Origin of the sequence: Streptomyces sp. NPDC102467 (assembly GCF_044765445.1) — a bacterium.
Classification (GTDB): domain Bacteria; phylum Actinomycetota; class Actinomycetes; order Streptomycetales; family Streptomycetaceae; genus Streptomyces.
The window spans coordinates 54,963-164,691 of sequence record NZ_JBIWKA010000005.1 but is presented as its reverse complement, the minus strand read 5'-3'; the positions used below and the strand labels follow the sequence as shown (position 1 = coordinate 164,691).

Genomic DNA, 109,729 nt, shown 5'->3' with positions numbered 1-109,729 from the left:
TGTGTGGGGCAGGTCCGCGCCGTCCGCGACGGTGTTGGTCCTGCCGAGACGGAGGGCCGCGACGGCGCGATCGGTGGTGTTCGCGAGCCTCTTGAGGTCGTCGCCGCGCTCCGGTGCGGGATCGGTCGCATAGCCGACGGCGGCGGTGCGCTCCGCCTGGAGGGCAGCCACCGCGGCGGCCACGGGTTCGCGCACCGAGGCGTCGACGCGCTGGAGTCGGGTGAGCCGCGCGATGTCCTGCGCGGTGCTCACGGTGGCGTAGGCCCACAGGGCGAGCAGGGAGACCACGGGCACCATGAGGAGACAGACGATCTTCGCCCGGATGGTGCGGGGGCGCAGATACCTGCTGCCCCCGCGCGTGGGTGGCCCGGTTCGAGGCGATGTCACCGTCGTATCGGAGTCCTCTTCGGCGGGCGGCCCAGCGTGCGCGCGACGCCCACGCGCGGAAGACACGAAGGGCGCGGCTACCTGCGGCGGGCCGGAGCTGGTCGTTGAGCGGGGCGGGCGCATGGCCTCCTCGATCCGGGGTCTGGGGCGGGGGCGCGGGCCGGTCAACGGACCGCGTTCCCCACAGGCGGTGCGGCCGCTGCGGAGGCTTCCCGCTCGTCCACGGTCGGGGACAGCGCGACGAACGCCGAGGTCAGGAACAGGTAGGAGCCGAGGCCCACGGCGAGCGGGAAGATGAACTGCATCGCCGAGGCACCGGGCAGCGCGGCCGAGGAGGGCGCCACGCGCACGCTCACCGCGATCATTCCGGTGTAGTGCATGCTGCTCACGGCACCGCCCATCACCAGGGAAGCGACCGCGACGGCGGCGGGCGACTTGATGTTCAGACCGGCCCACAGGGCGGCGGTCGCCGCGACGACGGCGATCACCACCGAGAGCGTGACCAGCAGCGGGTCGTAACTGACGCGGCCGTGCAGGCGCAGGGCCGCCATGCCGAGGTAGTGCATGCTGGCGACGCCCAGTCCGGTGGTGAGGCCGCCGAGTGCGAGGGCGCGCCCTCGGTCACGGCCGTAGCCGACAGCGAAGATCCCGACACCGACAACGGCCACGGCGACGACGAGGCTCAGGACAGTCAACGGGACGTTGTAGCGGATGTCGGTGCCGCTCACGCCGAATCCGAGCATGGCGACGAAGTGCATCGTCCAGATGCCGGTGCCGATGGCGGAGGCCGCGGTGAAGAGCCAGTTGCGGCGGGCCCGCCCCGTGGCGCTCAGGGCCCGCACGGTGCAGCGCAGTCCCAGCGCGGAGCCGATGCACGCCATCGCGTACGACAGCACGGGGGTAAGCCAGCCGAATGCGGCGTGGTCCAGATGTCCCATGGCCCGGGAAGCTAGTCGTGGTGGGGGCGCACAACAGGGGCGCATTTCGAAAGCTGTTGCAAGATGACAGAGAAGCTCTCTGAACGACCGCATCAGGGTCGAACGCGTGCACCGCACGTGCATGCGATGGTTTCGGTTCGGATAGGGATCTTTCGACCCGGGGTCCCTCGTTCGTGGAGCGCCGGCCCTCGGTCGGCTGCGCAATCATGGAGCGCATGAGCGATGACCCCACACGTGTGCAGGAGTTCTTTGCGGCCCGGGCCGCCGGCTGGGACGCCCGCTTCCCCGACGACGGTCCGGCCTATGCCGCCGCGGTGGCCGCACTGGGCCTCCGCTCCGGCGGCCGGGTGCTCGACGCGGGCTGCGGCACCGGGCGTGCGCTGCCTGCGCTGCGTGCGGCCGTGGGGCCCTCCGGCGGGGTGCTCGGCGCCGATCTGACCCCGGCCATGCTGGCGGCCGCCGTACGCGCAGGCCGGGACCGCGCGGGGCAGTTGCTGCAGGCGGACGTGGCGCGCCTGCCGCTGCGCACGGGAACACTGGACGCGGTGTTCGGAGCGGGACTCATCTCCCATCTGCCGCAGCCGGCCGAAGGTTTCCGCGAGTTGGCGCGCGTGGTGCGCCCGGGCGGACTGCTCGCGCTCTTTCATCCGATCGGGCGGCGAGCCCTTGCCGCGCGCCATGGGCGGCAGCTCACCCCTGACGACCTACGGGCCGAGCCCAACTTGCGTCCGCTGCTTGCCGGTTCAGGCTGGCGCTTGGACTCGTACGTCGACGAGGACACGCGCTTCCTGGCGTTGGCGGTACGCGAGGGCTGAGCAGCCCCGGCTACCCCTTGACGGCCGCCGCGAAGGCATCCGGGTTGTCGAACATGACGTTGTGTCCCGCGTCCGGCACCTCCACCACCTGAACACCGGAGGCCGACAAGCCTTCTCTGCCCGGGAGCGCGCCGGTGCGTACGCCCTGGAGGTAGACCCGGTCGACCTTCGAGTCCTGCAGCATCTGGCGCATCGTCGGCTCCGTCCCGCGGACGAGGCCGACCGCGGAGCGGTGCAGGGCGAGCGGGTCGGCGAGGCGCATGGTGGCAGCCCACAGCGGGCCGACCTTCTCGAGCACGCGCGTGTGGCCGCCACCCGTCACGTACGCGCCTTCTTCATAGCTCGCGATGCCGCTGCTGCCTACTGTGGGGCGCGGGTGGGGATCGAGGTTCCCTTCGGTGACGACGAGTCTTGCGACGAGGTCGGCTCGCCGATGCGCCAGAACGATCGCCACGGCTCCGCCCATGCTGTGCCCGACGAGCTCCGCGCCGCTCACCTCCGCCGCGTCGAGCGCGGCAGCCAGCGCGTCGGCGTGCTCCTCCAGGGTGTAGCCGAAGTCGGCGGGGCGGTCACTGATGCCGTGCCCGGGCAGATCCACGAACAGCGAGCGCCGGCCCGCCAGTTCGGGTCGGGCGGCGATGTGCGCGTAGTACACCGTCGAGGCCGAGCCGAGCCCGTGGACGTAGACCCGCGCGGGTTCCTCGCCCGCCGCCTCGGTCCAGCGGATCCGGCTCCCCTGCGTGTCGAACTGCGCTTGCCGCATGACGTCCTCCTTGTTCGTGTAGTCGCCCTGCCTTCGTCCCGACAATACATCGGTAACGTAGTACTACGTCAACGATGTACCGCGTAGACGTCCTAGTGCGACACAATGGCGGCATGCTCGAACTCGCCGTCCTCGGATTCCTCTACGACGCATCACTGCACGGCTACGAACTGCGCAAGCGCATCACCGCACTTACCGGGCACGTCCGCCCCGTCGCGGAGAGCACCCTCTACCCGGCGATCAAGCGCTTGGAGAAGGCGGGGCTGCTCGCGCGCGAGACGCAACCGGGGGCTGCCGCGGCGCCCCGGCACGTCCTGAGCCTCACCGAGGAGGGCCGTCGGGAGCTGCGGCGCAGGCTGCGTGAGCCGGCCCGGTCCGACATCACCGACGAGAACCGCTGGTTCACCGTGCTCGCCTTCCTGCGCCACCTGGACGACCCTCAGGAGCAGGCGGACGTACTGCACCGCCGACTCGACTTTCTGGAAGAGCCCGCGAGCTTCTTCTACGAGGGCGAACGCCCGCTGCGTGCCGAGGAGTTCAAGGATCCATTCCGACGGGGGATCCTCACCATCGCGCGGGCGACGAGCCGCGCCGAACTCGCCTGGCTGCGTGACACCCTCAAGGCCCTGGAATCGGCGGGCTGCTGACTCACGTCGGGACGGCGCCACCCCGCCCCTCCTCTGCCACCATGGGGGCAACTCCACATGGGTACAGGCCGCTGGCGGGCCGGTGACCGCCCGGCCATCGGCAGGGGGACGGGGAAGCGCATGTTCGACAGAGTCCGGAAATCCTGGAGCACCTGGCGCAAGCAGGTCGCTCGACGCGAGGAGCTTCGGCGCAACGACGCGCGCTCCGCTCGCGAGGCCGGTCGGCGGGCCGAAGGACGGCGGCGCCCGCACAATCTCTTCGAAGCGGCGGCCGCCTATGTGGCGGCCTGCGTCGAGGACGATCAGGAGCGGATCGACGAGGCCGCGGGCTGGGTGGAGCCGAACGCGCTGGTTTTCGGCGTCAACGAACTGGCGTGCCGGGCCCTCATCGTCCTCGCTCGGGAGCGGGAAGAGCCGCCGCGGGTCGTGGCACGCAACCTCCTCGGCCTGCCGGTCGCCTGACACCCCCGTGCGCCGGATCGGCGCGGCGGCCGCGTGAGCGCTCGCCCCCCGTACGGAGGTCTGCCATGAATGGCACACAAAGCGCACACGGTATGTCGACAGGGCCTCCACCAACGGCGCAGGCACCAGGAGTGACCATGGATTTTCCTGGTCATCGCCCCTGTACGACATCGTCCGCGACTGACTAAGGTCACGCCGATGGAACGAAGCTCAGGGGAGGCTGGCATGGCCGGGACGGACGACGCTGTCGCCGCCGAGGACGACGCGCTGTACGTACTCACGGCGGTGTTGCTCACCCCGGCGAAGTTCCCCAGCGTACTGGGAGACGACTACCCCGAGGCATGCGCCGCGTTGGGTCTCGAGCCGTCGTCCGAGGGATACGGCCTGGTCCTCGGCCAGGATGCGCAGGGCGCGCGCTGGACCGTGGTCGTCGACGACGTGTCTTTGGTGGCGGTGGCCATCGCCACCTGGGACTGCGGCATGGAGTACGAGCTGTCCCCTGACGAGAACAGCATGGTCGCCGCGCTGCCGGGCTGGCCGCTCGCGCTCGCGGTGGCGGCGCCCGGTGTTCCGGCACCGCACGACCCCGAGCCCGATCCGGAGGCCGTCGGCCTGCCGCCGCTCTGCCCACCCGACACGGAGACGTGGGGGCCGGCCCAACGACGCATGGGAGCGGACGAGATAGCGCTCCAGTGGGCCTCGTGGCGCGAGCAGATCGACGATGCCCAGTTCGTCGTCGCGGCCGGCGACGAGACAGCCGCGCAGGACGCCGACAGGGACGGCGAGCAGGCTCCCTCCAGCGGGTCGCGCCACGGCATCCAGCGTGTCCTGGCCGAGGCGCGTGCCTACATGGACGCCCCTCCGCCCCTGGGGCGGGTGCGGTCCGCGTTCGCGTCGGGCGACGCCCGTACGCTGCGCGCCGACGGACCCGGCTGGTCGATGGTGGCGCGCACGGACGACATCGCCTTCGTCCTGCTCGACGACGAGCCGGGCGAGGTACTGCCGGTCGGCAGGGGCGCGGAGTTGCCCGGCCTTCTTGAAGCGCTCGACAAGATGGCCGTGCGGCCGGTCTGAATCTCCCTTGCTACATAGAGAGTGCGCGCCGCATGTGGCCCCGACCCATGGATGAGCGTGAACTCCCCGTCGACGATGAGGCCTCTTCCCGCCACTTCGAGGAGGCCTCCTCATGCACACACCCAGATCCGTTCCTCTGTTGGCCACGGCCTTGACCTCAGGGCTCGTGGCCCTGGCCGCTTCTGGGCCGCAGGCCGCGAGCGCGCTCTCCCCGTATCCGGTCCACTGCGCGCGTCAGACGCACGCGCGCGTGCCGGGCGCACAGGTTCAACAGCGGGTCTGCCTGGACGACCTGACGACCACCGCTCTCGCGGGCACTCCGTACACCGACACCGCCGACCAGGCCGGCCTGACCGCCACGGGGACGCGCAACCCGTCCGGCGTCCCCGGGGTGCAGATCGACGGCTACTTCCCGGACAGCTCACGGACGAACAGGACCCACGGCTGGAACCACGACGCCCAGTTCGTGATCCGGCTGCCGGACCACTGGAACGGCGGCTTGGTAGTGACCGCCTCTCCGGGCAATCGCAAGCAGTACGCGACCGATGCCGCGATATCGGACCGCGCCCTCGCTCAGGGGTATGCGTACGCGGCGACCGACAAGGGCAACACCGGCCCGGACTTCTACCGGGACGGCGCGCGCCCGGGGGACGCCGTCGCCGAGTGGAACGCCCGCACGACGCAGCTCACCCGGGCCGCCAAGAAAGCGGTCGCCCTGCGCTACGGCCACGCGCCGCACCACACGTACATGACCGGCATCTCCAATGCGGGGTATCTCACGCGCTGGCAGCTGGAGAACCATCCTGAGCTCTACGACGGAGGCGTCGACTGGGAAGGGGTCCTGTGGACCGCGGACGGGCCCAACCTGCTGACCACCCTGCCTACGGCCGTGGCGCACGGGCAGGGCAAGGCCGACGCGGACGACCTGTACGGGGCGGGCTTCGCGCGCGGCTCCGAGTTCCTGTGGCCGTACCACCAGAAGGCGTACTGGGGGCTCACGCAGAAGGTGTACCGAGCGGAGTTCGACCCCGGGTACGACCCCGACTGCCCTGGTACGAGTGCCGGTTCGACGACGGATGAGATCCTCGCCCCCTGTGCGTCCGATGCTTCGTACGACTACGCGGCACGCCCGGCGTCGGTGCGCAGGGCCGTCGCACGCGTGGCCCTGAGCGGACGGATCGGGAAGCCTCTCATCACTTTGCAGGGCGACCTGGACACCTTGTTGCCGATCGCGACGGACGCCCGCGTGTATGCGCGCATGACCGACGCGCAGGGGCGTGGCCGGCTGCATCGCACGTACACGGTCCGGGGCGGTACGCACACCGACGGCCTGTACGACAGCTATCCGGCCCGGCTGCGGCCGATCCTGCCGTGCTACCGGGACGCCTTCGACGCTCTCACCCGGTGGGTGCGGAGCGGAACGAAGCCGCCCGCGGACCGGACCGTCGGACGGCCCACGGACGGTGACGTCGTCAACTCCTGCTCCGTGCGGGCTTCTTAATGGCCGATCTCCTTGCGCGTGACGCGGCGGAGCCTGCGCCGCTGCGAGGAGTCGAGCATCAGGTACGCCGCGGTGGGCGCGCCGAGCACGATGAGCAGGGCCGCCCACCAAGGCAGCCAGATCAGCAGGATGATCCCGACCGCCACGCCTCCCGCGGCGATCTTCGCGTTCCTCGACATGTGTGTGGCCTCCTTCGGAGCGGCTCGCCCTCGGCTGAGTGGGGCGGGCTCACCTGTTCTTTGAAAAACGGGCTCACGGCGTCCACAGTTCCGCCGCGCGACCCTGATACGACCCTGATCCCGCGCCCTGAGATACCTCCGGGACGGTGTACCGCCGTCGGGGGGTACGTTCAGATGTCGGCCCGCAGCGGCTCTCCCACTTCATACATGTGGCGCAGCGCCTGGCGATAGGAGTCGACCAGGCCGGTCTCCGTGAACTGGATGCCCAGGTCGCGGCAGTGGGCCTTCACCATGGGCTGCGCGAGGCGCAGATGGGGCCGGGGCATGCTCGGGAACAGGTGGTGCTCGATCTGGTAGTTGAGACCGCCGAGGAACCAGTCGGTCAGGATGCCGCCCTTGATGTTGCGCGACGTGAGGACCTGGCGCCGCAGGTGTCCCCACTTGTCGCCGTCGGGGTCGGGCATTTCCATGCCCTTGTGGTTGGGGGCGAAGGCCATGCCCAGGTGCAGTCCGAACAGGGCCTGGTGCAGTGCCGCGAAGGCGAGAGCGTGGCCGAGCGGCATGGTCGTCAGCAGCAACGTCACGTAGCCGACGACGTGGGCGACGAGGAGTGCGCCCTCCACCCTGCGTTCCCGCCCGCTCTGCCTTCGCAGGTCCTTGAAACCGGACAGCTTCAGTGCGAGGCCTTCGAGCAGGGTGAGCGGGAAGAAGAGCCAGGCCTGGTGGCGCGTGAGCCAACCGCGGAAGCCCACGCGGGTCGCGGCCTGCTTACTGGTGAACACCAGGACGTCGGCGGCGACGTCGGGGTCCTTCTCGATGTGGTTCGGGTTGGCGTGATGCTTGTTGTGCTTGTCGTTCCACCACGCGTAGCTCATGCCCAACAGCAGATTGCCGTGGATCAGGCCGATGGCGCGGCTCGCGGTTCGGTTGCCGGTGATCTGCGCGTGGCCCGCGTCATGGCCGATGAAGGCTGTGCGCGCGTACAGGACTGCCAGGACCGGCGCCAGGGTGAGTACCCACCAGGAGGTGCCGATGAGCGCCATGGCGGTGGCGACCGCGGCCAGGCCGAGGGCATTGACCGCAATGGTGCGTACGTACCAGCCGGTGCGCCGGTCGAGCAGACCCTGGCCCTTGATGTCGCGCAGCAGCGGCGTGAACTCGCTTCCCCCTTCGGGTGGGGAGCGCCGCTCGGCGACTCCTGCGACGTGTTCCGGGAGGGTTCCGACAGCCAAGGCCATGGCAGTTCTCCGGTCTGTGGAGGGCGAGGTCGATGCGGCGGGCTACGGCGTCGGCCCGGCATCGAAAACCTACGAATCAAGGACCTTGGTCAGCCATGGCGCCACCACCCGACTGCGGCAGGGGGCCACCCCGCCCCCAATGGGGGGCTAGCCACACCCTTAGGGGTCGGGTGACCCGGATCACGACCTGAAGGCGTCCGTCCGGCGAGGAGGGCCGTGTACCCTCGCCGACTCCAGGGTGAGTAGTCAAAATTGAGGAATACGAGGAAGCTGCCATCTCCGAGCACACGCATCCCGCACCCACCCCCACCGAGACCGCCGAACTCACCCGTTGCTGTGCGGTGTTCGCACCGGGCGACCCGGCGCGCACCTCGACCGTCGCCTTCTGGCGGCCCGACGGCGGCGAACTGCCCCTGCCGGACGCGGGCACCCGCATCGAGCTGCCGCTGGCGCTGCCCGGGGACGACGGCGTCGAGCTGGTGACGGTCGCCGCGGTCGCGCTGCCCGTACGGTCCGCCCTGCCGGTGCTCACCCGCGCGCGCGGCGCCGCTCAGGCGGACCCGACGACGGCGTTCTGGGGCGCCGCGGCGCTGCTCGCTCTCCAACTGGCCGCGCGGGGGCTCCTCCTGCCCGGCCTGAGCACCGACGACCACGACGCGTGGCGTGCCGGGCCGCTGCGCCCCGGGGACCTGGAGCGGGTGCGGGAGCTGGCCGCCGCGATGCCTCCCGAGGCGCAGGCGGTCCCGTTGGACGGCCATGCGCCACCCAGGCTGCACGCCCCCGAGCGGTTGCTGCGCGCCTTCCTCGACGCGGTGGCCGACACCCTGCCCCGCTCCCCCGCCGCCGCGCTCGCGGCGGGCGCCCCGGCGTACGCGGCCCGGGCCCCGCGCCGGGCGCCCGAGCTGCGTACGTGGGCGGCCGACGTGGCGTCCGGGCACGACGCCGGCGTGCGGATCTCGCTCCGCGTGGAGATGCCCGGGCTCGCTGGGATCACGGACGACGAGACGCGCCTGCCGTTCCGTGCCGTGCTGCAGATGCACAGCGTCAGCGATCCGACCCTGGTCGCCGACGCGGCCGAAGTGTGGTCGGGCGCCGGTACTTCCGGCAAGGCGTTCGGGGCGCGGGCCCAGATGGACGCTCTTTTGGCACTGCGGCGCGCCGCGCGCGCGTGGTCACCGCTGACCCCGCTTCTGTCCGCCACTGTCCCGGACGCGGTCGAGCTGGCCGACGACGAGGTCGCCGAACTGCTCGGGGAGGGTGCGCGAGCGCTGTCCGCGGCCGGGGTCGAAGTGCACTGGCCCAAGGAGATGGCCCGCAAACTGACGGCCCGCGCGGTGATCGGCCCGCCCGAGAGCGACGGCCCTGGCGTGCTCGGCCCGGACACCCCGTCGTTCCTGTCCGCCGACGCGCTGCTGACGTTCAACTGGTGGTTCGCCATCGGCGACCAGGAGCTGAGCCGCGCGGAACTGGACCGGCTCGCCGAGGCGAAGCGCCCCGTCGTGCGGCTGCGCGATCAGTGGGTGCTCGTCGACCCCGAGCAGGCCCGTCGTGCCCGCGCCCACCAGGACCGCAAGGTGACCCCGGTCGACGCGCTGAGCGCGGTGCTGACGGGCTCCACCGAGGTCGACGGCAGCCAGGTCGAGGTGCGCCCCACCGGCTGGCTGACAGGGCTCAGGGACCTCCTCGCGGACCCCGAGGGCATGGACCCGGTCGGACAGCCGGCCGCACTCGCCGCCGACCTGCGCGACTATCAACTGCGCGGTCTGAACTGGCTGGCCCGCATGACGTCGCTCGGCCTGGGCGCCTGTCTCGCCGACGACATGGGCCTCGGCAAGACGATCACGTTGATCGCGCTGCATCTGCACCGGCAGACGGCACGGGAGACCGCGGGGCCCACCCTCGTGGTCTGCCCGACGTCCCTCATGGGCAACTGGCAGCGCGAGATCGAGAGGTTCGCGCCCGGCACCCCCGTACGACGCTTCCACGGCGGGCGCCGGTCTCTGGAGAACCTGGCGGCCGGGGAGTTCGTGCTCACCACCTACGGCACCATGCGCCTGGACGCCGCTCAACTGGCCGACTCGCCCTGGGGAATGGTGGTCACCGACGAGGCGCAGCACGTGAAGAACCCCCACTCGGCCACGGCCAAGGAGCTGCGCACCATCGGCGCCCGCGCGCGCGTCGCGCTCACCGGCACCCCGGTGGAGAACAATCTCTCCGAGTTGTGGGCGATCCTCGACTGGACCACACCAGGTCTGCTGGGCCGGCTCGGCACCTTCCGTAGGCGCTACGCGCAGGCCGTCGAGAGCGGCAAGGACCCGGCCGCCGCGGAGCGCTTGGCCAAGCTGGTGCGGCCCTTCTTGCTGCGGCGCCGCAAGTCGGACCCCGGTATCGCCCCCGAGCTGCCGCCGAAGACCGAGACCGACCGGGCCGTGTCACTCACCACGGAGCAGGCGGGCCTCTACGAAGCCGTGGTGCGCGAGACGCTCGCGGAGATCTCCGGGGCGGACGGTTTCGAACGGCGCGGCCTGATCGTCAAACTGCTGACGTCCCTCAAGCAGATCTGCAACCACCCTGCGCAGTACTTGAAGGAGGACAGGCCCCACATCACCGGCCGCTCCGGGAAGCTGGAGCTCCTCGACGAACTCCTGGACACGATCCTGGCCGAGGGCGCGAGCGTGCTGGTCTTCACCCAGTACGTGCGGATGGCGCGCCTTGTGGAGCGTCATCTGGCACGTCGAGGTATTCCGTCGCAGTTCCTCCACGGAGGCACCCCGGTCGCGGGACGCGAAGCGATGGTGCAGCGCTTCCAGGAGGGTGAGGTGCCGGTCTTCCTGCTCTCCTTGAAGGCGGCGGGCACGGGACTCAACCTCACGCGCGCGGAACACGTGGTGCACTACGACCGCTGGTGGAATCCGGCCGTGGAGGCACAGGCCACCGACCGCGCGTACCGCATCGGGCAGACCCGGCCGGTGCAGGTGCACCGGCTGATCGCCGAAGGAACCATCGAGGACCGCATCGCCGACATGCTGCTGCGTAAGCGGGAGTTGGCGGATGCCGTACTCGGTGCGGGCGAGTCCGCACTGACCGAACTGAGCGATGCCGATCTGGCCGATCTGGTCGAACTGCGAGGGGGCGTCCGATGAGTGACACGTATGACGCGCACGACGAGTTCCTCGAGAACCTTGAGAACCTTGAGAACCTTGAGAACACGGACACGCAAGAGCGCACGTTCGCCGCGCTGCCGCCTGCGCACGGCCGGGGCTTCGCCCAGAGCTGGTGGGGGCAGGCCTGGGCGAAGGCCCTGGAGGACACCGCACTCGACTTCGCGCAGCTCAAAGCGGGCCGGCGGTTGGCGCGCGCCGGGGCGGTCGGCGCGGTGTCGGTCCGTCCGGGGCGCATCACCGCGCTCGTCGAGGACCGCGGCGGCGTCCTGCACCGTTCGGACGTGCTGCTGCAACGCCTCGGCGAGGAGGAGTGGGACCGTTTCCTGGGCATGGCCGTCGAGCGGTCCGGGCACATCGCGGCCCTGCTGGACCGGGACATGCCGCCGCATCTGGTGGAGGACGCGGCCGCGGCAGGTGTGGAACTCCTGCCGGGCATCGGCGACTTGGAGCCGCGCTGCGACTGCGATGCCTGGGACCACTGCGCGCACACGGCCGCGCTGAGCTATCAGCTGGCCCGCCTGCTCGACCAGGATCCGTTCGTGCTGTTCCTGCTGCGCGGGCGCGGCGAGCGGGCGTTGCTCGACGAGCTCCAGGTACGCAGCGTCGTGCACACCGAACCGGAGGCCGCGTCGCCGCGGGAGGCCGAGGGCGTGGACGCCGCTGAGGCGTACGCGTCCGCGGTCGTGCTGCCGCCGTTGCCGGAGCCGCCCGCGCTGCCGCCGGAGCCGGGTCTGCCGCCGTCCTTGGACACGGAGACCCCGCCGCCTTCGGGCATCGATGTCGCCGCGCTGGGGTTCCTCGGCGCGCAGGCCGCCGTGGAAGCGCACCGGCTGCTCGCGGACGCACTCGTCGCAGGGCATGAACAGCGCGCTCCGTGGCCGGAGTCGACGGTGTCGCAGGACGCCGTACGGCTGGCCACCGCGGCACCACAGGGGCACATCGCCGAGCGGCTGGCCCAGGGGGCGGGCCGCGACCGCGAAGGTCTGGCACTGGCCGTGCGCGCCTGGGAGCACGGAGGTGCGGATGCTCTCACCGTTCTGGAGGAGGAGTGGGCCCCGGACCCGGAATCCGCGGCACGCGCGCGTGCCGCGCTCGCAGCGGCCTGGGAGCCGGACGAGCAGCCTGTGCTCAAAGCCTCCCGCGGCCGCTGGACCGTCCCCGGCACGGATGCTCAGCTGCGCCTGGGGCGCGACGGTCGCTGGTGGCCCTACCGCAAGGAGCGGGGTCGCTGGGCCCCGGCGGGGCCGGCGGCGTCCGACCCGGCATCCGCCCTGGCCACAGCGGTGGAAACCGGCGAGGAGTAGCGGCTCCCGCGGCCACTGGCATGGAGTAGTCCGACGGGACGTACGGCCGGTGCCGGGTGATCGTGAAGGGGACCTCCCTTCATCAAGGGAGGCACCTTCAGCCGGGGGGCGATCAGAAGGCGCAGGCTCATGGCCACTTTGTGCAGACCCGCTGTCTCCGTACCGGAACATGTGATCACCATGGAGGAGACGCTTGCTCTGGCCCGCTCCCACCATGCCGACCACCCGCAACTCCCGCTGGCGCTCCGCCTGATCGAGAACACCGGGGTGCGCACACGGCATCTGGTGCAGCCCATCGAGGAGACGCTGAAGCACCCCGGTTTCGCGGAGCGCAACGCGCTCTACGAAGCAGAGGCCAAAGCCCGGGTGCCGGCCGTGGTCAGGCGCGCGCTCGACGACGCGGGGCTGCGTACCGCGGACATCGACGTGATCATCTACGTGTCGTGCACCGGCTTCATGATGCCGTCGCTGACGGCATGGCTGATCAACGAGATGGACTTCTCCAGCGACACCCGCCAGATACCCATAGCCCAGCTGGGCTGTGCGGCCGGGGGTGCCGCGGTGAACCGGGCGCACGACTTCTGTACGGCCTATCCGGAGGCGAACGCGCTCATCGTCGCCTGCGAGTTCTGCTCCCTGTGCTACCAGCCGACCGATCTGGGCATCGGTTCACTTCTGTCGAACGGCCTCTTCGGGGACGGCGTCGCGGCCGCTGTGGTGCGCGGCCGTGGCGGCACCGGCATCGCTCTGGAGCGCAACGGCTCGTACCTCATCCCGAAGACCGAGGACTGGATCGCCTACGACATCCGCGCCACCGGGTTCCACTTCATGCTCGACAAGCGGGTGCCGACCACCATGGAGCCTCTCGCTCCGGCGCTCAAGCAGTTGGCGGGCCTGCACGGCTGGAACGCCTCGGAGCTGGACTTCTACATCATTCACGCCGGTGGTCCGCGCATCCTGGACGACCTCAGCACGTTCCTCCAAGTCCCGCCGGAGGCCTTCCGGTTCAGCAGGGCCACCCTCACGGAGTACGGCAACATCGCGAGCGCCGTGGTGCTCGACGCACTGCGCCGCCTGTTCGACGAGGGCGGCGCGCACGACACCGCACGCGGTCTGCTCGCCGGGTTCGGCCCCGGCATCACCGCGGAGATGTCGCTGGGGCGCTGGACGCGCCAGGACCAGGGCGCAGAGCTCGCGGAGGCCGTCGTATGAGCGAGGACACCACCACCCGGCCGCCGGTCCGTCAGTGGCCCGCCACGGACCTCCACGGCGTCGACTTCGACCCGGTGCTGTCCCGCCTGATGGACGAGGGCCCCGTGACCCGCATCGCCCTGCCCAACGGCGAGGGCTGGGCCTGGCTGGTGACGCGCCACGCCGACGTGCGGACGGTGACCAACGATCCGCGTTTCAGCCGGGAGGCCGTCGTCGGCCGTCAGGTCACGCGCCTGGCGCCGCACTTCATCCCCCAGGCGGGCGCCGTCGGTTTCGCGGACCCCCCGGACCACACCCGGCTGCGACGCTCCGTCGCGGCAGCCTTCACCGCGCGCGGTGTCGAGCGGCTGCGGTCGCGTGCACGAGACATGCTGGACGAGCTGGTGGCGGACATCCTGCGCGACGGGCCGACGGTCGATCTCACGGAGCGGCTCCTCGCCCCGTTCCCCATCGCCGTGATCTGCGAGCTGATGGGCGTGCCCGCGGGAGACCGGAAGTTGATGCACACCTGGACACAGCTGATCCTGTCCTCCGCGCACGGCGCCGAGGTCAGCGAGCGTGCCAAGGACGAGATGTCCGCCTACTTCGCGCGCCTGATCCGCTCGCGCGACGACGGCAGTGGCGAGGACGTGACGTCCTTGCTGGGCACGGCCGTGGGCGCGGGCGAGCTGACCGAGGACGAGGCGGTCGGTCTCGCGGTGCTCGTCCAGATCGGCGGCGAGGCTGTCACCAACAACTGCGGCAACATGGCGTACATCCTGGTCACCCGCCCCGACCTCGCCGAGCGGCTGCGCGCCGAACCGGCGCTGCGTCCCCGGGCCATCGACGAACTGCTGCGCTACATCCCACATCGCAGCGCCGTCGGCCTCTCGCGCATCGCCTTGGAGGACGTCGACATCGCGGGCGTGCGGATCAGTGAGGGCGACGCCGTCTACGTGTCGTACCTGGCAGCCAATCGCGACCCCGAGGTGTTCCCGGATCCCGACCGCATCGATGTCGACCGTGCGCCGAACCCGCACGTGGCCTTCGGCTTCGGCCCGCACTACTGCGTCGGCGCCATGCTGGCGCGGCTGGAGTCGGAGCTGCTGGTGAGCACGCTGCTGGACCGCTTCCCCGGTCTGCGTCTCAGCGTTCCCGCCGAACAAGTCCCTTTCCGTAAAGGCGCGTTGATTCGTGGTCCCGAAGCGATGCCTGTGACCTGGTCGGCGTCCTGATGACCGCGCCTGCGCCGACCGAAGGGCTCCTGGTACCGCCCGGCCACGGCCGCACCGTACGGACAGCGGCGCAACAGGTCACCTTCAAGGTCACCGGCGACCATTCACGGATCGCCTCGAGCTTCGAGGTCGTGGTTCCCCCGGGCTTCGACGTCGGTGCCCATGTGCACACCAAGAGCGAGGAGTTGTTCTACGTCCTTGAAGGCGAGTTGGACGTCCTCGCTTTCGAGCCGCGTCTGCGTACCGCGGACAACTGGCAGCGCTGGCAGTCCCCTTCGGGGGGCGAGATCGTCCGGGCCACGCCCGGAACGGTGATCGTCGTGCCGCCGGGGTGCCCGCACGCCTTCGCCAATCCGACGGACACCCCGGCGAAGATGTTCTTCCAGGCCTCTCCCCCGCCCGACCACGAGCGCTACTTCGAGGAGCTGCTGGAGATCCTCTCCGCCGGCGGCCCGCCGGACCACGCGGCGATCGCCGAGCTCCGCACCCGGTACGACATCGAGCAACTGACACCGCTGCGCCACGGCCCGTAGGGCGTCGTCGTGCGGGCCGCACGACGACGCCCTACGGGCCGTGCACGTTCAGCGGATCGGCATCCCGGCGAGGGTGCGGGCGATGACCAGGCGCTGGATCTCGCTCGTGCCCTCGAAGATCGTGTAGATCGCCGCGTCGCGGTGCATGCGCTCCACGGGGTACTCGCGCGTGTAGCCGTTGCCACCCAGGATCTGGATCGCCTGCGCGGTGACCTTCTTGGCGGTCTCGCTCGCGAAGAGCTTCGACATGGAGCCTTCGGCGTTCTCGAACTTCTTGCCCGTGGCTCCCATCCAGGAGGCGCGCCACACCAGAAGTCGCGACGCGTCGATCTGCGTACGCATGTCGGCCAGCTGGAAGGCGACACCCTGGTTGTCGATGATCGGGCGGCCGAACTGCTCGCGCGTCTTGGCGTATTCCAGCGCCTCCTCGTAGGCGGCGCGGGCGGTACCCACCGCCATGGCCCCGACGGCCGGGCGCGACGCCTCGAAGGTCGCCATGGCAGCGTTCTTCACGCGCTCCCCGCCCTTCTTGGCCTTCTCACGCGCGCGGGCGAGACGCTCGTCGAGCTTCTCCTTGCCGCCGAGCAGGCAGGAGCCGGGCACCCTGACGTTCTCCAGGACGACCTCGGCGGTGTGCGAGGCGCGAATGCCGTGCTTCTTGAACTTCTGTCCCTGGGACAGGCCCGGCGTGTTCGGCGGGACGATGAAGGAGGCGTGCCCCTTGGAGCCGAGCTCGGGGTCAATGGAGGCGACCACCACGTGGACGTTGGCGATGCCGCCGTTCGTCGCCCACGTCTTGGTGCCGTTCAGGACCCACTCGTCCGCGGCCTCGTCGTAGACGGCCCGGGTACGCATGGCGGCGACGTCGGAGCCCGCGTCCGGCTCGGAGGAGCAGAAAGCAGCCACCTTCACGTCGTTCACATCGCCGTACATCTGCGGGATCCAGGTGCCGATCTGCTCCTCGGTACCGTTGGCGAGGACGCCGACCGCGGCGAGGCCCGTGCCCACGATGGACAGGGCAATGCCCGCGTCGCCCCAGAAGAGCTCCTCCATGGTCATCGCGATGCCGAGACCGGTCGGATCGAAGAACTGCTGCGCATAGAAGTCGAGGGAGTAGATTCCGAGCTTGGACGCTTCCTGGATGACCGGCCAGGGGGTTTCCTCGCGCTCGTCCCATTCGGCGGCCGCGGGGCGGATCACGTCGGCGGCGAAGCCGTGAAGCCAGTCACGAACTTCCTTCTGCTCGTCGTTGAGATCCATTGTGAACTCGGCCATGACCCCTCCAGGGCTGCGTACACTGCATGTGTTACTTGCGGTAACAAGAGTGTGTTACTCGCCAGTAGATCATGTCAACTCCCGAGTGCGCGTTCGATACCGGTTGGACATCGAGTGTTACCTTTCGCGTGCGTCAAGCAATCGCACGGGCGGGGAGATCTCATGGAGACCACACAGCGGACCGATCAGCGCGCGGAGCAGCAGTCCGCCGCCGAGCGTCGGCGACGCGAGCTGCTCGAGGCCGCGGACCGCGTGGTGCTCAGGGACGGCCCGGGCGCCTCGATGAACGCGATCGCGGCCGAGGCCGGGATCACCAAGCCGATCCTGTACCGGCACTTCGGCGACAAGGGCGGCCTCTACGCGGCCCTCGCCACACGCCACACGGACGCCCTGCTCGCCTCGCTGCGGGCGGCGCTGGACGCCCCCGCGGAGCGGCGTGAGCGCGTGGAGGCGACGCTGGACACCTACCTGGCGGCGATCGAGGCCAGGCCCCAGGTCTACCGGTTCCTGATGCATCCGGCGGAGGGCTCCCCCGGCGACTCCGGGTTCGATGTCGGACGGCACTCGGCGCCCTTGCTGCGTCGCATGGGCGAGGAGCTGGCCGAGGTCATCGAGGAGCGCGTGGACCTCGGCCCGGCCAGCCAGCAGCTCGCCCGGGTCTGGGGCCACGGGATCGTCGGGATGATGCACGCGGCCGGCGACTGGTGGCTGGGCGACCGGCCCTGTACCCGCGCCGAGTTGGTACGGGGCCTCGCCGACCTGCTGTGGGGGCGGCTCGCCGCCGCGGGCGACAAGGCGGGCGGGCCCGCGTTCTGAGCTCCGCCTTCAGAAGCCGGGCCGGGCTGCCGCGTCCTTCACCCAGGGGGCCCGCGCCGCCTGGCGGAGTACCCGGCGCCGTCGCCAGCCCGTGACCCGGTCCGTGTACGTACGGCCTTCCAAATGATCGCATTCGTGCTGGAGGCACCGCGCGAACCAGCCCGTGCCGTGGATCACCACAGGGGCGCCCGTCACATCGAAGCCCTCCACGCGCGCGTGGTCGAAGCGAGGCGTGCCCGCCTCCAGGCCCGGCAGCGACAGACAGCCCTCGGGGCCCCGGATCACCACACCGTCCGCCTCGACGAGACGCGGGTTGACGACATGGCCGACGTGACGCACATCGTCGTCGTCCTCGCAGTCGTAGACGAAGAGCCGCAACGGTTCGCCGACCTGGTTGGCGGCGAGGCCGACGCCCTGGGCCGCGTACATCGTGGCGAACATGTCCTGCACCAGACGCGCGAGCGGGGGACCGAAGTCCGTGACCTCCGCGCAGGGTTGGTGCAGCACGGGATCACCGAGCAGGGTCAGGGGTCGTACGCGCCCGGAGGCGCCCGGGATCGAGCCGTGTCGCATGGCCGTAAGGGTACGGTCCGACCTGCACCCCGATCCGACGGCGGTGCCGCGGTTCGGGCTTGTCGGTGGATCTCGATAGGCTGAGTCCGGAAAGCGATGCCCGGGCAGGCGCGGCGCCGTACGCAAGGAGGACCCAACAATGTCAGGCAACTCGGAGTCGATGACTCCGCGGGCCAAGCTGGCCGTGACGGCCGGGAAGGCCGCGGCCGCGGTGTCGCGGGCCGCGGGCCGCGGCAGCGGATCGGTGATCGGCGGCAAGGTCGCGCTCAAGTTCGACCCCGAGCTGCTCGGACGGCTCGCCCAGCACCTCGACGTGGTCCTCGTCTCGGCCACGAACGGCAAGACGACGACCACGCGCCTGATCGCCGAGGCCCTACGGGCCAGCGGCCCGGTCGTCTCGAACGCGCTGGGGGCGAACATGCCGGCCGGCATCACCTCCGCCCTGTCCGGCGGCTCCGACGCCAAGTTCGGGGTCATCGAGGTCGACGAGAAGTACCTGGCCGGTGTCGCCCGTGACACCGCCCCCAAGGCGATCGCGCTGCTCAACCTCTCGCGCGACCAGCTCGACCGAGCCGCCGAGACCCGCATGCTCGCCGAGAAGTGGCGCGAGGGGCTCGCCGGTTCGAAGGCCATCGTGATCGCCAACGCGGACGACCCGCTCGTGGTCTGGGCCGCCTCCTCCTCGCCGAACGTGGTGTGGGTCGCCGCGGGCCAGGAGTGGAAGGACGACGCCTGGTCCTGCCCCGCGTGCGGAGGCGTGATGCAGCGCCCCGGTGACGACTGGTACTGCGGCGAGTGCGGCTTCCGGCGCCCCACCGCGAGCTGGGCGCTGCAGGGCGACTACGTGCTGGACCCGCACGGCTCGGCCTGGCCGATCCACCTCCAGCTGCCGGGCCGCGCCAACAAGGCGAACGCGACCTCGTCGGCCGCCGTCGCTGCCTGCTTCGGCGTGCCACCGCAGGTCGCCCTGGAGCGCATGTACCAGGTGCAGGCCGTGGCCGGTCGCTACGACGTCGTGCAGTTCCAGAACCGGGACCTGCGGCTGCTGCTCGCGAAGAACCCTGCGGGCTGGCTCGAAACGTTTACTCTGATCGACCCGCCGCCCACCCCGGTGATCCTCTCCGTCAACGCGCGAGGCGCGGACGGCACCGATACCTCCTGGCTGTGGGACGTCGACTACACGCGGCTCGCCGGGCACCCGATCTGCGTGATCGGCGACCGCAAGCTCGACCTCGCGGTCCGCCTGGAGGTCGCCGGGCTGGACTTCCGGGTCTGCGAGACGCTCGACGAGGCGACACAGATGTCCCCGCCGGGACGTATCGAACTGATCGCCAACTACACCGCGTTCCAGGACGTCCGCCGCCGCGTGGGCAACTGACCGATCCGCACGAGGACCAGCTAAGGATCATGAGCATGAGTGACAACAGCCTGCGTCTGGTGTGGGTCTACCCCGACCTTCTGAGCACCTACGGCGACCAGGGCAACGCCCTTGTGGTGGAGCGCCGCGCCCGCCAGCGCCGCCTCCAGGTCGAGCGCTACGACGTGCGCAGCGACCAGCCGGTGCCCACCTCCGGCGACATCTACCTGATCGGCGGCGGCGAGGACCGGCCGCAGCGTCTGGCGGCCGAGCGGCTGCGCCGCGACGGCGGCCTGCAGCGCGCCGTGGCCAACGGCGCGATCGTCTTCTCCGTGTGCGCCGGGTACCAGATCCTCGGCCACGAGTTCATCAACGACCTCGGTGAGCGCGAGCCCGGCCTCGGCCTGCTCGACGTCTTCTCCACCCGCGGCGAGGGCGAGCGGTGCGTCGGCGACGTCCTGGGCGACATCGACCCGCAGTTGGGGCTGCCGCCGCTGACCGGGTTCGAGAACCACCAGGGCGTCACACACCTCGGCCCGTCGGCGCGCCCGCTCGCCCGCACCCGGATCGGCAAGGGCAACGGCACGGGGGACGGCACCGAAGGCGCCTTCAACGACACCGTGTTCGGTACGTACATGCACGGGCCCGTGCTGGCGCGCAACCCGCTGATCGCCGATCTGCTGCTGAAGCTGGCGCTCGACGTGAACGCGTTGCCTCCCGTGGACGACCGGTGGTACGAGGCGCTCCGCAACGAGCGGATTGCTGCTGCTACCGCGCAGCCCGCCTGAGCGTCCGCCCCTGCCCCCTTTCGGGCGCTCTCGCGCCCATGTGAGCGGGGCTGTCCACCTGGCGGACGGCCCTTACGGTCAGCCCCCCGGGCGCCGATAAGGTACGGGCAATTCAACCGGACGGTGTGGTCCGGTCATCGGCCTACGTTTGCAAAGGTATTCCGGGCGTATGCGTATTGGTGTCCTCACCTCAGGCGGCGACTGTCCCGGTCTGAACGCCGTGATCCGTTCGGTCGTGCACCGTGCCGTCGTCGACCACGGCGACGAGGTCATCGGCTTCCACGACGGGTGGAAGGGCCTGCTCGAGTGCGACTACCGCAAGCTGGACCTGGACGCGGTGGGCGGCATCCTCGCCCGCGGCGGCACCATCCTCGGCTCCTCCCGGGTCCAGCCCGCGCATCTGCGTGACGGCGTCGAGCGGGCCAAGGGGCACGTCGCCGACCTCGGTCTCGACGCGATCATTCCGATCGGCGGCGAGGGCACGCTCAAGGCGGCCCGGCTGCTCTCCGACGGCGGCCTGCCGATCGTCGGCGTACCGAAGACCATCGACAACGACATCGCCGTCACCGACGTGACGTTCGGCTTCGACACGGCCGTCGGGGTCGCCACCGAGGCCCTGGACCGGCTGAAGACGACCGCCGAGTCGCACCAGCGGGTGCTGATCGTCGAGGTCATGGGGCGGCACACCGGCTGGATCGCACTGCACTCCGGCATGGCCGCGGGCGCGCACGCGGTCGTCGTACCGGAGCGGCCCTTCGACATCGACGAACTGACCAAGAAGGTCGGCGAGCGGTTCGAGGCCGGCAAGAAGTTCGCCATCGTCGTCGTCGCCGAGGGCGCCAAGCCCCGGGTCGGCTCGATGGAGTACGACGAGGGCGGCAAGGACGTCTACGGTCACGAGCGCTTCGCGGGCATCGCACGGCAGCTCTCCATCGAGCTCGAGCAGCGGCTGGGCAAGGAGGCGCGCCCGGTGATCCTCGGCCATGTGCAGCGCGGCGGCACCCCCACCGCGTACGACCGGGTGCTGGCGACGCGGTTCGGCTGGCACGCCGTGGAGGCGGTGCACCGGGGCGAGTTCGGCAAGATGACCGCGCTGCGCGGCACCGACATCGTGATGGTGTCGCTCGCCGAAGCCGTCGAAACGCTGAAGACGGTGCCGGCGGAGCGGTACGCCGAAGCGGAGTGCGTGCTCTAACCTCCACCTCTTTAGTTGCTCTTTTAAGTGAGCTGCCCCCGGCCGCAACCGCGGCCGGGGGCAGCTCTAGTCTGGTGGCGCACAATCCGTACGAAACGAGCAACAGGAGCCGGCGGATGGATCACAGCGGGCACGGCATGAACATGGATCTGCCGCCGTTCACGCTGGGGCGCGGCCTCGTATGGTCGGCCGACCCCTTCTTCCTCGTCGGTTGTCTCCTGGCGCTCGCCCTCTACGGGTGGGGCGTCGTGCGGCTCGTACGGCGCGGCGACTCCTGGCCGGTGACGCGGACCATCGCGTACGTCGTGGGTGTACTCACCATCGGTCTTGTGATGTGCACCCGGCTGAACGACTACGGGATGGTCATGTTCAGCGTGCACATGGTGCAGCACATGGTCATCAGCATGCTGTCGCCGATCCTGCTGCTCCTGGGCGCCCCGATCACGCTCGCGCTGCGGGCGCTGCCGGTGGCGGCGCAGCGCGGCAAAAAGGGGCCGCGCGAGCTGCTGTTGATGCTGTTGCACAGCCGCTACATGCGGATCATCACGCACGCGGCGTTCACGATCCCGCTCTTCATCGCGAGCCTGTACGCGCTCTACTTCACGCCGCTGTTCGACTTCCTCATGGGGTCGAAGACCGGGCACCTCGCGATGATGGTGCACTTCCTCGCCGTGGGCCTGGTGTTCTTCTGGCCGATCATGGGTGTGGACCCGGGACCGAACCGTCCCGGCTATGTGATGCGGATGCTGGAACTGTTCGCGGGGATGCCCTTCCACGCCTTCTTCGGGATCGCGTTGATGATGGCGAGCACGGCGATGGTCGGCACGTTCGACAACCCGCCGGCCTCGCTCGGTATCGATCCGCTCTCCGACCAGGTGGCGGCGGGCGGCATCGCGTGGGCGTTCAGCGAGGTGCCGTCGGTCCTGGTGCTGCTTGCGCTGCTCCTTCAGTGGAAGAAGTCCGAAGACCGGCAGGCCCGTCGCAAGGACCGTGCCGCGGACCGGGACGGCGACGCGGAGCTGACGGCGTACAACGCCTATCTGGCCTCGCTGAACGCGCGCGGACAGTAGCGCCACCACCCCCTCACGGGTGACTATGGCCTTCTGGCCGCGGCCCGGGCTCCGTACATCGCCGTTCGCCGTCCGGGCTGCCGGGAGGAGCGTGCGTGATGCCCGGATCCACGAAGACGATGGGCGTGTTCACCGTGGGCGGCCTGGTGGCCGTCACCGCCTACACGGTGGCGCTCGGCAGCAACGGCTGGCTGTGGTTCGGCTGGGTCGTGCTCGGACTGATCACAGTGGCGATGGTGGCCTCGCACAGCGCCTGACGCGGTCCTGTCGGTCACGCGCCAGGGCCCCAAGGCTTGATCGGGCTCTCGCGCGCGGGCCGCTGATTGACTACTGTGCGCACGCACCCCGTCCGAGCTGTTGACGCGGTTCACGGGCTCCACGCGCTGCACAAGGCTGCTTCATGGGGGAAGGCGACCGCATGTTCTACCGACTTCTCAAGTACGTGATCCTCGGGCCGCTGCTGCGGCTGATGTTCCGGCCCCGGATCGAGGGTCTGGAGCACATCCCGGACTCGGGTGCCGCGATCGTCGCGGGCAATCACCTGTCGTTCTCCGATCACTTCCTGATGCCGGCGATCATCAAGCGGCGGATCACCTTCCTGGCGAAGGCCGAGTACTTCACCGGGCCAGGCATCAAGGGGCGGCTGACGGCCGCCTTCTTCCGCAGTGCGGGTCAGATCCCGGTCGACCGCTCGGGCAAAGAGGCCGGGCAGGCCGCGATCCGCGAGGGCCTCGGAGTACTGCGCCGTGGCGAGCTGCTCGGCATCTACCCGGAGGGCACGCGCTCGCACGACGGGCGGCTCTACAAGGGCAAGGTCGGCGTCGCCGCGATGGCTCTGAAGGCGCAGGTCCCCGTGGTCCCGTGCGCGATGATCGGCACGTTCGAGGCACAGCCTCCGGGCCAGAAGATCCCGAACATGCGGCGGGTGACCATCCGGTTCGGCGCGCCGCTGGAGTTCTCCCGGTACGCGGGGATGGACGACGAGAAGGCGATCCTGCGCGCCGCCACCGACGAGATCATGTACGCGATCCTCGAACTGTCCGGGCAGGAGTACGTCGACAAGTACGCGGCGCTCGTGAAGGCGGAGGCCGAGGAGGCCACGAAGCGGAGGTTCCCGAGGATGCCGCTGAGCTGACCGACCGCCAGGGCTGCGGCACCGGCCTCTGCGCTGAGCAGAATTCGATGGGCACGCCGCGTGCGTCGTCGTACGGTCCGCTCATGAAGACGGCTTTGGTGATCGGTGGAGCAGGACAGATCGGACGACCCTCGGTGCGGGCGCTCGCACGCGACGGCTGGGAGGTGACGGCAGCCTCGCGGGGCGGCAACCGGGACGCGAACTGGCCCGACGAGGTGCGGTCGGTACGGCTCGACCGGAACGACGACACGGCGCTCGCCGAGCTGGTCGGTGACGGGGTCGATCTGGTCGTGGACCTGGTGGCGTTCACCCGGCCGCACGGGCGACAGCTCGCACATCTCGCGGACCGGATCGGGTCGGCCGTCGTGATCTCCAGTGGCGCCGTGTACGAGGACGAGCGGGGGCGCAGCTTCGACACGCAGGAGGAGCCGGACGGGAAGCCGCGCTTCCCCGTGCCGGTGCCGGAGACCTGGCGGACGGTCGCGGCGGGCGAGGAGACGTACGGGACGCGGAAAATACAGCTGGAGCAGGATCTGCTGGCGCTCGGGGAGAAGCTGCCGACGACGCTGGTCCGGGCGAGCGCGGTGCACGGCCCGCACTGCCGCACGCCCCGCGAGCTGTACTTCGTGAAGCGGAACCTCGACGGTCGGCGCACGCGCGTGCTCGCGTACGGCGGGGAGAGCCGCTTCCACCCGGCAAGCGTGGACAACCTGGCGGAGCTGGTACGGCTCGCGGCGGCCAGGCCGGGCTCGCGGGTGCTCAACGGCGCGGACCCCGACAGCCCGACGGTCGCCGAGATCGGCACCATGATCGACAGGCTGATGGGGGTGGAGACGGAGACGGTGCTCGTCGACGGGCCGCCGCCGGCGCCGACGGTCGGGGACACACCGTGGTCGTTGCCGTACCCGTTCGTCTTCGACATGTCGGCCGCGGAACGGGAGGTGGGGTACCGGCCGGTCACGACGTACGCCGACGCGCTGCCGGCGACGGTGGAGTGGCTGACCGAGCGGCTGCGGCAGCAGGACTGGGTGGACGGCTTCCCGAAGATGGTGGCGAACTACACGACCGGACTCTTCGACTACGCGGCCGAGGACGCCTGGCTGGCCGCCCGGGGCTGACCGCGGGAGCCCATGAAGAAGGCCCGGCCCCCGCGTCGCGGGGGCCGGGCCGGCTGTTCTGTGCGCGCTCAGGCGGACGTCACGGCTTCGGGGTGGCGTGCGGGGCGCACGTCACGTCCTTGCTGTCGGTCTTGCCGGTGAGCAGGTAGGTGTCGACACGGTCGTTGATGCAGGGGTTGACCAGGCCGGTGACACCGTGGGAGCCCGCGTCCTTCTCGGTGATCAGGCGGGAGCCCTTGAAACGCTTGTGCAGCTCGACGGCGCCCTCGTACGGGGTGGCGGCGTCACGCGTGGACTGCACGATCAGGACCGACGGGAGACCCTTGCCGGTCTTGACGTCGATCGGCGTCTGCTGCTTGGTCTTCCAGGTGGCGCAGGGCAGGTTCATCCACGCGTTGGCCCACGTCATGAACGGGTAGTCCTTGTCGAGCCGCGTGTTGTCCCTGTCCCACTTCTGCCAGCTGGTGGGCCACTTGGCGTCGGCACACTCGACGGCGGTGTAGACCGCGTTGCTGTTCTCCGAAGCGGCGTTGCCCGCGGTGTCCGACATGTCGGGGGCAATGGCGTCGACCAGGGCCTGCGTGTCGCCGGCGACGTACTTGCTCCACGTCTGGGCGACGGGCACCCACGACGAGTCGTAGTACGGCGCGCTCTGGAAGAAGCCGATCAGCTCGGCCGGGCCGACGACCCCGCCGAGCGGGCTCTTCTTCGCGGCGGCGCGCAGGGTCAGCCACTGCTGCTGCACCTTGGCGCGCGTGGAGCCGAGGTGGAACGTGGCGTCGTTCTTCGCGACCCAGTCCTGCCAGTCCTTCCAGCGCCCCTCGAAGGCGATGTCCTGGTTCAGGTTGGCTTCGTACCAGATGTTGGACTTCGCCGGGTTGACGACGCTGTCCACGATCATGCGGCGGACGTGGCCCGGGAAGAGCGTGCCGTAGACGGCGCCCAGGTACGTGCCGTAGGAGACGCCCAGGTAGTTGAGCTTCTTGTCTCCGAGGGCGGCACGGATGACGTCGAGGTCGCGCGCGGTGTTCGGCGTCGTCATCTGCGGCAGCATCTCGCCGCTGCGCTCGTAGCAGCCGTCCGCGTACTCCTTGGCGAGCTTGCGCTGGGCGCGCTTGTCTGCCTCGCTGTCCGGGACCGGGTCGGCCTTGGGGGCCTTGACGAATTCCTGCGGGTCGATGCAGGAGATCGGCGCCGAGTGGCCGACACCGCGCGGGTCGAAGCCGACGAAGTCGTAGGCCTTCGCCATCTTCGCGTACAGCGGGTTCTTGGTGGTCACCCGGGTCGGGAAGCGCATCCCGGAGCCGCCGGGGCCGCCCGGGTTGTAGACGAGGGAGCCCTGGCGCTCGCTCTTGGTTCCCGTGGAGCCGACGCGGTCGACGGCGAGCTTGATCTGCTTGCCGTACGGCTTCGCGTAGTCGAGCGGCACGGTGACGTAGCCGCACTGGATGGGCTTGGCGAAGCCCCAGTCCGCGGGGCAGTCCTGCCAGTCGATGCCCTTCTTGTCGGCGCGGGCCGCGGCGATGGCGGCGCCCTTCGCCTGACGGTCCTGGCTGTGACTGCCGGTCGTGCGCTGCTCGGCGTTGGCCGCGGGGGCGGCGACCGCTCCCGCTATCAGCGCCGCAGCGGCGAACGCGCCGGCAGAGCCGATCACGACCTTCCGGCTGCCGCGACTCGTCTGTCGAGTCCGTCTCAAGTGAGGCCTCCCGCACATCGATTCGATCGTTACATCGATCGTGTAGCCGATCCGTACGCGGATCCTGTCCTGTGCGGGTCCCTGACAACAGAGTGGATGGACGTTCTTTACCAATCCGATAAACGGTATAACTCGTCCCGGTGAGCGGTCAGACCAGTCGGCCCAGCGCGGCGTCCAGGATTCGACGCAGTCGCAGCGCGTCCGGGGCGACCGCGGTGACCAGCACGGCGGGTCCCTCGAGAGGGGTGAGCGCCGCGGTGCCGTCCGCCTCGATCACGGTGGAGGAGGGCCGATCGGTGGAGAACTCCGGGCGTACGACAACGAGTTGCCCCAGGGCGCGATACCCGGCCAGCACCGCGGGGCCGTCCCAGCCGCCGGGTGCGCCCGGGCCGCAGGCGAGTTCCTGGTCGAGCAGTGGCCGGCCGGCGCGGTAGAGCGTGAGGCGACTGGTGAGCCGGCCCGGCTGCTCGCCCACTCGGCCGAGCACCTGTTCCTCGCGCAGCACGAGACGGGCGGCGGGGGCGAGGTCGGCCCGCGTGGTGACGCGCAGATCGCTGCCGTTCGCCGAGATCAGCTGCTCCGGCAGCCAATCGAGGCGGGCACCGTCGGCGACGTCGAGGCGGACGTCGTAGCGGGCCTCGTCCTTGACCTGTCCTGGCAGGGCGAGGGTGGCCGCGACGGAGCCGATATGCAGGTGGGCTCCTTGCTCCGCGCGGGCCTCGACGGTGAAGTGGTCGCCGCCGAGGGGCCCGCTCATGGCGCCGACGAGCAGGACGCGGGCCTCGGAGCCGGTGGCCCGGACACGGCGGATCGCGAACGAACCTTCGCTCTCCATGACAGGCAGAGCGGTGCTGCCGCGGCCGTCGTCACGCGCGACGACGCGGGCGGTAGAACGAACGCCCGCTCGCGATCCGCCGCGCTCACTCACGCGGTCCATGCCGCGTACTGCTTCCGCACCCAGGCCGCGACCGTGCCCACCCCTGCCTCCGAGCGCAAGGACTGCAGCACGACGGGGAGTTCGCCCCGTGCCTCCTTGGCGTCGGCGGACATCCGGGCCAGGTCGGAGCCGACATAGGGGGCCAGGTCGGTCTTGTTGATGACGAGCAGGTCCGCGGTGGTGACGCCGGGGCCGCCCTTGCGCGGGATGTCGTCGCCACCCGCGACGTCGATGACGAAGACCTGGGCGTCGACGAGGCCCTTGGAGAAGGTCGCGGTGAGGTTGTCGCCGCCGGACTCGACGAGGATCAGGTCGAGCGGCCCGACCCCGCCGGTGGACAACCCGGTCTCCAGGTCCTCGACGGCTTCCAGGTTGGCGGAGATGTCGTCGCGGATCGCGGTGTGCGGGCAGGCGCCGGTCTCCACGGCGACGATCCGCTCGGGCGGCAGTACGGCCTCGCGCAGCAGGAACTCGGCGTCCTCCCGTGTGTAGATGTCGTTCGTGACGACGGCGAGGGAGAGCTCGTCGCGCAGGGCGCGGCACAGCGCGGCGACGGTGGCCGTCTTGCCGGATCCGACGGGGCCGCCGAGTCCGATGCGCAGGGCCCGGCGGGTGCCGTCGGGACGGTGGGCGTCGGCGGAGACGGCGGCGGGGCCTTCGTGGAAGTGGCCGAGGTGCATGGTCTACGGCTCCAGTTCGGGTGGCTTTCGGATGGTTCAGGGTGAGCCGGGCGGGCTTCGGGGCGGACGGGTCCCAGGACGCGCTTCGGGCAGGTACTAGGACGCGAACAACCGCACAGGCCAGGCGGCGTGCACCTCCGCGCCGATCTCGAGCAGCGGCGCGGACCCGGCGGGCAGCGCGTCGACGCCTTCGCCGACGGCCCGTCTCGCCGCGTCCACGGCGTCACGTACGACGAGGTCGAGTTCGGGCGCGAGCCGCGCGAGGGCCCCCGTGGCGTCGAACGGGTCGAGGCTCAGCAGGCGTACGACGGCGGTCGCGGGCCCGCTGACACCTTCGTACACGGAGCAGTACGCGGCGTCTTCGGGGCCGAGCCCGGCGGCGCGGGCGGTCAGGCCGAGCACGACTGGCTGGTGCGCGCCCTTGGGGAACTGCCGTGCCAGGGCGTCGAGTTCGGGATGCGGCCAGGTGGTGCGGGCGGCGCGCATCAGCTGCCGGCCTAGTCTGCGCGCGGCCACGCGGAGGGCCTGGGACGGCGTGCGGGCGTCGGCCGCCGCGTCGAGGGCGGCGGGGTCGACGCCGAGCGCCGCCGCCGCGGCGAGCGCGGCCGCCACGCGGCCGCTGGTGTGCAGGCGACCCCGGCAGAACTCCTCCAGGCTCGCCGCGTCGGTGATGCGGCCCGCCTTGACCGCGGCCTCCGCCCCGCCGGAGTGGGCGTGCCCCCCGGCGGGGAAGCGGCCGTCGGCAAGGACGAGCAGCGCTGCGCGTGTCATGACGTACGCACTCAGAACAGGAAGTACCGCTGGGCGAGCGGCAGTTCGGCGGCGGGGGCGGGTTCGACGAGTTCGCCGTCGATGGTCACGGCGAACGAGTCGGGGGCGACCTCGACCCGTGGCAGGGCGTCGTTGTTGCGCATGTCGGCCTTGGTGCGGCCGCGGGTCGAGCGGATCGGAACGAACGTTCGTCCCAGTCCGAGACGCTCCGGGAGCCCGTCCTCGATGGCCCATTCGCTGGTGAAGTTGAACGAGTTGGCCGCGGGCGCCTTTCCGTACGCGCCGAACATCGGACGCGGCAGCACCGGCTGGGGCGTCGGGATGGAGGCGTTGGCGTCACCCATCTGTGCGTACGCGATCTGCCCGCCCTTGATGACGGCCTGCGGCTTCACGCCGAAGAACTTCGGGTCCCACAGCACCAGGTCGGCGAGTTTGCCGGTCTCGACGGAACCGACCTCGTGCTCGATGCCCTGCGCGATCGCCGCGTTGATCGTGTACTTGGCGACGTAGCGGCGGGCCCGCCGGTTGTCGGCGCGGGTGTCGCCGGGCAGCAGGCCTCGGCGGCGCTTCATGACGTGGGCGGTCTGCCAGGTGCGCATGATGACCTCGCCGATGCGGCCCATGGCCTGCGAGTCCGACGACATGATCGAGATGGCGCCCATGTCGTGCAGGATGTCCTCGGCCGCGATGGTGGTGGGCCGGATGCGGGACTCGGCGAAGGCGAGGTCTTCGGGGACCGCGGGGTTGAGGTGATGGCAGACCATCAGCATGTCGAGGTGTTCCTCGACGGTGTTGACGGTGTGCGGCCGGGTCGGGTTGGTGGAGCTCGGCAGCATGTTGGGCAGCTGCACGGCGGTGATCATGTCGGGCGCGTGACCGCCCCCGGCCCCCTCGACGTGGAAGGCGTGCAGGGTCCGGCCGCCGACGGCGTCGAAGGTGTCCTGGACGAAGCCGGCCTCGTTCAACGTGTCGGAGTGGACGGCGAGTTGGGCGCCGGATTCCTCACACACGTCGAGGCAGGCGGAGATCACGGCCGGGGTGGCGCCCCAGTCCTCGTGGATCTTGAAGCCGAGGACGCCCGCGCGCAGCTGGTCGCGCATGGACTCCTTCGACATGGTGTTGCCCTTGCCGAGGAAGCCGATGTTGACGGGGCTGTTCTCCATCGCCGCGAACATCCGGGCGAGGTGCCAGGAACCGGGGGTGATGGTGGTCGCCTTGGAGCCCTCGGCCGGTCCCGTACCGCCGCCGACGAGGGTCGTGACGCCCGAGGCGAGTGCCTCGTCGACGATGGTCGGCGAGATGAAGTGGATGTGGGTGTCGATGCCGCCGGCGGTGACGATCTTGCCGTTGCCCGCGAGGATCTCGGTCTCCGGGCCGATGACGAGGTCCGGGTGGACGCCGTCCATCGTGTCGGGGTTGCCGGCCTTGCCGATGCCGGTGATCCGGCCGTCACGGATGCCGATGTCGGCCTTGACGATGCCCCAGTGGTCGATGATCAGAGCGCCGGTGATGACGGTGTCTGGGGTGCCTTCCGCGCGGGTGGCCCGCGACTGGCCCATGGATTCGCGGATGACCTTGCCGCCGCCGAAGACGGCCTCGTCGCCGGAGCGGCCGGGGCCGCCCGAGCGGTCCTCCTCGATCTCGACGAAGAGGTCGGTGTCGGCGAGGCGGACGCGGTCGCCGGTGGTGGGGCCGAACAGGTCGGCGTAGGCGGCGCGGGACAGTTCAGGCATCGAGGGCACCTCCGGTCTCGCCGCGCAGGCCGGGGACGATCCGGTTGCCCGCGAGGGGGACGAGTTCGACGTCGACGGGGATGCCGGGTTCGAAACGAACGGCCGTTCCGGCGGGGATGTCGAGCCGGTGGCCACGGGCGGCGGCGCGGTCGAAGTCCAGACCGGGGTTGGCCTCGGCGAAGTGGTAGTGGGAGCCGACCTGGATGGGCCGGTCCGCGGCGTTGAGCACCGTCATACGTATGACGGTGCGGCCCTCGTTGTAGACGACCGGATCGTCGGCGAAGAGGATCTCTCCGGGAATCATGGCTGCCGCTCTCTTGTCAGACGATCGGCTCGTGGACGGTGACGAGCTTGGTGCCGTCCGGGAAGGTCGCTTCGACCTGGACGTCGTGGATCATCTCGGGGATGCCCTCCATGACGTCCTCGCGGGTGAGCAACGTCCGTCCGGATGACATGAGTTCGGCGACGGTGCGGCCGTCGCGGGCGCCCTCGAGGACGTGCGCGGTGATCAGGGCGACGGCCTCGGGGTGATTGAGCTTCAGACCCCGGGCCCGGCGCCTGTCGGCCACGTCGGCGGCCACATGGATGAGCAGTCTCTCCTGCTCGTGCGGGGTCAAGTGCACGCGTCCCACCTCACAGTCTCGCTTCGGACCGTGCGGGGCCCGGCTGCCGCGGCCACCGCGACGGGTATAGATGTAACACACAAGAAATGCGCGCGATCTTGCGCACCCCGGTTACCAAAACCCCTGGTGACGTGCGGCGCAGGCTAGTTGGGCGGAGTTTCAACGAGGTTAACCGTCGCTTGACCGCCGCATTGCCGTCAGCTGACCTCACCCATACTCATCAGGCCGCGCAGGCCGATCTGCAGCGTCGCGATCGGCACCTCGCCGAAGAGCGCCTGCTGGATGAGGAACCCCTGGGCCGCGGCGACCATCGTGCGCGCGACGGCGTCCGGGTCGGCGTCGGTGCGCATCGTCCCGGCCTCCTGATACCCCTTCACGATCTCGACCCAGACCGCGCGGACCTTGTCGAAGCCGGCTTGGATCACCGCGGCGAGGTCGTCATTGCGCAGAGTCTCGGACCACACCTGCACCACCAGGCGCGGGAAGCAGGACGCCCCGTCGACCCGCAGCGCCGGCCGCTCCCGGTGAATCTCCCCCATGACCGTGCCGACCAGTTCGTACGGCGGCGGGAGCGGCGTCTGTCGGCCGACCGTCTCGAACGCGGTCCGCACGTCGTCGAGAACCTCCATGACGGTGGCATGGATCAGCTCGTCCTTGCCACGGAAGTAGCGGTAGACCGCGCCGGCCGACAGGTCCACTTCCTTCAGGACCTCCTGCATCGACGTGGCATGAAAGCCGTTACGAGCGAAGCAGAGCGCGGCGCCGTCCAGGATCTGTCGGCGGCGGGCGGCGAGGTGCTCTTGGGATACGCGTGCCATGGCCGACAAAGTAGAACGAACCTTCCTTCCCGACAAGACCGCATGGGATCAGGACGGAGAAGGCATTTCGGGCCGATTGACGGCATGGTCGCGACGGTGGCGCGCACAACCAGCCGCTACTTCGGCGTGGCCGCGGCGTCGCATCTCCCGACCCAACCAGCCCTACCCGTCGGCCAGTTACTGCCACCCGGCACCAGGCGCCGGGCGTGGGCGCCGGAGCAATGACGTTGCACCCGGCCGCCTACTGCTTCAACGGGGGCGCGGCAGGCGGCACATGTGCAGGCGACGCGGTCGGCAGGGGCACGGCCTCGACGGATCTCGTACGCGAGGGCCGCCGCCCTAACGGACGTCCGGGCCGCGATGTTCGGCGGCGATGCCGAACCGCTGCCGTTCGCCCGGAGCGGACGTCAGGGTGCCGACACGGGAGACGGAGCTGATCGCGGGCTCGTCCGCGGGGTCGGCCTCCGACGCGCCAAGCGCTTCGAGTCGCTCCAGGTCAGCTGCCGATACGAGGCCGATGAGGGGCTTGCCGTGCCGCGTGACGACGACGCGCTCTCCGCCGTACACCACGCGGTTGATCAAGTCGGCGAGCTCAGCTCGGGCTTGCGTCACCGGAATCTCGTAGGCCATGCTCCCCATCGTACGTCATGTACGTCCTGTACATTTTTTACAGAGCAGCAGGAACTCATGAGAGCAGCGGAGGAGACCACCATGACCCGACCGTCCGGCCGTTATGTCCTGCCCGAGTTCACGGAGCGCACGACCTCGGGGTACCGCACGCTCGATCCGTACTCGAAGCTCTTGGAGGAGCGCATCGTTTTCCTCGGGACGCCGATCGACGACACGTCCGCCAACGATGTGATGGCGCAGTTCATGCACCTCGAATACACGGCGCCGGACCAGGACATCTCGCTGTACATCAACTCCCCCGGCGGCTCGTTCAGCGCGATGACGGCGCTCTACGACACGATGCAGTACGTCAGTTGTGACGTGGAGACGACGTGCCTGGGGCAGGCCGCGTCCGTCGCCGCGGTGCTGCTCGCCGCCGGGGCGCCGGGCAAGCGGATGATGCTGCCCGGCGCGCGCGTGGTGCTCGACCAGCCGGCGCTGCCCGAGCCGGCACAGGGCCAGCCCACCGATCTGGAGATCCAGGCACGCGAAATGGCGCGTATGCGGGAGCAGTTGGAGGAGTTGCTCGCGCGGCACTCGGGGCGGGCGAAGGACCAGGTCGGCCTGGACATCGAGCGGGACACCGTGCTCGACGCCCACCAGGCCCTGGAGTACGGCCTGGTGGACCAGGTGCTGCGGAGCCGCAAGGCCACGCTCGGCGCACAGGGCGCGAGGTGACATGCCGGTGTTTCCACCCGAACTGCCGCCGCTGCCCGCCCTGACCCGCGCCGAGTGCGAGCTGGTGGACAGCTACCTGGCGGTGGTCGATCTGATCGCGCGGATCAACCCGGCGCGCGGCGACCACACCTACCGAGGGCTGCGGGCGGCGCAAGCGCTCGTCGGGCGGGCGTCGGCGCTGCGGGACGCCTTGGAGCTGATGCACCGGCGGGGCGAGAGCGAGGTGCACGCGCCAACCCTGACGCGGGCTCTGCGCGTCCTGGATGGCGAGAGGCGTACACAGAGAGTCACTTTGCCGCCAGAAGCGGTCAGTTGAGATCGCAGGGAGTCGCGGCTCGCGCAAACTGTCTGCGCCCGAGCCGAAACGGCCCAGATGGTGTACCACCAAATGGCCTAGACACTCATACATCATCAAGACGGTCAGAGTTGCGCTCCGGCGGTACGCGGACGCCGGAATGACACGTTCCGCCCCTGGTACGAGCGTGGTCAGGTGTCGCGGGCGCGGCCCGGAAGCAGGACTGTCCACCTGAACGGGTCAAGCGTGAGCAGCCTCACTTACCGCCGGTTCAACTCGGTTTCGGCTCCACATGTGCGTGAAGATCCCTCCGACGACAAGCCCCCGCCGCCGCGGCGGGGCGGTCCGTGCGGACGCCGAGTCCTGCCGCCGTGCGGATGCCAGGTCGACAGAAGTGCATCGGCAGGAGTGGAGGACCCAGGTACGACGGGCCACCGGCCCACCTCGACGGAGGTGGTGCCCGAGGGGCCCTTGGGGTGAAGCCGCACCATGCGGCCGGGCATCTTCGCCTGCCCGAACCCGACAGGTCACCCTTCACAGGCGGCTGACGAAGGGTTGCGCATGTCTGCGCTCAATCGTGTTCCCTCGCTGCTGGCCCGGGCCGGCACCGCGTCGGTCCTCACCCTCGCCGTCGCAGGAGCCGGACTCATGGTCCCCGGCGCCGCGTCCGAGGCGTCGGCGGCTACGGCTTCGACCAAGGCATTGAGGGTCGCGGCCTCCAAGAAGGGATCGCCGTACAGGTGGGGCGCCACGGGCCCGCACCGGTTCGACTGCTCGGGCCTGACGCTCTATTCGTTCAAGCGGGCGGGCAAGAAGCTGCCCCGCACCGCCGCGCAGCAGTACAACAAGACCCGTCATGTCTCCTCGTCCCACCGCAGGACGGGTGACCTGGTCTTCTTCCACTCGGGCCGGAGCGTCTACCACGTCGGCATCTACGCCGGGAAGGGACGGATCTGGCATTCGCCCAAGACCGGCGCGGTGGTGCGGCTGGAGAGGATCTGGACGCGGAGCGTCTGGTACGGCCGGGTGCGCTGACCCCCGCCGCACGGAGCGGCCCGTGGGGACGGGCCCGGCGCCGGGCCCGTCCCCACGCGGCCTCCCACGCGGCCCCTCACGCGGCCTCTCACGCGATCAGCGGCTCCAGAAGGAGGGCCAGGGCCAGGAGCACCAGCGCGCTCCCGGTGACGGCCTCCACGGCGCGGGCCGTGCGCGGCCTGCGCAGCCACCGGCCGAGCCGGTCCACGAGCAGGGCCACGGCCGGGAACCAGAGCAGCGCGAGCGCCACCACGATCGCCGAAAGAACGGCCGTTCGCGGAAGGGCGGGGCTGCCCGCGGGCACGAACTGCGGCAGCACGCTCAAGAACGTGATCGGCGCTTTCGGATTGAGCGTGTTGGTCAGGAAGCCCTGCCGCAGCGCGCCGCCGGCCGGGCCCCGCTCCGGGCCGGCCCCGTCGTCGGCCCGCTCCCGCAGGGGGCGCAGCGCCGACTGCAGTGTCTTCGCGCCCAGGTAGAGGACGTACGCACCCCCCGCGAGTCGCAGGGCGCCGAACAGCGTGGGTACGGCGGTGAGGACCGCGGCGAGGCCGGCGACGGCCAGCGCGGTGTGGACGAGCAGGCCGCAGGCGACTCCGAGGGCGCAGGCGACTCCGGCGCGGCGCGAGACCATGGAGTTGCGCACGACGACCGTGAAGTCCGCGCCGGGCAGGGCCACCATGCCCGCGGCGACGCCGGTGAAGGCGACCAGTTGAGCGTCCATGCACTTCAGCCTGCCCGAGCCCGGCCTTCAGCAGGTATGTGCAATATCCTGAGTCTGCCTAAAGCAACGCTTAAGGCCGGGGCCTTCGCGCGCGGGGCTCCGGTGGGATTCCGTACGGCTTCGGAGGCGGCCCATGTACGACCCGACGCGGCTCGCCGCGCTGGTGGCGGTCTCCGAGGCCGGTTCGATCACCCGGGCGGCCCAACGCCTGGGATATACCGTGCCCGCGCTCTCGCAGCAGCTCGCGAAGTTGGAGCGGGAGGCAGGGACGGCACTGCTCGTGCGGCACCACAGGGGCGCCCGGCTGACGGGTGCCGGCGAGGTGCTGGTGGAGACGGCGCGGCGGGTGCTCGACGAGATGGCGCGGGCCCGGCACGAGCTGGCGCGGCTCGCCGGCCTGTCGGGCGGGCGGCTGCGGCTCGGTACGTTCACGACGGCGGGGATGCATCTGCTGCCGCCGGCGCTGACCGCGTTCCGCAGGGCCCATCCGGATGTGGAGTTGACGGTCGCCGGGTACGAGCCACCGCTCGGGGTCGCCGCGGTGGCGGCCGGCACCGTCGATGTGGCGCTCACTCACACTTATGCGCCCTCCGAGCCCGTGGCGGTGCCCTCTTCCGTGGTCCAGGAACCCGTCCTCGTAGAGGAGTTGGTGCTGGTGACGGCTCCCGGACAGGCGCTGACGGCGGGGACGGCGGGGACGACGCGACTGCCGCCGGCCGAGCTGGCGGGGCAGGCGCTGATCAGCATGGCACCGAACCATCCGCCGCGGCAGGGCGTCGAGGCGGCGCTTGCGCGGGCCGGAGCGACACCGTCGGTGCTGGTGGAGACGCCGAGTTACGCGCTGGTGTGCGCGCTGGTAAGTGCCGGGCTCGGTGTGGCGGTGGTGCCGGAGATGGTGGCGCGGATGTCGGCGACGCCGCTCGGCGTACGGCATCTCGAACCGGGGGACCTGCGGCGGACGGTGTCGGTGGTGCACCGGGCGGACGACACGAACCCGGCGGTCGACAGCTTCCGGGCGCTCCTGCGCGGGGCGTTCGGCCGCTCTTCACACTGACGGAGCGTCAACAGGCAGCAGCGGGCGGCACGTTGTTGTCCTTTGCGGCGGCGATCCATGGCAGTGCGATCCATACGGTCTTGCCGCCCTCCGGGGTCGGCGACACCGAAAGCCGTCCGCCGCACTCCGCGGTGAGGCAGCGGATGATCACCATGCCGCGGCCGTTGTCCTGCTGGACGGCGGCGGGCAGTCGCTTGGGGTAGCGCGGGTGGCTGTCGGTGACGCCGATGCGCAGCCGCTCGTCGTGTTCGAGTTCCAGGTCGACGGTGAAGGTGGGCGACATGCCCAGGGTGTGCTGCACGGCGTTGGTCGCGAGTTCCGACACGATCAGCCGGACGGTGTCGGCCGCGTCGGTGTCCCCCGGCATGCCCCACTCCGACAGTACGTGGCTCACGTACCGGCGGGCCGCGGAGACCGAGGCGGGTTCGCTCGGCAGCGTGACGGATGCTTCCAGGTGGTCTGCCATGGCGACGTCGTCCCTTTCCCACCGGGGCCGCGCCTGTCGACTCTGGCGGTTCGCTGGCGTGCGGCCTCCGACTTCTGCTTCGCGCCAGAGTGCCACTTGGATGCCCTTCCGTGCTGCTGATCCCCCAAGATATGCATATATCTGTCGCTCGAAGCGGTGAACTCTGCGACGAGAGACCGTATTTGGGCGAGCGCACGCCGGTTCCTCTACCGTCTGATCAGGAGTCGCTTCGCACGGGCCAGGAAGGAGCCCCGGCCGGGCGACCCGAGGACGTTGAGGAGTCAACATGAAGTACGGTCCCGCGGTCCGCCGTCGCAAACTCGGTGCCGAACTGCGCGCGTTGCGCGTACAGGCCGGACTGACCAGTGGCCAGGCGGCCCGGCTGGTCGGCTGGCACCAGTCGAAGGTGAGCCGGATCGAGACAGGACGCAGTGGCGTGAAGGCAGCGGATGTGCTGCGCCTGCTCGACGCATTCGAGACGAAGAATCCGCGGCAGCGGGAGCTCGTGGTCGCATTGGCAGGTGCGGAAGATACTGGCGGACACCATTGGTGGCACGCTTATCGGGGGCTATTGCCGCCTTCCTACCGCGATTTCATCAGCCTCGAATCGCAGGCCTGCCGGATCCGGACGCTGGAGACGAGCGTGGTGCCGGGGTTGTTGCAGACGCCCGAGTACGCGCGGGCGGTGACCCGTTCGGTGCTGGCGGGGATGCCGGACCAGCACATCGAGGCGCTGGTGGAGGTGCGGCTCGCGCGTCAGGATGTGCTGCGGGCGCAGCCGCCTCTCCAGCTGAGCGCGGTGCTCGACGAAGGGGTGTTACGGCGCGAGGTGGGTGGGTCCGGCATCCTGCGACGGCAGGTGGCGCACCTGGCCGAGGCGGCACAAATGCCGCATGTCCAAATTCAGGTGCTTCCCTTCTCTGCGGGTGGCCACATCGGCCTCAGTGGCCCTTTCGTTGTGTTCTCATTTCCGAACACATCCGATCTGGATGTGGTTGTTCTCGACCATTTGACGAGTAGCCTCTACCTCGAGCGGAAAGAAGACCTCAAGGCATACACAGAGGCCTTTGACACCCTTCTCCTCCGCGCACTTTCGCCCGAGGACTCGTTGGAATTCATCGCACGGATCGCCGGGTAACCGAGCGGACGAGGACGCCGACACCTCGCCACGGGCCGGCACTGCGTAAGGGGGCACCATGAATGCACTGCCTCGGCACGTTCCTTCCGTTCCCTCCAGCTCGTCGCTGAGCGGCGCACGGTGGCGGCGCAGCAGCCGCAGCACCGGCGCCAACAACTGCGTCGAGACAGCCCCCCAGACCTCGGGGCCCACGTCCGGACTGATGGCCGTCCGTGACTCCAAGAACACCACGGGGCCCGCCCTGCTGTTCGCACCCTCCGCCTGGGAGGGGTTCGTCAACTCCCTGTGCTGAAAGCGCTGTTGGGAGCAGTGCGGCTGATCACCCGTACCGCCTCGCCGAGTTGTTCGTCGGTGAGGTCGGCGCGGGCGGTCAGCCGCAGTCGCGAGATGCCGTCGGGCACCGACGGCGGGCGGAAGCAGCCCACCGAGAGTCCCGCCGCCCGGCAGTCCGCGGCCCAGCGCACCGCTTCATCGGGCGAGGGCGCGCGCACCGAGACGACCGCCGCGTCCGGCCGCACCGCCAACAGGCCCGTGCCGGTGAGCAGTTGATGCAGAGACGTCGCCACCTCGCGGGCCCGGTCCGCGCGCTCCGGTTCGCGGCGCAGCAGACGCAACGCGGCCAGGGCGGCGCCGGCCGCCGCCGGGGCGAGCCCGGTATCGAAGATGAACGTACGGGCCGCGTTCACGAGATGGTCGATGACCCGGGCCGGGCCGAGGACCGCGCCGCCCTGACTGCCGAAGGACTTGGAGAGGGTGACGGTGGCGACGGTGTCCGGCGCTCCGGCCAGGCCCGCCGCGTGCGGGGCGCCGCGGCCGCCGGCCCCGAGCACACCGAGACCGTGCGCGTCGTCGACCAGCAGCCCCGCCCCGAACTCGCGGCACACAGCGGCCAGTTCGGCGAGTGGCGCCCGGTCCCCGTCGACGGAGAAAACGGTGTCCGAGACGACCGCGGCGGGTCCGTCGTGCGTACCGAGGGCCTTGCGGACAGCGGCGGGGTCGGCGTGCGGCACGACCTGGGTGGCGCCGCGGGCCAGTCGGCAGCCGTCGATGAGGGAGGCATGGTTGGCCGCGTCGGACACGATCAGTGAACCGTGCGGGGCGAGCGCGGTGACCGCGGCGAGGTTCGCCGCGTAACCGGAGGAGAGGACGAGCGCGGCCTCGAATCCGCAGAAGTCGGCCAGTTCCCGCTCGAGGCGGACATGCAGCTCGGTGGTGCCGGTGACCAGCCGGGAGCCGGTCGCCCCGCCGCCCCAGCGGCGTGCGGCCTCGGCGGCGCCCTCGACGACCTCGGGGTGGCGGGCCAGACCCAGATAATCGTTGCTCGCGAGGTCGAGCAGCGGGGAGTCGGCCGGGCGGGGGCGCAGGGTGCGGACGAGTCCGGCGGCTTCGCGGGCGCGGCGCTCCTCGTCGAGCCAGCCGAACGCACGAACGGGGGCTGTGGCCATGACTCCCTCTGGTTGCAGGTTTTGTAGGTAACGCACAGACCCTATTCGGGCCGCCACAGGGTCAGGGTGTGGCAATACCCACACGTCGAACGCTCTCCTTTGTACGAAGTCTCCTTTCGCAGGGGCGTCCCCATAGGCCAAGATCTGACGCCATGGACCTGCTGAACACGCTGGTGGACAAGGGGCTGCGGCGCGAACTGCCGAGCCGTGAAGAGGCGCTCGCCGTGCTGGCGACGTCGGACGACGACCTGCTCGACGTGGTGGCCGCGGCCGGAAAGGTGCGCCGCACGTGGTTCGGGCGCCGGGTCAAGCTCAACTATCTGGTGAACCTGAAGTCGGGGCTCTGCCCGGAGGACTGCTCGTACTGTTCGCAGCGCCTCGGCTCGAAGGCGGAGATCCTCAAGTACACGTGGCTGAAGCCCGATGAGGCGTCCAAGGCGGCGGCCGCCGGGGTCGCGGGCGGCGCCAAGCGGGTCTGTCTGGTGGCGAGCGGGCGCGGGCCGACGGACAAGGACGTGGACCGGGTCGCGAAGACGATCGACGCGATCAAGTCCGACAACGAGGACGTCGAGGTGTGCGCCTGTCTCGGTCTGCTCTCCGACGGACAGGCGGAACGGCTGCGCGGGGCGGGGGCGGACGCGTACAACCACAACCTCAACACGTCCGAGGCGACGTACGGCGACATCACGACGACGCACACGTATGCGGACCGGATCGACACCGTACAGAAGGCGCACGCGGCCGGTCTCTCGGCCTGTTCCGGCCTGATCGCGGGCATGGGCGAGAGCGACGAGGACCTGGTCGACGTGGTGTTCGGGCTGCGTGCGCTGGACCCGGACTCGGTGCCGGTGAACTTCCTGATCCCCTTCGAGGGGACACCACTGGCCAAGGAGTGGAACCTCACCCCGCAGCGCTGCCTGCGGATTCTGGCCATGGTCCGCTTCGTCTGCCCGGACGTGGAGGTGCGGATCGCGGGCGGGCGCGAGGTGCATCTGCGCTCGATGCAGCCGCTGGCCCTGCACATCGCCAACTCCATCTTCCTGGGTGACTACTTGACGAGTGAGGGACAGGCCGGCCGGGCGGACCTGGAGATGATCGCGGACGCCGGGTTCGAGGTGGAGGGCACCGACGAGGTGACGCTGCCCGAGCACCGGGGCGGCGGGTGCGGTTCGGTGTGCGCCTCCGATTCCGCCTCCGATTCCGGCTGCGGCTCGGTGGGTGCACAGGTCGAGGTGCCCGAGGCGCGTACCGATCTGGTGGCCGTACGCCGCCGCGGCGCGGGGACGGATGTCGCGCCCAATGCCTGATCCGCGCGTGGACGAGCTGCTGGCGCTGGACCGGCAGCATGTCTGGCACCCGTACGGTCCCATGCCGGGCCGGCAGCAGCCCCTGGTCGTCGAGTCGGCGGCCGGGGTGCGGCTGCGGGTCGCCGGGCACGGTGAGCTGGTGGACGGCATGTCCTCGTGGTGGTCGGCGATCCACGGGTACAACCACCCGGTGCTCAATGACGCGGCGCGCGGCCAGTTGGAGCGGATGAGCCATGTGATGTTCGGCGGGCTCACGCACGAGCCCGCCATCGGGCTGGCAAAGCGGCTTGTCGACATGTCGCCGGACGGCCTTGAGCACGTGTTCCTCGCCGACTCCGGCTCGGTGTCGGTGGAGGTCGCCCTCAAGATGTGCCTGCAGTACTGGCGCTCGCTCGGCCGGCCCGAGAAGCGGCGGATGCTGACCTGGCGCGGCGGCTACCACGGCGACACCTGGCAGCCGATGTCCGTGTGCGACCCGGAGGGCGGGATGCACGGGCTCTGGGCGGGGGTGCTGCAGGAGCAGGTCTTCGCGGACGCGCCGCCGAGCGCGTACGAGGAGTCGTACGCGGAGCATCTGCGGGAGCTGATCGGACGGCATGCGCACGAGCTGGCCGCCGTCATCGTGGAGCCCGTGGTGCAGGGCGCGGGCGGGATGCGGTTCCACTCCCCCACGTATCTGCGGGTGCTGCGGGAGGCATGCGACGCGCACGACGTGCTGCTGGTGTTCGACGAGATCGCCACCGGTTTCGGGCGCACGGGCACGCTGTTCGCGGCCGGGCACGCGGCGGTGACGCCGGATGTGATGTGTGTCGGCAAGGCGCTGACCGGCGGCTATCTGACGCAGGCGGCGACGCTGTGCACGGCGCGGGTGGCCGACGGGATCTCCCGGGGCGAGGTGCCGGTGCTCGCGCACGGGCCGACGTTCATGGGCAATCCGCTGGCCGCGGCGGTGGCTTGCGCCTCGATCGACCTGCTGCTCGGCCAGGACTGGCAGGCGGAGGTAAAACGGATCGAGGCCGGGTTGCGTGACGCCTTGTCAGGCGCCATGGAAATGCCGGGAGTTCGCGAGGTACGTGTGCTCGGCGCCATCGGCGTCGTGCAGCTGGACCACGAGGTGGACATGGCGGCGGCGACGCGCGCGGCGATCGCAGAAGGTGTCTGGCTGCGGCCGTTCCGCGATCTCGTCTACACGATGCCGCCGTATGTCACCGGTGACGAGGATCTGGCCCGGATCGGGCGCGCGGTGTGCGCGGCCGCGCGGGAGGGATGAGCGGGGATGGCGAGTTCGACGGTACTGGTGGTCACGGGGACCGGGACCGAGATCGGCAAGACGGTGACGACGGCCGCGGTGGCCGCCGCCGCGGTGCGCGCGGGGCGCTCGGTGGCCGTGCTCAAGCCCGCGCAGACCGGCCTCGCGCCGGGTGAGCCCGGGGATGTCGACGAAGTGGTGCGGCTCGCGGGGCCCGCGGTGACGCCGGTCGAGCTGGGGCGGTATCCGGAGCCGCTTGCGCCGGGGACGGCCGCGGCGCGGGCCGGACTCGCTCCGGTGCGGCCCGCTCACGTCGCGGAGGCGGCCGAGAAGTTGGCGGCTTCGCATGATCTGGTGCTCGTCGAGGGCGCGGGCGGGCTGTTGGTGCACTTCGACGCGCAGGGGTCGACGCTCGCCGACGCGGCACGGCTGCTCGGGGCGCCCGTCCTGGTGGTCGCGCAGGCGGGGCTCGGCACGTTGAACTCCGTGCAGCTGACGGCCGAGGCGTTGCGGGCCCGGGGTCTCGTGCAGGCCGGCATCGTCATCGGAAGCTGGCCGCGGGAGCCGGGGCTCGCGGAGCGGTGCAATGTCGGGGACCTGCCAGGCGTCGCGGGGGCCGCTCTGGTGGGCGCGGTGCCGGCCGGGGCCGGGCGTCTCGACGAGGCCGTGTTCCGGGCACGGTCCGGCCACTGGCTCGGGCCCGAGCTGGGCGGGACGTGGGACGGGGAGGAGTTCGCCGGGTCCGTCCGGGAACCCGGGTGACGCACCAGGGCACGGGCCGCTGCCCGGGGAGTCGGTGACGCCCCGGGGCCGGTGGTGCTCGCGTGGCGTGGTGGTCGCACGGACACGATGCCGCGCCCCGTGAATCAGTTCGGCGTCGCCCGGTCGCGGGAAGAATCGGCCCAACCAGTCGCCCCGGCCTAGGAGGTCCCATGGTGGACCGGATCCCCTCCCCCGACAGGAAAGTGCGGCGGGCGTCGCACGACGCCGTGAGTCATCCCCTGTTCGCGCGGTATTACGCACGGTTCAGCAAGCGGGCCGAGCCCGCGATGGCGCCGGTGCGCGCCGAGTTGCTCGGCGGCCTTTCGGGCCGGGTCATCGAGGTGGGTGCGGGCAACGGGCTGAACTTCGCGTACTATCCGGGCACCGTCTCCGAGGTCGTCGCCATCGAACCGGAGCGCGCGCTGCGGCAGTTGGCGGTCGACGCGGCGGTGCGCGCCGAGGTCCCGGTGGATGTCGTGCCAGGGGCCGCGGAGGCCTTACCGGTGAAGAGCGAGGGGTACGACGCGGTCGTGTTGTCCATCGTGCTGTGCAGTGTGCGCGACGTGGCCAGGACGCTCGCCGAGGTGCGCAGGGTGGTGCGGCCGGGTGGCGAGGTGCGGTTCTTCGAGCACGTACGGGCGCCGAGACGCGGCATGCGGAACGTGCAGAGGGCGCTGGACCGGACGGTGTGGCCGCGGCTATTCGGGGGGTGCCATGTGGGGCGGGACACGCTGGGCGCACTGCGGGATGCCGGGTTCGAACTGGTCGCGCACCGCGCGCTGTTGATGCCGGAGCGGGGGCTACGGATGCCCACGTCGTACTGCGTGCTCGGCGTGGCACGCCGGCCCGAACTCAGCGACGCGTAGCGGCCGGCTCGGCTCGGCCACGCGTAGCGGTCACTGGCTCCACTTGCGCAGTTCCTTCTCGATGTCGTGGACGCTCGCGCCGCCGTCCTTGACGACACGGGCCAGCTCGCGGACCTGATCCGGCGAGGTGACCACGTCCAGGCCGCTCGCGACGAGGTAGGCGTAGGCGACGGCGGAGGCGAACATGGCATTGGAACGCTCCAACGCCGGTACGTGGATGAGGAGTTGGATGAGCGATGCGGCGCGGGCGTGCGGCGTCTCGTAGACGGGGACGTCGAATATCCGCGCGTCGTGCCGGGCGACCGCCGCGACGAGGGCGCCCCAGTCGGTGACCTGGGGGTCGCCCGGTGTCTTCTGCTCGGCGATCATGAGCAGCCAGGCGAGATCGATACCGAGGGGTGCGGGGTCCGAGGGGCCGTGCGTTTCACTCAACGGGACGGCGCCGGCCTTCGAGATCCGCGCCGAACTCCTCGGCGAACACGGATTCGTACCGCCTCATGAAGTCGGCCGCGGCGTCGACGAACGTGCGGCCGAGCTCGCCCGCGTCCCGCCTCACCAGCTCCTCGATGTACCGGTTCACGCTCATGCCGCGGGCGAGCGCGCGCTCCCGGGCGGCGCGGGCGGTGACTTCGTCCACCCGCACGTTCAACTGGGTCTTCGCCATGCTTTCACGCTAGCGCCGGTGCGCTAGCACCCGCAAGGCCGATCCCGAGCGGACTATCCTCGTGGCCGCCCAGGTACCCCTGAGAGGAACAAGTGGCCGCGCTCTGAGGAGAGTTCATGACCCGTCCGTTCCGCTTCGGCGTCACCATGACGACCCCCGCCCGTGGCGACGCCTGGCGCGCGAAGTGCCGCAGGGCCGAGGAGCTCGGCTACGACGTGATCCTGGTGCCGGACCATCTGGACACGCCTTCGCCGTTCCCCGCGCTCGTCGCGGCGGCGCAGGCGACTACGCGGCCTCGGGTAGGAACGTTCGTTCCCAACTGCGCGTTCTGGAACCCGGTGCTGCTGGCCCGCGAGGTCACGACCGCCGCGGCCCTCACTGATGGACGCCTCGACGTGGGCCTGGGCACCGGATACGTGCGCGAGGAGTTCGATCGGGCCGGTGTCGCGTGGGGGACTCCCGGCAGCCGGGTGGACCATCTCGTGCGCGTCGTCGAGGAGTTGGAGCGGCTGCCGGACACGCCGGGCGCGGACTCCCGGCCCCCGCTGCTGATCGGCGGCAACGGCGACCGGGTCCTGCGCCTCGCCGCCGGGCACGCGGACATCGTCGCCTTCACCGGGGCCCGGCCGGGCCCCGAGGGCACCGGCGGCCTCGTACCGTTGACGGCCGATGAACTCGACGGCCGGCTGGCCGCGTACCGGAAATTCGCGGGCGCCCGGGCGGAGACCGCCGAACTGAACCTCCTGCTGCAACTCGTGGCCGTCACGGACGACCCCTCCGCCGCCGCCCGCCCCTGGCTGGCACGCATGCCCGAGCTGACCGAGCGCGAGGTGCTGGACTCGCCCCTCGTCGTCATCGGCACCCAGGAGCAGATCACCGAACGGCTTCTCGCGAGCCGCGAGCGGTACGGGTTCTCGTACATCACCGTCCTGGAGCCGTACCTCGAAGCGCTCGCCCCGGTCGTCCGGGCGCTGCGGGGCCGGTGAGCGTCGGGCCCCTATGGAATCGTCCGCCCTGTGAAATCGTCCGCCATATGAAATGGGAGGTGGCCGGGGTGCGGCCGGTGATGGGATCGGGGCATGAGCGATCTTCGTATCCGGTCCGCGTCCCCCGCCGATCTCGACGCCGTGCTGGCGTTCTGGAAGACGGCCGCCGAGGGGACGAGCATCAGCGACGACCGCGCGGGCGTGGAGCGCCTCGTCGCACGGGACCCCCAGGCGCTGCTGCTCGCCGAGCGCGGCACGGAGCCGGGGGGTACCGAGGCGGTGGGGACCGAACGGGCGGGTACCGAGCTGGTGGGCACGGTCATCGCCGGGTTCGACGGCTGGCGGTGCCATCTGTACCGGCTGGCGGTCCGTCCGGACGCGCGGCGCCAGGGCATCGGTTCGGCGCTGCTGGCCGCCGCGGAGGAGCGGTTCGTGGCACTCGGCGGGCGGCGCGGCGACGCGATGGTCCTGGACCGCAACGAGCGGGCGCACCACGCGTGGCAGGCCGCCGGGTACGCGCCCGAGCAGCAGTGGACCCGCTGGGTGAAGCCGCTGGCCGAGGGCTGAGCACGGCCGGGCACGGACGGTGCTTTGCCGACCCTTTACCATGGGTGTGTCACTCGAACTTCTGCGAAAGGTGTGAGCGTCCGCCCATGGGCGAGCCCCCCAGTACCCGGTCCGTCCCCCCGCGTGCTCCACGAGAGCGCGCGTCACTGCCGTCCCTGGCCGATCATGGGACGGAGGTGACCCGATGACCGAAGTGCTCCTGCTCGCCGTCGCAGTGCTGCTCTCACTGGCCTGCGGCGCCTTCGTCGCGGCGGAGTTCTCGCTCACCACCGTCCAGCGCGGCGATCTGGAGCGCGCTGTCGAGCGGGGTGAGCGCGGCGCCGCCGGCGCCCTCAAAGCCGCACGGAACCTGACCTTCCAGCTCTCCGGCGCGCAGCTCGGCATCACCGTCACCAACCTGGTCGTCGGCATGCTCGCCGAGTCGTCCATCGCCAAGCTCATCGCGGGACCGCTCGAAGCGGTCGGCATCCCGAAGTCGGCGTCGACGTCGGTCGCGCTCGTGCTCGGTACCGCCCTGTCGACCGTGTTCCTGATGGTCGTCGGCGAGCTGGTGCCGAAGAACTGGGCCATCTCGGCCCCGCTGGCCGTCGCCAAACGGGTGGCGACGCCGCAGCGCTGGTTCAGCGCGGTGTTCCGCCCGTTCATCACGCACCTCAACAACACCGCGAACCGGCTGGTGCGCCGCTTCGGCATCGAGCCGACCGAGGAGCTGGCCTCCGCGCGCGGACCGCAGGAGCTGATGGCACTCGCCCGGCACTCCGCCAAGGAGGGCGCGCTGGAGGCGGACACCGCGGAGCTGTTCGTACGGACCCTGAACCTGGCCGATCTGACCGCGGAGAACGTGATGACGCCGCGCGTCCAGGTCATGGCCCTCGACGTGCAGGCCACCTGCGAGGACGTGGCGAACGCGACCCGGGCGACCGGCCTCTCCCGTTTCCCCGTCTACCGCGGCAACCTCGACTCCGTCGTCGGTGTCGCCCACATCAAGGACGTCCTGGCCGTGCCCGCCGAGCAGCGGCCCCGCAAGCGGGTCTCCGAGCTGCTGCGCGAACCGCTGTTCGTCCCGGAGACCCTGACCGTGGAGCGGCTGCTCGACCGGCTGTCCGGCAAGCGCACCATGGCCGTCGTCATCGACGAGTACGGCGGCACCGCGGGTGTCGCCACCCTGGAGGACATCGTCGAGGAGGTCGTCGGCGAGGTCCGCGACGAGCACGACCCGCACGAGACGTCCGACATCGCGGCCGCGGGCACCGACGAGGAGGGGCGCGTCCTGTACTCGGCCGACGGCGCCGCGCGCACCGACCAGCTCGCCCGCGTCGGACTGCGGGTGCCGGACGGGCCGTACGAGACGCTGGCCGGACTCGTGGCGTCCGAACTGGGCCGGATCCCGGACGTCGGCGACAGCGTCGAGGTCACCGGCTGGCGGCTCGACGTCGTCGACGCGCACGGCCACCGCGCCGCCCGCGTCCTGCTGCACGCACCGCTGACCGACACCACCACCCAGGAGGAGGACCGATGACCGCGATCCAGCTGCTGATCGGTCTGGCGACGCTCGTCGTCAACGCCTTCTTCGTCGGCGCCGAGTTCGCGCTGATCTCCGTACGCCGCAGCCAGATCGAGCCGCGGGCAGAGGAGGGCGACCGACGGGCGCGCAGTGTCATGTGGGGCCTGAAGCACGTATCGGCGCTGCTCGCCGCGGCGCAGCTCGGCATCACCCTGTGCACGCTGGTGCTCGGCATCGTCGCCGAGCCGGCCATCGCGCACCTCTTGGAGCCGGTGTTCGACGCGGTCGGGGTGCCGCACGGTCTGGTCCACCCGATCTCGTTCGTGATCGCGCTGACCGTGGCGACGTATCTGCACATGCTGCTGGGCGAGATGGTGCCGAAGAACATCGCGCTCGCCGAGCCGGTGCGTTCGGCGCTGCTGCTCGGCCCGCCGCTGGTGGCCCTGGCGCGCGCCCTGCGCCCGGTGATCTTCACCGTGAACGCGTTCGCGAACACCCTGCTCAAGCTGTTGCGGGTGGACATCAAGGATGAGGTCACGGCGACGTTCTCGGACGACGAGCTGGCCCGTATGGTCAAGGACTCCTCCGAGGCGGGCCTGATCGACAACCGGGCGCAGGAACGGCTGCACGACGCCCTTGAGCTGGGCCGGCGTCCGATCAAGGACGTCGTCCTGCCGTTGGAGAAGGTGGTCTACGCGCGCGTGGGCGTCACCCCCGAGCAGTTGGAGCAGCTCTCCGCCGAGTCCGGGTTCTCGCGGTTCCCCGTCGTGGACGAGGGCCGGCGCATCGTCGGCTATCTGCACGTGAAGGACGCCCTGGACGCGACGCCGCGCGATCTGCCGTTCCGGGTGCCGGACATGCGGTCCATCGCGCGCGTGCGGGAGAGCACGCCGCTGGACGACGTCCTCACGGCGATGCGCGGCAGTCGTACGCATGTGGCGGCGGTGCTCGGCGCGGACGGCCGGCTCGCCGGCATGGTGACCATGGAGGACGTACTGCGGGAGCTGTTCGGCCAGCCCGCCTGACAGGTTGGTGGGGCGGTTCAGCCGGAGTGGGTGTGCGGGCCGCCCTGGTGGGTGGGGGTCTCCAGGATCCCAGGGCCGTGCGCGCCGACACCCGCGGTGCCGACCGCCGTGAGGACCGCGAGCACGGTGGCGAAACCGGCGGTGCCGAGGGCCGCGACCCAGTCGACGTCCAGCAGGTTCGTCGCCCCGGCGACGAGGACGGCGGCCAGGGCCTGGGCGAAAGTCCTGATGGCGCGTTCGGCCGTGGCTTTCCAGAAGGAACGTGTCCACATGGTGCACTCCCCCGTGGCGTGGTGCTGCGGTGTGTGGTGTGTTCCCTGCATACCGCCGCCCGAGGCCGCTGCACAGACCCGCCGCGCGCGCCCCGGCCGCCTGCCGGGATACGATTTCCGGCGCCATGCAGATGAATGCCGAATACACCAGTCTCGTCGCGGTCGGCGACTCCTTCACCGAGGGCATGTCGGACCTGCTCCCCGACGGCTCCTACCGCGGTTGGGCGGACCTGCTGGCCGCCCGCATGGCGGCGCGCAGCCCCGGCTTCCGCTACGCGAACCTCGCCGTGCGCGGCAAGCTCATCCAGCAGATCGTCGACGAGCAGGTCGACGTGGCCGCCGCGATGAAGGCCGACGTGGTGACGCTCGTGGGCGGCCTCAACGACACGCTGCGGCCCAAGTGCGACATGGTCCGGGTGCGAGACCTCCTTACGGAGGCCGTCGAAAAGCTCGCCCCTTCCTGTGAGCGGCTCGTCCTGATGCGCAGCCCCGGGCGCGACGGCCCGGTGCTGCAGCGCTTCCGGCCCCGGATGGAAGAGCTGTACGCGTGCATCGACGAGCTCGCGGCGCGGCACGACGCCGTGGTCGTCGACCTGTACGAGGTACCCGTCCTGGGCGACCAGCGGATGTGGGACGTGGACCGGCTGCACCCGACGGCGGAGGGCCACCGGCGGATCGCGGAGGCGGTGTGGCAGGCCCTCGGCCACGACGCCGAGTCGGACTGGCGCACGCCGCTGTCGGCCGCGGTGCCGCCCGGCTGGCTGACCCGCCGGGTGGCCGACGCCCGCTTCGCCAAGCAGCATCTGGTGCCGTGGATCGGACGCAGGCTGACCGGCCGCTCGTCGGGGGACGGCCTGCCGCCCAAGCGCCCCGAGCTGGCCCCGTACATCCAGGACGATGACCCGCAGCAGCTCTCGTAGCTTCGAACGAACGGGCCCGTGGCGTCGGCCTGCACGAACCGCCAGTAGAATCCGTACACTGTTCTACCGCCTTGACGATCACAGCAGGTCAGGTGCGGTACGGGGTGGGTTGCGAGAGATCATCTCTCACAATTTCTCACCCCAGGGCTTTTCGATCTCCCGTGTGGAACACGTCGAGAGCGGCAGCAGCGCCCCTCATATCCTCGGCCGCGATGTGCACATACTTCTTCTTCGTGAAGGATGCGTTTGTATGTCCCGCCCACGCGGCCAGGATGACGTCCGGGACGCCGGAGACGGCCAGGGTCGTCAGGACCGAGTGGCGGGCGTCGTACAGGCGAACGCGCCGAAGGTCGAGATCCCGCATCAGCCGGTAGGCGTGCTCCCGCAGATGCCGCGTGTTCAGCGGCCGACCGATCTCGTCGACGACCACGAACCCCGACTCGGTGTACGCCTCGCCCGCGGCCAGCTTCTCCGCGGCCTGCCGTGCCCGCAGCTGCCGCAGCGCCTCCCACGGCCCGCGCGGCAGCGGCAAGGCCCGCTCACCCGCGGCCGTCTTCGTGTCCTTCTCCAGCACGGTCTTGTTGCCGACCATGGTCCGCGTCAGCGCGATCGACAGCAGACCGTCCTCCAGGTCGATGTCGGCCCAGCGCTGCCCGCAGACCTCCGCGGGGCGTAGCCCCATCAAGGACAGCAGCAGCGGGGCGAACAGCCGGTCCTCGGCGATGCCGCGGATGAACAACTGCACCTCGGTCACGGTCCAGGGCTTGGGGCGCTCCCGCTCCCGCTTGTCGGTCTTCTTGTCGGCGAGCGACGGCCGCACCTCGGCCGCCACGTTCACCGGCACCAGCTTGCGGAGGACCGCACGGCGCAGGGCACTGCGAAGCCGGATCAGGATGTGGTCGATGTACGAGATCGCGAGGCGCTTGCTGGGGTCGCCGCCCTTGCGTCGGCCGCCTGCAACGAGCGAGTCGACGAACTCCTGCACCATGTCCTCGGTGAGCTCCTGCAGACGGACGTGACCGAGCTGCTCATGGACGTGCACCAGGGCGAGCTTGTACGCGCGGATAGTCGTCTCCTCGACGTCCCGCCGCTTGTACTCCAGCCACTGGTCAAGCCACTCGCTCACGGTCACCTTGCTGGGGGCGATGAACGTCCCCGCGGACCGTTGGTGCAGGACCCGGTCGCGTTCCTCCCGGCACGCTTTCGCCGTATCCCGCGTGACCGTGAGCTGGACCCGCTTGCTGTTCTCGTCCCGGCCAGCGTCGACCATGAGGCGGTAGCGCACTTTCCCCCCGGCGAGGAGAATGCGCTTCGGCTCAGCCATCGACCTCGGCCGCCCTAGGAGCGATCCTCGCCTTGGCATTTTCGCCGTCGACGTAGTTCACCTCGGCGACTAGGCGCTCGGCCGCGTAGCGCGTTGCCTCGGCAACCTCCTGCACTTCCCCTGCGTCACCTTCTTCGATGTAGGAAGATCGTGCGATCAGCGCGTCTACCCGCTGCTGCAGGGCCACGAGGGCGCGGCCGGCTGGATGTTGCCGCAGGACTCGCCTGAAGCGCGGAACCCCGTTCACGAGGAACTCCAGCTCGGCGGCGTGCTCGTCTCGACCGACGGCCTTGAGTGGCCGCTGCCCCTCAGCCCAGTCCCACGCGTCCGCCGCGTCGACCTCTCCGGCGCCTGTTACTTCGATCAGCGTGCCGGGACGGTCATTCAGCGGGAGCAGCAGCGCGCCCGGGCTCACGCCGAACGCGACAGCCAGCGCAACCAGTTCGTCGGCCGTGACAACTCGTTCACCCTTCTCCATTCGCGTAATGCCAGACGGTGGAATCGGACGCCCGGCACGCTCCAGAACGCCGGAAAGCTGCCTGGTCGTCATGCTGTGCCGGTCGCGCAGGCGGACGATGTTCGCCGCCACCGTCTTACCGGTTGGTCCCACCTCGATGGCGCGGCGCCCGCGCTGCTGCTCAGCCATGGGCATCAGCGTAAGCAACATTCCTGACCTTGTTGTGCAAGCGAGCTCGGGTGCTATGGTCTCCATAGGTGCAGCATGACACCATGTGGTGCCACTAAGCAACACATGATCCTGGAAGGAGACTTTCGGTGCCAGACGAGTTCCTATCCCCACGTGAAGTGGTCGATCAGTACCCCGTGTTCGGAACCGCCCAGGCGTTGGCGGAGCGGCGATGGCGCGGCGACGGCCCCGCCTACATCAAGACCGGCAAGGGCAGGTCCGGCCGCGTCTTCTACTCCCGCGCAACCATCGAGCGGTTTCTCGACGACTGCACGGTCACCCCGAGGAGCGCCGCGTGAAGCAGCCGACGCGCCCCACGCTCTCCGAGATCCGCAATCAGTGGCCCCCCACGGTCCCTGTCACCGAGGCGGCCATGGCGCTCGGCTGCGGCCGGTCCTGGCTGTACGAGGCCATCAAGCGTGGCGACAGCCCCGTCAAGACGATCCCCGTCGGCAAGCGATGCGTCGTCGTCACGGCCGACCTGGTGCGCCTCCTCTCCGGGGAGGACCAAGCGGCATGACCCTGAACAGCAACGAGACCCGGCAGGTCCTAACTGCCAGGTCTCGTGAAAGCAACGCAGTGGTCGCAGACGCCAGCATGCCACACGGCTCGGACAAGCGGCAGGCCAAGGGCCCCCACAAGGTGGGTACCCCTGAGACCGACGAGACGGCCGCCCTCCGCGACCACTGGGCCGCTGCCAAAAAGCACTGGCTTCGCGGCGACCACCCCGAATACGCCTCCCCCGACTGGCGAGACCTCGACCCCGAGGACCCCCGCAAGCTCGCCGGCGCCCTCCAGTTCGCCGAAATGTGGCGCAAGTACGGCGACGAGATCGCCGGCGACCTCAACCAGGCCCTCCGCGCGCCCCAAGACCTATGGCGCTACCCCAGCCTCGCCGACCTCGACCAAGCCCACGAAGACATGCTCGCGCGCGCACGCCGCAGCACCGGAAAGGAGGCAGCGTGAGCGAGCCCATCGCCGAACCGGCGCCCAAGCTCCGCGTCGTGCGGCTGCCACGCAACATCCACGGCGGACACCTCGGCATGGCCGAACGGTTCATCGAGCAGCACGCCGACCACCTGCGCCACGTCCACGGCATCGGCTGGCACTACTGGGATGGCGCCCGCTGGAAACTCGACGAGGAACGCGTCGACGTCGAAGCGGCTATCGCCACCACCAAGAAGGCGCTGCAGGACGTCCTCAGGATGGACAAGGGCGAGGACCGCGACGCCCTGTACGCGGACGTCAAGAAGGCGGAAAGCGCCTCTGGCGTTGAGGGGATGCTGAAGTTGGCCGGAGCTCTTAAGCCGGTCTCCGCAGCCTCGCGTGCGCTGGACGCCGACCCGTACCTGTTCAACACCCCGGACGGCACGGTCGACCTCACGGAAGGCACGATCAAGGACAACGATCGCGCCGACATGATCACAAAGGTTGCCGGGGCACCGGTCGGCGAAGAACCCAACGAGGAGTTCGGACTCTTCCTCGAACGGATCCTTCCAGACCCTGACGTGCGGGCCTTCGTACAGAGACTGTTCGGCTACGCGATGCTCGGCAAGCAAACCGAGCACGTGATGCCGATCTTCACCGGCACCGGAGCCAACGGCAAAGGCACCCTGCGCGACGCCATCGCCGCAGCCCTCGGGGACTACTGCATCGAAGTCGACCCGTCGCTGCTCATGGAGTCCAAGCACGAGAAGCACGGCGCTTTCAAGATGCGGCTCCGCGGCGCCCGGCTGGCGTTCTGCTCCGAGACGGAGAAGGGCCGCAAGTTCGCCGAGGCCACCATGAAGCGACTCGTCGGCGGCGACCCCATCGAAGCCAACTACATGCACAAGAACCCGATCACCTTCGACCCCTCGCACACCCTGGTCATGCTGACCAACCACCTGCCCGCCGTGAGCGGCGACGACCCGGCCGTGTGGCGGCGCATCCTCGTCGTCCCCTTCGACGTCGTCATCCCCGAGGACGAGCGGGACGGCGAGCTGCCCGAGCGGCTCAAGCAGGCCGCGCCTGCCGTCCTCGCCTGGTGCTACGCCGGATGGCTCGACTACCAGAAGCAGGGGCTCAACCCGCCCGACGCCGTCAGGGTGCGCACCGAGCAGTACCGCGAGGAGAGCGACACCCTTGCCCGCTTCCTCAAGGAGCGCACCCTGGCTACTCCCCACGGGGTTGTGCGGTCCTCGGAGCTGTTCGCGGCCTGGTCCGGCTGGTGCCTCAAAAGCGGCATCAAGGAGGAGACCGGCAGCACGGTCACGTTCGCTGCCTCCATGCAGGCGCGCGGCTTCGAGAAGACCGACCGGAGCGTGGGGCGCGTCTGGCTCGGCCTGATGCTCAACGGCACCGACGACGAGGAGGAGGAAAGCCCCTGACCTGCGCGGGTGGAGGGTTGTGGAGGGTTTCCCCAAAACCTTCCATGCGTGTACGCGTAGCGACTTTCGGAAAACCCTCCACAACCCTCCACCCTCCATCAAACGGAACCCCCAACTCACCCCCGTTGCTGCCGCTTTTGAGGACCTCAACCGCGATCAAGGAGCACCGTGACATCTCACGTCGAACAGCAGATAGCGGCCCGTATCGCCGCGGCGAAGTCCAAGCGGCGCCAACGGCGGGAACAGCGCGCCGAGTTCGTCGAGAACCGCACGCACGGCCTTCAGGCCCGCATGGCTGCCAAGGTGCGCCGCTGGGCTGATGAGGACGACGCCACCGTGCCACGGCCGGCCGTCGACGAGGACGAGGACGAGACGTGACCGCGCGCCGCCGCTGCGCCGTCTGCGACCGGCCACTTACTGGGAAACGCGGATGCCCGTGTGTGCGCGGCTGCGGCGCCCACCTCTGCCGAGCCCCCCACACCCCCCCATGCAACGACGTACACGGCGGGCAGTGCCCCCGCCTACAACCCCCCGAGGAGGAACAGCCCGTGCCAACAGGACGAGATGACCAAGACGCCAGCATCAACGCCCCCGCAGAGCTCGCGGCCGGAGTCGCCCTGATCGCCGCCACACACCAGATGCTCGATGGCCAACTGACCGGACCGCAGTACGCCGCCCTCATCGACGACACCACCGCCGAGCAGTGGGCTGACCGCCCCGTCGACGCTGTCCGCGCCGTCGCCTACCTCGGCGTCCGCATCGCATCCCTGTTCGCCACAGCCACCGACACCGACGTCGAAACCGTCCTCGGCTTCCTCGGCGCCGAGGTCGCCTCACTCCCCGAGCAGTAGCAGCATCGGCCCGCAGCAACTCGTGTTGCTTCGCGGGCCTTTATGGCACAATGCGATCAACTCCCCCTGATGGGAATGGTGCTGGGTCGCACCAACAACAGAAGAGGCGGCACACGGCCGCCACCGGTACGCCGGAGCCCACGCCGGAGCCTGAAGTCGAGGCCACCACCTGGGCCACCACCTACCGGGATTGAGTCCCGACGCCCCGCCCGAGGCTGGCAGCGTCGCCCTTCCCGAGAGGCGTATCCCATGAACTCCAGCGTGTCCGTTCCACACCTCCGAGCCACCCGCTCCCAGCTCAAGGCCGACCTTGACGGCATCCTCGCCGACGTGCAGGCGGCCGGCCGGAAGAACCTCACCGCCGACGAAGAACAGCGGTTCAACGCCAAGATGGACGAGGTCCACAGCATCGACCGTCAACTCGAAGAGGCCGAGGAGGTCGAGCGTCGCGGCCATCGAGCCACCGAGATCCGCGCCCGCTACAGCCCCAACGCCGCGCAGAGCACCGGCTTCACCGTCACCAGCAACGAGAGCACCTACCGCAAGGGCGACGTCCACGGTCACTCGTGGGTCAAGGACATGTCCGCGGTCGCGCTCCGAGCCGACGCCGACGCGGCCGACCGGCTCCGCCGCAACACTCGCGAAGTCGCACTGGAGACCCGGGCCCTGTCCACCACCGACGGCGCCGGCGGTGAGTTCGTCCCCCCGATGTGGCTCATCAACGAAGCCGTCGCGCTCGCCCGAGCCGCCCGCGTCATCGCCGACCAGCTGCGGCCCCAGCCGCTCCCCCCGGGCACCGACTCCATCAGCCTGCCCCGCGTCGCCACCGGCACCGCCACAGCCCAGCAGGCCACCCAGAACAGCGCGGTGCAGAACACCGACGCGACCACGGACAGCGTGACCGCGAACGTCGCCACCATCGCCGGACAGCAGGTCATCTCTCAGCAGATGATCGACCAGTCCCCCGTCAACATGGACGACGTCCTGCTCGCCGACCTCACCGCCGACTATGCGGTCAAGCTCGACCAGTTCGTCATCAGCAACAACGCCACCGGCAAGCGCGGCCTGCTCAACGTGTCCGGGATCAACTCCGTGACGTACACCGACGCGACGCCCACCGTCGGCGAGCTGTACTCCAAGGGCGCGGACGCCATCCAGCAGATCCACACCGGGCGGTACCTCCCGCCCGACAAGGTGTTCATGCACCCCCGCCGCTGGGCCTGGTTCACCGCGGCCCTCGACACCGCCGGCCGCCCCCTCGTCGTGCCCACCGCGAACATGCCGCAGAACGTCCTCGCCGCCATGGGCGACGTCGTGTCCGAAGGCTTCGTGGGCACGTGGCAAGGTCTGCCGGTCTACGTCGACCCGAACATCCCCACCAACCTCGGGACCGGCACCAACGAGGACCGCATCATCACGCTACGCTCCTCGGACTTTCTGCTCTACGAGAGCGTGCTCCGAGCCGAAGCCTTCCGCGAGACCAAGGCCGACACGCTTTCCGTGCTGCTGCGCGTGTTCAACTACACGGCGCTGCACAGCGAGCGGTACCCCAAGGCCCTCAGCGTCATCGGAGGCACGGGCCTCATCACCCCGACATTCTGAACCAGGTGGGGCGTCACCCCGCGGGACGGCATCCCCGGCAAGGCAGCGAGGGGCACCTCCACACCCGATGACCTGCCTGCGCCCCACCTCCACCCACCAACGGCCCGCCACCACACGTGGCGGGCCGTTGGCTTGCTCGCCCTCGGCCGCAGCCAGACCGACGACCGGGCCGGGTCCATTTTTAAATGCGCAGGTGGGCGACCCAAACGCCCTTCTCGCCCGATTTTTTGCGCGGGCCGAATCACTCGCTGATCCGCTGGCTCCAACGCCAGCGATTTAGCTGGATGATCTTGCGTGGGGCTAATCGTGCGACCCAGACTCCAACGAATTAGCAGGGCGCCGTTGGTCCGCAGCAGGCTCCGCCGCGCCCCCTCTGAACGCTGATGCCGATGGCCGGGAGGAGTTCCAGCGGACCCGGCGGGACGAGCCGCATCTCATCTTCCGTCAGCCGAGCTTCCTGTCGCCGCCTGAGGGCTGATCGGAGCGCCCTCGGACCCTGCCCGCCACCCTGCCCAGAACGGGGCACTGTCGCGGCGACAGTGCCCTCACGCGGGGCAGTGTCCGGGGCAATGTTGACCTGCGGCGCGGACAGGGTCCGGGCACTGTCCGGGGCACCCAATACGTGCCACTTTGCCACCCTGACTTTGACCTGACTTGATCCACCAAACCGCACGTCGCTGAACTGACGGCAGCCTGACGCCGGGTGACGCCGGGTCGGAATCCGTCAGCCCTTGTCAGCCCAACGTCAGTACAGCGACCTGGGGTTATCCACTCGGCGTCAGGTCAAAGTCAGGGTGGCATACCGGGGCGTTTCGGTCGGACAGAGGTAGGACACGATCAAGGGACGCGCAGGACCGAGGTCGGACAGAGGTCGGACACCGGCGGACAGAACCATGGTCATCCGTCCGAGCCTGTCCTACCTCTGTCCGACCCCGCCGACGCTGCGACCTGCGCCGCCGCCCGGCCTGTCCGACTTCCGTCCGAGCCGCATAGCGGGGCAAAGCGATCGCCGCCCGTACCGCTGCCGTACCGGTGAGCCGCAGGTCAGGGCCGTGAGGGGTACCGCTATGAACCGCTGCTCGCTAGCGGTTGGGGAGATCGACTAGCGGTTGCTCTCACGGCTGTGACCTGCGGCCTAGCGGTTGGCCTTGCCGTGACGCTTGCTGTGGCCTGCCGTGACGCCGCAGGTCACAGCCGTGGCCCTACCCGTGACGACCCGTGATGCCGTAACGGGTCGGAGGGCGAAAATCACGGCCAATCACGGGTCCGTCACGGCATACATAACGGACAAAGCAACCGTTACGCGTACCGTGACGCCACCGTTGCGCCGCAGGTCAGGACCGTGACGCCAACCGTTATGGATCGTGATGGCGTAACGGTCACGGCCTGGGAATCACGGTCCATCACAGTCGAGTCGCGGTTGCCGTAACGGTCGAACCGGTCGTGATTCTGGTCGTGATTCTGGTCGTGATTCTGGTCGTGATGAGGTCGTGATAGGTCGTTACCGTCGTAACGACGAGAAGCCGGAAATCACGACCAATCACGACCGGCATCACGACCTCGACCTGCGGCGTCACGACCTCATCACGACCCCTTTTGCCCCGTCTTGTGGCCCGTCTTGAGGCCGTCTTACCCCCGTCTTTGGCCCGTCTTCTGCCCGTCTAGATCTTGGCCTCCCGTCTCGGCAAGACGGGCTCAAGACGGGCAGAAGACGGGCCAAAGACGGGGTCTAGACGGGTCCAAGACGGGCGTCCAACCCCCGTCCAGAGGGCGTCCAGCACTCATCCGGTGGACAGCTACTGGACGGGGTCGGGACGGGCCCTGGACGGGGGGTGGACGGGGGTTGGACGGGGGGATGGACAGCACCTCACCGGGTCACCGAACAGCCCTTTCCGCAGGTCGCTACCGGTGACCCTGCCCGGTGACCCGCCCGGTGGGAAGTCACCGGGTCACCGGCACCCCACCGGGGCGCCTCACCGGGCGAACGACGGGTGTACGTTCGCCGGCCGCGAGCCTCGTGCGCGCACGTGCGCGCGTAGCAAGAGACGAGTACACCCGGCAAGAGGCCGGGTGTACGAGTGAACGCCGCCACTTGCCGGGGCTAACCCCTCGATCGCGTGACGTGACGTCGACGGCGCATGGGAAGACCTGCGCCGTGACACGAAAGCGCGGTTCAGAGAGTCCCTGCGCGTGCGGCCCGAATGCGGAGTCGACGACCGGGCCCCCGGTGGGGTCCCCCCTGATGACCCTGGCCGAGATCGCCGCCTACACGAGACGGTCCCCTAGTGCGCTCAGGACTCTGCGCCACCGTGGCCGCGGGCCCCGCATATGGATCCTGGTCGGGAGGCTCGTCAGCACCAAGCGGTTCCTCGACGCCTGGTTCGCCGAAGCCGCGGCCGCAGACCCCCGCTTCAACCGGGACGACCCAGTGAACCGGCCTGTCGAGCGACGCATCGCCCGCTGACGGCCGGGCCGTTTAGCCATCCGTCACGCAGGCCGTGACACCCGTGACAGCAGCCGTGACCATGATCTTGCGCCGGGCCGTGACCTGCGTGCCCCCGAGGGGCACGGCCGTGACCAAACGGGACGCACACGACGCGGGTCCCGGCCATACGGGGAGCGGGCTCCAGTGGGCCCGGACCCCTTGGGGGTAAAGGGCTGTGGCGCTTCCCGGGACGCACCCGAGTTGTCGCCAAGTGCGCCCCGAAGTTGTCGACGGGACGCACCCGAAGCTGTCGCCAGAACGCGCTCAGAGTTGGCGCCACATGGCGCCCGTTCCTGTCGCCAACTCGGCGCCCTCGTGGCGCCCAAGCTGGCGACAGAACGAGCGCCATGGGCGCGCTCACCGTGGCGCCGCCAACGGCCGCTACGTCGCAGGTCATTTCCCTAATCCCCCCACCCCGGCGAGCGCCAACTTGAGCGCCCTGGCAGGCGCCCTCGGAGCGGGGGGTAGATGGGATCCGACGTGGTGTTTTTGAGCGCCAAAAGGGGGCGCTCCGAGAGCGCCCCCTCATTGGGATTTGACGTGCTACTTCACGGCGCTCCGGTGGGCGCGCTCGAAGTGCTCCAGGGCGTCCCCCACGACCTCCTCGGCGTCGACCGCTACGGCCGTCCATGAGCAGCCGATGCACGCCACCGAACGCCTCTCGGCGCCGCCGAATACACGCACGGCGGCCGGCTGCGGCGGGTACGCCCGATCGACCGCCCGGTACACCGCCTGCACGACCCGAAGCACCGACGTGTCCGGCCCCTCCTCGTCGAGGAGCTTCTGCAGCGCCTCGGCGTCCTGGGACAGGTCCAGCATCGTGCAGTGCGCCAGGCTCACCTCGACGAGGAACCGCGTGTAGTCCACAGACCACGTGTCGGGGTTGGGATAGCCGCTGTCCTGCGCGGACAGATCGGCCGCCGCGGCGAGATGATCGCGGCTCAGGGCCACCCGCGCCGTCACGACGGCGCGCACGTCGTCGCCGTCCTCCATAGCAACGCGCTGGCTCGGCGCGGGCGCGGGAAGCTCCGTTACCGCCTGGCCGTCGTCGAAGAGGGGGCGTTCCATGGAGATGGTCATGACGTCACCAGCCAGTTCTCTACGAGGTTCTTCGTGTGGTCCGTCACGGCCTTGTCGACGGCCTTGTGGAGGCTTCGGCCCGCGCGGGCGGTCTCGCCCTTCACGGCCCGCTCGACGGCCTTCATGCCGTCGTCGTGGGATACGGAGCCAGCGAAGGTGCCGGCGTGCTCGACGTGGGCGCGGATCGCGGACACGGCCAGGCGCTCGAAGTCGGGCACCGCCGGGTTCTTCCCGAGCCGCTTCGCCTTCAGGTAGCGGGCAGTCGACCGGGCTACGTCCTCGAACCCACCCGAGCGCGGGGTGCCGGGCGGCTCCTCGTTGACGTCGATGAGCGGGTGCATCCCAGGCGGGCCCCACTCCATCACCTCGAAGACGAGCGGCATGCGGTCCCGGTACAGCTCGAGCACCTTCGCGTGCTCCTCGGGGATCTCGACGAGCTTGCCGTCTTCCTGCGGGTAGAACATCGGCGGCGTGGTCATGACTGCTGCTCCTTCAGCTGCGTCTGCAGCTCGTCGATACGGGCCTGCATGAGCGTCATCTCGGCGGCCATCACGACCGGCGATGTCGTCTCGCGGGACTGTCCGCTGTCCAGCACGTGCAGGAAGCGGCGCACGCGATGCGGGTCGTCGGTCATCCGCCGGTATGCGGCGTCCAGGACGTCCTGGAGTTCGTTCGTGGGGACGATGGAGGGCTTGGCCTTCCATGCGGCCACGGTCCGCACGGCGACGCCCAGGTGGGCGGCGAAGCCGTCGTTCGTCATGCGGAGGGCGACCTGCAGCGCGATCGCCTCGCGGCCGGTCCACGAGAAGATGAATGGGGCCTCGATGGCGGTCACGAGATCACTCCTCGGGTGGTCTTGCGGACGATGGCGCAGGCGAACAGCTGCATCCCGTACCGGTCGTTGACGGCGCGGGCGCTGCAGAATCCGACGTGCAGGACGGGCAACGACGGCAATGGCCTGACGTGCTTGCTGCTTATCGCCGCGTTCTCCGTCGGCCGGCGCACGGTCATGGTGCTCATGCGGTCAGCTCCCATCGGTCTTGCCGGTACTCGGCGAGCAGCAGCCAGACGAGCGGCCACGGCAGGCGGTCAGCCTTGGAGAAGTTGCAGCGCTCGCAGGCCAGGACGAGGTTCGCGACCTCGTAGCCGGGCCATAGGCACCACGGGATGTAGTGGTCGACGGTCTTGCGACGCATCGGCCGCTTCTTGAAGTTGCGGGCGCAGTAGAAGCAGCGCTTGCCGTCCCGGGCCTTGATGCTGCAGTCCAGGAACGCCCGGATCTCCTCGGGCATCCGCTCCCGGCTCACGACTGCCCCCTGAGGCGGATCGCCTCGGCGGCCAGACGCTCCAGGCGGCCGATAGCCGTGCGCAACTCCCCGACAAGGGCCGGGATCTCCTCGGCCTCGTAGTCGGCGGCCACGTCGAGCTCGACGGCCACCCGCGGCGCCTCCTCGATGAACGGCGCCCAGCTGATCCGCGCCGTCAGCGGGCCCGCCTTGACCCGGGTCGCGTTGTGCGTGATGTCGACCCGGTGCGGGTTCGGCTGCCACGCGTGCCCGATGCACCACACTGGCTCGTCGACGAGCAGCGCGCCCGCGTCGTGGGTGACGAGCATGACCTGACCCTCCACGTACTGGGGGCCGGGCAAGGGCGGCAGGATCGGCGGCGGCGGGTAAGCGTTCTCGAGCGCCGTCGTGAACTGGCGGTACCGGGCGAGGTGTTCCTGCTCGAACCGGACGGCCCATCCGTCGGCCAGAGTCCGGTCGACGTCGGCGAGCATCTGCACCGCCAACTCCGACTCGACCTCCGTGCGGATCTGCTCCGGGGTCAGCGTGGCGGGGTCGGTCTCCGGCATGTTCGTGAAGGCCAGGGCGACCGCGGCAAGCAGCTGCTCGCGGGAGACAGCCGCCGCGACCCGGATGACCAGATCGGCGGCGACTCCCTCCACCTCGAACACCTGCGACGGCCCGAAGGCCGGAAGGCGCTCGCTCATGCTGACTGCCCCTCGCGGACGCGGCGCAGGGCCCCATCCATGTCCGGGTCGGAGTCGCCGTTGCGGGCCAGGCGGGCGCTGCGGGCCGCGGTGCGCAGCTTGGCCGCTAGCTTGATCAGGTCGTCGGCCGTCTGCTCCGCCATCGTCGGTGTCAGGTGGGCGTCCGCGCCCGCCAGACCCTCGACGAGGACGTGCGCCTCACGCAGCCGGACGTCCTGGGAGGTCGGGTCGGCGAACAGTCGGGCCGACAGTTCGAGCACCGGGCCCTCGGCGGTCAGCGACGGGATACCGGCGCCGTAGTAGTCCCCCCAGTGGGAGACGTCGTCGACGGAGTGCTGCCACTCGTTGACGTGGTCCTCGGTGCACCAGTTCGGGCACTCGATGTACACGATCTGCTGGCCGGTGGCCGGGGTGCCGATAACGGCCGGCACCAGCTTGAAGCCGGGGCGGATCGCGGGGAAGGCGCGGACGGTGGTGGTCACAGCGCCACCGCCACTTCCGCGGCGGGGATGCCACGCTCGTCGAGGTACCGCGTGAAGGCGGCACGGGAGACGCGGATGGTGCCGCGGCCGACGCCGACCCGGTAGGACGGCAGGCGGCCGGACGCGATCTCCTGATAGATCGTCGCCTTGGTGACGTGGTGCGGACGGAGGGCGATGGCGATGTCCCGGACGCGGAGCGACTCGGCGCGCTCGGGGTCTCGGGTCGGCGGTACCGTGGTGCTCATGGATCGGACTCCCACTCTCTGAGGGGACGCTCCTAGGCCTCGTCCAGGTGCTGATGACACCAGGGCGGGGCCGCTCTGCTCTGGTCGAGCAGTAGCGATACAGTGAGACTCCCGGACTTCGGGAGATCTGTCAACAGTATCGATACTGTTAATTCTGTTCAGAGGGAGAACGCATGGGGACCAAGTACGAAGAAGTCGCCGCTGACCTGCGGCGGCGCATCAACTCAGGCGAGTTCCCCGCCGGAAGCACGCTCCCCGGATACTCGGAACTCAAGGAGCAGTACGGCGCCGACGGCGGCCAGGCGAGCCAGGCCACCATCCGGGCCGCGCTCGACCTGCTCGAAGGCGAGGGCCTGGTACGGCCCGTCAAGCGCCTCGGCATCGTCGTGCGTGACCCCGGCGAGCGGCGGCGCATCCAGCGCGGCAGCCAAGTCACCCGCAACCCAGCAAGCGGCTACGTCTTCCCTGCCGCGAAAGGGCCAGACGAGAAGTGGGCGCCGCATGGCCGCCCGCACGCAGCCCACACCGCGATCCCGGACGCCGTCGCCGAACGGCTGGGTATCGAGCCGGGGACCATGGTCATGCGCCGGCGCCGGGTGATGAGTCCAGTCGGCGAGCCGCCCTTCCAGATCGCCGATGCCTGGATCCACCCCGACGTACTCGCCGAGGCACCCCAAGCCGGCGAGCCCAGCACCGGACCTGGCGGGTACCTCGACCGCATCGAGGAGGCCGGACACGGGCCGCTGGAGTGGGAGGAAGTGACGCGTGCCCGCATGCCCAGCCGCGAAGAAGCCAAGCTGCTGGAAATGCCCACGTCCATGCCCGTCCTGGAGACGACCACGACAGGCACCTCGGCCCGGACCGGGCAGGCCGTCGAGGTGTCCGTCCGCGTCATCCCCGCCGACCGGGCGGAGATCGTGTCCAAGCTCCAGCGCGGCGCAGGCGCCCGCTGGCCCGTACAACCCGCACAGCCTGCGCAGTAGCCGCACCCGCCTAGTGGAGTTAGGCGGAACGAGGAAGCCCCCCTGCCCGGTGGAGTCGGTCAGGGGGGCGTTTGCGCCCGCGTCACGTCATGCGAGGCTGCGTGACGCCTGGCGGTCGCTGCTACGGACGTCTCACATCCGTCTCACATGCTCGCGCACGAGTGGCGGATCGGACACCCTCTGACCTGTGCGTTCCTACATCACATGGACGGGGCGGAACCTGTACGGACTGCTGATAGGCTCCGTACACGTGACTGCGCCTGCCAAGCCCCGTATCCCGAACGTTCTCGCCGGACGCTATGCCTCCACCGAGCTCGCCACCCTCTGGTCGCCGGAGGAGAAGGTGAAGCTGGAGCGCCGCCTCTGGCTCGCCGTACTGAAGGCCCAGAAGGACCTCGGGATCGAGGTGCCGGACGGCGCGATCGCCGACTACGAGCGGGTGCTCGACCAGGTCGACCTGGCGTCGATCGCCGAGCGCGAGAAAGTCACGCGGCACGACGTGAAGGCCCGTATCGAGGAGTTCAACGCCCTCGCCGGGCACGAGCAGGTCCACAAGGGCATGACGTCCCGCGACCTGACGGAGAACGTGGAGCAGCTGCAGATCCGGCTCTCCCTCGAGCTGGTGCGCGACCGCAGCGTGGCCGTCCTCGCCCGCCTCGCCAAGCTGGCCGGCGAGTACGGCGAGCTGGTCATGGCGGGCCGCTCGCACAACGTCGCCGCGCAGGCCACCACCCTCGGCAAGCGCTTCGCGACGGCCACCGACGAGCTGCTCGTCGCGTACGGCCGGGTCGAGGAGCTGCTGAACCGCTACCCGCTGCGCGGCATCAAGGGCCCGGTCGGCACCGCGCAGGACATGCTCGACCTGCTCGGCGGCGGCGCGGAAGGTGCGGACAAGCTCGCCGATCTGGAGCAGCGGATCGCCGCTCACCTGGGCTTCTCGCAGGCGTTCACGTCCGTCGGCCAGGTCTACCCGCGCTCGCTCGACTACGAGGTCGTCACCGCGCTGGTGCAGCTGGCCGCGGCGCCCTCCTCGACCGCCAAGACGATCCGTCTGATGGCCGGGCACGAGCTGGTCACCGAGGGCTTCAAGCCGGGCCAGGTCGGCTCGTCGGCGATGCCGCACAAGATGAACACCCGTTCCTGCGAGCGCGTCAACGGCCTGATGGTGATCCTGCGCGGCTACGCGTCGATGACCGGCGAGCTGGCGGGCGACCAGTGGAACGAGGGTGACGTGTCCTGCTCGGTGGTGCGTCGCGTCGCGCTGCCCGACGCGTTCTTCGCGCTCGACGGCCTTCTGGAGACGTTCCTGACGGTGCTCGACGAATTCGGCGCGTTCCCCGCCGTCGTCGCCCGTGAGCTCGACCGCTACCTGCCGTTCCTCGCCACCACCAAGGTGCTGATGGCGTCGGTGCGCGCGGGCGTGGGTCGCGAAGAGGCGCACGAGGCCATCAAGGAGAACGCGGTCGCCTCCGCTCTCGCGATGCGCGAGCAGGGCGCCGAGCGCAATGAGCTGCTCGACAAGCTCGCCGCCGACGCCCGCATTCCGCTGGACCGCGCGCAGCTCGACGAGCTGATGGCGGACAAGCTGTCGTTCACGGGTGCGGCCGCCGGTCAGGTGGCGCAGATCGTGACCCGCGTCGAGGAGATCGTGAAGCAGCACCCGCAGGCCGCCGGCTACACGCCCGGGTCGATCCTCTGACCCGGCCGACCCCCGCGGAGCTGGAGGCCGCTCGCGACCGTCTGGTTCCGGACATCGTCGCGAGCGGCCTTTCGGTGCTCTTCTGCGGCATCAACCCGGGGCTGACGACGGCAGTGACGGGGCATCACTTCGCGCGGCCCGGCAACCGCTTCTGGCCGGTGCTGCAGCTGTCCGGGTTCACGCCCCGGCAGCTGAAGCCCGCCGAGCAGGAGGAGCTTCTGTCGTACGGACTCGGCATCACGAACGTGGTCGCGCGGGCCACGGCGCGGGCCGACGAGCTGAGCACCGAGGAGTACCGGGAGGGCGGGCGCCTCCTCGCGGAGAAGGTCGCGCGATTGCGGCCCCGCTGGCTCGCGGTGGTGGGCGTGACCGCGTACCGCGCGGCCTTCCAGGAGCCCAAGGCGCGCATCGGCCCGCAGGAGCGGACGATCGGCGGCGCCCGGGTGTGGGCGCTGCCCAACCCCAGTGGTCTGAACGCGCATTGGACGGCGGCGACGATGGCGGAGGAGTTCGCCAGGCTGCGCGCCGCCGCGTCCTCCCCCGACGGGCCGGAGCAGTAGCAGCAGTTACGGCTTGCGGGCCACGACCCCGAACTGGGCGACCTGCGGGCCCTCTTCAGGACCTGCGGTACGCCAGCGGGCGCACGAGACGAGGCCCGGCTCGATGATGTCGAGGCCATCGAGGAACGCCGCGACCTCGGCGCCGGTACGGGCGGTGATCGGGGGCGTCGCGTTCTCGTTCCAGAACTTCATCGCCGCCTCGTTGCCCTCCCCGCCCAGTTCCAGCGTCGGGTGGGTCAGGACGACATAGCTGCCCGGCGGGAGCGCCTCGACGAGGCGGCGCACGATGGAGGTGGCCTCCTCGGTATCAAGGACGAAGTTCAGAATGCCGAGGAGCATGACCGCGACCGGCTGCGCGAAGTCGAGGGTCCCGGACGCCGCCTCGATGATCGCGCGTGGGTCGCGCGCGTCGGCGTCCACGTAACTGGTGGCGCCCTCACTGGAGCTGGTGAGCAGCGCGCGGGCGTGGGTGAGCACGATCGGGTCGTTGTCGACGTACACGATGCGGGCGTCGGGCGCGATGCGCTGGGCGACCTCGTGCGTGTTGTTCACGGTCGGCAGGCCGGTGCCGATGTCGAGGAACTGGCGGATGCCGGCCTCGCCGGCGAGGAAGCCGACGACTCTGCCCAGGAAGTCACGGTCGGCGCGGGCGACTTCGCCGATGCTCGGGTACATGGACGTGACCATGTCGCCGACCCGCTCGTCCACCTCGTAATGGTCCTTGCCGCCCAGCCAGTAGTTCCACACACGGGCGTTGTGCGCGATGTGGCCGGGGGTCCGCTCCTCCGGCTGCTGCGCGCTGTCGTCGCTCATGTGCTCTCCTTCGTGCGGTGTGCGGTTGCGGTGTGCGGCGGTGGTGAGACCTGAACGAAACCTGATGAGACCTGATGAGAACTGATGAGACCTGATGAGGTCGGGTTCAGGGGCAATATCCCATGGCGGCGCGCGAGTTCCGCACAGGTGGGCCGCGGGCGCGCTACGGAGGGGGGACATCGGTGATCACGGCGAGGAGTTGGTAGGGCTGCTCGTCGCCCTGGCGGGCGACGGCGAGAGCCACCCATCGCTCGCCGACGCTCCACAGGTGGAGGTCCTGGGCGCAGGCGCTGAGCCAGCCCCAGGGCTCGGGTATGTCCTCACCGCGCTCCAGTGCGCGGGTGTGCACGCTCCACAGGCTGAGCCGGTACGGCTCTCCCCAGCGGGCGGTGAGCAGCGCGGACAGGCCGTCCCGGTCGGCGTCCGCCTGGGCCTCCGCGAGGTCACGGATCCCGCCCCGCTCGGTCAGCTCCGCCATGACGAACCCGGGGCCGCCCCAGCCCGCGGCCGATCTGCCGTGGTCGGCCGGGAAAGGGCCGGTCCACAGCAGGTCGATCGTCGCGAGTTGCTCCGCGATGTCCATGCCTCCAGTAAAGCGGCCGCCACTGACAACGGGCCGACCGACCGTCAGGCCCCCTTTGCCGTCAGGCGTCCCTGCGGCGCACCGTCCACCAGCCGGCGAGGACGGCGGCCGCGGCCCACAGCGCGGTCACCGCCAGTCCGGTCCACGGGCCGAGGGAGCCCACCGCGTCGTGGCGCAGGACCTGTTGACCGGCGCGGTCGGGCAGGAAGTCGGCGGCCGCCCCCGCTACGTCCCCGACGACGAACGACACGATCAACAGAAACGGGACGAGAATGCTCAACACGGCCACGGCGCTGCGCAGTACAGCGGTGAGCCCCGCCGCGAGCAGCGCCATCAGCGCGAGGTACACACCGCCGCCGGCACAGGCCCGCAGCGCACCCGGGTCGCCGAGGCCGAGCGCGTCGGGCCCCATGAACGCCTGTCCGGCGAGGAACGCGGTGAAGGTCGTGACCGTCCCGACGACGAGGGCGCAGGCACCGATGGCCGCCACCTTCGCCCCGTAGAAGAGCGTGCGGTCGGGCACAGCGGCGAGGGACGTCCGCAACGCACCGTTGAGGTACTCGCCGGAGACGGCGGTGGCGCCGAAGGCCAGGGCCGCGATCTGCCCGAAGTTGAGGGCATAGAAGGCGCCGAAGAGGGCGTCTTCGCCGTTGTCGGCCTCGGCGCGGCCGACGGTGGCGAACACGAGGGTCGTGATCGCGACGGTGGCCACGAAGACGGCGAGGAGTGAGCCGAGAGTCCCGCGCAGCGACCTGATCTTGATCCACTCGGAGTGCAGTACGGCGGTGGTGGACACGGTCAGGCCTCCTGGAGGGGGTTGGCGCCGAACTCGGTGTCGGCCGCGGTCAGAGCGAGATAGGCCTGTTCCAAGGAGGCCTGTTCGTCGGCGAGTTCGAGTACGGGGATACCGTCGGCCGCGGCCAGGGCGCCCACCTCGGCGGCGGTGGCGCCGGCCACGTTGCAGCGGCCGTCGCCGGTGGGCGTGATCGGGCGGCCCGCGCGCGCCAGTGCGGCACGCAGCCGTTCGGGTTCGGTGGTGCGCACCCGCACGCTGCGGGTGCTGTGCGCGGCGATGAAGTCCGGCATCGAGGTGTCGGCGAGCAGGCGTCCGCGGCCGAGGACGACAAGGTGGTCGGCGAAGGTCGCGGTCTCGTTCATCAGGTGGCTGGAGACCAGGACGGTACGTCCCTCGCGCGCGAGGTCGCGCATCAACTCCCTTATCCAGACGATGCCTTCGGGGTCGAGTCCGTTGGACGGCTCGTCGAGCAGGACCACGGCGGGGTCGCCGAGCAGGGCCGCCGCGATGCCGAGGCGCTGGCGCATCCCGAGCGAGAACGTCTTGACGCGGCGCCCGGCCACCGCCGCGATCCCGGCGTGCTCCAGCACCTCGTCGACGCGCCGTACAGGGATGCGGTTCGCGGCGGCGAGCACCAAGAGGTGGTTGCGCGCCGTGCGGGCCCCGTGCGCGGCTTGCGGGTCGAGCAACGCCCCTACCAGGCGCAGCGGTTCGCCGTACGTCGCATACGGGCGGCCCGCGATGAGGGCGCTCCCGGAGGTGGGGCGGTCGAGGCCGAGAGCGAGGCGCATGGTGGTGGACTTGCCGGCGCCGTTCGGCCCGAGGAAACCGGTGACGCGGCCGGGCTCGACGCGGAAGGTCAGCCGGTCCACTGCGCGCGTCGTGCCGTACTCCTTGGTGAGGTCCTTGACGTCGATACTGGTCATGCCCGAAGCCTGGCCCGCGGGCGGGGCCTCGGTCCTCCCCCGCCGGTGGGGATCGTCTCCCCCGCACGGGGGAACCGTCCGCCTCGGCGCGGCTGGCACGATGGCCGCATGCCCCGCCTGTTGAGACCGCTGACCCGTACGGTCACGTATACCCGCTGGCTGCATCTGCTGTGCGCCGCGGTACTCGCCTTCGTGTGCGGCGCGATCTACCCGGGCCTCTCATCCCCCTCCCTACAGGACTGGGCGCTCATCTACGTCGTTCCCCTACCGCTTCTCGTACTGGCGGGCATGCTGCCGGGTGCCCGGCGCGCGGAGGGGCTGCAGGCGCGCCTGATGCTGTTTTCCGGCGGGCACGCGCGCGTGGCGAGCGGCGGCGCGGAGAGCGGGGTCTCGGTCGCCCCTTCGGCGTCCTGGCAGGACCGGGGCAGAACGGCGGTGTGGCTGGTACTGCGGCTGCTCCTTGGGCTCTCCGTGGCGCTCCTTACGGGCCAACTGATGGCGGTCGTCCTGGAATTGGTGGGCGTCGCGGCAGGTCAGCCGGTGGGCACGGTGTCACCACTGCCGCTGCCCGGACAGGGCTGGTGGTGCGCACTGCTCATTCCCGTCGTACTGCTCACCCTGTTGTACGTGGTGGAGGGTTCGGGCCGACTGATGGCGCGGGCCGCTCTCCTACTGCTCGGTCCGTCCGCGGCCGAGCGTCTGGCCGCCTTGGAGGAGCGCACCGAGCAACTACTGGAGCGCAATCGCATCGCGCGGGAACTGCACGACTCCATAGGTCACGCGCTGACGGTCGCGGTGGTGCAGGCGGGTGCGGCGCGGGCGGCGGGCGACCCGGCGTTCACGGACCGGGCGTTGGGCGCCATCGAGGAGACCGGCAGGGCCGCCCTGGAGGACCTGGAGCGGGTGCTGGTGGTGTTGCGGGAGGCGGAGCAGCCGGTGAGCGCCCGTCCCACGCTGCGGGACGCGGACCGGCTGCTCGATTCGGCGCGGGCCTCGGGAACGAAGGTGGACGTGGCGGTGTCCGGGCCGCTGGAGACGGTACCGGGGCCCGTCTCCAGGGAGGGCTACCGCATCCTTCAGGAAGCGCTCACGAACGTTCTGCGGCACTGCGGCACCGTCCCGGTCCGGGTCGCCCTCACCGTCACCGACGGGCAGCTGAGCCTGGACGTGCGCAATGACCTGCCTACAAAGGCGGCGACCGGGACCGGGGGCACGGGGAGCGGGCTGCGCGGGATGCGGGAGCGGGCCGCTCTGCTGGGCGGTCGGGCGCGCACCGGGCCGGTCGCCGACGAGTGGCAGGTGCACGTGGACCTGCCGATGGCGTGACCAAGGGGCCTCAGAGCCTGTCTAAGCTGGTCGCGTGCCGCTCACTGTGCTCCTCGTCGATGACGAACCCCTGGTCCGCGCCGGTCTGCGCGCCGTGCTCGAGGCGCAGCCGGACATCGAGGTGGTCGGTGAGGCGGCCGACGGCGCGGCGGTGGTCCCCCTGGTGCGCGAGCTGTGTCCCGATGTCGTCGCCATGGACGTACGGATGCCGCTGCTCGACGGGATCGAGGCCACGCGCGCGGTGCTGCGCGCCGTGCCGCGGCCACCGAAGATCCTTGTCATCACCACTTTCGAGAACGACGAGTACGTGTACGGGGCGCTGCGCGCGGGCGCCGACGGGTTTCTGCTGAAGCGGGCACGGCCCGCCGAGATCGTGCACGCGGTGCGGCTCGTAGCGGCGGGTGAGTCGCTCCTCTTTCCGGCGGCGGTGCGCAAGCTGGCCGCCGAGTACGGCAACGCGTCGGCGCGGGCCGCGATGGTGCGGGCCGCGCTGACCGAGCGTGAGGGGGCGGTGCTGCGGCTGATGGCTCGGGGCCTGTCGAACGCGGAGATCGCCGCGGATCTCGTTGTCGGCACGGAGACGGTGAAGTCGCACGTGAGCGCCGTGCTGGCCAAGCTCGGGGCCCGCGACAGGACCCAAGCGGTGATCGCCGCCTACGAATCCGGTTTCGTCGCGCCGACCTGACGCCCGATCTGCCCTTTTCGCGGATCGCCCGGGTGAGCGGTCGCCCTCACAGGAGTGCACCCGACTCTCGCCGGTAGCGACGACGGCGAGTACCATCCGGCGAACACGCGCAACTGCTGGGAGGACGGACGTTGGGGCAGCTGACCGGCGGAGATCCCTCTCTGCTCAGGCGGATCAATTCCGCAGTGGTGCTGCACGCGCTGCGGTCCACGGATTTCGCGACGCTCACCGAGATCACGCGGGTGACGGGCCTGTCACGGCCGACCGTGGAAGGTGTCGTCGAGGGGCTCATCGAGGGCGGACTCGTCGTGGAGACGACCGTCGAGGAACCGGGCGCGCGGCGCCAGGGGCGGCCCGCACGGAAGTTCCGCTTCCGGGCCGAGGCGGGGCATCTGCTGGGCCTGGAGATCGGAGCACACCGGGTCACGGCGGTGCTGTCGGCGCTCGACGGCAGGATCCTCGGCTCGGCATCCAAGGACGTCGCCGAGACCGCGCCCGCGGAGGACCGCATCGAGCGGCTGCGCGGGACCGTCGCGGATCTGCTGCGGCGCGCCGGGGTGCCGCGCGGGTCGCTGCGCGCGGTCGGCGTGGGCAGCCCGGGGATCGTCGAGGCCGACGGCACGGTGCGGCTCGGTACGGCGCTGCCGGGGTGGACCGGGTTGCCACTCGGCGAGCGGCTGCAGCGCTCCTTCAAGTGTCCGGTGATCGTGGAGAACGACGCCAACACCGCGGCCGTGGCCGAGCACTGGAAGGGCGCCGGGGTCGACTCGGACGACATGGTGTTCGTGATGGTCGGGCTCAGTCCCGGGGCCGGCGCGCTGATCGGCGGTCGGCTGCACCGGGGGTACGGGGGCGCCGCCGGGGAGATCGGCGCGCTGCACCTGCTGGGCCGTGAGGTGCGGCCGGAGACGCTGCTGTCGACGACGGGCGAGCCGCTGCATCCGCTGGACGAGCAGGCAGTGGCCGAGGTGTTCGCGCTGGCCCGGGAGGGCGACGAGCGGGCCGGGGCGGCGATGGAGCGGTTCATTCAGCGGCTCGTGCACGATGTCGCCGCGCTCGTGCTGGCGTTGGACCCGGAGCTGGTCGTCGTCGGCGGGTGGGCCGCAGGGCTGGATGGTGTGCTCGATCCCCTGCGGCGCGAACTGGAGCGGTATTGCCTTCGGCCGCCTCGGGTTGCCCTGTCTGTGCTGGGGGAAGCGGCTGTGGCCACCGGGGCGTTGCGGCTCGCGTTGGATCATGTGGAGGAGCAGTTGTTCGTCACGGACGCGACGGTTTCCGCCCGGCGGTGAACGGGGGGCGCCTTGTGGGGTGCCTCGGTTCGCATCTCCGCGGCTGGGCGTTGTACGTGGCTGGGCGCGCCGCTCCCCGCGCCCCTTGAGGAGTTGGCCTTGGCCGGGGCGCCCTTGTGGGAGGCGCGCGCGGTCCGTTTGCTAGTGACCGTTGTGTGTGGCTGAGCGCGCCGCTCCCCGCGCCCCCTCAGCGGCGCTGACGCGTGTCGGCACGCCCATGCAAGAGGCGCCCGTGCAAGGGGCGCCCATGCAGCGTGCCGGTCCTCGCGCCCCCTAGCGGCGCGTCTGCGTCAGGACGCCTGGGTTTCGGGGGTGTGGTGTATTTCGACGCTCGGCGTGTCGCCGAAGGTGAGGCGGCAGGTGTCCGCTCGGTACGTGGCCAGGGAGACCGCTGCCGTGACGCCGTCGCTGAAGTAGCGGGTCGTGACGACGAGGACCGGGGCGCCGGGGAGGCGGTCCAGTTCCTTCGCGTCGTCGGCGCGGGCCGAGCCGAGCTCGACTGCTCGGTCCTGACCGTCCAGGCCGAGGCGCTGCAGCTCCCGCAGGACCGCACGCGCGCGTGCGGCGCCGGAGGGGGTGTCTATGGCGGTCAGATCGGGCACGGAGGCCGAGGGGACGTAGAGCAGCTCGGCCGCGACCGACTGGCCGTGCGAGACGCGCGTACGGCGCAGCACGTGCACCGTCTCACCCGGGGCGGTGCACAGCATGTCGGCGACCGCGGCCGGCGGCACGTCCGGAGTGCAGTCGACTGCCTGCCACGCGTCCCCGCCGGCGCCCGGCCAGTCGTGGTCGGTGGAGGCGACGGCGACGCCCATCCGAGGCGGCGCGACAGTGGTGCCGACGCCGCGGCGGCGCTGCAGCCGTCCTTCGAGCTCGAGCTGCTCGAGGGCCTGGCGGAGCGTGGCACGGGCGACGCCGAAGCGAGCCGCCAGATCACGCTCGTTCGGCAGGATCTCCCCGACGGCGAACTCGGAGTCGAGTGCCTCGCTGAGCACGGTCTTGAGGTGCCAGTACTTCGGCTCCGGTGCCGCTTCCAACTGCGTGGTCCCCACCCTGTCCTCCGCAACAGCCGTGCCCCGGCGGCTTTTAGCGCCCTTGTTTATTAAAGGTTCCTGCACTATCTCTGCGAGCGTAGGGCCGCCCCCGAGCTTGGTCAAGACCAATCCTCGATCGGTTACTGCCCGCACAGGGGCGTTACCGCAGAGCGTTCATGGAAGGCCGCACTCCGTTCACGCGGCGTTCGTAAGGCAGGCATGAGACAGGCAAGAGGCGGGTGTGAGACGGGCGTGAGCCACGCATGCGACACGTATGCGACACATATGCAGGGCCGCCAACCCGCGCTCGCGCGAAGGGCGGGTCCCACAAGTCCGCGTGATGCCTCGCCTACAGGAGCGACTGGAGCTTGTCCGGGTTGCGCACGATGTAGACGTACTGGACCTTGCCGTCGGAGATGCCGAGCTGGAAGGCGGCGTCGACCTTTCCCTCGGAGAGGGCGAGCAGACCCGGGCCGCCGTTGATCTCCACGGTGCGGAACTCGAACCCCTCGGCGTTCCCCTGTCCCGCGGCTCCCGTAAGGAAGCGGCCTACCTTGTCGGCGGTCTCGATGACGCGCAGCGGCGCCTTCGACTTGCCGCCGCTGTCACCGACGAGGCGCACGTCCGGGGCGAGCAGCGACATGAGCCCGTCGAGGTCGCCCTCGGTCGCGGCGGCGAGGAACCGCTGGGTGAGGTCGCGCTGTTGCGCCGGGTCGACGTCGAAGCGGGGGCGCCGCTCCTCGACGTGCTTGCGGGCCCGGGCGGCGAGCTGGCGCACCGCGGCCTCGCCGCGCTCCAGGGTGGCCGCGATCTCCGCGAACGGCAGCCCGAACGCCTCGCGCAGTACGAACACGGCGCGCTCCAGCGGCGAGAGCGACTCCAGGACGACGAGGACGGCGAAGGACACGGAGTCGGCGAGCACGGCCCGTTCGGCGGTGTCGGGCACGGTGGGGCCGAAGTCGGTGACGAGCGGTTCGGGAAGCCATGGTCCTACGTAGGATTCACGCCTGCTCTGCGCCTGGCGCAGCCGGTCGACGGCGAGGCGGGTGGTGATGCGCACCAAGTAGGCGCGTGGTTCGCGCACCTCGGTCCGGTCGGCCTGGGACCAGCGCAACCACGCGTCCTGGACCACGTCCTCGGCGTCGGCGACGCGGCCCAGCATGCGGTAGGCGACGCCCATCAGGACGGGCCGGTGCTCTTCGAAGACGTCGATCGCGGTATCGGTGGCCACGCCCCCATCCCAACCGACGAAGCACCCGCTGTCCAGGCGGCACCGGCACCTTTGCCGCTCTCCCTCTTGAACTGAACGCTACTGAGCGGTAATTGTTGCTGACAAGGAGTCTAAGGAACCGTCGAGGCGTGGCGGGGACAGGGAGCGAGCGACATGGCGGCACAGGCGTCCTTCAGCATCGACGGCCCCGGCGGATCGCGCACGGCGACCGTCACGTACGAGCGGGCGGGCGTCGGCGAACCCCTGCTTCTGCTGCACGGGATAGGACACCACTGGCAGGCCTGGCAGCCGGTGCTGCAGATTTTGGCGGCCGAGCGCGACGTGATCGCCGTCGACCTTCCGGGATTCGGGACGTCGCCCGCACTGCCGGCGGGGTTCGCCTACGACTTGTCGAGCGTGGTGCCCGTCCTGGCCGCGTTCTGCCGCGAGCTCGGGATCGACCGGCCCCACGTGGCGGGCAACTCGCTCGGCGGGCTGCTCGCCCTGGAGATGGGCCGCGAAAAGCTCGCCCGGTCCGTGACGGCGCTCTCCCCCGCCGGGTTCTGGACCGAGGCCGAGCGCCGCTACGCCTTCGGGACGCTGCTCGCGATGCGCCAGGGCGCGCGGGCGATGCCGCTGCCGCTGGTCGAGCGGTTGTCCCGGTCCGCCGTCGGCCGGGCCGCGCTCACCGGGACCATCTACGCGCGGCCCGGCCGCCGTTCACCCGAGGCGGTCGTCGCCGAGACGGTGGCGCTGCGCGACGCGACCGGGTTCCGCGAGACGCTCGAGGCGGGCCGTGCCGTGCTCTTCCGCGACGACGTCCCGGAGGTCCCGGTCACCATCGCCTGGGGCTCGCGCGACCGGCTCCTCGTACGCCGCCAGGGCGTCCGCGCCAAGCAGGTCCTCCCCGGGGCGCGGCTCGTGAAGCTGCCCGGCTGCGGCCATGTGCCGATGAACGACGACCCCGCCCTCGTGGCGCGCGTCATCCTCGACACGAGCCGGTGACCGGCGGCTGAACGCCCCTGACCCCAGGGCGACCCCGGCGCCCACCAACGCGCTGCCGACGCCCTGGGCGAGGCCGTACGACCCCGCGCCGACCAGGGGTGCGGTGCAGGCCGCCGCGACGGGGATGAGCCCGGAGAAGAGCGTGGCGCGCTCCGCGCCGATCCGCTGCATGCCCATGTACCAGCACACGAAGCCGATCACGGTGACGATCACGGCCTGCCACACCAGGGCCGCCGTCTCCGGACCATCGGGAACCCGCAGCCAGGAGGCGCCGTCGACGACGACGCCCACAACGGCCGCTTCCAGCGCGGCGATCGCGCAGACGACGCACGACAGGAGCCGGGGGCCGAGCGGCCGCAGCACCGGTACGGCGAGCACCGCGAACCCGACCTCCCCCGCGAGGGCGCATACGGAGAAAACGATGCCCGCGGCGTCCGTACGCCCCCACCCCTGCACGGTGATCGCTCCGGCAGCGACGAGCAACGCACCGTAGAGCACGATCCGTCGCGGCCGACGCCCGGACAGCAGGGGCACCAGGACTGCGACGACAACAGGGGCGCATCCTACGAAGACGCCGGGTACCGCCGGTTCGGCGGTCCGTTCCGCGGCGAGGATCGCGAGGTTGAAGCCGACCATGCCGACGGCCGAGAGCAGGGCGAGCCGGGCCCAGCGGCGCCACCCCAGGCGGCGGAGCGGACCCGCGCCACCGCGGCCGGCCAGCGGCAGGAGCAGCAGGCAGGCGAGTCCGTAGCGCAGGAACTGGCCGCCCGCGTACGGATAGTGGCCCAGGACGCTGTTGGCGGTGAAGGAGCCGCCCACCAAGACGCAGGCGAGGGCGGCGAGCAGAGAGCCCCGGAGGGACGTGGCGTTCATGGCGCCGACGCTATGAGGGGTGGTGGTCCTGTTCGAGGTCCACTCAGGGTGCTGCATCGGAGACCAATATCGCTGTCCAAGGGCTCTGGCCAATGTCGCTGACCGATAGCGGAGACCAATTAAGGTCCCTTCGTATGACGTCGCCGCCGTATCCGCCGTCCGCCGCCTGGGAGTTGCTGCTGCCGGCCGCCTGCGCGCCCGCTCGCGCGCGTGGTCGTTCCTTGCAGTCGGCGCTGCGCGCGGCGGTGCGTTCGGGGCGGCTCGCGCCCGGGACCCGATTGCCGTCGAGCCGGGATCTGGCGGGCGATCTCGGGGTGTCGCGCGGTCTGATCACCGAGGCGTACGAGCAGTTGACCGCCGAGGGCTATCTGCGCAGCGGGCGGGGCGCCGGGACGTGGGTGGGCGAGGCGGTACGGGCCGCCGCGCCGGGGGCCCGGGACCTGGCGCCGGGCTCCTCCCCCGGCGTGCGGGCCGACTTCGTGGCGGGCAGCCCGGATCTGTCGCTGTTCCCGCGGGCCGCGTGGGCGGCGGCGCAGCGCGGCGTGCTGTCCGAACTGCCGCACCAGACCTTGGGGTATCCGGATCCGCGGGGCCTGCCCCGGCTGCGTACGGCCCTCGCCGAACTGCTCGCCCGGCGCCGCGGCGTGGTGACGGACCCGGAGCGGATCATCGTCTGTTCCGGGGTGACGCAGGCGGTGACGCTCCTTGCGGCGGTGCTTCACGCGCGCGGGGAGAGCGCTGTCGGCGTGGAGAGCCCCGGCAGCCCACAGTACGAGGAGCTCTTCGCGACAGCGGGGCCGCGTGCGGCGCGGCTGCCCATGGACGACGAAGGCCTCGCCATGGCGTCCCTGCGCGGCTCCGGGGTGCGTACCGTGATCACGACGCCGTCGCATCACTTCCCTTCCGGCATCGCGTACTCGGCACCGCGCAGGGCTCAACTCCTGGAGTGGGCGCGGGAAGTGAACGGTCTGATCGTGGAGGACGACTACGACGGGGACTTCCGTTACGACCGCGCTCCTGTAGGCGCTCTGCAAGGCCTCGATCCGGAACACGTCGCCTATACGGGCTCGGTGAGCAAGGCGTTGGCGCCGGGCCTCCGGCTGGGCTGGCTGGTCGTGCCCGAAGCGCTGGCCGACGGGATCGTGACGCGCAAGCGGTACATGGATCTCGGTAACCCGGCGCTCGACCAGGCGGTGTTGGCCCACTTCATCGAGCGCGGCGACCACGACAGGCATCTGCGGCGCTGCCAACGTGCCTACAAGGAGCGCAGGGACGCGCTGGTGGCCGCCTTGGAGGAGTACCTTCCCGGCACCGAGGTGGCGGGCATCGCTGCGGGTCTGCACGCCATCGCCACCCTGCCCGCGCGGTGCGGCCCGCAGGCCGCTCTCCTGGCCCGTCTGGCCGCGTCCGGAGTGGCCGTCCGTCCGCTGAGCCACTATGGAGGCGACGCGGCGGACGACGGCGTCCCCCTGGTGATCGGGTACGCGCATCAGACGCCGGCCCGCATCACCGAAGGCGTACGCCTGCTGGCGCGCGCCGCTCAGGAACCGGACCGGTGACGCTCTCCTCCCGTCGGCCGCGGGGACCCCACGAGAGCGGCGCGCCCGGTTCCCCTGACGCAGGAGGTAGTTGTTCACTTGAGGTTCGCGCGTGCGCCGTGGTGAAGCAGTAGGTCTGGCTCCGCGGCGTCGCGCACAGTCCCAGGCACCGCACCGTTGTCGGAACCGTCTCTGGAGGCGCCCATGTCACACCGTCCGCCGAGTCCCCTGCCCGGTCGCCGTGGAGTGCTGCGGGGTTCGCTCGCCGCGTCGGCGGCGCTCGCGCTGCCCTCGATCGCCGGCGCGGCCGCCCCCGCGTTCGCCCTGTCGGGGCGCCCGGAGGCGGGCTGGGGTGTGCAGGTCGGTGACGTCGGCGCACACTCGGGCCTGGTGTGGGTGCGCTCGGACCGTCCCGCGCGGATGATCGTCGAGACGTCGGCCACCGAGTCGTTCAAGCGGACGACCCGCTGGCGCGGCCCGCTGGTCGGCCCGGACACCGACTTCACGGGCACGACCCGGCTGCGCGGCCTGCCGCCCGGCGAACAGATCCACTACCGGGTGCTGCTCGCCGACCCGGACGATCCGCGCCGCACCGGCGCGCCGGTCCCGGGAACGTTCCGCACCGCGCCCGTGGGGCGCCGTGGCGGGGTGCGGTTCCTCTGGTCGGGGGACATCGCGGGCCAGGGCTGGGGCATCAACCCCGACCGCGGCGGCTACCGCGTATACGAGGACATGCGCGCCCTGGACCCGGACTTCTTCCTGTGCAGCGGCGACAACATCTACGCGGACGGGCCGATCCTGCCCAGCGTGACGCTGCCGGACGGGCGGGTGTGGCGCAATGTGACGACCGAGGAGAAGTCGAAGGTCGCCGAGACGCTCGCGGAGTTCCGTGGCGCGTTCCGCTACAACCTGCTCGACGAGAACGCGCGCCGGTTCAACGCCCAGGTGCCCACCATCACGCAGTGGGACGACCACGAGGTGCACAACAACTGGTACCCGGGGCAGATCCTGGACGACGCCCGCTACACCGAGAAGAGCACGGACGTGCTGTCGGCCAGGTCGCTGCGCGCGTTCAGCGAGTACTTCCCCGTCTCGACGCTGCCGCCGGGCGACGCGGACGGGCGGGTGTACCGGGTGCTGAAGCAGGGGCCGCTGCTCGACGTGTTCGTCCTCGACATGCGCACGTACCGCGACGCGAACTCGCCAAACCGGCAGGCCGACGACACCACGGGCATTCTCGGGGCCGAGCAACTCCGCTGGCTCAAGCGGGAGTTGTCGCGCTCTCGTGCCGTGTGGAAGGTGATCGCCTCCGATATGCCGCTGGGCCTCGTGGTGGCGGACGGAGCGGTGAACTTCGAGGCGGTGGCGCAGGGCGACCCGGGCGCGCCGCTCGGCCGGGAGCTGCAGATCGCCGAGTTGCTGCGGCACATCAAGCACCAGAAGATCACCGGCACGCTGTGGCTCACGACCGACGTGCACTACACCTCGGCGCAGCACTACGAACCGTCGGGCGCCGCGTTCAAGGACTTCGCGCCGTTCTGGGAGTTCGTCTCGGGCCCGCTGGCCGCGGGCGGATTCCAGGCGGCGAAGCTCGACGGGACGTTCGGCCCGCGGCAGGTGTTCATCAAGGCCCCGACGCGGGCGAACACCTCACCGGCGGAGACCCCGCCGTACTTCGGGGAGGTCGACATCGACGGCGGCAGCGGGGAACTGACCGTACGGCTCCGGCAGGAGGGCGGTGACGTGCTGTTCTCCCGGACACTGCAGCCGGGGCGCGTCGGGCAGTGATGACAGGGCCCACCCGAGAACAGGTCAAACAATAAACAAACGGGCATAGGCACTCTTTACCCATCGGTCACAAACCGTTCGCGATCACGCAACACCGTTCCTTCACGATGGACGCATGAGTCGAGACATGTCTGATGTGACCCACGTGAAGAACGACCGCCCCGTCCGCCGCAGGCGCGGGGTCTTGAGGGAACGGGCCACTCAATGGTGGTCACGCCGTCAGGGCCATGCGCCTCCGGCTCCGGAGGACACCGGCGCGCAGGGCCTCGGTGCGGCGGCTCTCGGTGCGCCCCTGGATCCCGCGCGGAGCACCTTGTGGCGGATGCGCACCACGGTGCGGGACGAGCCGGGTTCCCTCGCCGCGCTGTGCACGTCCCTGGCCCGCCTCCGGGTGGACATCCTCAGCCTGCAGACCCACCCGCTGGCCGAGGGCACCGTGGACGAGTTCCTGCTGCGCGCCCCCGAGGAACTGCCTGCCGCCGAACTGACCCGGTCGGCGGCCGCGGCCGGCGGCTCCGGCACCTGGACCGAGCGGGCCGACGCCCACGACCTGGTGGACGCCCCCACCCGCATCCTGGGCCTGGCCACGCGCACGGCCCTGGACGCGGCCGAACTGCCTCTGGCGCTACGTCAGTTGCTGGGCCGGTGCACCATCAGGTCGCTGCCCGCGACGGCCGGGGCGAACGACGCGCGCACCGTCGAGGGCGGCTTCGACGAGAACACGATGCGGCTGCGGACACCGGACGGCGGGGTCATCACCGTGGAACGGCCGTATCTGCCGTTCACCCCGACCGAGTTCGCGCGGGCCCGCGCCCTTGTGGAGCTCGACGCGCGCCTCGGCCCACGGGTGCCGCGCGGCCAGGACATCCTCACGCTGCCCGAGGGCAACGACATCACGGTGCGGCGCGCGCACGCCGCGGACCTGACGGCGTCGAAGGCGATGCACGACCGGTGCTCGCAGCGGACGCTCGGCATGCGCTACCACGGCCCCGTCGGCGACGCCGACCGCTACCTCGACCACCTGCTCAGCCCCCGCTTCGGCCGCACCCTCGCCGCGCAGACCACCTCCGGGCGCATCGTCGCCCTCGGTCATCTGCTGTGGGACGGTGACGAGACCGAGATCGCGCTGCTCGTGGAGGACGACTGGCAGCGCCGGGGCATCGGCGCCGAACTGCTCGGCCGGCTGGTCGCGCTGGCGGTCGAGGCGGGCTGCGAGAGCGTGTACGCGGTCACCCAGGCGTCCAACACCGGCATGGTCGCGGCGATGCGCGGCCTCGATCTGCCGCTCGACTACCAGATCGAGGAAGGCACCCTGGTGATCACCGCACGGCTCGACGCGACTCCGGTGGCGTCCCCTCCGCCGTACGAGCAGGCCGAGCGGCACTGAGTTCGTCGGCCATACGATGCTCGGCGCCCAGGGCCCGATCGAGGTCGGCCCACAGGTCCTCGACGTCCTCCAGACCGACCGACAGGCGCAGCAGCCGGTCGCCGACGCCTGCCGCCCTGCGGTCGTCGGCCGGCACGACGCGATGGCTGATCGAAGCCGGATGCTGGATCAGCGAGTCGACGCTGCCGAGGCTGACCGCCGGGGTGACGAGTTCGACCCCGGCGATCACCGCGTGCGGATCCCCCGCGATCTCGAAGGCCACCATGGCGCCGCCGATCCGCGGATAGTGGACGCGGGTCACGCGCGGGTCGGCGGCGAGGCGCCGGACCAGCTCCGCGGCGGTCGACGAGGCCGCACGGACCCGCACCGGCAGGGTAGACAGGCCGCGCAGCAGCAGATATCCGGCGAGCGGATGCAGCACCCCGCCCGTCGCGAACCGGACCTTGCGCAGCTCGCGTGCGAACAGCTCGTCGCACGCCACCACCCCGCCCAGCACATCCCCGTGGCCACCGAGATACTTGGTCGCGCTGTGCAGCACGAGCCGGGCCCCGCTCTCAACGGGCCGTTGCAGTACGGGTGTGGCGAAGGTGTTGTCGACGAGCAGCGGCACGGAGCCGCAGGCGTGGGCGACGGCGCGCAGGTCGACCTCCGCGAGGGTCGGGTTGGCGGGCGACTCGACCAGCACCAGGCCGGTGTCGGGCCGGATCGCGTCCGCGATGCCCGCCGGATCGACCCAGCTGACCTCCGAGCCGAGCGCGCCCGCCGTCAGCAGATGGTCGCTGCACCCGTAGAGCGGGCGGACCGCGACGACATGACGCAGACCCGCTGAGAGACGTACGAGGAGAACCGCGGTCAACGCCGCCATGCCACTCGCGAACGCGACCGCGCTGTCCGTCCCTTCGAGGCGGGCGAGGGCCGTCTCGAAGCGGGCGACGGTCGGGTTGCCGAGGCGGCCGTAGACCGGTGGCCCGTCGTCGAGGACGCCGTAGGCCGCGAACGTGTCGATACGGGCGGCCTCGGCGCGGCTGTCGGCGGACGGATACGTGGTGGACAGGTCGATGGGCGCGGCGTGCAGCCCGAGGGCCGCGAGGTCGTCGCGGCCCGCGTGCACGGCTTCGGTGGCGAGGGCCCTGGGGCGGGAGGTGTCGTCCATGCGTCCCAGGCTGAACAGCGGACGGGGTGGAGGGGCCAACTCCCGTGTTACGTTCGGCGGATGGCCGATTCCGTCGTACTCGATCCGATCGACCTGGAGATACTGCGGCTGCTGCAGAACGATGCCCGCACCACGTACCGTGACCTGGCCTCGCAGGTCGGGGTCGCGCCCTCGACGTGCCTGGACCGGGTGGGCCGACTGCGCCGCTCGGGGGTGATCCTGGGGCATGTGCTGCGGCTCGACCCGGCCAGGCTGGGCCGGGGACTGCAGGCGCTGCTGTCGGTGCAGGTGCGGCCGCACCGCAGGGAGCTGGTCGGCCCGTTCGTGGACCGGATCCGGGCGCTGCCCGAGGCCCGTACGGTGTTCCATCTCACCGGCCCCGACGACTACTTGGTGCATGTGGCCGTCCGTGACACGGCGGATCTGCAGCGGCTCGTCCTCGATGAGTTCACGGCCCGGCGCGAGGTGGCGCGCGTCGAGACCCGGCTGATCTTCCAGCAGTGGGAGTGCGGTCCGCTGCTCCCACCGGGTGGTGACGCGGCCCCCTGACGCGTACGAGGATGTGCGCATGCCAGACACGTCTCACACCCAGAGTCAGCTGCCCCGCCAGGTCGCCGACGCCTATGTCGACGCCCTCGTCGACCTCGACCCCGTCGAGGGTACGTATCTCGGCGTCCGCGCGTCCCACAGCAAGCTGCCCGACCTCTCGCCCGCGGGGATCGAGGCCGTGGCCGGGCTGGCCCGCGAGACGCTCGCGCGGCTCGACGAGGCGGAGCGGGCGCCGGGTGCCGCAGCCGATGTCGAGCGGCGGTGCGCGCGGCTGCTGCGCGAACGGCTGACGGCCGAACTCGCCGTGCACGACGCCGAGGAGCCGCTGCGTGCCGTCACCAACCTCGGTTCTCCGGTCCACCACGTGCGCGACGTCTTCACCATCACACCGACCGACACCGACGAGGACTGGGCGGCGGTCGCCGAGCGACTGCGGGCGGTGCCGACGGCGTTCGGGGGGTACCGCGAGAGGCTCGAACTCGGCCTAAGTCGAAAGCTGCACGCGGGGCCGCGGCCGACGGCGACGTTCGTCGAGCAGCTCACCGAGTGGGCGGGGCAGGAGCGCGGCTGGTTCGAGGAGTTCGCCGCCGCCGGACCCGAGGCGCTGCGCGCGGAGCTCACCCAGGCGGCGCAGGCGGCGGACTCGGCGACCGTCGGGCTGCGCGACTGGATGCGCGACGTGTACACGCCCGCGATCGAGGGCTCCCCCGACGTGGTGGGCCGTGAGCGCTACGCGCGCTGGTCGCGCTACTACACCGGTGCGGACCTCGACCTGGACGAGGCGTACGCGTACGGCTGGAGCGAGTTCCACCGGCTGCTCGCCGAGATGCGCGGCGAGGCGGAGAAGATCCTGCCGGGCGCCGCGACGCCGTGGGTGGCCCTCGCCCACCTCGACGAGCACGGACGGCACATCGAGGGTGTCGACGAGGTGCGGAAGTGGCTGCAGGGCGTCATGGACGAGGCCATCGACGCGCTCGACGGCACGCACTTCGACCTCGCCGAGCGGGTACGGAGGGTGGAGTCCCGCATCGCACCGCCCGGTGGTGCGGCAGCCCCCTACTACACGGCGCCGTCCGTCGACTTCGCACGGCCGGGACGTACGTGGCTGCCCACGATGGGCGCGACCCGCTTCCCGGTCTACGACCTGCTCTCCACCTGGTACCACGAGGGCGTCCCCGGCCACCATCTGCAGCTGGCGCAGTGGGTGCACGTCGCACAGGACCTCTCTCGCTACCAGGCGACACTCGGCTGCGTCTCCGCCAATGCCGAGGGCTGGGCGCTGTACGCGGAGCGCCTGATGGACGAACTGGGCTTCCTCACCGACGCCGAGACGCGGCTCGGCTACCTGGACGCGCAGATGATGCGGGCGGCGCGCGTCATCGTCGACATCGGCATGCACCTGGAGCTGGAGATTCCGGCGGACTCGCCGTTCCATCCGGGTGAGCGCTGGACCCCCGACCTGGCGCAGGAGTTCTTCGGGGCACACAGCAGCCGTCCCGCGGAGTTCGTGGAGAGCGAGCTGACCCGGTATCTGTCGATCCCCGGCCAGGCGATCGGCTACAAGCTGGGCGAACGGGCGTGGCTGCTCGGCCGGGCCAACGCGCAGGCGGCGCACGGCGATTCCTTCGACGCCAAGGCGTGGCACATGGCCGCGCTGTCGCAGGGGTCGCTGGGCCTGGACGACCTGGTGGACGAGTTGTCGGCGTTGTAGGCCTTTCGCGGGGCGCGATCCGCGCGGGGCAGGGGGCCGAGGGGCCCAAGGGAGCGGAAATCCGCTGGCCTCGGAGCCCTCGCTCGGCCCATCCTCACCTCATGAGCACGTCCCGTACCCTCTTCCTCTCCCCCCGTCTCACGGCCACCGGCCAGGCTCTGTCAGGTGCCGCCCGACGGCGCGGACTGCACGTCGAGACGTTGATGACGTGGCGCGCGCCGGACGCCTCGCAGCGGCTCCCGGGTGCGTCCCTGTACGCGGGGCCGCTCTTCGCGGACGCGGTCTCCCGCGGGCTGGGGCTCGGGCTGCTGGAGGCGGCGCCCGGCTGGCTGGCCGGCCTGCCGCCCGAACTCACGCACCGGGGAATCGAGTTGATGACCGTGTCCGAGGCTCGCGGTCTGCGTCGTCCGGCGTTCGTGAAGCCGCCGAACGACAAGAGTTTCCCGGCCCGCGTCTACCCGGACGGAAGTCGGCTGCCGGGCCCCGACGCGGTCGACGACACCACACCTGTGCTGGTCAGCGACATCGTGGCGTTCGACGTGGAGTACCGGTTGTTCCTGCTCGACGGGGAGGTGCGTACCGCGTCCCGATACGCGAGGCGCGGCGCCCTGGACGTGGCGGCGCTCGACGACGATCCGCTGCGCGGCGAGGTCCTGGCGTTCGCGGCGCGGTTGCCGATGGCTACGCTGCCGAGCGCGGTGGTCGTCGACGTGGGCCGACTCTCCGGCGGCGGCGAGTGGGCGGTGGTGGAGGCCAACGCGGCCTGGGCGAGCGGGCATTACGCGGGTGATGCGGATGCCGCCCTCGACGTGGTGCTGCGAGCGGCGTGTCCGGCGGACGCCGTCGGCCACCGGGACGCACGGTTCCTCCGCGCGTCGCCTCACCGGGTCGACTGAACCGCTGCCCGGGGCCGGGTTCTCCTGTACCGCGCCGGGGCGTGGCCCTGGTCCCAGGACGCGGTGGAGCGCGCGTCGAGCACCACGAATCCGGTGGCGCCGTCGGCGGCGGGCGCGGCGGCGGCATCGGACACGTCGGCTACAAGAATGCGCCGGCGATGCAGCGCCGTGGGTCCCCTACGGGCGCGTGGCCCGTGCATCTACGTATGATCAGGCGCCGTCGACCAAAGGGGTGGGATGCATGGTGTGGAGTACACGAAGACACGCGGCAGGTCGTGTCGCGACGGCGGTAGCAGCAGCGGGGGTGCTGCTCGCCGGGTGCGGGTCCGGCCAGGACGCACAGGACAAGCCGGCGGCCAAGCCGGTGTCCATGCTGAAGGCCCGCGACGTGAAGGCTGCTCTGGCGGACAAGGCATCGCTACCGGGCTGGACGCAGGCCAACCGGATTGTGGACACGAGCATCTACACCTGCAAGATCCTCATTGAGGACAACACGTGCAGCGACACAACCGCCAGCGGTACCGCGAACTTTGTGCGTGGGCCGCAGATGACCACCAAGTGGGTCCGCTTCAGCTTCAACGTCTACTCGTTCCACAAGGTGAGCAGTGCGCGCCGCCTGTACGACGCGTTGCCGGTCTACGACCCGCTGCCCGCAGGCACAAAGATGCCATCGCTCGGCGACGCGAGCAGCGCGTCCAGCCAAGTGCTGAACGGCGCCCACAAGACCGCGTACATCCACAGCAGGGTGCGGGTGGGGAACACCGTGGTGTGGACCTACGTGACGGGGGCCCCGAAGGCGGTCACGGGCGAGCGAGCCGAGATGGCCGCCAAGCTCCAGGTCGCCCGCGTTCAGCAGGCATACAAGGGGCTGAAACCCACGGGCCGGGTAGACGTTCCCTGACAGCCGTCCGCTCACCGAGGTCGATGGACCACCGGTAGGTGAGCGGGCCGCCCCGGAGGCGGAGAGGAGAGGCGAGGTCAGGCGGAGGCTTGCCCCCTCTCGGCCACGAGCGCCCGGCGCGCCGGCTCTCGGATGCGGGCCCATTCGGGGTCCACGGCGGGAGTTTCGCGGGTCCACAGATCCGGGCTCCCTGTGTCAGCCACCGGCCCCGCGCTGGCGCACCACCGACCCGGCCCGCCCCTTCACGATCTCCAGCTGCGCGTGCACCCGGCGGCGCAGATCGCCGACGTGGCTGACGATGCCGACGCTGCGGTCCCGCTCACGCAGGGAGTCGAGGACGTCGAGGACCTCGTCGAGGGTCTGGTCGTCGAGGCTGCCGAAGCCCTCGTCGATGAAGAGGGTGTCGAGACGGACACCGCCGGCCTCGTCCGTGACCACGTCGGCGAGGCCGAGCGCGAGGGCGAGGGAGGCGAAGAACGTCTCGCCGCCGGAGAGGGTCGCCGTGTCGCGCTCGCGCCCCGTCCAGGCGTCGACGACGTGCAGCCCGAGGCCCGAACGGCCGCGCCCGGCAAGGGAGTCGGAGTGGACCAGGGTGTACCGACCGGACGACATCCGGCGCAACCGTGCGGTCGCCGCGGCCGCCACCTGCTCGAGGCGGGCGGCCAGAACGTAGGACTCCAGGCGCATCTTGCGCTCGTTGTCGGCGGAGGTGCCGGCCGCGAGGGAGGCGAGCCGGGCGATCCGGTTGTAGGTCGCGCGCAGCGGGCCGAGGCGGCGGGCCTCGGTGGCGGCGCGCCGGGACAGCCGGTCGAGTTCGTCGCAGCGGCGGGCTGCCGCGTCCCGTGCGGAAGCGGCAGCCTGGACGCGCGCGTCGGCGGCGTCGGCCGCGGCGCGGGCGGCGCCGACATCGGCCTCGGGCCTGCGCGAGGCCCTGGCGGCGTCCTCCTCCGCGAGCATCGCGCGCACCGCGGCCTGCTCCGACTGCCAGGCGTCCAGGCGGTGTTGGAGCTCCCGGTACCGGGCGTCGTCGAGGAGGCCGGCGGCCGCGGCCCGCGGCGTGTCGAACCCGGCGCGGAACGCGGCGTCGGCGAGTCGCGCGTCCGCGGCCTTGAGCCGGGTCGCGGTGTCCTCGACGGCGCGGGCCGCCTCGGCGGCCCCGGCGAGCAGGTGCGCGTAAGCCTCCAGCTGGGCCGCGCGCTCCTCGACGCTCTCAGCGCTGCCACGCGCCTGCGCCAACTCACTTTCCAGTCCCGCCTGTTCACGTGCCAGCGCCTCGCGCAGGGATGAGCGGGCGGCGGTTCGGGTGGCGGCGTCCTGTCGGTCCGTGAGCCGTCGGTCGTGCTCGCTCTCGGCGCGGGCGAGGGTCTCGCGGGCCGCGTGCAGCCCGGTCGCGACGGCGCGGGCGTCGGCGTGTCGCGTCTCCAGTTCGCGGACGGTCTCGGCGAGTTGCGAGGCCGGCTGGTCTCCGGCGGCGGCTTTGGCAGCGGCCAGTTCTTCCCGGAGGGCGCCCAGGGCGCGCTCGGTGTCGGCACGGCGCACGTCGGCTCTGCGGTACGCGTCGAGGGCGCTCTCCTCGGCGGCCCGGTCGACGTGGCTCGCGGATTTGGCGATGGGCGCGGGGTGTTCGGTCGCTCCGCACACGGTGCAGGGTGCGCCGTCGACGAGGCTCTCGGCGAGTTCGGCGGCGACGTCGCGCAGCCGCTGCTCCTTCAGACCGAGCCAGTTCTCGTGTGCGGCGGCCGCGTCCTCGCGGGCCCGCAGCACCGCGTCCTGGGCGCCTTCGGCGTGCGTGGCGAGCCGGTCCCGCTCGACCGCGGCGCGGGCCTGGCGGCGCGCGGGGTCCAGCTGTCCGGCGAGGTGTTCGGCGCGGGTGGCCGCCTCTTGTGCGTCGTCGACGCCGGACTGGAGCGCGGAGCGGCGGGTGTCCCATGCGCCGAGCCAGGCTCCTGCCTCGTCGAGGAGTTCGGCGTCGGCGCGCTCCTCGCGGTCGAGTCCTGCGCGCGCGCGCGCGAGCGCGTCGAGTCTGCGCTCGGCGCGGCGCGCCGCGTCGAGGCCACCGAGCTCCTGGGCGACACGCCGTGCGGCCGCGGCGAGGGCGGCGGGCCCCGCGTCGGCGAGCGGCTCCGGGACGAGGGCGCCGCCGGGCTGCTCCGGCGCGAGGGCGTCACCGGACCGCTCCGGCGCGAGGGCGTCACCGGACCGCTCCGGCGCGAGGGCGTCACCGGACCCCTCCAGCGCGAGGGCGTCACCGGACCGCTCCGGGGCGAAGGCGTCACCGGACCGCTCCGGGGCGAAGGCGTCACCAGACCCCTCCAGCGCGAAGCCGTCACCAGACCGCCCCGGCGCGAAGCCGTCACCAGACCGCCCCACACCGCCCCCGCCAGCACCCTGCCCGGTCGGCGACCAGGCCCGTAGCTCGCCGCGCGCCCGCTCCTCCTCCCGCAGTGCGGATCCGTGCTCCTCCTCCGCCGCCTCGCGCAGAGAGAGCGCGGGCGCGACCGTCTCCGCCTTGCGGGCCCGGTCCATGCGCTCCTCGACGGCCCGGTGCTCCTCGGTGCGGTCCGCCAGGGCGGCCGACCGCGCCCGCGCCTCCGCGAAGCGGCGCTGCAGGCGCTCCGTCTCGGTGGCGTCGGCCAGCGCGTGCTGCGCCGCCACGCGGGCCGACTCGGCGGCGGCGAGGGCGAGATGGGTGTGCGTGAAGTGTTCGCGGGCGGTGGAGCGGGCGGTCGCGGCCCAGGCCAGTACGGCGTCCGCGAGACCGGGGTCGCCGGGGGCCGCGTCGACCGGGGGCAGCTCCACGATGCCGCCCGCGGCCTGCTGCATGCGGTGCGCGTCGGCGAGCAACTCGGCGTCCCCGGCGGTCACTTGCTTCTCGGCGCCGCGCCGGTCGTCGGCGAGTCGCTGCTCGACGGCGGCGAACCGGTGCGTGTCGAAGAGGCGGCCGAGGAGCTTGCCGCGGGCCTCGGCGTCGGCGCGCAGGAAGCGGGCGAAGTCGCCCTGCGGCAACAGCACCACCTGACAGAACTGGTCCTTGCTCATGCCGAGCAGCTGCGTGATCTCCTCGCCGATCTCCTGGTGGGAGCGGCTGAGGTCCTTCCACTCCCCCACCACGGCGTCGTACTCACGCAGCCAGCTCTGCGCCTTCTCCGTCGTGAAACCCGTGCCACGCTTCTTGGGGCGGGCGAAGGGCGGCTGCCTGGTGAGCCCCAGGCGGCGGCCCGCGACGGTCAGGTCGAGGGCGACCTCCGTACGTACGCCCGGTCCGGCGTGGTCGCTGCGCAGGTTCTGTCCTTGGCCGCCGCCGATCTGCCGGGCGCCGGGCACGGATCCGTACAGGGCGAAGCAGACCGCGTCGAGGACGGAGGTCTTGCCGGCGCCGGTCGGGCCGTGCAGCAGGAAGAGGCCCGCGGACGACAGCGCGTCGAAGTCGATCTCCTGCGTCCCGCCGAAGGGGCCGAACGCGGTGACGCGAAGGGTGTGCAGTCTCACCGGGCGACCTCGCGCACCACGTCGTCGGTACGCACCGTGTCGAACGCGGCCCGCAGCAGCGCCCGCTCGCCCTCGTCGGGCTCCGCGCCCCGGACATGGGTCACGAAGTCCTCCGCGATCTCGTGGTCGTCACGCCCCTTGAGGCGCTCGGCGTACGTGGCGTCGGGCCGGGTGTCGGTGCGGCGCGGTTCGAAGAGCAGGCTGAGGGTGTGCGGGAAGCGGTCGACGAGCTTGGCCATGGGGTCGTCGGGCCGGATCTCGTCGGTGAGCGTGGCCTCGACCCAGGACTCCTCGTGGACGGTGAGGTCCGGGTCGGCGAGGAGGTCGTCGAGGTCGCCGCGGATCCGGGCGAGCGGCCGGGGCACGGGGCAGTCGATCCGCTCGGCGGCGACGGCACCGTCACCGTCGAGGTCGATGAGCCACATGCTCTTGCGGTGGTCGGCCTCGGAGAAGGAGTACGGCAGCGGCGAGCCGGAGTAGCGGACGCGCTCGGAGATGACCTGGCTGCCGTGCAGATGCCCGAGCGCCACGTAGTCGACGCCGTCGAAGACACCGGAGGGGACGGCGGCGACGCCGCCCACCGTGATGTCGCGTTCGCTGTCGCTGGGCGCGCCGCCGGTCACGAAGGCGTGCGCGAGGACCACGGACCGGGTGCCGAGGGCGCGCCCCGCCAGATCGGCGCGGACCCGCTCCATGGCGGCGGCGAGCACCTGCTCGTGACCGGCCTTCGCGACCCCGAACTCGTCCTTGACCAGGGCAGGTTCGAGATACGGCAGCCCGTAGAAGGCGACGTCGCCGTGGGTGTCCGGCAGGACGACGGGGTCTCCGCAGCGGCTCGCCTCCGTCCGCAGATGGATGCCGGCGCGGCCGATCAGTCCCGCGCCGACACCGAGGCGGCGGGCCGAGTCGTGGTTCCCGGAGATCATCACCGTGGGCACACCCAGCTCGGCGAGCCGGTGCAGCGCGTCGTCGTACAGCTCGACCGCGGAGAGCGGCGGGACCGCCCGGTCGTACACGTCGCCCGACACGAGCACCGCGTCCACGTCACGCTCGCGCACGGTGGCGACGAGGTGGCCGATGAACGCGGCCTGGGCATCGAGCATGCTCACGCGGTGGAACGCGCGGCCCAGATGCCAGTCGGACGTGTGCAGCAGTCTCATGACACACGAGGCTAACCGGTGGGTCGGACATCACGGCCGGAACGCCCGGACCAGCCACCACGCCCGGACCAGCCACCACGCCCGCGCCGCGCCCCGCCTGCGCGCGGAGCCGCCCGGCGCGGGCTGACCCCTGACACCGACTCAGCCGTAGGCCTCGCCGCCGAGTTCGAACCCGGCGGTCCCTGCGCTCACATCCGCCAGCCACCCCCGGAACCGCTCCACGTCCCCCTCCGGAAGCCCGATCTCGATGACGACCGCTTCGCCGTAGCGGACATCCCGGACATCTTTGCCGGTGGCCCGCAGATCGTTCTCCATCTTCCCGGCCCGCGCGTGCTCGACGGTCACCGTGGCCAGCCGGAACCGGCGGCGCGTCACGGTGCCCAGGGTGTCGAGTGCCTCGCCGACCGCACCCCCGTACGCCCGGATCAGTCCGCCTGCGCCCAGTTTCACGCCTCCGAAGTACCGCGTGACGACCGCGACGACGTAGCGCATCTCGCGCCGCGTGAGCATCTGGAGCATCGGCACCCCCGCGGTGCCGCCCGGCTCGCCGTCGTCGCTCGCCTTCTGTACGGAGGCGTCGGCGCCGATGACGTACGCGTAGCAGTTGTGGCCGGCTGTGGGGTGTTCCTTACGGATGCGGGCGATGAAGGCCTGCGCCTCCTCCTCCGTAGCGGCGGGCGCGAGCGCGCACAGGAACCGGGACCGGTTGATCTCTGTCTCGTGCACGCCTTCATGGGGCACGGTGCGGTACTCGTCCTGCATCGGACCAGCGTATGCGCAGGCGCCGCCGGGCTCGCCCCCGCCCGAGGTGCGGGCGAGGATGTGGTGGATACTCGCACGTCGTCACAGAGAGCCCGAGCCGTCCGACAGGAAGCATCCCCACATGACCGGCACCCCGGCCGAGAGCCCAGCCGTCACGCCCGCACCCGCGCACCGTTGGCGCAGCTGGCTGCTGGAGGGTCTGTCCGAGCGGACGGCCCAGCATCAGGGGCCGCACGGGCATGTTCCGCCGGAGCACCAGGGCCACACGTGGTGGCGGGTGATGTGTCTGACCGGTGTGGACTACTTCTCCACGCTCGGCTACCAGCCCGGCATCGCGGCTCTGGCCGCCGGTCTGCTGTCGCCGCTGGCGACGCTGGTACTGATCGCGCTCACCCTGCTGGGCGCCCTGCCGGTGTACCGCAGGGTCGCCAAGGAGTCACCGCACGGCGAGGGGTCGATCGCCATGCTGGAGCGCCTCCTCCCCTGGTGGGCGGGGAAGCTGTTCGTGCTCGTGCTGTTGGGGTTCGCCGCCACCGACTTCATGATCACCATGACGCTCTCGGCGGCGGACGCGGCGGCCCACGTCGTGGAGAACCCGTTCGCGCCCGCGGCGCTGCACGGCGCCAACACCTGGATCACGCTGGTACTGCTCGCGGCGCTCGGCGCGGTCTTCCTGAAGGGGTTCCAGGAGGCGATCCGGGTCGCGGTGGTGCTCGTCGCCGCGTACCTCGCCCTGAACATCGTCGTCCTCGTCACCGCCGCGGTCCACGTCATGACCCAGCCGGTCAAGATCGGCAACTGGTGGGACGCCATGACGGCCGAGCACTCCTCGCCGTTCGTGATGGTCGGCGTCGCCCTGCTCGTCTTCCCGAAACTGGCGCTCGGCATGTCCGGCTTCGAGACCGGCGTGGCGGTGATGCCACAGGTGCGCGGCGGCGCCGACGACACGTACGAGAAGCCGACCGCGCGCATCCGTGACACCCGCAAACTGCTCACCACGGCCGCGCTGATCATGAGCGGTTTCCTGCTGCTTTCGAGTCTGGCCACGACGATCCTGATCCCGCAGGACAAGTTCGAGGCGGGCGGTCCGGCGAACGGGCGGGCGCTCGCCTATCTCGCGCACACGTATCTGGGCGAGGGCTTCGGCACCGTCTACGACGTCTCGACGATCTGCATCCTGTGGTTCGCGGGCGCGTCCGCCATGGCGGGTCTGCTCAACCTGGTCCCCCGCTATCTGCCGCGCTACGGCATGGCCCCGGAGTGGACGCGGGCCGTGCGTCCCCTGGTCCTGACGTTCATGGGGACGGCGGTCGCCATCACCCTGTGGTTCGACGCGAACGTCGACGACCAGTCCGGCGCCTACGCCACCGGCGTCCTGGTGCTGATGCTGTCGGCGTCGTTCGCCTCGACCGTCGCCGTGCACCGGCGCGGTCGCCGCCGGGCCGCGCTCGGCTTCGGCGCGATCACCGCGGTCTTCGCCTACACGCTCGTCACGAACGTCGTGGAACGCCCCGACGGCATCAAGATCGCCGCGATCTTCATCGTGGCGATCCTGGTCTCCTCCTTCGCCTCCCGGGTGCACCGCGCCTTCGAACTGCGCGCGGGCGCGGTCACGTTCGACGAGGCGGCCCAGCGGATCGTCGACGAGGCGGCGGCGCGGGGCCCGCTGCGGATCATCGCGAACGAACCGCAGGAGCACACCACCGCCGAGTACCGCGACAAGGAGCACTGCCAGCGCGAGGACACGCACATCCCCGAGGGCCGGCCGGTGATCTTCCTGGAGGTCTTCATCCAGGACTCGTCGGACTTCACCGAGGACCTGACCGTGCACGGTGACGAGAAGCACGGGGTGCGCCGCCTACGGGTGCACGGCCCCGGCGTCCCGAACACCGTCGCCGCGGTCCTGATGAACCTGCGCGACCGCACGGGCGAGGTCCCGCACGCGTACTTCAACTGGACCGAGGGCCACCCCGTCAGCCATCTGCTGCGCTTCCTCGTCTTCGGTGACGGCGAGGTGGCCCCGGTCACGCGTGAGGTGCTGCGCCGCGCGGAACGCGACCCGCAGCGGCGGCCGCGCGTGCACGTCGGCTGAGCGCCTTCCTTTGAACGTCAGTACGCGACGGGCCAACCACTGCTCCAGTCAAGGAGGTTGACGCCGAGCTTCGGCGTGCCGTTGTCGTTGCCGTCGTAGTAGTGATAGACGATCAGGTCGCCGTCCGAGTCGTTCATGATGGACTGCCCGCCAGGGCCGATGACGCTGCCGTGCGACTCCAGGACCGGGGTGCCACCGTTGTTCGTCAGAGCGACGCCGCTCTTGTCGTAGTACGGCCCGGTGACACTGCTCGCGCGTCCCACCTTCACCTTGTACGTGGAGGAGGTGCCGGAGCAGCACACGTCGTACGAGGCGAACAGGTAGTAGTAACTGCCGTGTTTGACGATGTACGGCGCCTCGACGGCCTTGGTCCCGGTCGGGCGGGAGGCGAGCGAGCGGCGGGCGGTGTCGCCCGCGTACTGCTTGCCGGTGGACGGGTCGATCCGGATCATCTTGATGCCCGTCCACCAACTCCCGAACGACAGCCACCACTTGCCGTCGCTGTCGACGAAGAGGTTCGGGTCGATGGCGTTGTAGTCGCTCGACGTGGTGGAGGTGTAGACGACGCCGTAGTCCGTCCACGAGCCGGGCAGCCCGGTGCTCGAACCGGCAACGCCGATCGCGGACCTGTTGGAGCCGAACGTCGAAACGGCGTAGTACATCAGGTACTTGCCGCCGTGGTACGAGATGTCGGGCGCCCACGCCTCGGACGCGTAGGACGACCACCACGAGGGTTTGCTCGTGAAGGCGTCGCTGCCGGCCTTGAACGCGGTCCGGTCCGTGGACGAACGGAACCCGAGCCCGCCGCCGGTCGCGTAGAGCAGATACTGCCCGGCCGACGTGCGGATCATGGTCGGGTCGTGCACGACGGTGTCGCCGGTGACGTACCCGGGGTTCGGGTACGCGGACGCGGCGGACGGGACCAGAGCGAGGACCAGGGCGGCGGGTACGGCCAGCAGCGCGGTTCTGGTGCGGCGGGAGATACGTCCGGAGGTACGGCTCACGCGGGGCTCCTTGGCTCTACGGGGGCAGACGGCTCTACGGGCGAGCACGACAGTCCAAGATTGTCCGACATATCGAACGACGGTCGCGACTTCGGACGGGACCGTAGAATCGAACCCTTCTTGCGTCAACGGTTTGCACAGACGGCATCCGGCAAAAGACGGTCAGGAATCCACGGCAGACCCCACGGGTTGACCGCAGGACAGGGAGTTCCGCGCCGGCAGGGAGTCAGCATGTACGCCGATCAGGGCACCATCCGGAAGATCCTCACGGAGTCCGGCGACACCTGGGCCGTCGTCGGCCTCTCGTCGAACCGGGCACGGGCCGCGTACGGAGTCGCCGAGGTCCTGCAACGCTTCGGCAAGCGGGTCGTCCCCGTACACCCGAAGGCCGAGACGGTCCACGGGGAGCAAGGCTATCCCTCGCTCGACGCCATCCCCTTCCCGGTCGACGTCGTCGACGTCTTCGTCAACAGCGACCTCGCGGGCCCCGTCGCCGACGAAGCCGCCACCATCGGCGCCAAGGCCGTCTGGTTCCAGCTCGGCGTCGTCGACGAAGCCGCGTACGAGCGCACCCGCGCGGCGGGTCTGGACATGGTGATGGACCGGTGCCCGGCTATCGAGATCCCGCGCCTGGGCTGAGCCCTCCGCGTCACCGCCCGGAGCCGCCCGTGTCCTCCTCGAACGACGCGAAATACGCGGCGGCCATGTCCTCGCCGCCGTGGCCCTGTTCGGCGGCTCGGGTGAGGCGGGCCGCACTTGCCTCGGCGACGTCCAGGCGGACACCGTGTTCGCGGCCGGCCGCGACGATGAGGCGGGCGTCCTTCGCTGCCGTGGCCACCGAGAACTGGGCCGGGGTGAGCCGGTCCTCCAGGACGAGGCCCGCCTTGAGCCGCAGGTAGGGCAGGTCGAGGCCGCCGCCCGCGATGGCGTCGAAGAAGTTCTGCGGGTCCACGCCGAGCGCCTTGGACAGGGCGAGCACCTCGCCGGCCGCGTTGGTGGTGGCCAGCACCCAGCTGTTGGCCACCAGTTTCAGCCGGGTGGCGGAGCCGGCCGCGCCGTCCTCTCCGGTCCACACGATGCGCGCGGCGACGGCGTCCAGGACCGGCGTCACGGCGTCGCGGTGCGCGCTCGGGCCCGCGGCGAGTACCAGCAGCTCACCGGCCTCGGCGGGCTGGCGGGTGCCGAGGACCGGCGCGTCGAACAGGACCAGGTCGTGGGCGCCCGCGAAGTCGGCCAGATCCCTCAGCCCGTCCAGGCCCGCGGTGGTCGACTGCAGCCAGGCGGCGCCGGGCCGCAAGCCGTCGGCGGCCTGCCGCATGACGTCCAGGGCGGCGGGCCCGTCGTAGAGCATCGTCAGGATGATGTCGGCGTCCGCCACGGCCTCGGCCGGGGTATCGACGACGCGCACGCCGTCGGCGGCCAGCGGCTCGGCCTTGCTGCGACTGCGGTTCCAGGCGCGGACGGTGTGTCCGGCCCGCGCGATGTTGCGGGCCATCGCCGCGCCCATGATTCCGGTGCCCAGGACACTCACGGTCAGCTGGTCGCTCATGACGTCGTCAACTCTCTTTCGGTTGGGTGCGGGGCGAGCTTAGGCGCGCGCGACCGGTGCATCAGTGAGCGAGGCGGGCCAGCCGGAGTTCCGTCATGTAGCGCTTGGTGATCCGGCCGCCGTGCCGTCCGTCGACGAGTCCTGCGAGGGAGTCGTACAGGCCGGCGCGGGCCGCGGGGTCGAGGTCGCGGTGGCCCGAGTAGGTGGACAGCAGGTCGAGGTACTGCCGCGTGGTGTACGTCGCGTCCCATTCGTAGCGACGGAAGACGGCGGGTTCGAAGCGGCCGGAAGCGGTCAACTCGGCCTCGTCCTTGGGGACATGGGAAGCCGGCTGCAAGGTGATGCCGGGCGGCGTCGTCGGGTCGAAGTGCTCGTAGCAGCGCTGGGACGCGGCGAAGAACGCTTCCGTGCCGCCCTTGATGTGGTGGGTCGACACCGTCGCGATGCTGCCGCCCGGACGGAGCGCGGCGACGGCCTTGGCGACACGGATCTCCGGGGCGATCCAGTGCCAGGACGTCGCCGCGAGCACCAGGTCGAACGGGTGCGGCGGCAGCGGCCAGGTCTCGAACTCGGCCACGACGACCTCCGCGCCCGGGTGGTCCGCGAGCCGGCGCCGGGCCACCGTCGCCATCGCGTGGCCGAGCTCCACCGCGACGATCCGGCAGCCGCGCGCGGCCAGTTGGACGGTCGCCTTGCCCGTGCCCGCGCCCACTTCGAGGACCCGGCAGCCGGGCCCCGACCCGGCGAGGTCCGCCAGGTCGTCGTACATGCGCGGCGGATAGCCCGGCCGCATGCGGTCGTAGAGTTCGGCGTCCTCGGTGAAGGTACGGCGCAGCCGCTCACGGTCCTGATCGGACGGGTGGGTCTGGTCTGCGACTCGGCTCGGATCGGTCATCCGGCCCAGGTTACGAGCCCGCACCGCGGGTCCTCAGTCGCTGAGCTCGCCGAGGCGCACGGACAGCGCCTTCGCGATCACCTCCACGTGGTCGTCGCGCAGCAACTCCGGGTGCGTACAGGGCAGATCATGGTTCGTCACGTCGCCGCTCACGTGCGGGCGCCACGCCTCGCGGGTCAGCCAGCTCTCCGGGCGGGGCGCCGCCGCGGTGAAGAACAGGACGTCGCCTTCGTAGCGGCGGTGGGTGTGGGCGCGCATCAGGCGGGCGTGGTTGGGAACGATGTCGACGATGCGGGAGAGCGTGGCGTCGGTGAGGCCCGCCAGAGGGCTGCCCGCCTTGCGGAGGGTGGCGAGGACGTCGTCACGGGTGCGTTCGGTGCCGCGTTCGAAGCCCGCCATGCGCAGGACCGCGGTGAGCGCGTCGCCCTCCTCCGGTGCCGGGCGCTCGCGCCACTGTTCCGCGGGGAAGGCGTCCAGGAGCGCGAGGAAGTCGACCCGCTCCCCCGCTTCCTGGAGCAGGACGGCGACGGTGTGCGCGAGGATGCCGCCGACGGACCAGCCGAGCAGCCGGTACGGGCCGTGCGGCCGGATCGCGCGGATGCGGGTCACGTAGTCGGCGGCCTGCTCCCACAGCGTGGCCGGGAGCGGCCCGTCCGCCGTCAGGCCGCGGGCCTGGATGCCGTGGACCGGCTGATCCCGGTCCAGGCGGGCGGTGAGTCCCGCGTAGCACCAGGAGATGCCGCCCGCCGGGTGGATCGCGAACAGGGGCGGGCGCTCGCCCCCTGGGCGCAGCGGCAGGAGTACGTCCAGGGCGTCGCCCGAGACGGGGGCCGCGGAGCCGATGCGGGTGGCGAGCGCGGCCGGGGTGGGGGCTTCGAAGAGGGAGCCGATGGTCAGCTCCGCGCCGAGTTCCTCGCGGATCCGGGCGACCAGGCGTACCGCGAGGAGCGAGGTGCCGCCCAGGTCGAAGAAGGCGTCGTCCGGGCCGGCTCGGGTGACGCCGAGGACGTCGACGAAGAGGCGGGTCAGTGTCTCCTCGCGGGTGCCGGACGGGCGCCCGGCGGTGCCGCTGCCCGCGAAGACCGGGGCGGGGAGTGCGCCGCGATCCAGCTTGCCGTTGGGGGTCAACGGGAACGCGGGCAGGGGCACGATCGCCGAGGGGACCATGTGTTCGGGGAGTTCGCGGGCCAGGGCGGCGCGGATCGCGGCGGGGTCCGCGTCACCGGTCACGTAGCCGATCAGGCGGTCGTCGCGGACCAGCGCGCAGGCGCCGTCGACTCCGTCCCGTTCCGTCAACCGGGCCTCGATCTCGCCGAGTTCGATGCGCTGGCCGCGCAGCTTCACCTGGTGGTCGGTGCGGCCGAGGTACTCGACCTCGCCGCGGTCGGTCCAGCGTGCCAGGTCTCCGGTGCGGTACATCCGGCTGCCGGGCCCGCCGAACGGGTCGGTGACGAAGCGCTCGGCGGTCAGCTCGTCGCGGTTGAGGTAGCAGTCGGCCAACTGGCGGCCCGCCAGATGGAGTTCGCCCACGACGCCCGGTGGGCACGGCTGTCCGGCCGGGTCGAGGACGTAGAGGCGGGTGTTCCAGACGGGCCGGCCGATGGGCACGGGGCCTGTGCCCTCCGGTTCGCACGCGTGGTAGGTGACGTCTACGGCGGCCTCCGTCGGCCCGTACAGGTTGTGCAGCTCGACGCCGGGCAGCGCCCGGGCGAACGCGGTCGCCGTCTCGCGCGGCAACGCCTCCCCGCTGCAGAACACGCGGCGCAGCGCCCCGCCGCACGCGAAGTACTGCGCGGCGTCGGCCTCGGCCAGGAACACCTGGAGCATCGACGGTACGAAGTGGCAGGTGGTGATGGACTGTTCGGCGATGATCCTTGACAGGTAGGCCGGATCCTTGTGGCCGCCGGGCTCGGCCACCACCAGGGTCGCGCCCTGGCGCAGCGGCCAGAAGAACTCCCACACGGACACGTCGAACGACGACGGCGTCTTCTGCAGCACGCGGTCGTCAGGACCGATCGGATAGGCGTGCTGCATCCAGCGCAGCCGGTTGTCGATCGCCGAGTGCGCCACGACGACGCCCTTGGGGCGGCCGGTCGAACCGGAGGTGTAGATGACGTACGCGGGATGCGCGGGCGTGAGGGCCCGGCCCGGGTCGACCGTGGCGTACGAGGAGACGTCGAGCCCGTCCAGGACCACGAGCGGCGCGCCCGCCCCGGCGGGCAGGCGGCCCGCGCGGTCGGTGACGGCGCACACGGGCCGGGCGTCCTGGAGCATGTAGGTGAGACGCTGCTCGGGATAGTCCGGGTCGAGCGGCAGATACGCGGCGCCCGCCTTCAGCACAGCGAGCAGGGCCACGATCAGCTCGACGGAGCGCGGTACGGAGACGGCCACGATTTGACCCGGGCGGGCGCCGAGGCTCTGCAGGTGGCGGGCCAACCGGTTGGCGCGGCCGTCGAGTTCGGCGTACGTCAGTGAGGTGTCGCCGTATACGAGGGCCACCGCGTCCGGAGTGCGGGCGGCCTGCGCGACGATGGGGCCGATGAGGGTGGTCGGCGGCAGTGCGCGTTCCGTGCGGTTGAACTCGTCCAGGACCAACGAGAGTTCGGCGGGGGTCGCGATGGAGTGGGCGTCGAGCGGGGCGTCGGGGTCGGTCTCCGCGAGGCGGTGCAGGAGATGGACGAAGCGCGTCTGGTGCGCGGCGAGTTCGGCGTCCTCGTACAGCGCGGGGTTGCCGTCGTGGTCGATGCGCAGGCCCCGGCCGTCGGCGCGGTCGTAGATGTTGACGGTGAGGTCGTCGACCGGGCCCGCGGAGAGGTTGTGGGCCCGCGCGAAAGCGCCCGCGAAGTCGGCGGCGTAGTCGAACGGCATGACGTTCACGAGGGGCCCGACGAGGCCGCGCTGCTCGCCGAGGAGACCGAGGTCGCGGCGGATGTCCTCGTAGCGGTACCGCTGATGGCGTCTCACCTCCCGTACGCCCAGCACCACTTGGCGTATTAGCTGGGCGAAGGTCGCGTCCGGTGCGACGGTGAGGCGCAGCGGCAGCACGTTCATGACCATGCCGGGGACGCGCAGCGCGACCGAGCCCATGCGGCCCATCATCGGAAGGCCGAGGACGACGTCGGCGCGGCCGGTGGCGCGTGCGGTGTACAGGGCCTGCGCGGCGATGAGCACGTCGGGCCAGGTGGCGCGGGTGGCCGCGGCGAGTTCGCGCAGCCGCTCCGTCGTCTCCGGCGGCAGCTGTGCCGTACGGCGGCGGAACGTGTGCGACGGGAGCGCGCCACGGCCGGCGAGGCGCGGCGACTCCGGGCGGTCCGCGAACGCGGCGCCCCAGTGCGCGCGGTCGGCCTCGAAGGCGTCCGACGCCCGGTACTCGGCGTCGAGCGCGAGCAGGTCGGCGAGGGTCGCGAAGGGGCGGGGGCCGGGGTCCGCGCCGCTGACCAGCGCCGTGTAGACCTCGGCGGTGCGGCGGACGAGGAGGGAGTGGCCGAAGCCGTCGATGACGAGGTGGTGGACGCGCTGGTACCAGAGCCAGCGCCGCTCCCCCACCCGGAAGAGGGCGTGCGCGAACAGCGGCCCGTCGGCGAGGTCGCAGGGCCGGGCGAGGTCCTCGCGCATCCAGGCGACGGCCTCGTCCGTGCTCAGGCCCCGGCGCACGGTGAGCGGCAACTCGGCGGTGGCGCACACCCGTTGGCGCGGCCCGTCGGGGGTGTCCTCGACGCGGACGCGCAGGGTGTCGGCCTCGGTGACGATGTGGCGCAGCGCGGCGGCGAACACGTCCGGGTCGAGCTCCCCGTCGATCTCCAGGTACTCGGCGGTGTTCTGCGCGGGGCTGAGCGGGTCGAGTGCCTGCGCGAACCACATGCCCGACTGGGCGGCGGTGAGCGGCAGGACGCAGTCGCGCGTGGCAGTGTCCTCGCTGGTGACGACGGTCATGAGGCGGCCACCCCGAGGAGAGTGGCCCAGGCGTCGACGGCGGGCTTCTCGGCGAGGTCGACGAAGGAGGCGTCGACCGCGTGGTCGCGGCGCCAGCGTTCCAGGAGGGTCATGATGCGGACGGAGTCGAGGCCGTGGTCGACGAGGTTCTCGTCGACGGGGATGTCGGCGGGGTCCTCGCCGAGGCAGTCGGCGACGTCGGCGCGGATCTGTTCCACGGTGAGACCGGTGAGACTCATGCGGCCCGTACCTCCTCGATGAGCGCGTCGGTGGTGGTGACGACCGCGCAGCGGCCCGCGGCCCAGCGCAGGGCCATGTCGTGGTCGTCGCGGGTGAAGTCGGCGACGGCGTCGGCGACGACGAAGGCCTGGATGTCCCGCATCCACGCGTCGGCGGCGCTGATGAGCACGCCGATGTGGGCGTAGACGCCGACGATGACCAGTTGGTCGCGGCCCGACCCCCGCATCAGCGCTTCGAGTTCGGTGCGGACGAACGCGCTGTACTTCCATTTGGTGAGGACCGTGTCCCCGTCCTCGGGGGCGACGGCCGCGGGCATGGCGAGGGCCTCGGGGTCGTCGGCGGCGCCGGGCCCCCAGAAGTCGAGCTGGAGTCCGCGCTCCTCGGGGGTCTGGCCGCCGCGCTGCGCCGAGTAGTAGACGGGGATGCCGAGGCCGCGGCTCGTGTCGAGGAGTCGGGCCGTGTTGTCGAGCAGGCCGGTCAACGGCGCTGCGTTCTGCGGGTACTTGGCGAGGAAGTGGTGCTGCAGGTCGTGGACGAGCAGCACGGCGCGCGCGGGGTCCACGGTCCAGGCGACGCGGTTCGCCGGCAGTTCGCCGGGGCGCGGCAGGGGGTAGGCGGCGATGGCGGGCAGTGCCATGGTGGGGGAAACCTCTCAGTGCTGCTCGGCGGCGGACCGCTGCTGCTTCTTGCTGACCTTGCCGATGCCGGTCTGCGGGAAGACATCGACGAACTGGACGAGATCGGGCACCTTGTACGCGGCCACGCCACGCTCCCGCACGAACCGTTTCACGGCGACGGGCTTCAGGGGTTCGGCGTCCGCGCGCAGGACGACGTACGCCAGCGAACGCTCCCCGAGGTACTCGTCGGGAACCGCGACGAGGGAGACGTCATGGACGGCGGGGTGGGCGAGGATGATGTTCTCGATCTCCTCCGGGGCGATCTTCTCGCCGCCGCGGTTGATCTGGTCCTTGGCCCGGCCCTCGACGACGAGGTGGCCGCTCGGGGTGCGGCGCACGATGTCGCCGGTGCGGTAGAAGCCGTCCTCGGTGAAGGCGCGGGCGTTGTGCTCGGGCGCCTTCCAGTAGCCGCGGATGGTGTACGGGCCGCGGGTCAGCAGGTGCCCGAAGGCGCCCTCGGCGACCTCCTTGTCGGCGTCGTCGACGACACGGATCTCGTCGTGCGGGGAGATCGGCAGGCCCTGCGTGGTGACGACGGTCTCCGGATCGTCGTCCAGACGCGTGTAGTTGACGAGGCCCTCGGCCATGCCGAAGACCTGCGTCAGTTTGCAGCCGAGCGCGGGTTCGAGCCGCCGGGCGGCCGCCTCGCTGTACTTGGCGCCACCGACCAGGATCAGCTCCAGGGTGCTCAGGTCGTACCGGGTGTCGGGTCCGGCCTGCGTCCATACGAGGGCGAGCGGCGGGACGAGCCCGGTCATCGTGACGCGTTCCCCGGCGACGATCGGGAACGCCGTGTCGGGATCGGTGCCCGGCGACATGACCACGGTGCCGCCCGCGTAGAGCACACCGAGCCAACCCGGGCTGCTCATCGGGAAGTTGTGGGCGGCGGGCAGCACGACGAGGAAGCGGGTGTCGGCGTCGACCCCGCAGATCTCGTTCGAGCCCCACAGCGAGTACAGGTAGTCGTCGTGGGTGCGCGGGATCAGTTTCGGCCGCCCTGTGGTGCCACCGGACAACTGGAGGAAGGCCACTTCGTGCGGCTCGGGACCGATCATGTCCAGGGGTTCGCCGTCCACGTCGGCCAGTGCGGTGTGCTCCCCCGGATCGCCCACCACGAAGACGTGTTCCAGGCTCGGGGTGTCCTTCTTGACCCTGGCCGCGAGGTCGCGGTGGTCGAAGCCGGCGTGCCGGTCCGGGATGACGTAGGCGACGGCCTCGGCGAACGAGCAGAAGTACGCGATCTCCGTGTCGCGGTGCGCGGGCAGCGCGTACACCGGCAGCGCGCCGATGCGGAACAGCGCGAAGACGACCTCGATGAACTCGCCGATGTTCGGGAGCTGGACGACGACGCGGTCGCCCTTGCCGATGCCGCGCTCGGCGAACCCGGCGGCCAACCGGTCGGCGCGCACGTCGAGTTGGCGGTACGTCCAGGTGCGCCGGTTCGGCGCCGGGTCGACGAGGGCGATCCGGTCGGGGTGCGTCTCCGCGCGTTCGCGCAGCACACCCCCGAAGGTCTCGCCGCGCCAGTAACCGGCCGCCCGGTAACGCTCGGCGAACTCGGCGGGCCAGGTGGGTGCGAACACGCCCGGGGTCGTGGCGGCGGCGGTCACAGGGTGGCTCCCACGGCGTTCAGGAACGTGGCGAACTTGGCGCCGGTCTCTGCGGTCTCCGCCTCGGGCGACGACGCGGCGACGACCCCGGCTCCGGCGAACAGGCGCAGCAGGCCGCCCTCGGCCTCGGCGCAGCGGATGGTGACGACCCACTCGCCGTCGCCGTCCGCGTTCTGCCAGCCGACCATGCCGGTGTAGGCGCCGCGGTCGAACGGCTCGGACTCCGCGATGACTTGGCGGGCCAGGTCCGTCGGGCTGCCGCAGACGGCCGGGGTCGGGTGCAGGGCGGACGCCAGGTCGAGGGCGGTGGTGGTGTCGGGCCGGGCGAGTTCGCCGGTGACCGTGGTCGACAGGTGCCACATCGCGGCCGTACGTACGAGGGTGGGGCGCTCGGGGACGTCGAGGCGGGTGCAGAACGGGGCGAGGGCCGCGCGCACGGCGGCCACGACGACGGCGTGTTCGTGCAGGTCCTTCGGCGATTCCAGGAGGGCCGCGGCGCGCCGGACGTCCTCGGCGAGGTCGGCGCTGCGGGGCGCGGAGCCGGCCAGCGGATTGGCGGTGAGGCGCGATCCGTCCCGGGCGACGAGGAGTTCGGGGCTCGCGCCGATCAGCGTACGGCCGGGGCCGCTGGGCACGGCGAACGTGTAGCCGGCCGGGTCACGGCGGGCCAGGCGGCGCAGCATCGCGGGCAGGTCGGGGGCGCTCGGCCCGGTCAGTTCGAGGGTGCGGGCGAGGACGACCTTGTCGAACTCACCGGCCCGCATGCGGGCGACGGCGGCGGCGACCGCGGCCCCGTACTCCTCGGCGGCGGGCACCTCCCGCACCTGCCAGTCGGCGGCGTCCCGGGCGGGCGGCACGGGCAGCGCGATCAGCGGGTCCTCCCGCAGCGGCGGCGCCCAGCGCACTCCCTCCGGTACGGCGAGGGCGGGCGCGGCGGCGGGGTCGAACGGCAGGGCGCCCATGACGACGGCGTCGGCGTGCCCCGCACGGCGGCGCCCGTCGAGGAGCGCCCGCACGCGCTCGCTCAACGACCCGTCGCCGTGCGGGAGTTCGGCGGTGGTGCCGTGACCGAGGAGAGTGCGGTGCGGGGTGGCGAGGAACCGGTCGGAGCCCGGACGGTAGTCGTCGAGGAGGGCGGTCGCCGTACCGGTCACCTCCGGTGGGGTGGTGACGGGTTCGTGGACGGACGTGGTCATCGTTGCCTCCTGGGTGTGGGGGGGGTGAGGTCGTGCGGGGGGATGGGGCGGCCACTTCGCCGTGGCGGGTGCGCCTGTTCTTTGGCCGCGGGTGCGTGGGGCTTCTCGCGCAGTTCCCCGCGCCCCTGAAGGCTGCGGCTTCGCCGTTCGCCTTCATCGGAGGAGATGGCGCACGAAGTGCGCATCTCCAGGGGCGCGGGGAACTGCGCGACCAGCCACAACGCACCCGCGGCCAAAGAACAGGCGCAACCGGCACACGAGAAGGCAAACCCCGCTACCCCCGAAGCGTGGCGCCGCCATCCACGTACAGGTCGTGGAGCGTGATGTGCCGGGCCCGGTCGGAGGCGAGGAAAGCCACCGCCTCGGCGATGTCGCCCGGGTCCGCGATCCGGCCGAGCGGGATGCCGGTGCGGTGGGCGTCGAGGTCGCCCTCGATGACGGAGCGCCGGGCGGCTTCGATGTCGGCGCCCGACTCCTCCCACATGCCGCGCTGCATGTCGGTGAGGGTCGAGCCGGGGCAGACGGTGTTGCAGCGCACGCCCCGCTCGGCGACTTCGAGTCCGAGACATTTGGTGAACATCGCGGTGGCGGCCTTCGACGCGGCGTACGCGGACATGCCCGCGCGGGGGATGCCGGCCGCGTTGGAGGCGACGGTGACGATGCTGCCCGCGCCGCGTGCGCTCATCCGGCGGGCGACGGAGCGGCAGACGTGGAAGACGCCGTTGGTGTTGACCGCGAAGGTGGCGGCCCAGTCCTCGTCGCTGAGGTCGATCGCGGGTGAACTGCGCAGGATTCCGGCGACGTTGACGGCGACGGAGAGGGGGCCGATGGTGGACTCGGCGTCCGCGACGAGGGCTTCGACGGCCGCCGCGTCGGTGACGTCGAGCGGGCGGGCGACCACCTGGCCTCCCTCGTACTGTGCCGCGACCTTCTCGACGGTGTCGGCGTCGAGGTCGGTGGCCAGGACGCGGGCGCCGCGCGCGGCGAGCGCGGCGACCACCGCCTCGCCGATCCCCCGGCCCGCCCCTGTGACAAGGGCGAACCGGCCGCTCAGTTCTCCCGCACCACCGGTGGAGATATCGGCGTGTGCCTGACCGGATAGCACTTGCTGACCGGATATCACTTGGCGAGCGCCCCCTTGAGGTCGTCGAGGACGACCCGCGCGGAGAGCGGGCCGCCGGCGCTGTTCCACGCGGAGCCCTGGACGACCACGACGTGCTTGTTCTTCTCCGCCTTCAACTTGCTGAAGTTGGTGACCTTCTGGGCCTCGCCGTACGCCTTCTCGCCATCGGCCCGGTCGGCGAGCGTCCCGAAGAACATCCAGTCGCCGTCGATGGTGTCCAGCTTCTCCAGGGAGACCGGCTCGCTGTGTCCGGTGCTCGCGCCCTGCTGGTCCTTCGGCCGGGTGGCGCCGAGCGCCTTCAAGGTGGAGGCGACGACGCCGTCGCCCTTGCCGACGACCGAGGGCGCGCCGTCCTGCCAGCGGATCACGGAGACCGACGTACCGGCGTTGTCGCCGAGCTTCTTCTTGACGTCGGCGACCTCGGCGTCGAAGTCCGTCAGCCACTTCTCGGCGTCGGCCTTCTTGTTGAGGGCGTCGGCGGTGTCGGTGAAGGACTTCTTCCAGTCCTCGTTGAGCTTTGCGGTGACCACGGTCGGCGCGATCTTCTGGAGCTTGTCGACCGTCTTCTTCGCGCCGGTCGTCTCGTCGAGCAGGATCAGGTCGGGCTGCAGCGCGGCCAGCTTCTCCATGTCGGCCTCGGCGACGGTGGCGACGACCTGCGCCGTGGACGCCTTGTCCGCGAGGTAGGTGGACACGCCCTTCTGGCCGCGTCCCGCGGTCACGCCGACCGGCTTCATGCCGAGGGCGAGCGTGGCGTCGGTGGTCGGCTCGCTGAGCGTGACGACCTTCTTCGGGTCGCTCGGCACCGTGACCTTGCGGCCCTGGGCGTCGGTGATCCGGCGCGTGGTGGCCGCCGCCTTCTCCTTGCCGTCGCCGCTGTCGCCGTCGTCGCCGCTGTCGCTGCCACAGCCACTGAGAAGCAGGGCTCCTGTGACGGCGGCGGTGCAGGACAGCAGGACCGCGCGGCGGGAGGTTCTGTTGGAGGACATGTTCGTGATGCTCCTAAGGGCAAGAAGAGTGGAACGGTGCTGCGTGGGGGCTAGGGCCTGTCTTCAAACTCCCTCCCCCAGCTAACGCTGGGAGGTGCCCCCAGCCCGAAGGGCGGCCCCGCGGCGTCTGGTGCGTGCTCTGGGGTCCCCCCGGCCGAAGGCTGGGGGAGGGAGTTTGAAGACAGGCCCTAGGGGGTCCGGTGCGTTCCGCCGGGCGCGGGGCCCAGCAGGCGGATCAGGGTGTCGGCGAGGGCGACGTGCCAACAGGCGTAGTCGTGCCCGCCGTTGAACTCGCGCCGGGTGACCTCGTAGCGGGCCGAGTGCAAGGTGTCGTAGAGGGCACCGCAGTGGTCGACCATCGCGCCTTCGTGCAGGCCGACGTCGAGGTGGACGGTGATGGGGCGCGGTGCGGCGGCCGCGTACCGGCCGACGAGCCAGGGCACCCCGTAGACATGCTTCTGCGGCTTGTCCGGCGCGAGTCCTGGCCGCCACCACAGGGACGGCGACTGGGCGACGACGTGGCCGAAGCGGTCGGGGCGCAGATGGCCGGCGTGCAGCGCGGCCATGCCCCCGAGGCTCTGGCCCGCGACGACGGTGCGGGCCGGGTCCGCGGTGACGGGCCAGCGGCCGGCCGCCCAGGGCAGGAGTTCGTCGGCGAGAAACTCCACGAAGGCGTCCCGCGCGCCGAGTTCGCGTCCGCGGGTGAGGCGGTCGACGGCGTCGGGCGCGAGCACGGCGACCGGCGGCAGCTTCCCCTGCGCGATCAGCGCGTCGAGGGTGTGCTGCAGCCCGATGCGGCCGAGCCACATGTCGCCGTCGCAGAGCACCAGGACGGGCAGCCGGTCCTCGTCGCGGGGACGCCCTGGCGGCAGGTACACCCAGACGTCGCGGTGGCCGCCTAGGGCGGCGGCAGGCGTGCGATGCCGTTCGACGCGGCCCGCGGGCTTCTCGCTCCCCTCACCTCTCGCATCCCCCTCACTTTTCTCGCTTCCCTCTCTGCGCGGCCACGCCCACGGCTCGGCGGGCGCGTCCGGGAGGGCGAAGACCGACGCGTCGGCGGCGTCCCAACGGGTCGGCAGCGAACGGGCGTTGAGCGGGTCGCGGGAGGCGTGCACGGCGAGGGAGCGAAGGCGCGCCTGGAGGACACCGGGGTCGGCGGGCGGTTCCTTCGCGGAGACGTCGGCGGCGATGCGATAGGAGCCGCGGTGGTCGGCGCGCAGCCGGAGTCCGAGGTGCCAGATGTCGGTGCCGGGGGCGCGCTCCAGGAGCGAGCCGGCCAGGTGCTCGCGGTCGATGAGCCGGTTGGCCATGAGCAGCACCTGCCGGGTGGCCCGGTGGCCGCGCCACAGGAAGGTGACGGCCCGGTGGTCCGGCTCGCCGTCGATCTCCTCGACGAGCGGGGTGCCGAGGCCCGCCACGTCCTGCCAGAACTCCGCGGCGACGCGCGCCCGTTGTGCGTCGTCGGCATCGGCCAGGCGCTCCAGGAAGTGCGTGACGCGCGGTCCGGTGACGCGGACGGGCCGGTGGTCCGACAGGGCTGCGGGCCGGGCGGCGGGGGCCGCGGTCTGGACGCGCATGTCTCCTCTTCCTGCATCCGTGAAGTACCGGGCTCACCCGTGAACTACCAGGCACCTGTGAAGTACGAGGCCTCGTGAATTACGAGGCACCCGTGAACGACCGGGGTTTTCGTCAACGTAATTGTTAGCAGACTTGGTTAGGTTAGCCTAAGCTAATCACATGCTCACAGGAACGCGTTCCCGCCCGGGAGAGACGCCGCGACTATCGGCCACGAGCCGCAACCGCCCCCCGAGGGCCACCGGCCTGGTCATCGGCGTGGCCCTCCTGGTCGTGGCCGCCGCGTTGTCGCTGGCCGTGGGTACGGAGCACATTCCGCTCGGCGACGTGTGGTCCGGCTTGTTCTCGCCCTCGGGATCCCGGTTCGACAACATCGTTCGCGAGTTGCGGCTGCCGCGGACCCTGATCGGCATCGCCATCGGCGCCGCGCTCGGTCTGGCCGGCGGCGTGATGCAGGTCCTGACCCGCAACCCCCTCGCCGACCCGGGGCTGCTCGGCGTGAACGCGGGGTCGTCGGCCGCCGTCGTCACCGCGATCAGCGTGTTCGGCATCACGTCGTTCACCGGATACCTGTGGTTCGCACTCGTCGGCGCCTGCGTCGCCGCCGTCGCCGTGAACGCGCTCGGCGGCACCCGCGCGGCGACCCCCGTCCGACTCGCCCTCGCGGGCACCGCCGTCAACGCGGCGCTGTTCGGGTACGTCAACGGCCTGCAGCTGTGGGACCTCAGCACCCTCGACTCGATGCGCTACTGGTCCGTCGGCACGCTCGAGAAACGCGACCCCGAACTCCTGCTCACCGCACTGCCGTTGCTGATCGCGGGCGCCCTGCTGGCGTTCTCCCTGGCGCGGCCGCTCGGGGCGCTCTCCCTCGGCGAGGACCATGCCCGCGCGCTCGGCACCTCGGTGCGGCGCACCCGGGTCCTGTCCATTGTGGCCATCACGCTGCTGTGCGGCAGCGCCACCGCCGTGTGCGGG

111 protein-coding genes, 2 pseudogenes and 1 riboswitch (2 of these 114 only partly in view) are annotated in these 109,729 nt (G+C 71.0%); of the genes and pseudogenes, 58 read left to right on the top strand and 55 right to left on the bottom strand.

Annotation, left to right across the window (positions count from 1 at the left end; translation table 11 throughout):
• On the bottom strand, positions 1–510 hold the beginning of the coding sequence (locus tag ACIREE_RS11830) for a nitrate- and nitrite sensing domain-containing protein (protein WP_404149857.1). The gene continues 2,004 nt to the left of window position 1, outside the view; the window shows 510 of its 2,514 coding nt (coding positions 1–510); it begins with the start codon at positions 508–510; the stop codon falls past the left edge of the window.
• A gap of 41 nt (positions 511–551) precedes the next feature.
• Positions 552–1,325 carry an MHYT domain-containing protein gene (locus ACIREE_RS11825; protein WP_404149853.1) on the bottom strand — a complete coding sequence of 258 codons (774 nt, stop codon included), beginning with the start codon at positions 1,323–1,325 and terminating at the stop codon, positions 552–554.
• A gap of 215 nt (positions 1,326–1,540) precedes the next feature.
• Here ACIREE_RS11825 and ACIREE_RS11820 point away from each other — a divergent pair, with 215 nt between their 5' ends.
• Positions 1,541–2,140: a class I SAM-dependent methyltransferase gene (locus tag ACIREE_RS11820; protein ID WP_404149850.1), complete on the top strand. Its 600-nt coding sequence runs from the start codon at positions 1,541–1,543 to the stop codon at positions 2,138–2,140.
• A gap of 10 nt (positions 2,141–2,150) precedes the next feature.
• Here ACIREE_RS11820 and ACIREE_RS11815 read toward each other — a convergent pair whose 3' ends face one another.
• On the bottom strand, positions 2,151–2,903 hold the full coding sequence (locus tag ACIREE_RS11815) for an alpha/beta fold hydrolase (protein WP_404149847.1): 753 nt from the start codon (positions 2,901–2,903) through the stop codon (positions 2,151–2,153).
• Between the two features lie 113 nt (positions 2,904–3,016).
• Here ACIREE_RS11815 and ACIREE_RS11810 point away from each other — a divergent pair, with 113 nt between their 5' ends.
• The 4 genes from ACIREE_RS11810 to ACIREE_RS11795 all read left to right on the top strand — a co-directional run bounded on the left by ACIREE_RS11810 (position 3,017) and on the right by ACIREE_RS11795 (position 6,587).
• A complete protein-coding gene (locus ACIREE_RS11810) occupies positions 3,017–3,550 on the top strand; it encodes a PadR family transcriptional regulator (protein ID WP_404149844.1) in 534 nt (177 codons plus the stop codon).
• A 120-nt stretch (positions 3,551–3,670) separates the two neighbouring features.
• Positions 3,671–4,012, top strand: coding sequence for a hypothetical protein (locus ACIREE_RS11805; protein WP_404149841.1), 342 nt, complete (start codon positions 3,671–3,673; stop codon positions 4,010–4,012).
• A gap of 225 nt (positions 4,013–4,237) precedes the next feature.
• Entirely contained in the window at positions 4,238–5,086 is an 849-nt protein-coding gene (locus tag ACIREE_RS11800; protein ID WP_404149838.1) for a hypothetical protein, read from the top strand.
• 112 nt (positions 5,087–5,198) lie between these two features.
• Complete coding sequence (locus ACIREE_RS11795) at positions 5,199–6,587, top strand: tannase/feruloyl esterase family alpha/beta hydrolase (protein WP_404149835.1); 1,389 nt, start codon at positions 5,199–5,201, stop codon at positions 6,585–6,587.
• Here ACIREE_RS11795 and ACIREE_RS11790 read toward each other — a convergent pair.
• The gene (locus tag ACIREE_RS11790) at positions 6,584–6,766 is read right to left on the bottom strand and encodes a hypothetical protein (protein ID WP_404149832.1); all 183 of its coding nucleotides are present in this window, start codon (positions 6,764–6,766) and stop codon (positions 6,584–6,586) included. The genes ACIREE_RS11795 and ACIREE_RS11790 overlap by 4 nt on opposite strands.
• 170 nt (positions 6,767–6,936) lie before the next feature.
• On the bottom strand, positions 6,937–8,004 hold the full coding sequence (locus ACIREE_RS11785) for a fatty acid desaturase family protein (RefSeq protein ID WP_404149829.1): 1,068 nt from the start codon (positions 8,002–8,004) through the stop codon (positions 6,937–6,939).
• Positions 8,005–8,345: 341 nt separating this feature from the next.
• Here ACIREE_RS11785 and ACIREE_RS11780 point away from each other — a divergent pair, with 341 nt between their 5' ends.
• From ACIREE_RS11780 to ACIREE_RS11760, 5 genes are all read left to right on the top strand, one after another.
• Entirely contained in the window at positions 8,346–11,147 is a 2,802-nt protein-coding gene (locus ACIREE_RS11780; RefSeq protein WP_404149826.1) for a DEAD/DEAH box helicase, read from the top strand.
• The gene (locus ACIREE_RS11775; protein WP_404149823.1) at positions 11,144–12,472 is read left to right on the top strand and encodes an SWF or SNF family helicase; all 1,329 of its coding nucleotides are present in this window, start codon (positions 11,144–11,146) and stop codon (positions 12,470–12,472) included. The genes ACIREE_RS11780 and ACIREE_RS11775 overlap by 4 nt, the downstream gene beginning before the upstream one ends.
• A gap of 129 nt (positions 12,473–12,601) precedes the next feature.
• Positions 12,602–13,684 carry a type III polyketide synthase gene (locus ACIREE_RS11770; RefSeq protein ID WP_404149821.1) on the top strand — a complete coding sequence of 361 codons (1,083 nt, stop codon included), beginning with the start codon at positions 12,602–12,604 and terminating at the stop codon, positions 13,682–13,684.
• Positions 13,681–14,898 (top strand): cytochrome P450, encoded by a 1,218-nt coding sequence (locus ACIREE_RS11765; RefSeq protein WP_404149818.1) that lies wholly within the window; start codon positions 13,681–13,683, stop codon positions 14,896–14,898. The genes ACIREE_RS11770 and ACIREE_RS11765 overlap by 4 nt, the downstream gene beginning before the upstream one ends.
• Positions 14,898–15,431: a cupin domain-containing protein gene (locus tag ACIREE_RS11760; RefSeq protein ID WP_404149815.1), complete on the top strand. Its 534-nt coding sequence runs from the start codon at positions 14,898–14,900 to the stop codon at positions 15,429–15,431. The genes ACIREE_RS11765 and ACIREE_RS11760 overlap by 1 nt, the downstream gene beginning before the upstream one ends.
• Before the next feature lie 48 nt (positions 15,432–15,479).
• Here ACIREE_RS11760 and ACIREE_RS11755 read toward each other — a convergent pair whose 3' ends face one another.
• The gene (locus ACIREE_RS11755; RefSeq protein ID WP_404149812.1) at positions 15,480–16,706 is read right to left on the bottom strand and encodes an acyl-CoA dehydrogenase family protein; all 1,227 of its coding nucleotides are present in this window, start codon (positions 16,704–16,706) and stop codon (positions 15,480–15,482) included.
• Between the two features lie 162 nt (positions 16,707–16,868).
• Here ACIREE_RS11755 and ACIREE_RS11750 point away from each other — a divergent pair, with 162 nt between their 5' ends.
• Positions 16,869–17,522, top strand: coding sequence for a TetR family transcriptional regulator (locus ACIREE_RS11750; RefSeq protein WP_404149809.1), 654 nt, complete (start codon positions 16,869–16,871; stop codon positions 17,520–17,522).
• A 9-nt stretch (positions 17,523–17,531) separates the two neighbouring features.
• Here the strand turns inward: ACIREE_RS11750 and def are convergent, their stop codons facing one another.
• A complete protein-coding gene (def, locus tag ACIREE_RS11745) occupies positions 17,532–18,095 on the bottom strand; it encodes a peptide deformylase (RefSeq protein ID WP_404149807.1) in 564 nt (187 codons plus the stop codon).
• A gap of 139 nt (positions 18,096–18,234) precedes the next feature.
• Here def and ACIREE_RS11740 point away from each other — a divergent pair, with 139 nt between their 5' ends.
• The 7 genes from ACIREE_RS11740 to ACIREE_RS11710 all read left to right on the top strand — a co-directional run bounded on the left by ACIREE_RS11740 (position 18,235) and on the right by ACIREE_RS11710 (position 24,758).
• Entirely contained in the window at positions 18,235–19,473 is a 1,239-nt protein-coding gene (locus ACIREE_RS11740; RefSeq protein WP_404149805.1) for a MurT ligase domain-containing protein, read from the top strand.
• A 35-nt stretch (positions 19,474–19,508) separates the two neighbouring features.
• Positions 19,509–20,240: a type 1 glutamine amidotransferase gene (locus tag ACIREE_RS11735; protein ID WP_404149802.1), complete on the top strand. Its 732-nt coding sequence runs from the start codon at positions 19,509–19,511 to the stop codon at positions 20,238–20,240.
• A 169-nt stretch (positions 20,241–20,409) separates the two neighbouring features.
• On the top strand, positions 20,410–21,435 hold the full coding sequence (locus ACIREE_RS11730) for a 6-phosphofructokinase (protein WP_404149799.1): 1,026 nt from the start codon (positions 20,410–20,412) through the stop codon (positions 21,433–21,435).
• 116 nt (positions 21,436–21,551) lie between these two features.
• On the top strand, positions 21,552–22,505 hold the full coding sequence (locus ACIREE_RS11725) for a cytochrome c oxidase assembly protein (protein WP_404149796.1): 954 nt from the start codon (positions 21,552–21,554) through the stop codon (positions 22,503–22,505).
• Between the two features lie 98 nt (positions 22,506–22,603).
• On the top strand, positions 22,604–22,762 hold the full coding sequence (locus ACIREE_RS11720; protein ID WP_404149793.1) for a hypothetical protein: 159 nt from the start codon (positions 22,604–22,606) through the stop codon (positions 22,760–22,762).
• A 161-nt stretch (positions 22,763–22,923) separates the two neighbouring features.
• Complete coding sequence (locus ACIREE_RS11715) at positions 22,924–23,640, top strand: lysophospholipid acyltransferase family protein (RefSeq protein WP_404149790.1); 717 nt, start codon at positions 22,924–22,926, stop codon at positions 23,638–23,640.
• Between the two features lie 83 nt (positions 23,641–23,723).
• A complete protein-coding gene (locus ACIREE_RS11710; RefSeq protein WP_404149787.1) occupies positions 23,724–24,758 on the top strand; it encodes an NAD-dependent epimerase/dehydratase family protein in 1,035 nt (344 codons plus the stop codon).
• Between the two features lie 79 nt (positions 24,759–24,837).
• Here ACIREE_RS11710 and ACIREE_RS11705 read toward each other — a convergent pair whose 3' ends face one another.
• The 9 genes from ACIREE_RS11705 to ACIREE_RS11665 all read right to left on the bottom strand — a co-directional run bounded on the left by ACIREE_RS11705 (position 24,838) and on the right by ACIREE_RS11665 (position 32,646).
• Positions 24,838–26,472, bottom strand: a complete 1,635-nt coding sequence (locus ACIREE_RS11705) for an alpha/beta hydrolase (RefSeq protein ID WP_404149784.1) — start codon at positions 26,470–26,472, stop codon at positions 24,838–24,840.
• Between the two features lie 130 nt (positions 26,473–26,602).
• On the bottom strand, positions 26,603–27,391 hold the full coding sequence (locus ACIREE_RS11700; protein ID WP_404149781.1) for an urease accessory protein UreD: 789 nt from the start codon (positions 27,389–27,391) through the stop codon (positions 26,603–26,605).
• Positions 27,379–28,071 carry an urease accessory protein UreG gene (gene ureG / locus ACIREE_RS11695; RefSeq protein WP_404149778.1) on the bottom strand — a complete coding sequence of 231 codons (693 nt, stop codon included), beginning with the start codon at positions 28,069–28,071 and terminating at the stop codon, positions 27,379–27,381. Before ureG ends, ACIREE_RS11700 begins: the two co-directional genes overlap by 13 nt.
• Before the next feature lie 96 nt (positions 28,072–28,167).
• Complete coding sequence (locus tag ACIREE_RS11690) at positions 28,168–28,842, bottom strand: urease accessory protein UreF (protein ID WP_404149775.1); 675 nt, start codon at positions 28,840–28,842, stop codon at positions 28,168–28,170.
• Positions 28,843–28,853: 11 nt separating this feature from the next.
• Entirely contained in the window at positions 28,854–30,575 is a 1,722-nt protein-coding gene (locus tag ACIREE_RS11685) for an urease subunit alpha (protein ID WP_404149772.1), read from the bottom strand.
• Positions 30,568–30,879, bottom strand: coding sequence for an urease subunit beta (locus tag ACIREE_RS11680; RefSeq protein ID WP_404149769.1), 312 nt, complete (start codon positions 30,877–30,879; stop codon positions 30,568–30,570). Before ACIREE_RS11680 ends, ACIREE_RS11685 begins: the two co-directional genes overlap by 8 nt.
• A gap of 16 nt (positions 30,880–30,895) precedes the next feature.
• Entirely contained in the window at positions 30,896–31,198 is a 303-nt protein-coding gene (locus ACIREE_RS11675; protein WP_404149766.1) for an urease subunit gamma, read from the bottom strand.
• A gap of 197 nt (positions 31,199–31,395) precedes the next feature.
• The gene (locus ACIREE_RS11670; protein ID WP_404149763.1) at positions 31,396–32,016 is read right to left on the bottom strand and encodes a TetR/AcrR family transcriptional regulator; all 621 of its coding nucleotides are present in this window, start codon (positions 32,014–32,016) and stop codon (positions 31,396–31,398) included.
• 339 nt (positions 32,017–32,355) lie between these two features.
• A complete protein-coding gene (locus ACIREE_RS11665; RefSeq protein WP_404149760.1) occupies positions 32,356–32,646 on the bottom strand; it encodes a type II toxin-antitoxin system Phd/YefM family antitoxin in 291 nt (96 codons plus the stop codon).
• Positions 32,647–32,727: 81 nt separating this feature from the next.
• On the opposite strand from ACIREE_RS11665, the gene ACIREE_RS11660 reads away from it, so the two are divergent.
• The 3 genes from ACIREE_RS11660 to ACIREE_RS11650 all read left to right on the top strand — a co-directional run bounded on the left by ACIREE_RS11660 (position 32,728) and on the right by ACIREE_RS11650 (position 34,693).
• Entirely contained in the window at positions 32,728–33,363 is a 636-nt protein-coding gene (locus ACIREE_RS11660) for an ATP-dependent Clp protease proteolytic subunit (RefSeq protein WP_404149758.1), read from the top strand.
• 7 nt (positions 33,364–33,370) lie between these two features.
• Positions 33,371–33,679 (top strand): hypothetical protein, encoded by a 309-nt coding sequence (locus ACIREE_RS11655; RefSeq protein WP_404150477.1) that lies wholly within the window; start codon positions 33,371–33,373, stop codon positions 33,677–33,679.
• 405 nt (positions 33,680–34,084) lie between these two features.
• Positions 34,085–34,216, top strand: a riboswitch (cyclic di-AMP (ydaO/yuaA leader).
• A 3-nt stretch (positions 34,217–34,219) separates the two neighbouring features.
• Entirely contained in the window at positions 34,220–34,693 is a 474-nt protein-coding gene (locus tag ACIREE_RS11650) for a C40 family peptidase (RefSeq protein ID WP_404149755.1), read from the top strand.
• Positions 34,694–34,781: 88 nt separating this feature from the next.
• Here ACIREE_RS11650 and ACIREE_RS11645 read toward each other — a convergent pair whose 3' ends face one another.
• Positions 34,782–35,414, bottom strand: coding sequence for a LysE family translocator (locus ACIREE_RS11645; RefSeq protein ID WP_404149752.1), 633 nt, complete (start codon positions 35,412–35,414; stop codon positions 34,782–34,784).
• A gap of 133 nt (positions 35,415–35,547) precedes the next feature.
• Between ACIREE_RS11645 and ACIREE_RS11640 the strand changes: the two genes are divergently transcribed.
• Entirely contained in the window at positions 35,548–36,468 is a 921-nt protein-coding gene (locus ACIREE_RS11640; RefSeq protein ID WP_404149749.1) for a LysR family transcriptional regulator, read from the top strand.
• 7 nt (positions 36,469–36,475) lie between these two features.
• On the opposite strand, the gene ACIREE_RS11635 is transcribed toward ACIREE_RS11640, so the two are convergent.
• Entirely contained in the window at positions 36,476–36,934 is a 459-nt protein-coding gene (locus tag ACIREE_RS11635; RefSeq protein WP_404149746.1) for an ATP-binding protein, read from the bottom strand.
• A 286-nt stretch (positions 36,935–37,220) separates the two neighbouring features.
• On the opposite strand from ACIREE_RS11635, the gene ACIREE_RS11630 reads away from it, so the two are divergent.
• Together ACIREE_RS11630 and ACIREE_RS11625 are read left to right on the top strand one after the other, a co-directional pair.
• Positions 37,221–38,072: a helix-turn-helix domain-containing protein gene (locus ACIREE_RS11630; protein ID WP_404149743.1), complete on the top strand. Its 852-nt coding sequence runs from the start codon at positions 37,221–37,223 to the stop codon at positions 38,070–38,072.
• A 58-nt stretch (positions 38,073–38,130) separates the two neighbouring features.
• On the top strand, positions 38,131–38,364 hold the full coding sequence (locus tag ACIREE_RS11625) for a DUF397 domain-containing protein (RefSeq protein WP_404149740.1): 234 nt from the start codon (positions 38,131–38,133) through the stop codon (positions 38,362–38,364).
• Here ACIREE_RS11625 and ACIREE_RS11620 read toward each other — a convergent pair.
• The gene (locus tag ACIREE_RS11620) at positions 38,348–39,517 is read right to left on the bottom strand and encodes an 8-amino-7-oxononanoate synthase (RefSeq protein ID WP_404149738.1); all 1,170 of its coding nucleotides are present in this window, start codon (positions 39,515–39,517) and stop codon (positions 38,348–38,350) included. The two genes, ACIREE_RS11625 and ACIREE_RS11620, sit on opposite strands and share 17 nt — an antisense overlap.
• A 152-nt stretch (positions 39,518–39,669) precedes the next feature.
• On the opposite strand from ACIREE_RS11620, the gene bioB reads away from it, so the two are divergent.
• The 4 genes from bioB to ACIREE_RS11600 all read left to right on the top strand — a co-directional run bounded on the left by bioB (position 39,670) and on the right by ACIREE_RS11600 (position 43,701).
• A complete protein-coding gene (bioB, locus tag ACIREE_RS11615) occupies positions 39,670–40,824 on the top strand; it encodes a biotin synthase BioB (protein ID WP_404149736.1) in 1,155 nt (384 codons plus the stop codon).
• On the top strand, positions 40,817–42,094 hold the full coding sequence (locus ACIREE_RS11610) for an adenosylmethionine--8-amino-7-oxononanoate transaminase (RefSeq protein WP_404149733.1): 1,278 nt from the start codon (positions 40,817–40,819) through the stop codon (positions 42,092–42,094). Before bioB ends, ACIREE_RS11610 begins: the two co-directional genes overlap by 8 nt.
• A gap of 6 nt (positions 42,095–42,100) precedes the next feature.
• Positions 42,101–42,835, top strand: a complete 735-nt coding sequence (gene bioD / locus ACIREE_RS11605) for a dethiobiotin synthase (RefSeq protein ID WP_404149730.1) — start codon at positions 42,101–42,103, stop codon at positions 42,833–42,835.
• 170 nt (positions 42,836–43,005) lie between these two features.
• Positions 43,006–43,701, top strand: a complete 696-nt coding sequence (locus ACIREE_RS11600) for a class I SAM-dependent methyltransferase (protein ID WP_404149727.1) — start codon at positions 43,006–43,008, stop codon at positions 43,699–43,701.
• Positions 43,702–43,731: 30 nt separating this feature from the next.
• On the opposite strand, the gene ACIREE_RS11595 is transcribed toward ACIREE_RS11600, so the two are convergent.
• Both ACIREE_RS11595 and ACIREE_RS11590 read right to left on the bottom strand, forming a co-directional pair.
• Positions 43,732–44,070 (bottom strand): fic family toxin-antitoxin system, toxin component, encoded by a 339-nt coding sequence (locus ACIREE_RS11595; RefSeq protein WP_404150475.1) that lies wholly within the window; start codon positions 44,068–44,070, stop codon positions 43,732–43,734.
• 55 nt (positions 44,071–44,125) lie between these two features.
• On the bottom strand, positions 44,126–44,365 hold the full coding sequence (locus ACIREE_RS11590) for a toxin-antitoxin system HicB family antitoxin (protein ID WP_404149724.1): 240 nt from the start codon (positions 44,363–44,365) through the stop codon (positions 44,126–44,128).
• Positions 44,366–44,481: 116 nt separating this feature from the next.
• Between ACIREE_RS11590 and ACIREE_RS11585 the strand changes: the two genes are divergently transcribed.
• The 4 genes from ACIREE_RS11585 to ACIREE_RS11570 all read left to right on the top strand — a co-directional run bounded on the left by ACIREE_RS11585 (position 44,482) and on the right by ACIREE_RS11570 (position 48,447).
• A complete protein-coding gene (locus ACIREE_RS11585; protein ID WP_404149721.1) occupies positions 44,482–45,351 on the top strand; it encodes a TIGR03621 family F420-dependent LLM class oxidoreductase in 870 nt (289 codons plus the stop codon).
• Between the two features lie 93 nt (positions 45,352–45,444).
• Positions 45,445–45,918, top strand: coding sequence for a GNAT family N-acetyltransferase (locus tag ACIREE_RS11580; protein ID WP_404149718.1), 474 nt, complete (start codon positions 45,445–45,447; stop codon positions 45,916–45,918).
• Positions 45,919–46,102: 184 nt separating this feature from the next.
• A complete protein-coding gene (locus ACIREE_RS11575) occupies positions 46,103–47,437 on the top strand; it encodes a hemolysin family protein (protein ID WP_404149715.1) in 1,335 nt (444 codons plus the stop codon).
• Positions 47,434–48,447: a hemolysin family protein gene (locus ACIREE_RS11570; protein WP_404149712.1), complete on the top strand. Its 1,014-nt coding sequence runs from the start codon at positions 47,434–47,436 to the stop codon at positions 48,445–48,447. The genes ACIREE_RS11575 and ACIREE_RS11570 overlap by 4 nt, the downstream gene beginning before the upstream one ends.
• A gap of 17 nt (positions 48,448–48,464) precedes the next feature.
• On the opposite strand, the gene ACIREE_RS11565 is transcribed toward ACIREE_RS11570, so the two are convergent.
• Positions 48,465–48,719 carry a holin gene (locus tag ACIREE_RS11565; protein WP_404149709.1) on the bottom strand — a complete coding sequence of 85 codons (255 nt, stop codon included), beginning with the start codon at positions 48,717–48,719 and terminating at the stop codon, positions 48,465–48,467.
• 125 nt (positions 48,720–48,844) lie between these two features.
• Between ACIREE_RS11565 and ACIREE_RS11560 the strand changes: the two genes are divergently transcribed.
• On the top strand, positions 48,845–49,639 hold the full coding sequence (locus ACIREE_RS11560; protein ID WP_404149707.1) for an SGNH/GDSL hydrolase family protein: 795 nt from the start codon (positions 48,845–48,847) through the stop codon (positions 49,637–49,639).
• A 136-nt stretch (positions 49,640–49,775) separates the two neighbouring features.
• Here ACIREE_RS11560 and xerC read toward each other — a convergent pair whose 3' ends face one another.
• Positions 49,776–50,963: a tyrosine recombinase XerC gene (xerC, locus tag ACIREE_RS11555; protein ID WP_404149704.1), complete on the bottom strand. Its 1,188-nt coding sequence runs from the start codon at positions 50,961–50,963 to the stop codon at positions 49,776–49,778.
• A complete protein-coding gene (locus ACIREE_RS11550; RefSeq protein ID WP_404149702.1) occupies positions 50,956–51,609 on the bottom strand; it encodes a helix-turn-helix domain-containing protein in 654 nt (217 codons plus the stop codon). The genes xerC and ACIREE_RS11550 overlap by 8 nt, the downstream gene beginning before the upstream one ends.
• Positions 51,610–51,737: 128 nt before the next feature.
• On the opposite strand from ACIREE_RS11550, the gene ACIREE_RS11545 reads away from it, so the two are divergent.
• The 7 genes from ACIREE_RS11545 to ACIREE_RS11515 all read left to right on the top strand — a co-directional run bounded on the left by ACIREE_RS11545 (position 51,738) and on the right by ACIREE_RS11515 (position 56,470).
• Positions 51,738–51,947 carry a DNA-binding protein gene (locus ACIREE_RS11545; RefSeq protein ID WP_404149699.1) on the top strand — a complete coding sequence of 70 codons (210 nt, stop codon included), beginning with the start codon at positions 51,738–51,740 and terminating at the stop codon, positions 51,945–51,947.
• The gene (locus tag ACIREE_RS11540) at positions 51,944–52,168 is read left to right on the top strand and encodes a DNA-binding protein (RefSeq protein ID WP_404149697.1); all 225 of its coding nucleotides are present in this window, start codon (positions 51,944–51,946) and stop codon (positions 52,166–52,168) included. Before ACIREE_RS11545 ends, ACIREE_RS11540 begins: the two co-directional genes overlap by 4 nt.
• Positions 52,165–52,614, top strand: a complete 450-nt coding sequence (locus ACIREE_RS11535) for a hypothetical protein (protein WP_404149693.1) — start codon at positions 52,165–52,167, stop codon at positions 52,612–52,614. Before ACIREE_RS11540 ends, ACIREE_RS11535 begins: the two co-directional genes overlap by 4 nt.
• Complete coding sequence (locus ACIREE_RS11530; protein ID WP_404149690.1) at positions 52,611–54,017, top strand: phage/plasmid primase, P4 family; 1,407 nt, start codon at positions 52,611–52,613, stop codon at positions 54,015–54,017. Before ACIREE_RS11535 ends, ACIREE_RS11530 begins: the two co-directional genes overlap by 4 nt.
• A 168-nt stretch (positions 54,018–54,185) precedes the next feature.
• Positions 54,186–54,395 carry a hypothetical protein gene (locus ACIREE_RS11525; RefSeq protein ID WP_404149687.1) on the top strand — a complete coding sequence of 70 codons (210 nt, stop codon included), beginning with the start codon at positions 54,186–54,188 and terminating at the stop codon, positions 54,393–54,395.
• A 170-nt stretch (positions 54,396–54,565) separates the two neighbouring features.
• Complete coding sequence (locus ACIREE_RS11520) at positions 54,566–54,868, top strand: hypothetical protein (RefSeq protein WP_404149684.1); 303 nt, start codon at positions 54,566–54,568, stop codon at positions 54,866–54,868.
• A gap of 249 nt (positions 54,869–55,117) precedes the next feature.
• On the top strand, positions 55,118–56,470 hold the full coding sequence (locus ACIREE_RS11515; RefSeq protein WP_404149681.1) for a phage major capsid protein: 1,353 nt from the start codon (positions 55,118–55,120) through the stop codon (positions 56,468–56,470).
• A gap of 3,028 nt (positions 56,471–59,498) precedes the next feature.
• On the opposite strand, the gene ACIREE_RS11510 is transcribed toward ACIREE_RS11515, so the two are convergent.
• The 8 genes from ACIREE_RS11510 to ACIREE_RS11475 are packed head-to-tail and all read right to left on the bottom strand — an operon-like array spanning position 59,499 to position 62,755.
• The gene (locus ACIREE_RS11510; protein WP_404149678.1) at positions 59,499–60,035 is read right to left on the bottom strand and encodes a hypothetical protein; all 537 of its coding nucleotides are present in this window, start codon (positions 60,033–60,035) and stop codon (positions 59,499–59,501) included.
• Positions 60,032–60,514 carry a hypothetical protein gene (locus ACIREE_RS11505; RefSeq protein ID WP_404149675.1) on the bottom strand — a complete coding sequence of 161 codons (483 nt, stop codon included), beginning with the start codon at positions 60,512–60,514 and terminating at the stop codon, positions 60,032–60,034. Before ACIREE_RS11505 ends, ACIREE_RS11510 begins: the two co-directional genes overlap by 4 nt.
• Positions 60,511–60,870, bottom strand: a complete 360-nt coding sequence (locus tag ACIREE_RS11500) for a hypothetical protein (protein ID WP_404149672.1) — start codon at positions 60,868–60,870, stop codon at positions 60,511–60,513. The genes ACIREE_RS11505 and ACIREE_RS11500 overlap by 4 nt, the downstream gene beginning before the upstream one ends.
• Positions 60,867–61,055 carry a hypothetical protein gene (locus ACIREE_RS11495; RefSeq protein ID WP_404149669.1) on the bottom strand — a complete coding sequence of 63 codons (189 nt, stop codon included), beginning with the start codon at positions 61,053–61,055 and terminating at the stop codon, positions 60,867–60,869. The genes ACIREE_RS11500 and ACIREE_RS11495 overlap by 4 nt, the downstream gene beginning before the upstream one ends.
• Positions 61,052–61,342, bottom strand: a complete 291-nt coding sequence (locus ACIREE_RS11490) for an HNH endonuclease (RefSeq protein ID WP_404149666.1) — start codon at positions 61,340–61,342, stop codon at positions 61,052–61,054. The genes ACIREE_RS11495 and ACIREE_RS11490 overlap by 4 nt, the downstream gene beginning before the upstream one ends.
• On the bottom strand, positions 61,339–62,028 hold the full coding sequence (locus tag ACIREE_RS11485; protein WP_404149663.1) for a DUF6907 domain-containing protein: 690 nt from the start codon (positions 62,026–62,028) through the stop codon (positions 61,339–61,341). The genes ACIREE_RS11490 and ACIREE_RS11485 overlap by 4 nt, the downstream gene beginning before the upstream one ends.
• Complete coding sequence (locus ACIREE_RS11480; protein WP_404149660.1) at positions 62,025–62,510, bottom strand: DUF6907 domain-containing protein; 486 nt, start codon at positions 62,508–62,510, stop codon at positions 62,025–62,027. Before ACIREE_RS11480 ends, ACIREE_RS11485 begins: the two co-directional genes overlap by 4 nt.
• Entirely contained in the window at positions 62,507–62,755 is a 249-nt protein-coding gene (locus tag ACIREE_RS11475; protein WP_404149657.1) for a hypothetical protein, read from the bottom strand. Before ACIREE_RS11475 ends, ACIREE_RS11480 begins: the two co-directional genes overlap by 4 nt.
• 173 nt (positions 62,756–62,928) lie before the next feature.
• Here ACIREE_RS11475 and ACIREE_RS11470 point away from each other — a divergent pair, with 173 nt between their 5' ends.
• The 3 genes from ACIREE_RS11470 to mug all read left to right on the top strand — a co-directional run bounded on the left by ACIREE_RS11470 (position 62,929) and on the right by mug (position 65,997).
• Complete coding sequence (locus ACIREE_RS11470) at positions 62,929–63,738, top strand: GntR family transcriptional regulator (protein ID WP_404149654.1); 810 nt, start codon at positions 62,929–62,931, stop codon at positions 63,736–63,738.
• A 250-nt stretch (positions 63,739–63,988) separates the two neighbouring features.
• On the top strand, positions 63,989–65,437 hold the full coding sequence (purB, locus tag ACIREE_RS11465; protein WP_404149651.1) for an adenylosuccinate lyase: 1,449 nt from the start codon (positions 63,989–63,991) through the stop codon (positions 65,435–65,437).
• On the top strand, positions 65,434–65,997 hold the full coding sequence (gene mug / locus ACIREE_RS11460) for a G/U mismatch-specific DNA glycosylase (protein ID WP_404150473.1): 564 nt from the start codon (positions 65,434–65,436) through the stop codon (positions 65,995–65,997). Before purB ends, mug begins: the two co-directional genes overlap by 4 nt.
• Before the next feature lie 6 nt (positions 65,998–66,003).
• Here mug and ACIREE_RS11455 read toward each other — a convergent pair whose 3' ends face one another.
• From ACIREE_RS11455 to ACIREE_RS11440, 4 genes are all read right to left on the bottom strand, one after another.
• On the bottom strand, positions 66,004–66,810 hold the full coding sequence (locus ACIREE_RS11455; RefSeq protein ID WP_404149649.1) for an SAM-dependent methyltransferase: 807 nt from the start codon (positions 66,808–66,810) through the stop codon (positions 66,004–66,006).
• A gap of 163 nt (positions 66,811–66,973) precedes the next feature.
• Positions 66,974–67,393 carry a hypothetical protein gene (locus ACIREE_RS11450; RefSeq protein ID WP_404149647.1) on the bottom strand — a complete coding sequence of 140 codons (420 nt, stop codon included), beginning with the start codon at positions 67,391–67,393 and terminating at the stop codon, positions 66,974–66,976.
• A gap of 61 nt (positions 67,394–67,454) precedes the next feature.
• Positions 67,455–68,195, bottom strand: a complete 741-nt coding sequence (locus ACIREE_RS11445; RefSeq protein ID WP_404150471.1) for an ABC transporter permease — start codon at positions 68,193–68,195, stop codon at positions 67,455–67,457.
• A complete protein-coding gene (locus ACIREE_RS11440) occupies positions 68,192–69,115 on the bottom strand; it encodes an ABC transporter ATP-binding protein (RefSeq protein WP_404149645.1) in 924 nt (307 codons plus the stop codon). Before ACIREE_RS11440 ends, ACIREE_RS11445 begins: the two co-directional genes overlap by 4 nt.
• A 108-nt stretch (positions 69,116–69,223) precedes the next feature.
• Between ACIREE_RS11440 and ACIREE_RS11435 the strand changes: the two genes are divergently transcribed.
• The 3 genes from ACIREE_RS11435 (at position 69,224) to ACIREE_RS11425 (ending at position 72,415) form a co-directional block, all read left to right on the top strand.
• Positions 69,224–70,441: a sensor histidine kinase gene (locus tag ACIREE_RS11435; protein WP_404149642.1), complete on the top strand. Its 1,218-nt coding sequence runs from the start codon at positions 69,224–69,226 to the stop codon at positions 70,439–70,441.
• 34 nt (positions 70,442–70,475) lie between these two features.
• Complete coding sequence (locus tag ACIREE_RS11430) at positions 70,476–71,126, top strand: response regulator (RefSeq protein WP_404149640.1); 651 nt, start codon at positions 70,476–70,478, stop codon at positions 71,124–71,126.
• Positions 71,127–71,257: 131 nt separating this feature from the next.
• Complete coding sequence (locus tag ACIREE_RS11425; protein ID WP_404149637.1) at positions 71,258–72,415, top strand: ROK family transcriptional regulator; 1,158 nt, start codon at positions 71,258–71,260, stop codon at positions 72,413–72,415.
• A gap of 290 nt (positions 72,416–72,705) precedes the next feature.
• Here the strand turns inward: ACIREE_RS11425 and ACIREE_RS11420 are convergent, their stop codons facing one another.
• Together ACIREE_RS11420 and sigJ are read right to left on the bottom strand one after the other, a co-directional pair.
• Positions 72,706–73,467, bottom strand: coding sequence for a GntR family transcriptional regulator (locus ACIREE_RS11420; protein ID WP_404149634.1), 762 nt, complete (start codon positions 73,465–73,467; stop codon positions 72,706–72,708).
• A 331-nt stretch (positions 73,468–73,798) separates the two neighbouring features.
• Positions 73,799–74,680, bottom strand: a complete 882-nt coding sequence (gene sigJ, locus ACIREE_RS11415; protein ID WP_404149631.1) for an RNA polymerase sigma factor SigJ — start codon at positions 74,678–74,680, stop codon at positions 73,799–73,801.
• A 153-nt stretch (positions 74,681–74,833) separates the two neighbouring features.
• Here sigJ and ACIREE_RS11410 point away from each other — a divergent pair, with 153 nt between their 5' ends.
• Positions 74,834–75,664, top strand: a complete 831-nt coding sequence (locus ACIREE_RS11410) for an alpha/beta fold hydrolase (protein ID WP_404149630.1) — start codon at positions 74,834–74,836, stop codon at positions 75,662–75,664.
• Positions 75,665–75,700: 36 nt separating this feature from the next.
• On the opposite strand, the pseudogene ACIREE_RS11405 reads toward ACIREE_RS11410, so the two are convergent.
• Positions 75,701–76,537 (bottom strand): annotated as a pseudogene (locus ACIREE_RS11405) (DMT family transporter); the annotation flags it as partial.
• A gap of 134 nt (positions 76,538–76,671) precedes the next feature.
• On the opposite strand from ACIREE_RS11405, the gene ACIREE_RS11400 reads away from it, so the two are divergent.
• The 3 genes from ACIREE_RS11400 to ACIREE_RS11390 all read left to right on the top strand — a co-directional run bounded on the left by ACIREE_RS11400 (position 76,672) and on the right by ACIREE_RS11390 (position 81,250).
• Positions 76,672–78,096: a PLP-dependent aminotransferase family protein gene (locus ACIREE_RS11400; RefSeq protein ID WP_404149627.1), complete on the top strand. Its 1,425-nt coding sequence runs from the start codon at positions 76,672–76,674 to the stop codon at positions 78,094–78,096.
• A 183-nt stretch (positions 78,097–78,279) separates the two neighbouring features.
• Positions 78,280–79,863 (top strand): alkaline phosphatase D family protein, encoded by a 1,584-nt coding sequence (locus ACIREE_RS11395; protein WP_404149624.1) that lies wholly within the window; start codon positions 78,280–78,282, stop codon positions 79,861–79,863.
• Positions 79,864–79,978: 115 nt separating this feature from the next.
• Positions 79,979–81,250, top strand: a complete 1,272-nt coding sequence (locus ACIREE_RS11390) for a GNAT family N-acetyltransferase (RefSeq protein ID WP_404149621.1) — start codon at positions 79,979–79,981, stop codon at positions 81,248–81,250.
• Here the strand turns inward: ACIREE_RS11390 and ACIREE_RS11385 are convergent.
• Positions 81,183–82,403, bottom strand: coding sequence for a trans-sulfuration enzyme family protein (locus ACIREE_RS11385; RefSeq protein ID WP_404149619.1), 1,221 nt, complete (start codon positions 82,401–82,403; stop codon positions 81,183–81,185). The genes ACIREE_RS11390 and ACIREE_RS11385 overlap by 68 nt on opposite strands.
• A gap of 60 nt (positions 82,404–82,463) precedes the next feature.
• Between ACIREE_RS11385 and ACIREE_RS11380 the strand changes: the two genes are divergently transcribed.
• The 3 genes from ACIREE_RS11380 to ACIREE_RS11370 all read left to right on the top strand — a co-directional run bounded on the left by ACIREE_RS11380 (position 82,464) and on the right by ACIREE_RS11370 (position 85,559).
• Entirely contained in the window at positions 82,464–82,952 is a 489-nt protein-coding gene (locus ACIREE_RS11380) for an Lrp/AsnC family transcriptional regulator (RefSeq protein ID WP_404149616.1), read from the top strand.
• 19 nt (positions 82,953–82,971) lie between these two features.
• The gene (locus ACIREE_RS11375) at positions 82,972–84,663 is read left to right on the top strand and encodes a DUF885 domain-containing protein (protein ID WP_404149613.1); all 1,692 of its coding nucleotides are present in this window, start codon (positions 82,972–82,974) and stop codon (positions 84,661–84,663) included.
• A gap of 101 nt (positions 84,664–84,764) precedes the next feature.
• Positions 84,765–85,559 carry an ATP-grasp domain-containing protein gene (locus ACIREE_RS11370; RefSeq protein ID WP_404149611.1) on the top strand — a complete coding sequence of 265 codons (795 nt, stop codon included), beginning with the start codon at positions 84,765–84,767 and terminating at the stop codon, positions 85,557–85,559.
• A 35-nt stretch (positions 85,560–85,594) separates the two neighbouring features.
• Here ACIREE_RS11370 and ACIREE_RS11365 read toward each other — a convergent pair.
• Positions 85,595–85,699: pseudogene (locus ACIREE_RS11365) on the bottom strand (rhodanese-like domain-containing protein); the annotation flags it as partial.
• Positions 85,700–85,863: 164 nt separating this feature from the next.
• On the opposite strand from ACIREE_RS11365, the gene ACIREE_RS11360 reads away from it, so the two are divergent.
• Complete coding sequence (locus ACIREE_RS11360; protein ID WP_404149608.1) at positions 85,864–86,460, top strand: hypothetical protein; 597 nt, start codon at positions 85,864–85,866, stop codon at positions 86,458–86,460.
• A 195-nt stretch (positions 86,461–86,655) separates the two neighbouring features.
• Here ACIREE_RS11360 and ACIREE_RS11355 read toward each other — a convergent pair whose 3' ends face one another.
• Together ACIREE_RS11355 and ACIREE_RS11350 are read right to left on the bottom strand one after the other, a co-directional pair.
• On the bottom strand, positions 86,656–89,949 hold the full coding sequence (locus ACIREE_RS11355; protein WP_404149605.1) for an AAA family ATPase: 3,294 nt from the start codon (positions 89,947–89,949) through the stop codon (positions 86,656–86,658).
• A complete protein-coding gene (locus tag ACIREE_RS11350) occupies positions 89,946–91,109 on the bottom strand; it encodes an exonuclease SbcCD subunit D (protein WP_404149602.1) in 1,164 nt (387 codons plus the stop codon). The genes ACIREE_RS11355 and ACIREE_RS11350 overlap by 4 nt, the downstream gene beginning before the upstream one ends.
• Between ACIREE_RS11350 and ACIREE_RS11345 the strand changes: the two genes are divergently transcribed.
• A complete protein-coding gene (locus ACIREE_RS11345; RefSeq protein ID WP_404149600.1) occupies positions 91,108–91,236 on the top strand; it encodes a hypothetical protein in 129 nt (42 codons plus the stop codon). The genes ACIREE_RS11350 and ACIREE_RS11345 overlap by 2 nt on opposite strands.
• Positions 91,237–91,250: 14 nt before the next feature.
• Here the strand turns inward: ACIREE_RS11345 and ACIREE_RS11340 are convergent, their stop codons facing one another.
• A complete protein-coding gene (locus tag ACIREE_RS11340; RefSeq protein WP_404149598.1) occupies positions 91,251–91,871 on the bottom strand; it encodes a YigZ family protein in 621 nt (206 codons plus the stop codon).
• A gap of 121 nt (positions 91,872–91,992) precedes the next feature.
• Here ACIREE_RS11340 and ACIREE_RS11335 point away from each other — a divergent pair, with 121 nt between their 5' ends.
• Positions 91,993–93,963, top strand: a complete 1,971-nt coding sequence (locus ACIREE_RS11335; protein ID WP_404149595.1) for an amino acid transporter — start codon at positions 91,993–91,995, stop codon at positions 93,961–93,963.
• Positions 93,964–93,980: 17 nt separating this feature from the next.
• On the opposite strand, the gene ACIREE_RS11330 is transcribed toward ACIREE_RS11335, so the two are convergent.
• Positions 93,981–94,967, bottom strand: coding sequence for an arabinan endo-1,5-alpha-L-arabinosidase (locus ACIREE_RS11330; RefSeq protein ID WP_404149593.1), 987 nt, complete (start codon positions 94,965–94,967; stop codon positions 93,981–93,983).
• A gap of 231 nt (positions 94,968–95,198) precedes the next feature.
• Here ACIREE_RS11330 and ACIREE_RS11325 point away from each other — a divergent pair, with 231 nt between their 5' ends.
• Positions 95,199–95,606: a CoA-binding protein gene (locus ACIREE_RS11325; RefSeq protein WP_404149590.1), complete on the top strand. Its 408-nt coding sequence runs from the start codon at positions 95,199–95,201 to the stop codon at positions 95,604–95,606.
• A gap of 10 nt (positions 95,607–95,616) precedes the next feature.
• Here the strand turns inward: ACIREE_RS11325 and ACIREE_RS11320 are convergent, their stop codons facing one another.
• The 10 genes from ACIREE_RS11320 to fes form a co-directional block, all read right to left on the bottom strand.
• Positions 95,617–96,516, bottom strand: a complete 900-nt coding sequence (locus tag ACIREE_RS11320) for an NAD(P)-dependent oxidoreductase (protein ID WP_404149587.1) — start codon at positions 96,514–96,516, stop codon at positions 95,617–95,619.
• Between the two features lie 61 nt (positions 96,517–96,577).
• Complete coding sequence (locus ACIREE_RS11315) at positions 96,578–97,411, bottom strand: class I SAM-dependent methyltransferase (protein WP_404149584.1); 834 nt, start codon at positions 97,409–97,411, stop codon at positions 96,578–96,580.
• A gap of 33 nt (positions 97,412–97,444) precedes the next feature.
• The gene (locus ACIREE_RS11310; RefSeq protein ID WP_404149581.1) at positions 97,445–101,344 is read right to left on the bottom strand and encodes an amino acid adenylation domain-containing protein; all 3,900 of its coding nucleotides are present in this window, start codon (positions 101,342–101,344) and stop codon (positions 97,445–97,447) included.
• Positions 101,341–101,583 (bottom strand): phosphopantetheine-binding protein, encoded by a 243-nt coding sequence (locus tag ACIREE_RS11305; protein WP_404149579.1) that lies wholly within the window; start codon positions 101,581–101,583, stop codon positions 101,341–101,343. Before ACIREE_RS11305 ends, ACIREE_RS11310 begins: the two co-directional genes overlap by 4 nt.
• Entirely contained in the window at positions 101,580–102,221 is a 642-nt protein-coding gene (locus ACIREE_RS11300; RefSeq protein ID WP_404149576.1) for an isochorismatase family protein, read from the bottom strand. Before ACIREE_RS11300 ends, ACIREE_RS11305 begins: the two co-directional genes overlap by 4 nt.
• A 15-nt stretch (positions 102,222–102,236) precedes the next feature.
• Positions 102,237–103,871: a (2,3-dihydroxybenzoyl)adenylate synthase gene (locus tag ACIREE_RS11295; RefSeq protein WP_404149574.1), complete on the bottom strand. Its 1,635-nt coding sequence runs from the start codon at positions 103,869–103,871 to the stop codon at positions 102,237–102,239.
• Complete coding sequence (locus tag ACIREE_RS11290) at positions 103,868–105,067, bottom strand: isochorismate synthase (RefSeq protein WP_404149572.1); 1,200 nt, start codon at positions 105,065–105,067, stop codon at positions 103,868–103,870. Before ACIREE_RS11290 ends, ACIREE_RS11295 begins: the two co-directional genes overlap by 4 nt.
• A 274-nt stretch (positions 105,068–105,341) precedes the next feature.
• Complete coding sequence (locus tag ACIREE_RS11285; protein WP_404149569.1) at positions 105,342–106,172, bottom strand: 2,3-dihydro-2,3-dihydroxybenzoate dehydrogenase; 831 nt, start codon at positions 106,170–106,172, stop codon at positions 105,342–105,344.
• Positions 106,173–106,186: 14 nt separating this feature from the next.
• Positions 106,187–107,179 carry an ABC transporter substrate-binding protein gene (locus tag ACIREE_RS11280; protein WP_404149566.1) on the bottom strand — a complete coding sequence of 331 codons (993 nt, stop codon included), beginning with the start codon at positions 107,177–107,179 and terminating at the stop codon, positions 106,187–106,189.
• Positions 107,180–107,367: 188 nt separating this feature from the next.
• Positions 107,368–108,756, bottom strand: coding sequence for an enterochelin esterase (gene fes, locus ACIREE_RS11275; protein ID WP_404149563.1), 1,389 nt, complete (start codon positions 108,754–108,756; stop codon positions 107,368–107,370).
• A 160-nt stretch (positions 108,757–108,916) separates the two neighbouring features.
• Here fes and ACIREE_RS11270 point away from each other — a divergent pair, with 160 nt between their 5' ends.
• Positions 108,917–109,729: the 5' portion of a FecCD family ABC transporter permease gene (locus ACIREE_RS11270; RefSeq protein WP_404149561.1), read on the top strand. The gene runs 237 nt beyond the window's last position; 813 of the gene's 1,050 nt are visible here — the first part of the coding sequence; the start codon lies at positions 108,917–108,919; its stop codon lies off the right edge, out of view.

Coding starts and splice junctions, on each gene's coding strand:
- ACIREE_RS11825 (WP_404149853.1), bottom strand. CDS start 1,325: ATGGGACATCTGGACCACGCCGCATTCGGCTGGCTTACCCCCGTGCTG.
- ACIREE_RS11820 (WP_404149850.1), top strand. CDS start 1,541: ATGAGCGATGACCCCACACGTGTGCAGGAGTTCTTTGCGGCCCGGGCC.
- ACIREE_RS11815 (WP_404149847.1), bottom strand. CDS start 2,903: ATGCGGCAAGCGCAGTTCGACACGCAGGGGAGCCGGATCCGCTGGACC.
- ACIREE_RS11810 (WP_404149844.1), top strand. CDS start 3,017: ATGCTCGAACTCGCCGTCCTCGGATTCCTCTACGACGCATCACTGCAC.
- ACIREE_RS11805 (WP_404149841.1), top strand. CDS start 3,671: ATGTTCGACAGAGTCCGGAAATCCTGGAGCACCTGGCGCAAGCAGGTC.
- ACIREE_RS11800 (WP_404149838.1), top strand. CDS start 4,238: ATGGCCGGGACGGACGACGCTGTCGCCGCCGAGGACGACGCGCTGTAC.
- ACIREE_RS11795 (WP_404149835.1), top strand. CDS start 5,199: ATGCACACACCCAGATCCGTTCCTCTGTTGGCCACGGCCTTGACCTCA.
- ACIREE_RS11790 (WP_404149832.1), bottom strand. CDS start 6,766: ATGTCGAGGAACGCGAAGATCGCCGCGGGAGGCGTGGCGGTCGGGATC.
- ACIREE_RS11785 (WP_404149829.1), bottom strand. CDS start 8,004: ATGGCCTTGGCTGTCGGAACCCTCCCGGAACACGTCGCAGGAGTCGCC.
- ACIREE_RS11775 (WP_404149823.1), top strand. CDS start 11,144: ATGAGTGACACGTATGACGCGCACGACGAGTTCCTCGAGAACCTTGAG.
- ACIREE_RS11770 (WP_404149821.1), top strand. CDS start 12,602: ATGGCCACTTTGTGCAGACCCGCTGTCTCCGTACCGGAACATGTGATC.
- ACIREE_RS11765 (WP_404149818.1), top strand. CDS start 13,681: ATGAGCGAGGACACCACCACCCGGCCGCCGGTCCGTCAGTGGCCCGCC.
- ACIREE_RS11760 (WP_404149815.1), top strand. CDS start 14,898: ATGACCGCGCCTGCGCCGACCGAAGGGCTCCTGGTACCGCCCGGCCAC.
- ACIREE_RS11755 (WP_404149812.1), bottom strand. CDS start 16,706: ATGGCCGAGTTCACAATGGATCTCAACGACGAGCAGAAGGAAGTTCGT.
- ACIREE_RS11750 (WP_404149809.1), top strand. CDS start 16,869: ATGGAGACCACACAGCGGACCGATCAGCGCGCGGAGCAGCAGTCCGCC.
- def (WP_404149807.1), bottom strand. CDS start 18,095: ATGCGACACGGCTCGATCCCGGGCGCCTCCGGGCGCGTACGACCCCTG.
- ACIREE_RS11740 (WP_404149805.1), top strand. CDS start 18,235: ATGTCAGGCAACTCGGAGTCGATGACTCCGCGGGCCAAGCTGGCCGTG.
- ACIREE_RS11735 (WP_404149802.1), top strand. CDS start 19,509: ATGAGTGACAACAGCCTGCGTCTGGTGTGGGTCTACCCCGACCTTCTG.
- ACIREE_RS11730 (WP_404149799.1), top strand. CDS start 20,410: ATGCGTATTGGTGTCCTCACCTCAGGCGGCGACTGTCCCGGTCTGAAC.
- ACIREE_RS11725 (WP_404149796.1), top strand. CDS start 21,552: ATGGATCACAGCGGGCACGGCATGAACATGGATCTGCCGCCGTTCACG.
- ACIREE_RS11720 (WP_404149793.1), top strand. CDS start 22,604: ATGCCCGGATCCACGAAGACGATGGGCGTGTTCACCGTGGGCGGCCTG.
- ACIREE_RS11715 (WP_404149790.1), top strand. CDS start 22,924: ATGTTCTACCGACTTCTCAAGTACGTGATCCTCGGGCCGCTGCTGCGG.
- ACIREE_RS11710 (WP_404149787.1), top strand. CDS start 23,724: ATGAAGACGGCTTTGGTGATCGGTGGAGCAGGACAGATCGGACGACCC.
- ACIREE_RS11705 (WP_404149784.1), bottom strand. CDS start 26,472: ATGTGCGGGAGGCCTCACTTGAGACGGACTCGACAGACGAGTCGCGGC.
- ACIREE_RS11700 (WP_404149781.1), bottom strand. CDS start 27,391: ATGGACCGCGTGAGTGAGCGCGGCGGATCGCGAGCGGGCGTTCGTTCT.
- ureG (WP_404149778.1), bottom strand. CDS start 28,071: ATGCACCTCGGCCACTTCCACGAAGGCCCCGCCGCCGTCTCCGCCGAC.
- ACIREE_RS11690 (WP_404149775.1), bottom strand. CDS start 28,842: ATGACACGCGCAGCGCTGCTCGTCCTTGCCGACGGCCGCTTCCCCGCC.
- ACIREE_RS11685 (WP_404149772.1), bottom strand. CDS start 30,575: ATGCCTGAACTGTCCCGCGCCGCCTACGCCGACCTGTTCGGCCCCACC.
- ACIREE_RS11680 (WP_404149769.1), bottom strand. CDS start 30,879: ATGATTCCCGGAGAGATCCTCTTCGCCGACGATCCGGTCGTCTACAAC.
- ACIREE_RS11670 (WP_404149763.1), bottom strand. CDS start 32,016: ATGGCACGCGTATCCCAAGAGCACCTCGCCGCCCGCCGCCGACAGATC.
- ACIREE_RS11665 (WP_404149760.1), bottom strand. CDS start 32,646: ATGGCCTACGAGATTCCGGTGACGCAAGCCCGAGCTGAGCTCGCCGAC.
- ACIREE_RS11660 (WP_404149758.1), top strand. CDS start 32,728: ATGACCCGACCGTCCGGCCGTTATGTCCTGCCCGAGTTCACGGAGCGC.
- ACIREE_RS11650 (WP_404149755.1), top strand. CDS start 34,220: ATGTCTGCGCTCAATCGTGTTCCCTCGCTGCTGGCCCGGGCCGGCACC.
- ACIREE_RS11645 (WP_404149752.1), bottom strand. CDS start 35,414: ATGGACGCTCAACTGGTCGCCTTCACCGGCGTCGCCGCGGGCATGGTG.
- ACIREE_RS11640 (WP_404149749.1), top strand. CDS start 35,548: ATGTACGACCCGACGCGGCTCGCCGCGCTGGTGGCGGTCTCCGAGGCC.
- ACIREE_RS11635 (WP_404149746.1), bottom strand. CDS start 36,934: ATGGCAGACCACCTGGAAGCATCCGTCACGCTGCCGAGCGAACCCGCC.
- ACIREE_RS11630 (WP_404149743.1), top strand. CDS start 37,221: ATGAAGTACGGTCCCGCGGTCCGCCGTCGCAAACTCGGTGCCGAACTG.
- ACIREE_RS11625 (WP_404149740.1), top strand. CDS start 38,131: ATGAATGCACTGCCTCGGCACGTTCCTTCCGTTCCCTCCAGCTCGTCG.
- ACIREE_RS11620 (WP_404149738.1), bottom strand. CDS start 39,517: ATGGCCACAGCCCCCGTTCGTGCGTTCGGCTGGCTCGACGAGGAGCGC.
- bioB (WP_404149736.1), top strand. CDS start 39,670: ATGGACCTGCTGAACACGCTGGTGGACAAGGGGCTGCGGCGCGAACTG.
- ACIREE_RS11610 (WP_404149733.1), top strand. CDS start 40,817: ATGCCTGATCCGCGCGTGGACGAGCTGCTGGCGCTGGACCGGCAGCAT.
- bioD (WP_404149730.1), top strand. CDS start 42,101: ATGGCGAGTTCGACGGTACTGGTGGTCACGGGGACCGGGACCGAGATC.
- ACIREE_RS11600 (WP_404149727.1), top strand. CDS start 43,006: ATGGTGGACCGGATCCCCTCCCCCGACAGGAAAGTGCGGCGGGCGTCG.
- ACIREE_RS11595 (WP_404150475.1), bottom strand. CDS start 44,070: ATGATCGCCGAGCAGAAGACACCGGGCGACCCCCAGGTCACCGACTGG.
- ACIREE_RS11590 (WP_404149724.1), bottom strand. CDS start 44,365: ATGGCGAAGACCCAGTTGAACGTGCGGGTGGACGAAGTCACCGCCCGC.
- ACIREE_RS11585 (WP_404149721.1), top strand. CDS start 44,482: ATGACCCGTCCGTTCCGCTTCGGCGTCACCATGACGACCCCCGCCCGT.
- ACIREE_RS11580 (WP_404149718.1), top strand. CDS start 45,445: ATGAGCGATCTTCGTATCCGGTCCGCGTCCCCCGCCGATCTCGACGCC.
- ACIREE_RS11575 (WP_404149715.1), top strand. CDS start 46,103: ATGACCGAAGTGCTCCTGCTCGCCGTCGCAGTGCTGCTCTCACTGGCC.
- ACIREE_RS11570 (WP_404149712.1), top strand. CDS start 47,434: ATGACCGCGATCCAGCTGCTGATCGGTCTGGCGACGCTCGTCGTCAAC.
- ACIREE_RS11565 (WP_404149709.1), bottom strand. CDS start 48,719: ATGTGGACACGTTCCTTCTGGAAAGCCACGGCCGAACGCGCCATCAGG.
- ACIREE_RS11560 (WP_404149707.1), top strand. CDS start 48,845: ATGCAGATGAATGCCGAATACACCAGTCTCGTCGCGGTCGGCGACTCC.
- xerC (WP_404149704.1), bottom strand. CDS start 50,963: ATGGCTGAGCCGAAGCGCATTCTCCTCGCCGGGGGGAAAGTGCGCTAC.
- ACIREE_RS11550 (WP_404149702.1), bottom strand. CDS start 51,609: ATGGCTGAGCAGCAGCGCGGGCGCCGCGCCATCGAGGTGGGACCAACC.
- ACIREE_RS11535 (WP_404149693.1), top strand. CDS start 52,165: ATGACCCTGAACAGCAACGAGACCCGGCAGGTCCTAACTGCCAGGTCT.
- ACIREE_RS11515 (WP_404149681.1), top strand. CDS start 55,118: ATGAACTCCAGCGTGTCCGTTCCACACCTCCGAGCCACCCGCTCCCAG.
- ACIREE_RS11510 (WP_404149678.1), bottom strand. CDS start 60,035: ATGACCATCTCCATGGAACGCCCCCTCTTCGACGACGGCCAGGCGGTA.
- ACIREE_RS11505 (WP_404149675.1), bottom strand. CDS start 60,514: ATGACCACGCCGCCGATGTTCTACCCGCAGGAAGACGGCAAGCTCGTC.
- ACIREE_RS11495 (WP_404149669.1), bottom strand. CDS start 61,055: ATGAGCACCATGACCGTGCGCCGGCCGACGGAGAACGCGGCGATAAGC.
- ACIREE_RS11485 (WP_404149663.1), bottom strand. CDS start 62,028: ATGAGCGAGCGCCTTCCGGCCTTCGGGCCGTCGCAGGTGTTCGAGGTG.
- ACIREE_RS11475 (WP_404149657.1), bottom strand. CDS start 62,755: ATGAGCACCACGGTACCGCCGACCCGAGACCCCGAGCGCGCCGAGTCG.
- ACIREE_RS11470 (WP_404149654.1), top strand. CDS start 62,929: ATGGGGACCAAGTACGAAGAAGTCGCCGCTGACCTGCGGCGGCGCATC.
- ACIREE_RS11455 (WP_404149649.1), bottom strand. CDS start 66,810: ATGAGCGACGACAGCGCGCAGCAGCCGGAGGAGCGGACCCCCGGCCAC.
- ACIREE_RS11450 (WP_404149647.1), bottom strand. CDS start 67,393: ATGGACATCGCGGAGCAACTCGCGACGATCGACCTGCTGTGGACCGGC.
- ACIREE_RS11440 (WP_404149645.1), bottom strand. CDS start 69,115: ATGACCAGTATCGACGTCAAGGACCTCACCAAGGAGTACGGCACGACG.
- ACIREE_RS11435 (WP_404149642.1), top strand. CDS start 69,224: ATGCCCCGCCTGTTGAGACCGCTGACCCGTACGGTCACGTATACCCGC.
- ACIREE_RS11410 (WP_404149630.1), top strand. CDS start 74,834: ATGGCGGCACAGGCGTCCTTCAGCATCGACGGCCCCGGCGGATCGCGC.
- ACIREE_RS11400 (WP_404149627.1), top strand. CDS start 76,672: ATGACGTCGCCGCCGTATCCGCCGTCCGCCGCCTGGGAGTTGCTGCTG.
- ACIREE_RS11395 (WP_404149624.1), top strand. CDS start 78,280: ATGTCACACCGTCCGCCGAGTCCCCTGCCCGGTCGCCGTGGAGTGCTG.
- ACIREE_RS11390 (WP_404149621.1), top strand. CDS start 79,979: ATGAGTCGAGACATGTCTGATGTGACCCACGTGAAGAACGACCGCCCC.
- ACIREE_RS11385 (WP_404149619.1), bottom strand. CDS start 82,403: ATGGACGACACCTCCCGCCCCAGGGCCCTCGCCACCGAAGCCGTGCAC.
- ACIREE_RS11380 (WP_404149616.1), top strand. CDS start 82,464: ATGGCCGATTCCGTCGTACTCGATCCGATCGACCTGGAGATACTGCGG.
- ACIREE_RS11375 (WP_404149613.1), top strand. CDS start 82,972: ATGCCAGACACGTCTCACACCCAGAGTCAGCTGCCCCGCCAGGTCGCC.
- ACIREE_RS11370 (WP_404149611.1), top strand. CDS start 84,765: ATGAGCACGTCCCGTACCCTCTTCCTCTCCCCCCGTCTCACGGCCACC.
- ACIREE_RS11345 (WP_404149600.1), top strand. CDS start 91,108: ATGACACACGAGGCTAACCGGTGGGTCGGACATCACGGCCGGAACGCC.
- ACIREE_RS11350 (WP_404149602.1), bottom strand. CDS start 91,109: ATGAGACTGCTGCACACGTCCGACTGGCATCTGGGCCGCGCGTTCCAC.
- ACIREE_RS11340 (WP_404149598.1), bottom strand. CDS start 91,871: ATGCAGGACGAGTACCGCACCGTGCCCCATGAAGGCGTGCACGAGACA.
- ACIREE_RS11335 (WP_404149595.1), top strand. CDS start 91,993: ATGACCGGCACCCCGGCCGAGAGCCCAGCCGTCACGCCCGCACCCGCG.
- ACIREE_RS11325 (WP_404149590.1), top strand. CDS start 95,199: ATGTACGCCGATCAGGGCACCATCCGGAAGATCCTCACGGAGTCCGGC.
- ACIREE_RS11320 (WP_404149587.1), bottom strand. CDS start 96,516: ATGAGCGACCAGCTGACCGTGAGTGTCCTGGGCACCGGAATCATGGGC.
- ACIREE_RS11315 (WP_404149584.1), bottom strand. CDS start 97,411: ATGACCGATCCGAGCCGAGTCGCAGACCAGACCCACCCGTCCGATCAG.
- ACIREE_RS11310 (WP_404149581.1), bottom strand. CDS start 101,344: ATGACCGTCGTCACCAGCGAGGACACTGCCACGCGCGACTGCGTCCTG.
- ACIREE_RS11305 (WP_404149579.1), bottom strand. CDS start 101,583: ATGAGTCTCACCGGTCTCACCGTGGAACAGATCCGCGCCGACGTCGCC.
- ACIREE_RS11300 (WP_404149576.1), bottom strand. CDS start 102,221: ATGGCACTGCCCGCCATCGCCGCCTACCCCCTGCCGCGCCCCGGCGAA.
- ACIREE_RS11290 (WP_404149572.1), bottom strand. CDS start 105,067: ATGACCACGTCCGTCCACGAACCCGTCACCACCCCACCGGAGGTGACC.
- ACIREE_RS11280 (WP_404149566.1), bottom strand. CDS start 107,179: ATGTCCTCCAACAGAACCTCCCGCCGCGCGGTCCTGCTGTCCTGCACC.
- fes (WP_404149563.1), bottom strand. CDS start 108,756: ATGCGCGTCCAGACCGCGGCCCCCGCCGCCCGGCCCGCAGCCCTGTCG.